The sequence below is a fragment of the Stenotrophomonas sp. GZD-301 genome, from assembly GCF_049310345.1.
In the GTDB taxonomy this organism is placed as follows: domain Bacteria; phylum Pseudomonadota; class Gammaproteobacteria; order Xanthomonadales; family Xanthomonadaceae; genus Stenotrophomonas.
The window spans coordinates 1-93,492 of record NZ_JBMOWY010000045.1 but is presented as its reverse complement, the minus strand read 5'-3'; the positions used below and the strand labels follow the sequence as shown (position 1 = coordinate 93,492).

At 67.2% G+C, this 93,492-nt stretch carries 90 protein-coding genes, 13 tRNA genes, 1 other RNA gene and 2 pseudogenes; 32 read left to right on the top strand and 74 right to left on the bottom strand.

Annotated features, from left to right (window positions below; all coding sequences use genetic code 11):
* Positions 1-115: 115 nt before the first annotated feature.
* From ACO6VK_RS12815 to ACO6VK_RS12800, 4 genes and pseudogenes are all read right to left on the bottom strand, one after another.
* Positions 116-547, bottom strand: a pseudogene (locus ACO6VK_RS12815) (nuclear transport factor 2 family protein); the annotation flags it as partial.
* A gap of 94 nt (positions 548-641) precedes the next feature.
* The gene (locus ACO6VK_RS12810; RefSeq protein ID WP_422507663.1) at positions 642-935 is read right to left on the bottom strand and encodes an excalibur calcium-binding domain-containing protein; all 294 of its coding nucleotides are present in this window, start codon (positions 933-935) and stop codon (positions 642-644) included.
* Positions 936-1,024: 89 nt separating this feature from the next.
* Positions 1,025-3,013 (bottom strand): PEP/pyruvate-binding domain-containing protein, encoded by a 1,989-nt coding sequence (locus ACO6VK_RS12805; RefSeq protein ID WP_422507661.1) that lies wholly within the window; start codon positions 3,011-3,013, stop codon positions 1,025-1,027.
* A gap of 98 nt (positions 3,014-3,111) precedes the next feature.
* Positions 3,112-4,197 carry a DUF5694 domain-containing protein gene (locus tag ACO6VK_RS12800; RefSeq protein ID WP_422507659.1) on the bottom strand — a complete coding sequence of 362 codons (1,086 nt, stop codon included), beginning with the start codon at positions 4,195-4,197 and terminating at the stop codon, positions 3,112-3,114.
* 134 nt (positions 4,198-4,331) lie between these two features.
* Between ACO6VK_RS12800 and ACO6VK_RS12795 the strand changes: the two genes are divergently transcribed.
* A complete protein-coding gene (locus tag ACO6VK_RS12795) occupies positions 4,332-5,498 on the top strand; it encodes a hypothetical protein (protein WP_422507657.1) in 1,167 nt (388 codons plus the stop codon).
* Positions 5,499-5,559: 61 nt separating this feature from the next.
* Here the strand turns inward: ACO6VK_RS12795 and ACO6VK_RS12790 are convergent, their stop codons facing one another.
* From ACO6VK_RS12790 to ACO6VK_RS12775, 4 genes are read right to left on the bottom strand one after another with little or no spacing between them, the layout of a single operon-like run.
* Positions 5,560-5,772, bottom strand: coding sequence for a hypothetical protein (locus ACO6VK_RS12790; protein WP_422507655.1), 213 nt, complete (start codon positions 5,770-5,772; stop codon positions 5,560-5,562).
* 23 nt (positions 5,773-5,795) lie between these two features.
* Positions 5,796-6,173, bottom strand: coding sequence for a hypothetical protein (locus tag ACO6VK_RS12785; protein ID WP_422507653.1), 378 nt, complete (start codon positions 6,171-6,173; stop codon positions 5,796-5,798).
* Positions 6,170-8,377 carry an RHS repeat-associated core domain-containing protein gene (locus ACO6VK_RS12780; RefSeq protein WP_422507651.1) on the bottom strand — a complete coding sequence of 736 codons (2,208 nt, stop codon included), beginning with the start codon at positions 8,375-8,377 and terminating at the stop codon, positions 6,170-6,172. The genes ACO6VK_RS12785 and ACO6VK_RS12780 overlap by 4 nt, the downstream gene beginning before the upstream one ends.
* Entirely contained in the window at positions 8,377-11,658 is a 3,282-nt protein-coding gene (locus tag ACO6VK_RS12775) for a DUF6531 domain-containing protein (RefSeq protein WP_422507649.1), read from the bottom strand. Before ACO6VK_RS12775 ends, ACO6VK_RS12780 begins: the two co-directional genes overlap by 1 nt.
* 212 nt (positions 11,659-11,870) lie before the next feature.
* On the opposite strand from ACO6VK_RS12775, the gene ACO6VK_RS12770 reads away from it, so the two are divergent.
* Positions 11,871-12,368 (top strand): GNAT family N-acetyltransferase, encoded by a 498-nt coding sequence (locus tag ACO6VK_RS12770; protein WP_422507647.1) that lies wholly within the window; start codon positions 11,871-11,873, stop codon positions 12,366-12,368.
* 304 nt (positions 12,369-12,672) lie between these two features.
* Here ACO6VK_RS12770 and ACO6VK_RS12765 read toward each other — a convergent pair whose 3' ends face one another.
* The 4 genes and pseudogenes from ACO6VK_RS12765 to ACO6VK_RS12750 all read right to left on the bottom strand — a co-directional run bounded on the left by ACO6VK_RS12765 (position 12,673) and on the right by ACO6VK_RS12750 (position 13,796).
* A complete protein-coding gene (locus tag ACO6VK_RS12765; protein WP_422507669.1) occupies positions 12,673-13,023 on the bottom strand; it encodes a hypothetical protein in 351 nt (116 codons plus the stop codon).
* A 45-nt stretch (positions 13,024-13,068) separates the two neighbouring features.
* Positions 13,069-13,137 (bottom strand): annotated as a pseudogene (locus ACO6VK_RS12760) (zinc ribbon domain-containing protein); the annotation flags it as partial.
* A gap of 87 nt (positions 13,138-13,224) precedes the next feature.
* Positions 13,225-13,491 (bottom strand): DUF6953 family protein, encoded by a 267-nt coding sequence (locus ACO6VK_RS12755; RefSeq protein ID WP_422507645.1) that lies wholly within the window; start codon positions 13,489-13,491, stop codon positions 13,225-13,227.
* Positions 13,488-13,796 (bottom strand): YodC family protein, encoded by a 309-nt coding sequence (locus ACO6VK_RS12750; RefSeq protein WP_422507643.1) that lies wholly within the window; start codon positions 13,794-13,796, stop codon positions 13,488-13,490. The genes ACO6VK_RS12755 and ACO6VK_RS12750 overlap by 4 nt, the downstream gene beginning before the upstream one ends.
* Before the next feature lie 334 nt (positions 13,797-14,130).
* On the opposite strand from ACO6VK_RS12750, the gene ACO6VK_RS12745 reads away from it, so the two are divergent.
* The 3 genes from ACO6VK_RS12745 to ACO6VK_RS12735 all read left to right on the top strand — a co-directional run bounded on the left by ACO6VK_RS12745 (position 14,131) and on the right by ACO6VK_RS12735 (position 15,907).
* Positions 14,131-14,703: a hypothetical protein gene (locus ACO6VK_RS12745; RefSeq protein WP_422507641.1), complete on the top strand. Its 573-nt coding sequence runs from the start codon at positions 14,131-14,133 to the stop codon at positions 14,701-14,703.
* 153 nt (positions 14,704-14,856) lie between these two features.
* Complete coding sequence (locus ACO6VK_RS12740; RefSeq protein WP_422507640.1) at positions 14,857-15,123, top strand: hypothetical protein; 267 nt, start codon at positions 14,857-14,859, stop codon at positions 15,121-15,123.
* A gap of 97 nt (positions 15,124-15,220) precedes the next feature.
* Entirely contained in the window at positions 15,221-15,907 is a 687-nt protein-coding gene (locus ACO6VK_RS12735) for a hypothetical protein (RefSeq protein ID WP_422507639.1), read from the top strand.
* A gap of 119 nt (positions 15,908-16,026) precedes the next feature.
* On the opposite strand, the gene ACO6VK_RS12730 is transcribed toward ACO6VK_RS12735, so the two are convergent.
* The 14 genes from ACO6VK_RS12730 to ACO6VK_RS12665 form a co-directional block, all read right to left on the bottom strand.
* Positions 16,027-16,101 (bottom strand) — tRNA-Val (locus ACO6VK_RS12730).
* A 65-nt stretch (positions 16,102-16,166) separates the two neighbouring features.
* Positions 16,167-16,520: a PilZ domain-containing protein gene (locus tag ACO6VK_RS12725; RefSeq protein ID WP_422507637.1), complete on the bottom strand. Its 354-nt coding sequence runs from the start codon at positions 16,518-16,520 to the stop codon at positions 16,167-16,169.
* Positions 16,517-17,476, bottom strand: a complete 960-nt coding sequence (locus ACO6VK_RS12720; RefSeq protein WP_422507635.1) for a DNA polymerase III subunit delta' — start codon at positions 17,474-17,476, stop codon at positions 16,517-16,519. The genes ACO6VK_RS12725 and ACO6VK_RS12720 overlap by 4 nt, the downstream gene beginning before the upstream one ends.
* Positions 17,469-18,137 carry a dTMP kinase gene (tmk, locus tag ACO6VK_RS12715; RefSeq protein ID WP_422507633.1) on the bottom strand — a complete coding sequence of 223 codons (669 nt, stop codon included), beginning with the start codon at positions 18,135-18,137 and terminating at the stop codon, positions 17,469-17,471. The genes ACO6VK_RS12720 and tmk overlap by 8 nt, the downstream gene beginning before the upstream one ends.
* The gene (mltG, locus tag ACO6VK_RS12710; RefSeq protein WP_422507631.1) at positions 18,134-19,192 is read right to left on the bottom strand and encodes an endolytic transglycosylase MltG; all 1,059 of its coding nucleotides are present in this window, start codon (positions 19,190-19,192) and stop codon (positions 18,134-18,136) included. Before mltG ends, tmk begins: the two co-directional genes overlap by 4 nt.
* Positions 19,193-19,265: 73 nt before the next feature.
* On the bottom strand, positions 19,266-20,621 hold the full coding sequence (locus tag ACO6VK_RS12705) for an aminodeoxychorismate synthase component I (RefSeq protein WP_422507629.1): 1,356 nt from the start codon (positions 20,619-20,621) through the stop codon (positions 19,266-19,268).
* An 87-nt stretch (positions 20,622-20,708) separates the two neighbouring features.
* Positions 20,709-21,971, bottom strand: coding sequence for a beta-ketoacyl-ACP synthase II (fabF, locus tag ACO6VK_RS12700; protein ID WP_422507627.1), 1,263 nt, complete (start codon positions 21,969-21,971; stop codon positions 20,709-20,711).
* 136 nt (positions 21,972-22,107) lie between these two features.
* Entirely contained in the window at positions 22,108-22,347 is a 240-nt protein-coding gene (gene acpP / locus ACO6VK_RS12695; RefSeq protein ID WP_017357544.1) for an acyl carrier protein, read from the bottom strand.
* A 153-nt stretch (positions 22,348-22,500) separates the two neighbouring features.
* Positions 22,501-23,244 (bottom strand): 3-oxoacyl-ACP reductase FabG, encoded by a 744-nt coding sequence (fabG, locus tag ACO6VK_RS12690; RefSeq protein ID WP_422507625.1) that lies wholly within the window; start codon positions 23,242-23,244, stop codon positions 22,501-22,503.
* A 72-nt stretch (positions 23,245-23,316) separates the two neighbouring features.
* Entirely contained in the window at positions 23,317-24,261 is a 945-nt protein-coding gene (fabD, locus tag ACO6VK_RS12685; RefSeq protein WP_422507623.1) for an ACP S-malonyltransferase, read from the bottom strand.
* 555 nt (positions 24,262-24,816) lie between these two features.
* Entirely contained in the window at positions 24,817-25,599 is a 783-nt protein-coding gene (locus tag ACO6VK_RS12680; protein WP_422507621.1) for a serine/threonine protein phosphatase, read from the bottom strand.
* Positions 25,600-25,673: 74 nt separating this feature from the next.
* Complete coding sequence (locus ACO6VK_RS12675; RefSeq protein WP_422507619.1) at positions 25,674-26,651, bottom strand: beta-ketoacyl-ACP synthase III; 978 nt, start codon at positions 26,649-26,651, stop codon at positions 25,674-25,676.
* Positions 26,652-26,739: 88 nt separating this feature from the next.
* Positions 26,740-26,937, bottom strand: coding sequence for a 50S ribosomal protein L32 (gene rpmF, locus ACO6VK_RS12670; RefSeq protein WP_017357626.1), 198 nt, complete (start codon positions 26,935-26,937; stop codon positions 26,740-26,742).
* A 107-nt stretch (positions 26,938-27,044) separates the two neighbouring features.
* Entirely contained in the window at positions 27,045-27,554 is a 510-nt protein-coding gene (locus ACO6VK_RS12665; RefSeq protein WP_422507617.1) for a YceD family protein, read from the bottom strand.
* A 114-nt stretch (positions 27,555-27,668) separates the two neighbouring features.
* Here ACO6VK_RS12665 and ACO6VK_RS12660 point away from each other — a divergent pair, with 114 nt between their 5' ends.
* Positions 27,669-28,241, top strand: a complete 573-nt coding sequence (locus ACO6VK_RS12660; RefSeq protein ID WP_422507615.1) for a Maf family protein — start codon at positions 27,669-27,671, stop codon at positions 28,239-28,241.
* Here the strand turns inward: ACO6VK_RS12660 and ACO6VK_RS12655 are convergent.
* Entirely contained in the window at positions 28,226-30,097 is a 1,872-nt protein-coding gene (locus tag ACO6VK_RS12655) for an ArnT family glycosyltransferase (protein ID WP_422507613.1), read from the bottom strand. The genes ACO6VK_RS12660 and ACO6VK_RS12655 overlap by 16 nt on opposite strands.
* A 40-nt stretch (positions 30,098-30,137) precedes the next feature.
* Between ACO6VK_RS12655 and ACO6VK_RS12650 the strand changes: the two genes are divergently transcribed.
* From ACO6VK_RS12650 to ACO6VK_RS12635, 4 genes are read left to right on the top strand one after another with little or no spacing between them, the layout of a single operon-like run.
* Positions 30,138-31,091, top strand: a complete 954-nt coding sequence (locus ACO6VK_RS12650; RefSeq protein WP_422507611.1) for an AAA family ATPase — start codon at positions 30,138-30,140, stop codon at positions 31,089-31,091.
* Positions 31,092-31,128: 37 nt separating this feature from the next.
* The gene (locus ACO6VK_RS12645) at positions 31,129-32,067 is read left to right on the top strand and encodes a DUF58 domain-containing protein (RefSeq protein ID WP_422507609.1); all 939 of its coding nucleotides are present in this window, start codon (positions 31,129-31,131) and stop codon (positions 32,065-32,067) included.
* Positions 32,060-34,012: a transglutaminase TgpA family protein gene (locus tag ACO6VK_RS12640; RefSeq protein ID WP_422507607.1), complete on the top strand. Its 1,953-nt coding sequence runs from the start codon at positions 32,060-32,062 to the stop codon at positions 34,010-34,012. The genes ACO6VK_RS12645 and ACO6VK_RS12640 overlap by 8 nt, the downstream gene beginning before the upstream one ends.
* Complete coding sequence (locus ACO6VK_RS12635; RefSeq protein WP_017355152.1) at positions 34,009-34,533, top strand: Slp family lipoprotein; 525 nt, start codon at positions 34,009-34,011, stop codon at positions 34,531-34,533. The genes ACO6VK_RS12640 and ACO6VK_RS12635 overlap by 4 nt, the downstream gene beginning before the upstream one ends.
* A 42-nt stretch (positions 34,534-34,575) precedes the next feature.
* Here ACO6VK_RS12635 and ACO6VK_RS12630 read toward each other — a convergent pair whose 3' ends face one another.
* The 4 genes from ACO6VK_RS12630 to dnaX all read right to left on the bottom strand — a co-directional run bounded on the left by ACO6VK_RS12630 (position 34,576) and on the right by dnaX (position 37,978).
* Complete coding sequence (locus ACO6VK_RS12630; RefSeq protein WP_422507605.1) at positions 34,576-34,926, bottom strand: histidine triad nucleotide-binding protein; 351 nt, start codon at positions 34,924-34,926, stop codon at positions 34,576-34,578.
* A 73-nt stretch (positions 34,927-34,999) separates the two neighbouring features.
* Positions 35,000-35,599: a recombination mediator RecR gene (gene recR, locus ACO6VK_RS12625; RefSeq protein ID WP_422507603.1), complete on the bottom strand. Its 600-nt coding sequence runs from the start codon at positions 35,597-35,599 to the stop codon at positions 35,000-35,002.
* A 93-nt stretch (positions 35,600-35,692) separates the two neighbouring features.
* The gene (locus ACO6VK_RS12620; protein ID WP_422507601.1) at positions 35,693-36,013 is read right to left on the bottom strand and encodes a YbaB/EbfC family nucleoid-associated protein; all 321 of its coding nucleotides are present in this window, start codon (positions 36,011-36,013) and stop codon (positions 35,693-35,695) included.
* A gap of 6 nt (positions 36,014-36,019) precedes the next feature.
* A complete protein-coding gene (gene dnaX, locus ACO6VK_RS12615) occupies positions 36,020-37,978 on the bottom strand; it encodes a DNA polymerase III subunit gamma/tau (protein ID WP_422507599.1) in 1,959 nt (652 codons plus the stop codon).
* 136 nt (positions 37,979-38,114) lie between these two features.
* Here dnaX and ACO6VK_RS12610 point away from each other — a divergent pair.
* From ACO6VK_RS12610 to ACO6VK_RS12590, 5 genes are all read left to right on the top strand, one after another.
* Positions 38,115-38,207, top strand: a tRNA-Ser gene (locus tag ACO6VK_RS12610).
* 146 nt (positions 38,208-38,353) lie between these two features.
* Positions 38,354-39,658 (top strand): DNA methyltransferase, encoded by a 1,305-nt coding sequence (locus tag ACO6VK_RS12605; RefSeq protein WP_422507597.1) that lies wholly within the window; start codon positions 38,354-38,356, stop codon positions 39,656-39,658.
* Between the two features lie 2 nt (positions 39,659-39,660).
* Entirely contained in the window at positions 39,661-40,536 is an 876-nt protein-coding gene (locus tag ACO6VK_RS12600) for a DNA methylase (protein WP_422507667.1), read from the top strand.
* A 97-nt stretch (positions 40,537-40,633) separates the two neighbouring features.
* Positions 40,634-41,149: a hypothetical protein gene (locus tag ACO6VK_RS12595; protein ID WP_422507595.1), complete on the top strand. Its 516-nt coding sequence runs from the start codon at positions 40,634-40,636 to the stop codon at positions 41,147-41,149.
* The gene (locus tag ACO6VK_RS12590; protein ID WP_422507593.1) at positions 41,146-41,607 is read left to right on the top strand and encodes a GNAT family N-acetyltransferase; all 462 of its coding nucleotides are present in this window, start codon (positions 41,146-41,148) and stop codon (positions 41,605-41,607) included. Before ACO6VK_RS12595 ends, ACO6VK_RS12590 begins: the two co-directional genes overlap by 4 nt.
* Positions 41,608-41,611: 4 nt before the next feature.
* Here ACO6VK_RS12590 and ACO6VK_RS12585 read toward each other — a convergent pair whose 3' ends face one another.
* Complete coding sequence (locus tag ACO6VK_RS12585) at positions 41,612-41,929, bottom strand: DMT family transporter (RefSeq protein ID WP_411850078.1); 318 nt, start codon at positions 41,927-41,929, stop codon at positions 41,612-41,614.
* A gap of 275 nt (positions 41,930-42,204) precedes the next feature.
* Here ACO6VK_RS12585 and ffs point away from each other — a divergent pair.
* Positions 42,205-42,301, top strand: an RNA gene (gene ffs / locus ACO6VK_RS12580) — signal recognition particle sRNA small type.
* A 10-nt stretch (positions 42,302-42,311) separates the two neighbouring features.
* Here ffs and ACO6VK_RS12575 read toward each other — a convergent pair.
* From ACO6VK_RS12575 to ACO6VK_RS12565, 3 genes are read right to left on the bottom strand one after another with little or no spacing between them, the layout of a single operon-like run.
* Complete coding sequence (locus ACO6VK_RS12575) at positions 42,312-42,704, bottom strand: DUF4440 domain-containing protein (RefSeq protein ID WP_422507665.1); 393 nt, start codon at positions 42,702-42,704, stop codon at positions 42,312-42,314.
* Positions 42,701-43,465 (bottom strand): MBL fold metallo-hydrolase, encoded by a 765-nt coding sequence (locus ACO6VK_RS12570; protein WP_422507590.1) that lies wholly within the window; start codon positions 43,463-43,465, stop codon positions 42,701-42,703. The genes ACO6VK_RS12575 and ACO6VK_RS12570 overlap by 4 nt, the downstream gene beginning before the upstream one ends.
* Complete coding sequence (locus ACO6VK_RS12565; protein ID WP_422507588.1) at positions 43,465-44,214, bottom strand: 3-deoxy-D-manno-octulosonic acid kinase; 750 nt, start codon at positions 44,212-44,214, stop codon at positions 43,465-43,467. Before ACO6VK_RS12565 ends, ACO6VK_RS12570 begins: the two co-directional genes overlap by 1 nt.
* A gap of 21 nt (positions 44,215-44,235) precedes the next feature.
* Between ACO6VK_RS12565 and ACO6VK_RS12560 the strand changes: the two genes are divergently transcribed.
* On the top strand, positions 44,236-45,276 hold the full coding sequence (locus tag ACO6VK_RS12560) for a glycosyltransferase family 9 protein (protein WP_422507586.1): 1,041 nt from the start codon (positions 44,236-44,238) through the stop codon (positions 45,274-45,276).
* Between the two features lie 29 nt (positions 45,277-45,305).
* Here the strand turns inward: ACO6VK_RS12560 and ACO6VK_RS12555 are convergent, their stop codons facing one another.
* Both ACO6VK_RS12555 and ACO6VK_RS12550 read right to left on the bottom strand, forming a co-directional pair.
* Complete coding sequence (locus ACO6VK_RS12555) at positions 45,306-45,710, bottom strand: DUF6165 family protein (protein ID WP_422507584.1); 405 nt, start codon at positions 45,708-45,710, stop codon at positions 45,306-45,308.
* A gap of 161 nt (positions 45,711-45,871) precedes the next feature.
* Positions 45,872-45,962: transfer RNA gene (locus tag ACO6VK_RS12550), tRNA-Ser, on the bottom strand.
* 168 nt (positions 45,963-46,130) lie between these two features.
* Here ACO6VK_RS12550 and ACO6VK_RS12545 point away from each other — a divergent pair.
* Complete coding sequence (locus ACO6VK_RS12545) at positions 46,131-46,835, top strand: PP2C family protein-serine/threonine phosphatase (RefSeq protein WP_026070711.1); 705 nt, start codon at positions 46,131-46,133, stop codon at positions 46,833-46,835.
* A gap of 48 nt (positions 46,836-46,883) precedes the next feature.
* Here ACO6VK_RS12545 and dnaQ read toward each other — a convergent pair whose 3' ends face one another.
* From dnaQ to ACO6VK_RS12530, 3 genes are read right to left on the bottom strand one after another with little or no spacing between them, the layout of a single operon-like run.
* Positions 46,884-47,615, bottom strand: a complete 732-nt coding sequence (dnaQ, locus tag ACO6VK_RS12540) for a DNA polymerase III subunit epsilon (protein WP_422507582.1) — start codon at positions 47,613-47,615, stop codon at positions 46,884-46,886.
* A 4-nt stretch (positions 47,616-47,619) separates the two neighbouring features.
* Positions 47,620-48,072: a ribonuclease HI gene (gene rnhA, locus ACO6VK_RS12535; RefSeq protein WP_411850071.1), complete on the bottom strand. Its 453-nt coding sequence runs from the start codon at positions 48,070-48,072 to the stop codon at positions 47,620-47,622.
* Positions 48,073-48,083: 11 nt separating this feature from the next.
* A complete protein-coding gene (locus tag ACO6VK_RS12530) occupies positions 48,084-48,728 on the bottom strand; it encodes a methyltransferase domain-containing protein (protein WP_422507580.1) in 645 nt (214 codons plus the stop codon).
* Positions 48,729-48,739: 11 nt separating this feature from the next.
* On the opposite strand from ACO6VK_RS12530, the gene gloB reads away from it, so the two are divergent.
* Together gloB and ACO6VK_RS12520 are read left to right on the top strand one after the other, a co-directional pair.
* Positions 48,740-49,507, top strand: coding sequence for a hydroxyacylglutathione hydrolase (gene gloB / locus ACO6VK_RS12525; RefSeq protein WP_422507578.1), 768 nt, complete (start codon positions 48,740-48,742; stop codon positions 49,505-49,507).
* On the top strand, positions 49,504-50,721 hold the full coding sequence (locus tag ACO6VK_RS12520) for a transglycosylase SLT domain-containing protein (RefSeq protein ID WP_422507576.1): 1,218 nt from the start codon (positions 49,504-49,506) through the stop codon (positions 50,719-50,721). Before gloB ends, ACO6VK_RS12520 begins: the two co-directional genes overlap by 4 nt.
* Before the next feature lie 513 nt (positions 50,722-51,234).
* On the opposite strand, the gene ACO6VK_RS12515 is transcribed toward ACO6VK_RS12520, so the two are convergent.
* The 17 genes from ACO6VK_RS12515 to ACO6VK_RS12435 form a co-directional block, all read right to left on the bottom strand.
* A complete protein-coding gene (locus ACO6VK_RS12515; RefSeq protein WP_422507574.1) occupies positions 51,235-53,208 on the bottom strand; it encodes a peptidyl-prolyl cis-trans isomerase in 1,974 nt (657 codons plus the stop codon).
* A 179-nt stretch (positions 53,209-53,387) separates the two neighbouring features.
* A tRNA-Asp gene (locus ACO6VK_RS12510) sits at positions 53,388-53,464 on the bottom strand.
* Positions 53,465-53,554: 90 nt separating this feature from the next.
* Positions 53,555-53,631: transfer RNA gene (locus ACO6VK_RS12505), tRNA-Asp, on the bottom strand.
* A gap of 82 nt (positions 53,632-53,713) precedes the next feature.
* Positions 53,714-53,790 (bottom strand) — tRNA-Asp (locus ACO6VK_RS12500).
* A 29-nt stretch (positions 53,791-53,819) separates the two neighbouring features.
* A tRNA-Val gene (locus ACO6VK_RS12495) sits at positions 53,820-53,894 on the bottom strand.
* Positions 53,895-53,905: 11 nt separating this feature from the next.
* Positions 53,906-54,178, bottom strand: a complete 273-nt coding sequence (locus ACO6VK_RS12490; RefSeq protein WP_017356992.1) for an HU family DNA-binding protein — start codon at positions 54,176-54,178, stop codon at positions 53,906-53,908.
* A gap of 205 nt (positions 54,179-54,383) precedes the next feature.
* Complete coding sequence (gene lon, locus ACO6VK_RS12485) at positions 54,384-56,849, bottom strand: endopeptidase La (protein WP_422507571.1); 2,466 nt, start codon at positions 56,847-56,849, stop codon at positions 54,384-54,386.
* A 143-nt stretch (positions 56,850-56,992) separates the two neighbouring features.
* On the bottom strand, positions 56,993-58,282 hold the full coding sequence (gene clpX, locus ACO6VK_RS12480; protein ID WP_411850065.1) for an ATP-dependent Clp protease ATP-binding subunit ClpX: 1,290 nt from the start codon (positions 58,280-58,282) through the stop codon (positions 56,993-56,995).
* A 126-nt stretch (positions 58,283-58,408) separates the two neighbouring features.
* On the bottom strand, positions 58,409-59,035 hold the full coding sequence (gene clpP, locus ACO6VK_RS12475) for an ATP-dependent Clp endopeptidase proteolytic subunit ClpP (protein ID WP_422507569.1): 627 nt from the start codon (positions 59,033-59,035) through the stop codon (positions 58,409-58,411).
* Between the two features lie 67 nt (positions 59,036-59,102).
* A complete protein-coding gene (tig, locus tag ACO6VK_RS12470) occupies positions 59,103-60,398 on the bottom strand; it encodes a trigger factor (RefSeq protein WP_411850064.1) in 1,296 nt (431 codons plus the stop codon).
* Between the two features lie 235 nt (positions 60,399-60,633).
* Positions 60,634-60,718 (bottom strand) — tRNA-Leu (locus ACO6VK_RS12465).
* A gap of 100 nt (positions 60,719-60,818) precedes the next feature.
* Positions 60,819-61,118 (bottom strand): hypothetical protein, encoded by a 300-nt coding sequence (locus ACO6VK_RS12460; protein ID WP_422507567.1) that lies wholly within the window; start codon positions 61,116-61,118, stop codon positions 60,819-60,821.
* Between the two features lie 360 nt (positions 61,119-61,478).
* A tRNA-Lys gene (locus ACO6VK_RS12455) sits at positions 61,479-61,554 on the bottom strand.
* A gap of 124 nt (positions 61,555-61,678) precedes the next feature.
* Positions 61,679-61,754, bottom strand: a tRNA-Lys gene (locus tag ACO6VK_RS12450).
* Positions 61,755-61,836: 82 nt separating this feature from the next.
* Positions 61,837-61,913, bottom strand: a tRNA-His gene (locus ACO6VK_RS12445).
* 35 nt (positions 61,914-61,948) lie between these two features.
* Positions 61,949-62,025: transfer RNA gene (locus ACO6VK_RS12440), tRNA-Arg, on the bottom strand.
* Positions 62,026-62,070: 45 nt separating this feature from the next.
* Positions 62,071-62,147, bottom strand: a tRNA-Pro gene (locus ACO6VK_RS12435).
* 179 nt (positions 62,148-62,326) lie between these two features.
* On the opposite strand from ACO6VK_RS12435, the gene ACO6VK_RS12430 reads away from it, so the two are divergent.
* Positions 62,327-63,085, top strand: a complete 759-nt coding sequence (locus tag ACO6VK_RS12430; protein ID WP_411850063.1) for a Bax inhibitor-1/YccA family protein — start codon at positions 62,327-62,329, stop codon at positions 63,083-63,085.
* Positions 63,086-63,141: 56 nt separating this feature from the next.
* Here ACO6VK_RS12430 and ACO6VK_RS12425 read toward each other — a convergent pair whose 3' ends face one another.
* The 4 genes from ACO6VK_RS12425 to grxC all read right to left on the bottom strand — a co-directional run bounded on the left by ACO6VK_RS12425 (position 63,142) and on the right by grxC (position 65,911).
* On the bottom strand, positions 63,142-63,897 hold the full coding sequence (locus tag ACO6VK_RS12425; protein WP_422507565.1) for a sulfite exporter TauE/SafE family protein: 756 nt from the start codon (positions 63,895-63,897) through the stop codon (positions 63,142-63,144).
* 98 nt (positions 63,898-63,995) lie between these two features.
* Positions 63,996-65,003, bottom strand: coding sequence for an isocitrate dehydrogenase (locus ACO6VK_RS12420; RefSeq protein ID WP_422507563.1), 1,008 nt, complete (start codon positions 65,001-65,003; stop codon positions 63,996-63,998).
* A gap of 219 nt (positions 65,004-65,222) precedes the next feature.
* Complete coding sequence (locus tag ACO6VK_RS12415; protein WP_038690172.1) at positions 65,223-65,615, bottom strand: carboxymuconolactone decarboxylase family protein; 393 nt, start codon at positions 65,613-65,615, stop codon at positions 65,223-65,225.
* Positions 65,612-65,911 carry a glutaredoxin 3 gene (gene grxC, locus ACO6VK_RS12410; protein ID WP_411850060.1) on the bottom strand — a complete coding sequence of 100 codons (300 nt, stop codon included), beginning with the start codon at positions 65,909-65,911 and terminating at the stop codon, positions 65,612-65,614. The genes ACO6VK_RS12415 and grxC overlap by 4 nt, the downstream gene beginning before the upstream one ends.
* A 153-nt stretch (positions 65,912-66,064) precedes the next feature.
* On the opposite strand from grxC, the gene ACO6VK_RS12405 reads away from it, so the two are divergent.
* The 8 genes from ACO6VK_RS12405 (at position 66,065) to lpxH (ending at position 76,208) form a co-directional block, all read left to right on the top strand.
* On the top strand, positions 66,065-67,705 hold the full coding sequence (locus ACO6VK_RS12405; protein ID WP_422507560.1) for a M48 family metalloprotease: 1,641 nt from the start codon (positions 66,065-66,067) through the stop codon (positions 67,703-67,705).
* 135 nt (positions 67,706-67,840) lie between these two features.
* Positions 67,841-68,530 (top strand): phosphate regulon transcriptional regulator PhoB, encoded by a 690-nt coding sequence (phoB, locus tag ACO6VK_RS12400; RefSeq protein ID WP_017357317.1) that lies wholly within the window; start codon positions 67,841-67,843, stop codon positions 68,528-68,530.
* A gap of 83 nt (positions 68,531-68,613) precedes the next feature.
* Complete coding sequence (gene phoR / locus ACO6VK_RS12395; protein WP_422507558.1) at positions 68,614-69,954, top strand: phosphate regulon sensor histidine kinase PhoR; 1,341 nt, start codon at positions 68,614-68,616, stop codon at positions 69,952-69,954.
* Positions 69,951-72,032, top strand: coding sequence for a polyphosphate kinase 1 (gene ppk1, locus ACO6VK_RS12390; protein ID WP_422507556.1), 2,082 nt, complete (start codon positions 69,951-69,953; stop codon positions 72,030-72,032). The genes phoR and ppk1 overlap by 4 nt, the downstream gene beginning before the upstream one ends.
* Positions 72,033-72,149: 117 nt before the next feature.
* Positions 72,150-73,676 carry an exopolyphosphatase gene (gene ppx, locus ACO6VK_RS12385; protein WP_422507554.1) on the top strand — a complete coding sequence of 509 codons (1,527 nt, stop codon included), beginning with the start codon at positions 72,150-72,152 and terminating at the stop codon, positions 73,674-73,676.
* 97 nt (positions 73,677-73,773) lie between these two features.
* Positions 73,774-74,910, top strand: coding sequence for a glycosyltransferase family 4 protein (locus tag ACO6VK_RS12380; RefSeq protein ID WP_422507552.1), 1,137 nt, complete (start codon positions 73,774-73,776; stop codon positions 74,908-74,910).
* Positions 74,891-75,430, top strand: coding sequence for a phosphatase PAP2 family protein (locus tag ACO6VK_RS12375; RefSeq protein WP_422507550.1), 540 nt, complete (start codon positions 74,891-74,893; stop codon positions 75,428-75,430). The genes ACO6VK_RS12380 and ACO6VK_RS12375 overlap by 20 nt, the downstream gene beginning before the upstream one ends.
* Before the next feature lie 37 nt (positions 75,431-75,467).
* Entirely contained in the window at positions 75,468-76,208 is a 741-nt protein-coding gene (lpxH, locus tag ACO6VK_RS12370) for a UDP-2,3-diacylglucosamine diphosphatase (protein WP_422507548.1), read from the top strand.
* Positions 76,209-76,296: 88 nt separating this feature from the next.
* On the opposite strand, the gene ACO6VK_RS12365 is transcribed toward lpxH, so the two are convergent.
* Positions 76,297-77,553: a zinc-dependent metalloprotease gene (locus tag ACO6VK_RS12365; protein ID WP_422507546.1), complete on the bottom strand. Its 1,257-nt coding sequence runs from the start codon at positions 77,551-77,553 to the stop codon at positions 76,297-76,299.
* A gap of 238 nt (positions 77,554-77,791) precedes the next feature.
* On the opposite strand from ACO6VK_RS12365, the gene ACO6VK_RS12360 reads away from it, so the two are divergent.
* Positions 77,792-79,282, top strand: a complete 1,491-nt coding sequence (locus ACO6VK_RS12360; protein WP_422507544.1) for a DUF2235 domain-containing protein — start codon at positions 77,792-77,794, stop codon at positions 79,280-79,282.
* Here ACO6VK_RS12360 and ACO6VK_RS12355 read toward each other — a convergent pair.
* From ACO6VK_RS12355 to ACO6VK_RS12325, 7 genes are all read right to left on the bottom strand, one after another.
* Entirely contained in the window at positions 79,255-80,115 is an 861-nt protein-coding gene (locus tag ACO6VK_RS12355) for a ferritin-like domain-containing protein (protein ID WP_422507540.1), read from the bottom strand. The genes ACO6VK_RS12360 and ACO6VK_RS12355 overlap by 28 nt on opposite strands.
* 10 nt (positions 80,116-80,125) lie before the next feature.
* Complete coding sequence (purF, locus tag ACO6VK_RS12350) at positions 80,126-81,592, bottom strand: amidophosphoribosyltransferase (protein ID WP_017357086.1); 1,467 nt, start codon at positions 81,590-81,592, stop codon at positions 80,126-80,128.
* 29 nt (positions 81,593-81,621) lie between these two features.
* Positions 81,622-82,353: a CvpA family protein gene (locus tag ACO6VK_RS12345; RefSeq protein WP_422507538.1), complete on the bottom strand. Its 732-nt coding sequence runs from the start codon at positions 82,351-82,353 to the stop codon at positions 81,622-81,624.
* Positions 82,354-82,405: 52 nt separating this feature from the next.
* Entirely contained in the window at positions 82,406-83,431 is a 1,026-nt protein-coding gene (locus ACO6VK_RS12340) for an SPOR domain-containing protein (protein WP_422507536.1), read from the bottom strand.
* A gap of 106 nt (positions 83,432-83,537) precedes the next feature.
* Positions 83,538-84,812 (bottom strand): bifunctional tetrahydrofolate synthase/dihydrofolate synthase, encoded by a 1,275-nt coding sequence (folC, locus tag ACO6VK_RS12335; protein ID WP_422507534.1) that lies wholly within the window; start codon positions 84,810-84,812, stop codon positions 83,538-83,540.
* 46 nt (positions 84,813-84,858) lie between these two features.
* Positions 84,859-85,503 (bottom strand): histidine phosphatase family protein, encoded by a 645-nt coding sequence (locus ACO6VK_RS12330; RefSeq protein ID WP_422507532.1) that lies wholly within the window; start codon positions 85,501-85,503, stop codon positions 84,859-84,861.
* 219 nt (positions 85,504-85,722) lie between these two features.
* Positions 85,723-87,888, bottom strand: a complete 2,166-nt coding sequence (locus ACO6VK_RS12325) for a S46 family peptidase (RefSeq protein WP_422507530.1) — start codon at positions 87,886-87,888, stop codon at positions 85,723-85,725.
* Positions 87,889-88,071: 183 nt separating this feature from the next.
* Between ACO6VK_RS12325 and tdh the strand changes: the two genes are divergently transcribed.
* Positions 88,072-89,094, top strand: coding sequence for an L-threonine 3-dehydrogenase (gene tdh / locus ACO6VK_RS12320; RefSeq protein WP_422507528.1), 1,023 nt, complete (start codon positions 88,072-88,074; stop codon positions 89,092-89,094).
* An 81-nt stretch (positions 89,095-89,175) separates the two neighbouring features.
* Here tdh and ACO6VK_RS12315 read toward each other — a convergent pair whose 3' ends face one another.
* Complete coding sequence (locus ACO6VK_RS12315) at positions 89,176-89,877, bottom strand: TorF family putative porin (protein ID WP_422507526.1); 702 nt, start codon at positions 89,875-89,877, stop codon at positions 89,176-89,178.
* Between the two features lie 197 nt (positions 89,878-90,074).
* Here ACO6VK_RS12315 and kbl point away from each other — a divergent pair, with 197 nt between their 5' ends.
* On the top strand, positions 90,075-91,286 hold the full coding sequence (gene kbl / locus ACO6VK_RS12310; protein ID WP_422507524.1) for a glycine C-acetyltransferase: 1,212 nt from the start codon (positions 90,075-90,077) through the stop codon (positions 91,284-91,286).
* 170 nt (positions 91,287-91,456) lie between these two features.
* Here kbl and ACO6VK_RS12305 read toward each other — a convergent pair whose 3' ends face one another.
* From ACO6VK_RS12305 to ACO6VK_RS12290, 4 genes are all read right to left on the bottom strand, one after another.
* Positions 91,457-91,795, bottom strand: a complete 339-nt coding sequence (locus ACO6VK_RS12305; protein WP_422507522.1) for a hypothetical protein — start codon at positions 91,793-91,795, stop codon at positions 91,457-91,459.
* A 91-nt stretch (positions 91,796-91,886) separates the two neighbouring features.
* Positions 91,887-92,726, bottom strand: a complete 840-nt coding sequence (locus ACO6VK_RS12300) for a pseudouridine synthase (protein WP_422507520.1) — start codon at positions 92,724-92,726, stop codon at positions 91,887-91,889.
* Between the two features lie 19 nt (positions 92,727-92,745).
* Positions 92,746-93,252, bottom strand: a complete 507-nt coding sequence (locus tag ACO6VK_RS12295; RefSeq protein ID WP_422507518.1) for a hypothetical protein — start codon at positions 93,250-93,252, stop codon at positions 92,746-92,748.
* A gap of 56 nt (positions 93,253-93,308) precedes the next feature.
* Positions 93,309-93,492: hypothetical protein (locus ACO6VK_RS12290; protein ID WP_422507516.1), on the bottom strand; the 184-nt coding region annotated here is incomplete at its 5' end.

Sequence of the window (93,492 nt, the reverse complement as noted above, 5' to 3'; positions counted from 1 at the left end):
GTAGGGGCTGTTTACGACTCCGACCAGCTCTCTCTCGGTTTGCCCTCCTCCTCCCCCCCCCCCCCCCCCCCCCCCCCCCCCCCACGGGGCGGGGCGGCGGCGTGCGCGTCGATGCCGGCTTGCTGTACCAGAGCGCGTTGACGATGATCCAGCGCTCGCCAAAACGCCCCATGTGGAAGTAGTCCACGAACCACGGCGTCTCCAGCCGCACCGAGGCCGCATCCGCGGTCACATCCAGCACGCGGCAGCTGCGGTTCCATTGTTCCCTGGGCGTTTTCAATGCGCCCTGGCGGGTGAGCCCCACCAGTTCCTCCCTGCTCATGCGGCGCAGGCCCAGCCGCTCGTCCGGGGTATCACCCAGCACCATGCGCTTGGCCAGGTCCGGGTGCAGCGACCGCGCCACCCTGTCCGGGTCCGCCTCCAGCTGGCCGTCCACATAGTCCAGGCAGGTGGCCTCGATGGCCGCCAGGGTGGCGGCATCCGGCGCGGATGGCGTGTTCGCGGCAGCGGCAGCGGCAGCGGCAATCAGCAGGGCAAACGCGGGCATCGTTGTTCCAGGCGGTGGACAGGGGTGAACGCATTGAACGCCATTGCCGGGCCGCTGTGCCACTGCCCCGGGCCGCTCGCCGTCACTCCATCCCTCACCCGCACCACTGCCGTTCGCACGGGATGCCGTCGTTGTCGCCGTCCATCTGCGTATTCGGGCAGTTCTGGATGAAGTACGTGGCCTCTTCGCACGAGCGCATGTGCGAGCAGTGCGTGCGGCCATCGCAGCTGTAGCGCGCAGGCGCTGCAGTGGCAGGTGCAGGTGCTGGTGAAGGTGCAGACCAGGAGCTGCGGGAGGTTCCAACATCGGCAAGGTCAACGTGCCTGAGCTTGCTGTAGCCGTATGCGGCAACCAGGCACAGCACCGCGCCGATCATGATCTTCTTCATCGTCCCTGGCTCCCCGATCCCCCTGATCTGGCTGGAGCATAGGCAAGCACTGGACGGCCGGCAAGCGGGCGTGGGCAGGCAGCCGCCCGTCAGCGCGCGCTTCCGTCCACATAGGGCCGCGACTGCAGAATCAGCACCTCGTCGCCCACCACGGCCCACTCGATGTCCTGGTCCACGCCGCCCAGCGCCTGCTTGGTGGTCGTTCCGATCCGGGCCAGCCGCGCGATCAGCGCATCGGTCAGCACCTGCCGCGAGCCGGTGATGGGCACCTCGCGGACGCCGCCCGCGGCGTTGGCCACCAGCTGGGTGTCTTCGGCCGAGCGGCTCAGCACCTGCACCGCCCTGGACCAGGTCGAGTACATCACCTGTTCGGCCTGGCGCTTGCCTTCCACCACACGGATACCCAGGCCGCGCTTGGCCGAAATGTAGGTGATGTGGCGGCGCGCGGCATCGAAGGGATCGCGGGTGATCATCACCCCGGAGCTGTCGGACGGCGCGGCGCGCTGGACCAGTACCGCCATCGCCACGGCATCCTGCTGGAGCCCGGCGGCTGTGCGCGCTTCGTACGCCTCGAAGTTGTAGACCGACGCCCACACCGTCTGCACGGCCTTGGCCAGGTCATCGGCACGCGTCACGTTGGGAACCGTGGTGTACAAGCCAGCACCACTGAAACCGGGCAGGTCCTCGGAGTTGGACGAGCTGCGCACGAACACGCCGGCGCCCTGCAGCTGATCGCGCCACCGGGCCTCCAACGTGCGCATGAAGGCCGGATCGGGCGCAGCATTGGCGATCTCGGCCCGCAGGGTGGCCAGCGCTTCACGGCGCACGTCCGGGTCGGTGCCGAAGCCGGGACGCCGCTGCAGCGCGCGCAGCCGCTCGGCGATCTGCAGTCGCTGCATCATCGCCTGGTAGTGCGAGAACGGGATGCAGAAGCCGTCAGGTACGCGCGCGGCGGGCGGCAGCGCAGTTTTCAGTGTGCCCAGGTTGGCGGCCTTCACCCCGCAGTGGGAACTGTCGCGCGCACGCAGCGCCGCCAGCGGCTTGAGCGCCACCACCGTCAGGTCCGGGCGTGGCAGGTTGCGCACCGCCGGGCGGGCCGGCGACGCAGTGGGCGTCCGCGCCGGGCGCGCCAGTGGCGTCACCCGGTAGTTGTTGCCGGTCACCTCCAGCGTCACCCAGCGCCCGTCGTACGGGCGCAGCGCATTCTGGGCATCGGCCACGTAGGCGTTGGGGATACCCCAGCCCTTGGCCAGCAGGTTCACGTGCGACAGCAGCGTGGACGGTCGCTGCGTCACCAGGCCGGCCACCGGCGCCAACGCGATGGGCACCTCATCCAGCACCGGGATGTCGCGCGGCGACAGCGTGCGCAGCTGCTGCTCGGAACGCACGATGCGCAGCCGGCCTTCCGCGCGGCCGGTGTTCAGCGGCAGGAAGCGCTGCTCACGCAGCAGGGCCTCCTGGCTGACGTAGGGCAGCTTCATGGTGCTGGCCAGCTGCTCGTGCCGGGTGGAGTTGGTCTTGAAGCGGATGGGGTCGCGGAACGAGGTGCGCACCACCTGATCGGTCTGCTGCAGCAGGGAAGCGGTGAGCTGGTCGCCCTCCCAGAACTCGTAGGTGTAGCCCGGCAGATCCTGCTGCCAGCTGATCGTGCCGAACAAGAAGCGCCGCTGGGGATCGCGGTACTGCGCATTGAGCGTGGCCTTGTCCATGCCCGGCAGCAGCCGCTGGCGGCGCACGAACTGCTCGTGCAGCGCAAAGCGCGGCGTGTTGATGTAGTAGATGCGCGCAGCGTTGCGCCGGTCGATCACGAAGATCAGGTGCGGCATTTCCAGCGCGGTACCGATGTTGTAGACCCGCGCCAGCTGCATGAACTGTTCGCGGCTGTCGATCCGCGACAGATGGTCCGGCCCCTCGGCTGCCGGCGCGGCAGCCGCATCACCGCCCTGCCGGTACTCGTAGGGCGACGGTTTGCGCGCGGTCTGCGCCAGCGCGGGTGCGATACACCCCAGCAGCAGCGTGAGCACGGCGGCACACGCCCACAGGCGGCGTCCAGCAAGGGTCGTACGGGCTCGTTCCATGATGCCGGTGCGGGAGTGAAGTGGGTGGATCATAAGGCAGTCCCGCCCGCGCTGCCGGCGCTGGGGTCCGGGCCCGGCATGCGCCGGGCCCGGGCACCTCATTTCAGCAGCGGCGTGACGTCGACGATGCGCACGTCGTGCATCTGCTCAAGGTAGGCATCCAGGTACGCCTTGTGCGAGGCGCCGACGATCACCAGCGCGCGCATCCCCGGGGTCGGCCCCAGCAGATCGCGGACGTTGGCGGCCATGCGCAGGTTGCGCGTTTCCCACGAGGTCACGTACATGCGCCCGTAGCCCGGTGCGGACGGCTCTTCCAGCGCGGCGCCGTAATCGCTCTCGAACGCGATGTCGGCCACATCGGGCTGGTTGTAGCGCCGATACATCGCCAGCGCCTTTTCCGGCGTATCGACCTGCGCTTCCACACCGTCGAACATCTTGGCCCGGCGCTTCACCGCCGGGTTGTCCCAGGCCTTCCTGATGGCGGCTGCATAGGCCCTGGGGTTGGGCCCGAACTGGTCGGAGCTGTGGTCGTCCATCGGCCACAACCGCTCATGGCCCAGCCGCGCCGCGAGCGGGGCCGCAATCAGCGTGGTTTCATTGCGGCTGACGCGCAGCGCTTCCAGCGCGTCCACCAGTGTCTGCTTCAGGTTCTCGTCGGCCGTCCGGTCTGCCTCGGGAAGTCGCAGCCATTGAACGAGTGCCGAGTCACCCTCGCCGGCGGCCAGGAACAGGGCGGCCAGGGTGCGGCGCTGCGCAGCCGTCGGTTGTGCAGGCCATGCGGCCAGCAGCTTCTCTGCCGCAGCCGTCGCCGCCGGCACATCCAGCCCCGTCGCCTCCTTCGCCGCCGACAGATCGGGGCAGTAATCCTTCACCGACAGTGCATAGCGCGAAGGGTAGCGGCGCAGCATGTCGCATTGCTGCCCGGAAACCGTCTCGATGGCAATCGCCTGCGGCTTCCACGCCGCCAGCCGGTCGATCAGCTCGCCAAGCGAGGCAGGATCGAAGGTGGCCGGCATATGCGACAGATGCGTGGTGCCAAGCACCGCCACCTCGTTCTGCACACCCTGCTTCGGCCCCTTGTGCGCGCCCGGTACGAAGGGCGCTGCCTGCACCGCTCCGGCCAGCATCCCGCCGGCCAGCAGCGTTCCGATCAATGCGCCGCGCCCCCACGAACCCCGCTTCATTCCCTGCTGCATGCCACTCCCCCAAAAAGCGCCGTACCGGCGCAGAGCGGCGCAGATTCCAACGCCGCCAGTGCCTTGTCAACATCACTTCAAGCACTCCCCAATCCGGAATTTCCTCTCGTCGAGGGTGACCAGTGAAGGCCCGCATCAATTGCTGCTGGCCGCATGCGGCTCTATCCTGCCTCCCCCCTTCCCCATCGATCGCACACCGGATGAATTCACGGATGAAGCACTTTCCCACCACCCTTGCGCTGGTGCTGTTCTGCGCAGGCGCCACGGTCTGCGCGGCGAGCGAAAGCACCGCACCCAGGATCAATGCGCATCGCAGCGGTGCGGGCGCGCTTGGCCCGGACGGCTGGACGGATGCAACCTCCGCCCAGGGCAACTTCTCGGTACGCCTGCCCTGCCTGTTCAACGATTTCACGTTCACGCCGGCAACCGGCGACGTGGTGAAGGGCGATGTAGTGGGCTGCGAGGCCGGCGGCACCCGGTTTGGCGCCACGCGGATCCACTATCGCGACGCAGCCCTCGCCGACACGTACTTCAACACGCTGGCCACCGCCGGTGCACTGCCTGGCGCGACGATCGAGCGCGCGCCCCATCGTGGTCTCACCGCGATCACGCGACGCCTCAACAACCGCACGCAATGCGCCCTGATGCGCATCGTGCGTGCGGAGCAGGACAACGTCATTCTGACCGTCGAAAGCACCCCGGCGCAGTGCGGGAGCGTGATGAAGATGGGCCCGCAGTTCCTGGACTCATTCACGCTCGACGCGCCCGGCGCACGCGAAGCGAAGATCGCCTCGACGCTCCCTGAGTGCCCGGTGGATGCCGAACTGGGCGGTGCGAAGGCCGTGGATGCATTCAAGGCATTGCCCAACGACGTGCAGGAACGCGTGGACGAAGACACCTGCCGCCCCGCGACCGTCTCCCTGATGATCCTGAAGCACGACGGCCTGTGCCGGATCGGCAACACGCCGATGTCCGTGGCGAGCCTGATGACATTGAAAGACACCGGCGAGCCCATCTCGATGATGTTCATGGCGCCCTACAGCGAGGACACGCATGCGGCGCTGCAGGTGTCGCTCGATGGCCGCTACGCGAAACAGCCGGCGTCCGCGTACACGCACGGCATGCCGGCGCGTCAGGAGCAGACCACCGTCGTCGCCCAGCCCGGCGGCACGCTGCTCATCCTGGGCAAGCCGTCACCCATTACTACGGGCACCCGGATGTCCAGCGTGCAGCAGCTGGCCGCGGGCAATGCGGCGCTGGTCAACCGCGATATCAACCGCTGCGAGTAAGCAGCGTCCTCTGGCGATCGGGTCTGCATGTGGCCATGCACCGGACCGCGTGGGAATCGATCTACGTGAAGCCCCGCTGATGCGCGGCATGCAGCCATGCCACATCCACCGGGCCCATGAAGCCGACCACCGCATCCGCCCCGCATGTCGGGCAGAGCGCGGTCTGATCCTGATCGTCGCCATCGCACCATTCGTTGATGGTGCTCGGCGGAAATGTGGCGAAGCAGTAAAAGCACGCGGCCACATCACTGGCCAGCAGCCGCGCGCGGTGCATCGATGACTCGCAGGTTCGTGCCACTACGCCGGCCTGATCATCATGAAGAGGGCTGCCAGTGAGATCACCGCCCCCCAGGCGAGTACCGCTACCGCCACCAGCAGCGCTTTCCGGTAGACCGGCTGCACCTCCTGACGGTCGTCGGCGTTGCGGCCATAGAACCGTATCAGTCCCAACAGCTCGCCGGTAACGGCCACTGCCCCGACAAAGAGCAGTGTGATCACGCAGAACCCGAACACCGTGCCGACCAAGGTGATCGGTCCGCTGCTGGACGACAGCGCCGGTTGGCCCGCGAGAGCCTTCACGAACGCCCCCACCATCGTGGCAGGCAACCAGGCGAGGATCGCAAAGATTCCCAGTTGGCTGCCCAGATGGATCCAGAAGCGAACCGGCGCCTTCATCGCGTGTTGTCCTTCAGCCACTGGACGGCATCGTTCAGCCGGGCCTCTGATCGCCGCGTGGCACTACCATCGGCCGCGAAAACACCCACTGCTGCACCCACGATCCAGCACGGGGGCAACCCCACTCCGCCCGATACCACTGACATGGCCATCGTTGCCTTGAACGACGCCCCCTGACTGGAGAACGCATTGGCGGCGTCGGCCACCACTCCCGCCGCCTTGTTGAGCGCCGGGTTGCTGTCGCCTGCACGGGCGGTGTCGTTCTTGGCATCCTCACAGGCCTGCTTGTCCGCAGCCTCCGCCCTCGCCTTCTGCAGCTTGTCGAAGTCCTGCTTGGCCGCCTTGAACCCGTCTACCGACATGTAGCCGCCGACTGCACCCACACCGCATCGGATGATGGTCGATGCCGCCAACGGTTCCAGGCCGAGTGGATCGGTGTGCCGGATGGGGTTCCCCGCCGCATAGGCATAGGTGTTCAAGCCGCCCGCCAGACCGATCGGGTCACTCTGGACGTAGCGTGCGATCGTTGCGTCATAGTCCCGAAAGCCGTTGTACCAGAGGCCGCTCTCGGCATCATGGTACTGCCCTGGGAAGCCGATATTGAGACCACCGATGGTGTCCTGCTGCACGCTGCGACCATACGCGTAGTTGTAGGCCTTCCACACCGTTGCCTGCTGGGCGTTGCTGACGAAATCGGGCCGGCCCAGGTGATCGGTATGCACGAAGTTGAGCTGGCCACTTCGCGCCAGGCCCACCAGTTCGCCATCGAACCAGAGGTAGTTGGTCCAGATGCTGTTGGTAAGCTCGGCCATCATCTGGTTCTGATTGGCATAGAAGTAGCGGCTCGTGGTGGCGGCGTTCACCTTGGCAACCCGCTGTCCCTGTGCATTGACCAGGTAGTCGGTAACCGCCCCACCGATGCTGCTCTGGCTCATGCGGTTGAATGCGCTGTACTCATAGGTGTTGACCTGGCTTCCAGCAGTTTCGCTGATGCGGTTGCCCAGTGCGTCGTATTGATACTGGCGGCTGCCGTCCTGGTTCGTATAGCCCAAGACGCGGTTGCTCTGGGGGTCGATGCTGTACTGCGTCAGCTGGGTGCCTGCCTGATACCGGTCGTGGTTGCCGCCGGCATCGTAGGAAAGCTGGTTGTTGATGCCAAAGCGGCTCAACTGCGTGAGTCGGCTGAGCGCGTCGTAACCGATCGTCTGGGTCAGGTTCGGTGCGGCGGTATCGACGATGCCGGTTATCTCGCCATCTGCACTGTACTGGTAGTCCCAGTAGCTCAGCCGTGCACTGTTCGGCCCCCATACCGACATCGCGGTCAGTCGTCCATCGGCATCATGGTTGTACCCGCGGACCAGACCGTTGCCATAGGCCAGCGACGCGGGTGCACCGGTGGCTTTCCAGCTGGCCTGTGCGATCACGGGGCGCACGGTTCCATTGATGGTTGCGTTCATCGCGCCCAGCCGCCCGCCCGCACTGTAGGCGTAGGTGACCTTGTCGGCGTTGGGATAGGTGATCTGGTTCAGGCGACCGATTCCGTCGTACAGATACTCGGTGCTGTGATCGGTCTGTTGCCCGGCCGCCGTGATGAAATCGCGACGGATCCACAACTGCCCACTGGGGACATACGCGAAGTGTGTTGCCGTACCCGGTCCGGAGAGGCCGCACAGCCTCCCTTTGCCCCAGGCGCACCAGTCGTAGGTGATGGCCTGCTGTTTCCCATCCGATTGCAGTGACGTCATGCGGCCCAGACCGTCGTAGCCGATGGCCATCGTGCTGCCATCGTTGCGTGTGGTTCCCACCCGCTGGCCAGCGGCATCATACTGATGCGAGGTCACGCCGGTGTCCGGACTGGTCTGCTTCCACAGACTGCCGAATCCATCGTATTCGTAGGTCGTTGCAAGGCCGCGCGGGTCAACAACCCGTATCGGGCGATCACCCAGGTCGTAGGAGAGCTGAGTGATACCGCCCGTCGCATTCACCACCTTGGTCATGCGACCGAGTGCGTCGTAACTCAGCCGCGTGACCCGATTCTGGGAATCGGTGATCTGGGTGGTCCGGCCCTCGGCGTCGTAGGCATACCGTATGTTCTGGCCGTTGTTGCCACGCTCGGCGATGACGCGGCCGAGCTCGTCGTAGTCGTAGTTGGCGCTGAAGGTCACAGCGTTCAACCCGATCATGGTCAAGGTAAGTACTGACATCAGCGGACTCCCTCCTTGGCATCCAACCACACTGGCGGCGTCACCCGCATCGGTTCCTGGCAGTTCGGCCCGTTCGGCCCATTCGGGCAATGCCAGTTCGGATTCTCGACCGCGATGCTGACGTAGGGACGCGGTCCCCACACAGCGCCGCCTGTTGCCATCTGCGCTACGTAGGAATATCCGCCGATCCCCACGCCATCGTGGTAAGGGGCAACATCAACGCTGAAGGTGGCTACGCCTCCGGGAGGAACCGGTGCCGACAGGCCCTGCGATTGAGTGGGGAAGTCCTGCCCCCATGCGAGATAGGTGTTTCCGTCCCACGTCACGTTGCCTGTGTTCCGGACCTGCGCCGTCAGCGTTACCCGGTCCCCGTTGTAGATGTGGTACGAGGTCGAGTTGAAGGTGACGAATTCCGCGCTGCGGACGATGGCCGGCACCGCGAATGCGCCCGACCGGTTGATGACCAGGTGCGCCTGGCCAGTGGGCGAGATGCCATGAATGTGGATGGACTTGCCACCGTGGTTCTGCCGAAGCGTCATATCCAGCGGCAACTTGAACCCATATGCGGTGCCCTTTGCCTGGCAGGCATTGGCGACGTTGCCATCGGTCGGCCGGTTGGCCGTACCGGAGACGGCGAACGTTCCGCCTCCCGCCGAACCGCCCACATAGGCGTGCACCGTGATGGGACTGTCGATGCCCACCGAACATGCCCAGCCTTCCACCGCGTAGTTCCCGTTGCCGTCATGAGTGACGCCGCCAATGTCGCCCACCACGGTCGCCGGGGGTACCGCGAAGGCCCCCGAATTGCCCAAGGGGCGATTGTGGGCACCTCCCTGCGGCGACAACCCGTAGATGGTGATTTTTCGTCCCCCAAGCTGTTGCCGCTGGGCGAGGGAAATCGGCAACTGGAACCGGTACGCGTTGCCGCCCGCCTGGCACGCCGCAGCGACGCCGGCTTCGCTGGCCAGGTTTGCCTGCGTACCCGCAAGGAAGGTGCCTTCGGCGTAGCCATGCACCTCGATGGAACCGTTTGAACCGGTACTGCAGGCCCAGCCGCGCGCGAACCAGTTCCAGTTTGCGTCATGCGTCACCACGTCGATGACACCCGCAACCGTACTGCCCAGAGGGTAGTCGGTGTGAGCCACTTCCTTGCGGGTGATGTTCGACGCCGCATCGTAGCTGTAGCGGGTCCACGTGTAGGTGCCATCGCCCAGAGGCGCGACATCTGCCAGGCGACGACGCGCTGCGTCGTACTCGTATCGCTCCGTCACCCCGTCAGGCCGGGTGACGCTGGCGAGGTTCCCCGCGCCGTCATAGCCGAAGGTCGTCGTACCCCAGGTATTGCCGAAGCTCTCGCGCTGGCTGGTCAGTCGGCCGCGTGCGTCGTAGGTGTACTCACGGATCTGCCCGTTGGCCTCGGTGACGCGCCCAGCCTGTCCCAGACCGTTGTAGCCGCTGAGGGTGATGACGTGCCCAAGCGCATTGGTCACGCTGACCAGATCGCCGTTGGCATCGTAGACCGAGGTGACCTCATCCTGTGCCAGCGGGCCGTCGACCTTCATCGAGGCCATCACTCCACTTGCATGGTAGGTGTAGGTCGTCGTGGTGGTTCTGCTCTGCCCTGCGACACCGCGGCTGCTGAGATTGCGCTCGGTCACCGTGGCTATGTTGCCGCGCGCATCGTATGTATAGAGGGTTTCCAGGTTGCCGGCGACCGACGCCTTGGTTTGACGGTTGCGAGCGGTATCCCATTCGTACGTCGTGGTGCGTTGGGCAGGTGTCCCAACGCCTTCCACCTGCTTGAGCAGATAGCCTTGGGCGCTGTAGTCGAAGTCGGTCAGATTGTCGGCAAAATCGTGCACCAGGTTGGGGTAGCCATTGGCGTCATAGCTGCTCTCCTTGTACTGCGCAGCGCAACGCGGAGACGCGGTGCCTGTCACCGACACCTGACGCCCGTCTTCGTAGGCGTAGGTCGTCTTGCGGCCCAGTGGATTGGTTTCGGTGGCCTTGATCTTGACCGGACGCGCCTTGCTGTCGGACGTCGCCAACAGCTGCGCACCGCCGGTCGAGGCCATGCCCACGGTGCCGCCTGGCAGCGAACGCGGCTGGTAGCACATCCGGCCGTTGCGCGTGTCCTCGCACCAGCCCCGCTCCTCGTCGACAAGGATGCCGCCGGGGCGCACCGGAGAGGGAGGCGGTAGGATCTGCTCGGTACTTTCAACGACGTAGCTGATGGTGTGGCGTTCAACACCTCCGGCATGCTCGGACAGCGTGGCGCGCTTGTTCTCATCGTAGGCGAAGGTGGAATACCGCACGCCGTTGAGCGATTTCCCGGTGAACCCTCCGGGATAGCGCGCGTCTTCGTAGTGATAGGAAATGGTGGTGGCAGGGGCACCCGGCAACGTCGTGGAGGCCAGGCGCCCTCGCCCCGTACCAAAGACATTGGGCGTGTACGAATACTGGTAGGCGTTGCCTGCCGGGTCGATGACCTGGGTGACCTGTCCACCGCTCCAGGTAAATTTCACCTGTCGCCCGGAGGAGTGCGTAACGGTCTGCAGGTACTTGCTGTTGTAGGCGAACGTCCATGCAACGCCCTGCTCGTTCCGCAGCCGGGTGACGTAGCCTTCGGGATTGTAGGTCTCTACGCCGTTTTCATCGTTGTAGAGCGTGAAACTGCCATCGCCATTCTTGACGATATAGGCGACAGGCTGTGCCTTGTTCTCGTTCCAGCGCCCACTTGCCGGATCCCGTTGGAACTTGATGCGGCGGCCATCGGGACGCTGGTTCCAGACCGTGTTCTGGCCATCGGAGAACGCCAGCGAATAGTCGAAGTTGCTCAGCCAGTGATTGCCGAACAAGCCGGTCGCACTCCAGTGGTGGTTGTAACTGCGTCGCAGGAACAGTCCCATCTCACTGGCGCTGGCAAAATCCAGCTCATGTTCGACCTTGTTGCCGGTGTAGAGGACGATGGGATTGCCCGTGGTTCCCCCGCAGTCCTTCTCGCGGTCGTCCGTCTCCTGTTCCTTGGCGGTCTTGGTGGGCGCCGAGCCACCACCGCCGCCCTGGAAGCCCCCCCAGCCCCCGCGTGAGCCGGAATCGAGCAGATGCCAACGAATCAGCTCGTTCTGCACGCGTTTGGCGCGTACCTGCACCGTTTCTAAATCTTTCGGCTTTTCCGCACCGATTGCCTCGACGGCTACCGTGGCGCCGCCCACGAGGGAAACAAGCGGTAGCAACAACAACACCCTGGAACGTGACTTGCCTGTCGCACCGAGCTTCATGCTCTCTCCAATTCCTGTTGGCGGGTTTTTCAGCGGATAGGTCGCAACCTGAACGAGACGTTCATTTTTCAGGATCCTAACAGCACATTCAGGAACATGGAAGTTTCGTGAAAAACACTGCGGACGGTCTGGGTCGGGCCCTCTGCGGCAGGCCGTGCGGGACGGGCAGGCAGATAAGGGATACTGCAGGCGTCAACATCCAGGAACCGTCCGTGACCACGCCGTTGAGAATGACCACCGCGACGGTGGCGGACACCGACACCCTGTTCCGGCTGATGCAGCTGTACTACTTCGAAGCGTCAGGCTGGAGCGGCGAAGAGATTCAACCCGATGGCTTGTACGACTGCGCACGAACCGATGTGGAGGCCAGCCTGCGCGAGCAGCCGACGTGGGCACGGTTGCTGTGGTGGGAGGACACGCTGTGCGGCTTTGTGCTGGTGGACGACGTCGCGTTCCAGGGCCAACCGATACGCGAACTGGCCGACCTGTTCGTCCTGCCCACACACCGCGGAAAAGGAATCGCCGCGGCGGTTGTTGCGGCGCTGGTCACCCCGCAGAGCGGGCCGTGGCTGCTGGCCACCTGGCGCAAGGATCTGCAGGCGAAGGCGTTCTGGCAGCGGAACCTGCCGAGGATGGGCGTGGATGTCGAGATTCCTTCAGATGACACGGAATCGCACTTCGACATGTGCCTGATCAGGCGCGGGAACTGACGCCAGGATGCTCGCGGACGTGCCTCGCGAAGGCGTTGTCTATCCGCTGCAGGCCCACGTCCGCCCAACAAAAAAGCCCCCGTTTCCGGAGGCTTTTTCGACTGAATCATGGTGGGCGGTGCAGGGTTCGAACCTGCGAGCCTTGCCGTGTGAAGGACGAGATACAGCTTGGTGGCACAAAGGGTCGACCCATAGCCCCTTGTTTTACGGTTTCATTGTGTCCCGCCGGATTTGGCAGTCGCCGCGCCGTTTCTCATGCCGGCGAGAGGTGACCGGTACCGCCCCTGTGCCAGGGGCGGCATCGTCAATCGACGTAGGTTGACCGAGGGTCCTTCCTGCGCCCCTGACCGGTGGCCGTGTTGACCTCGATCTGGTCTCCCACTTGGCGCCAGCACATCAGATCCAGCATTCCGGATGAGGGATCGCCAGGCTTCTGCACGGAGACGGTGTTCCAGCCCTCGCACTCGCCGCCGGCCGATGACGCTGCATAGCTCAGCTCGTACTCGATCCCTTCACCACGGATCCGACCGGTATAGGGCCGCTGTGGCTTCGCAGAAGAGCCTCCACCGCTGACGCTCTCCGCGATGCCAGCGATGACCGCTGAGCCAAAGAACAAAACGATCGGTAGGCCCACCACCGCGATGATGATCCACATCGCCTTCCTGGTGTTTCGCTCTTTGCGCCCCAGGGCCGGTGCCCCGCAGTGCGGACAGGCCGCTGCCTGATCGCTTATTGATTTTCCACATTCACTGCAGTTTATGAGAGCCATCTCATTCCCTCTCTTCCTGGATGGACCAGAGTTCTGCGTACCCGCATACCTCGCGCTGGTGACCGGGCAGCAATTGTCAAAAGATGATCACCCCCTAGCCTCTCGGCCCACCTCATCCTCTGGAACTCGCAAGCGCCAGTACCGGTCAGGCTTTACCCACACCACAAAATCCGCATTGCGCCTCCGGAAGCCAGTGAGCAACGAAGTGGATAGAACAACGTTGCCGTCGGCGTTTCCCCTAAGGAATTCTTCGCAATTTGCTTTGACCAAGTGATCGACTACGTCGTCCTGGTAGAGGCAGCCCTCTGCTTCGAGGGCGGATTGCATCCACTCTATGACCTCATCGATCCTCACTCCTCTTCCCCGGGGACTGCATCAAGCATCTCTTCGACAAAGGAGCCGACTTCAAGCTTCTTTCCGGCGAACCACTTACACCGGTAGCTTGTACCTGCCAGCCCGCTGTGCACTTCGTTCACAGCCATGTCGGGTCCGCCAACATTGAGCTTTACTTTGTCGCCCACTTTGTATTTTGCCTTAGCTTCCAAAGGATGCTCCTTTTCCAGAGTTGGATTTAGTCCGAGCGGCGAAGACGCCCACTTACGGTCATCGTCAGGTCCTGAAATAGTACTAAATCGGCCTATGTAGTACACATATGCCATAAACCGATCTGCTACCCCATTTGGAGCGCCACTGGTGACTTGGGCATCGGCACGGTGGTGGGTGGCGTGGACCAGATGCTGTCAGTACAGCCTAAAGAACTGGAGGCCAAAGGACAGCGCAGAGAACGCCCCGAGCTACAGCTTGAGCGGTACGGTCAGCTGCCAGGCCCAGGGCAACCCGATCCCATATGCATTCGGCGGCCATGACACAAAGGGCATGTTCGTCGGCTCTGCCGTGATCAGCGGCGGCATTCTCGCAGAGGACCAGCAATAAGGATGGGTTGCTGCAGGACCGCGGACCCCTCATTCTTGGCCATCACCAAGGAAGGCCCCCGTGGCAGACCCGATCTATTGCCTTTGGCTACTCGACGCTCCCTGCCTCAGGCCTGAGATCTGGGCTGCGTGGGCGCAGGCCCTCCTTTCTGCGATGGCAATTTACGCGGCGGCAAGACTTGCCTCCCGCCAGGAACGGCTTGCGTTTCGCCGAAGGGCCGATGCCTACCTGGCGGTGATGACTCATGTCGAGCAGTCCATTTTCATGGCTTCTGAAGCGCCTCATTCAGAAGAAAACACCGCGCTGGTCGGATCGGCGATCAATCAGCTCCGCTCCGTTCCGATGGATGCTGTGCCGGACCTGCGCTTGATGATGGCCCTAAATCGATGCCTGCTTACGCTCACCAGGCTACACGGCGAGTTGACTGCTGCACCGAGCTCGTCGCCGGTAATGAACGGCGCCCGGATCTTGGGGCGAAAGCGAATGATTGCCAGCGCTGCTGCTGAAATTTCAATGGAAACGCTTGAGGCGGCCAAGCTGCTTGATGAGCTTGCGGAAAGCGGACTATGGGACCGACTTTCCCGATGGTTGCGGTGCGCTCATCCTTTCCGAAGAAACAAGCCCGATCTGTAGCATCCGCTCGATGATCCGCAGCGGTAGCATCTCTCGCGGCCACCGCGACCTATGTTGCCGCCGTCGCGGCATCGCCCAGGCTGTCGGGCATGGCGCATGACGGTATCGACGCGGTGCCGGAGACGGGCCCTGGCTGCTGCAGAAGGCGAGCGCGTGACCACGGAAGCGACCAGTGCGAAGCTCGATGCGGCCCTGGTGCAAGTCAACCGCGAGTCCAATGCCGGCTCACCCGGCGGCATGGTCACCCTGGAGATCCACGTCCACGGCGACGTCGATAGCCGCGTCCGCGAGGCTATCAAGCAAGCGGCTCGCGATGGCGCCCAGATGGGCTATGAGAGGATGAAGAGCGATATGGCGCGCGGGACGGGCGTATCCAAGACCATGCGCGCGACGCACAACGTCGGCCGTAGGGTCCAGTGACTACACCGGTCCGGTGATACATTTCGTGCGCTTGCCAGCTTACGCTGAGCTCAACAACTTCGCCCAAATCAGGAAGCGCGAGAGAATAGAGGCCCGCATGGGAATCGTATTTGACCAGAAATCCGGCATCGTGCACCCAGCAGGTAACGTCCTCACTGTGGGTTTAATTGCAAAGCAAGACGCCTTGATCGAGTTGGCCAAGCAGGTACGCCAACGCGAACTTGATTTGATAAAGGAGGGGGATAGGTGGATGGGAACGCCATGCCCTTACCCATTCGTGTATGGAGCCTTCAGCTGGTTTGCCACCAGCTTGACCGCATACCTGCAGTTGGTTCCGGTTGCGGACAAGTTGAGACAAAATCCCGCTGGCCTTGCCACGATTGTCGCTGACAGGGATAGGATCAAGTCGGCAGGCACTGCCCTTCTGGATGATGTATGCCCGGCGGTGAAGTACTGGCGCGACAAGGCCGGCGCGCACGCCGCTATGGCAGATCCGCGAAAGGACAACAGCCTGGCCCTGCTGTTCTCATCGATTTCCTATTCGGTAAGCGCCCGAGAGGGACGCTTCTACGTGGGCATCGGAACCCATGCAGTGTTTCCCGCCGGAAGCAGCGAACCCGAATCAACGCACACGTGGGAGAAGTGGTCCATCACCGAGACCTTTGATCGCCTATCACCCAGATTCTGGCCTGACTACCGGCTTGATGATCTGGTGACCCCGAGCTGCAGCGGCTCGAACACCCGGAACGAAGGTCCAGATCGTGGTGAGTATCCGCCGTCCTAGAGGCTCACGGACGGCTCCTGCATCAGATCGGCAGTATTAGGCTGCAGTTACCCTGCAGTTACGAAAAAGCCGGCGCAAGGCCGGCTTTGACGTTAACCCTTAAAAATCTGGGTTCTATATGGTGGGCGGTGCAGGGTTCGAACCTGCGACCCTTGCCGTGTGAAGGCAATGCTCTACCGCTGAGCTAACCGCCCGATGCTGCTGAGCCGCTCATTATAGGGCGGCAAATTTTCGCGTCAACGGTTTTTCTGAAATTTCTTCACATCGTGTGCGTGGGCTTGTCCGAGGTCAGGAGGCCGGCCAGCAGCGTCTCGATCTTGTGCCGTACCGCCTCGCCTTCGGCGCCCTCGGCGAGCTGCACGCCGATGCCGGCCGCGCGGTTGCCCTGCGCGCCGGCCGGGGTCACCCAGATGACCTTGCCGGCTACCGGCAGGCGTTCGCTGGAGTCCGGCAGGGTCAGCAGCAGGAACACCTCGTCGCCGAGGAAATAGCGCTTGGGCGTGGGCACGAAGACGCCGCCGTTCTTCACGAACGGCATGTACGCGCTGTACAGCGCAGGCTTGTCCTTCACGGCCAGGGACAGGATGCCCTGGCGGGCATTGGTGGCGCTCATGCTCTAGTACCCCTTGGATGCCGCTCGTTGACCTTGTTCCAGGCCAACAACAATTCCACCACCGCCAGATCGGCGCGCACCGTAGTGCGCAGCAGGTCGCGGGTTCGGTTGGCGGCGTCGAACCACGACGCCAGCTTGTGCAATCGGTCCGGATCGGTCAAGCCGCCACCGGCGGCCTGGGCCAGCGCCAGGTCGGCGGCGTGGCGCAGGCGCAGGGCGCCGTGTTCGTCACCGGTCCAGCGCTGGGCCAGTTCCACCGCGCCGGCACGGCCGGCCACCAGCGATTCCAGGTCCGTGGCGACCTGGCGGCGCAGCGCCAGGCCGTCATCGCGCAGCCATGCGTCGGCCAGGCCGGGGTGGCCGCGCGCGGCATCCAGCGCTTCGCGCGCACTGGCGTCGCTGTGGCCCTGCATCTGCAGCCAGGCCAGCGCTTCCTCGCGCGGCGGCAGTTTGAACTCCAGCCGCTGGCAGCGGCTGCGCACGGTCGCCGGCAGGCGTGCCGGGTCACTGCTGATCAGCCAGAGGTAGCGGCCGGGCTGCGGCTCTTCGAGCGTTTTGAGCAGCGCGTTGCAGGCGGCACGGTTGATCGCGTCGGCCGGGTCGACGATCACCACCTGGGCGATGCCGTACTGCGGGGTCAGCGCCAGCTTCTGCGAGATCTCGCGCACCTGCTCGATCACGATCTCGGTGCGCAGCTTGTCGCCGGACTTGTTGGGAATGAACGAGATCAGCTGCAGGTCCGGGTGGGTACCGGCGGCAATCAGCTGCGCGCTGCGCTTGGCCGCGGCCGGTTCGCCACGCCCGAGCACGTGCTCGGCCAGGCGCAGGGCGACCGCGCGCTTGCCCAGTCCGGCCGGGCCGCAGATCAGCAGGCCGTGGCCAAGGCGGCCGGCATCCAGCGCAGCCACGGTCTGGTCGTAGGCGCGCTGCTGCCAGGGCGAGAAGGTGTCAGTCATGGGCAGGCTCCTGTGCCAGCCACGCGTCCACCGCGGCCACCACCGACCGCGCCACGCCGGTCTGGTCCTGGCCGGCGTCGATCAGGCGGAAACGCGTGGGGTCATCGCTGGCGCGCTGGCGGAATACCGCGCGCACCCGCTGGAAGAAATCGTCCTGCTCGCTCTCGATGCGGTCCGGCCAGAGGTCGCGGCCATTGGCGCGGGCACGGCCCACGGCCACGTCCACATCGAGCAGCAGGGTCAGGCCCGGCAACAGGCCGACGGCGCGGCGCTCGAGGTCTGCGATCCAGCCTGCATCCAGGCCGCGTCCGCCACCCTGGTAGGCGTAGCTGGAATCGGTGAAGCGGTCGCTGATGACGTAACCGCCGCGTTGCAGGGCTGGCTGGATCACCTCGCGCACGTGCTGGGCGCGCGCGGCGAACACCAGCAGCAGCTCGGCTTCGGCCGACAGCGGCTCGGCGGCGATCTCCGCGTCGGGGGTGAGCACCAGCGCGCGGATGCGCTCGGCCAGCGGCGTGCCACCGGGCTCGCGGGTGAGCAGCACCTCGTGGCCACGCGCGTGCAGGGCATCGCGGAGGGCGTTGATGGCGGTGGTCTTGCCCGCGCCCTCGCCGCCTTCCAGGCTGATCAGGCGCGGGTGGCGCAGCAGCGAAGCGGTCATTGCGGGGCCGCCTGGCTGCGCTGCTGGCGCAGCTGCTGCAGGTAGCGTGCGACCGCCGCGTTGTGGTCGGTGTAGTTGGCCGAGAACACATGCGCGCCGCTGCCGTCGCCAACTGCCACGAAGTACAGCGCGTCGCCGGCCGCCGGCTGCGCGGCCGCATGCAGGGCGTCGCGGCCGGGCATGGCGATCGGGGTCGGGGTGAGGCCGGCGCGGGTATAGGTGTTGTACGGGGTGTCGGTGGTGAGGTCGCGCTTGCGGATGTTGCCGTCGTAGCTGCTGCCGATGCCGTAGATCACGGTCGGATCGGTCTGCAGGCGCATGCCGATTTTCAGGCGGCGCATGAACACACCGGCAATCTGCGGGCGCTCGCTGGGCAGCGCGGTTTCCTTCTCGATGATCGAGGCCAGGATCAGCAGTTCATACGGCGAATTCAGCGGCAGGTCGTCGGCGCGGCTGTCCCACGCGGCGGTCAGTTCCTTCTCCATCGCGGCATGGGCGCGCTTGAGCACGTCCACATCGCTGTCGCCGCGCTGGTAGACATAGGTCTCCGGCAGGAAGCGGCCTTCGGGGTGTTCGCCAGGGAAGCCCAGCGCCTTCATCAGCGCGGCGTCGTCCATGTCGTCGGTGGTGTGGCGCAGCGGATCGGCGCGCTTGAGCGCGGCACGCACCTGGCGGATGTTCCAGCCTTCGACGATGGTCAGCCGATGCTGCAGCACGCGCCCCTGGCGCATGCGCGTCAGCAGCTCGCGCGGGGTCAGGCTGGCGTCCAGCGCGTACTCGCCCACCTTCAGCTTGCCGGCGGCATCGAGCTGGCGCGCCAGCAGCGTCCACTGGGTGTCGTTGCCTTCGTCCACGCCGGCGGCGCGCAGCTTGCCCAGCACCGTATTCAGGCCATCGCCGGAGGCGATCACCACGCTGGGCTGGTCCGGCGTGAGCGGCGCGTCGGCGAAGCGGCTCTGGTCGTGCCAGAACCAGGCACCCACCGCCACCAGCAGCAGGCCGCCCAGCAGCAGCACCGCCAGCACGGCCAGACATCCCCGTTTCGCACCCGCCATGTTCACCTCGTGTCGTTATTCAGTGCGCGGCACCGGCCAGCGGCCGGCACCCCGTCGGACAGCATACCGTGGGTCAGTCCTGGCGCCCCAGCGCACGCAGCAGCCCGCGCGCCTTGGCACGGGTTTCGTCCAGTTCCTTGACCGGGTCCGAATCGACCACGATGCCGGCGCCGGTGCGGAACACCGCTGTGTCGGCGGCCACTTCGGCGGTGCGGATCAGGATGTTCAGGTCCAGGTCGCCGTCGCGGTTGAGCCAGCCGAACGCGCCGGTATAGGCGCCGCGCGCGGTCTGCTCCAGTTCGGCGATGATCTGCATGCAGCGCACCTTGGGACAGCCGGTGATGGTGCCACCGGGGAAGGTGGCGGCGATCACCGCGCCGGGGCTGACACCCTCGCGCAGGCGGCCACGCACGTTGCTGACGATGTGATGCACGTGGGCGTAGCTCTCCACCGTCATCAGCTCGTCGACCTCGACGCTGCCGGGCGTGCAGATGCGCCCCAGGTCGTTGCGCTCCAGGTCGATCAGCATGACGTGCTCGGCACGCTCCTTGGGATGGCCCACCAGCTCCTGGATGCGCGCGGCATCGTCGTCGCCGGCGAAGCGCGGGCGGGTGCCGGCGATCGGCCGGGTCTGCACGTCATCGCCATGCACCGACACCAGGCGCTCGGGCGAGGAGCTGACCACCGCCCTGCCCTGCGCCATGAACAGGCCGGCGAACGGCGCCGGGTTGGCCACCCGCAGCTGGGCATACAGGGCCTGGGGCGACAGCGGCTGGGCGAACTGCGCTGCCCAGCGCCGCGACAGGTTGACCTGGAACACATCGCCGGCGCGCAGGTAGTCGATGACCTTGCCGACACCGTCGGTGAAGCGCTCTGGGGCGTCCTCCGCCACGTCGGCCGGCGGCTGCCAGGCCGGCAGCGGCGCCAGCGTGGTCGACGCCTGTACATCGGCCAGCAGGGTCGACAGCAGCGCGGCGTGGTCGGTTTCGCACACGGCGTGGTACTGCCCCAGCACGCGGTCGTGCAGCACGGCGGCCGGGCAGCGCAGGGCCAGTGCCGAAGGCAGGCCGTCGGCGCGCGCGGGCACCCGCAGCACGGTTTCGATCTGCCCGGCCAGTTCGTAGTCCAGCATCAGCGCCCAGCCGCCGCGGAACGGCAGCATGGTCTCCTCGCGGGGCAGGCGCAGGGCCGCCCAGTGCGCGTCCAGGACCTCGAGGAAGCTGCCGGTGTGGGCGGTGCCGTCAGCGTCGCGGACCACGCCGTCGGCGTGCAGCGCCAGCGCCTGTCCGTTGGCCATCAGCAGCAGGTCCCAGCGCCCCTGGGCGGTGCCCGAGGCGGTGGACTCCATCAGCAGCGGATAGCGCGAGGGATCCACGCGCTGCAGCGCGAGCAGATCGGTGGTGGCGGGCAACGGCTGGATCTGGAGCATGGCAGGGAACCGGAAAGGAGCGCGGGGGCCAGATACACCAAGGCCGCCATGATGGCGGCCCGGGTGCGGGGTACGACGGTGCGTGGATCAGACGCGCTTGAACACCAGCGTGCCGTTGGTGCCGCCGAAGCCGAAGCCGTTGGACATGACCACATCCACCTTCTGCTCGCGCGCCACGTTGGGCACGTAATCCAGGTCACAGCCTTCGCCCGGCTGCTGCAGGTTGATGGTCGGCGGGATGATGTTGTCGCGCAGCGCCAGCACCGAGAAGATCGCCTCGACGCCGCCGGCGGCACCGAGCAGGTGGCCGGTCATGGACTTGGTCGAGCTGACCATCATCTTGTAGGCGTGATCGCCGAACGCGGTCTTCATGGCCATCGTTTCGCCAAGGTCGCCCAGCGGGGTCGAGGTGCCGTGCGCGTTGAGGTAGCCGACCTGGTCCGGGGTCACACCGGCGTCCTTGAGGGCCATCGTCATGCAGCGCGCGGCGCCTTCACCGTTCTCGCTCGGCGCGGTCATGTGGTACGCATCGGAGCTCGCGCCGAAACCGGCCAGCTCGGCATAGATGCGCGCGCCACGCGCCTTGGCGTGTTCGTACTCTTCCAGGATCAGGATGCCGGCACCGTCGCCCAGCACGAAGCCGTCGCGGTCCTTGTCCCACGGACGCGAGGCTTCGCCCGGCGCGTCGTTGCGGGTACTCATGGCCTTCATCGCGCAGAAGCCGCCCAGGGCGGTCGGCGAGGAGCCGCGCTCGGCACCGCCGACCACCATCACGTCCGCATCGCCGTACTGGATCATGCGCATGGCGGTGCCGATGGAGTGGTTGGAGGTGGCGCAGGCCGACACCGCCGAGAACGACGGGCCCTTGAGGCCGGTGATGATGCTGAGCTGGCCCGGCAACATGTTGATGATGGTCTTGGGCACGTAGAAGGGCGAGATCTTCTTGCCCTCGTGGAACTCGATGGTCTGTTCCTCGATGCCCAGCAGACCGCCGATGCCGGCGCCGACGATGGCGCCGATGCGCTCGGCATTGGCGTCGGTGATGTCCAGGCCCGCATCGTGCAGGGCCATGAACGAGGCACCGAGGCCGTAATGGATGAACGGGTCCATCTTCTTGGCATCCTTGCCGCTGACCCGGAATTTGCCGAACTGTTCGTTGTCGGCGGTGATGTCGAAGTCCCTGACCTCACCTGCGATCTTGGTAGTGAAACGGTCCAGGTAGGACTGCGAAACGTTGGTCAGCGGACCGATGCCGGAACGGCCTTCGGTGATGCCCTTCCAACTGGTGGCCATATCATTGCCCAACGGCGAGACCATGCCCATGCCGGTAACGACGACGCGACGCTTCATTGCAGATTCTCCTGACCCGGGTGTTGCGGGTATCACGCGGTATAACGCTCAAATGCACAGGGCCGCATGTGCGGCCCCATGAGTTTGCCGCACGCGGTCGCGGCGATTGCCACGGCCGCGCGCAAGCCGCCTGACATCAAGCCTTGACGTGGGCGTTGATGTAGTCGATCGCAGCCTGGACGGTGCTGATCTTTTCGGCTTCTTCGTCCGGGATCTCGCACTCGAACTCTTCTTCCAGCGCCATCACCAGTTCAACGGTGTCCAGCGAGTCAGCGCCCAGGTCATCGACGAACGATGCGCTGTTGGTGACTTCTTCTTCCTTGACGCCAAGCTGTTCGACGACGATTTTCTTGACGCGTTCTTCGATGGTGCTCATTGGATATCGCTCCAGATGGAGTAGTGGTTCAAAAATGACGCCATCCGATGAAGGATGACCGTGGGATAGTGTAGTGGAAACCAGCGACGCCTTGCATCGCTGCAAAACATCTTTCAGATCAACCACTTGCGGCGCTATCCATGCGCCACATGCTTACGGCATGTACATGCCGCCGTTCACATGGAGGGTTTCGCCGGTGATGTAGCTGGCCGAGGGACCGGCCAGGAACGCCACCGCATTGGCGATGTCGGACGGTTCGCCGAGGCGTTCCAGGGCGATCGACTTGACCAGACCGGTGCGCTGCTCTTCCGGCAGGGCCTTGGTCATGTCGGTATCGATGAAGCCCGGTGCCACCACGTTGACGGTGATGCCGCGCGAACCGATTTCCTTGGCCAGCGACTTGGAGAAGGCAATGATGCCGGCCTTGGCCGCCGCGTAATTGGCCTGGCCGGCATTGCCGGTCACGCCGATCACCGAGGCGATGTTGATGATGCGGCCCTTGCGCGCCTTCATCATGCCGCGGATGACGGCCTTGGAGGTGCGGAACACGCTGGTGAGGTTGGTATCGAGAATGGCCTGCCAGTCCTCGTCCTTCATGCGCAGCAGCAGGTTGTCGCGGGTGATGCCGGCGTTGTTGACCAGGATGGTGATGGCACCGAATTCCTTGGCGATGCCGTCCAGCACGGCATCCAGCGCGGCCGCGTCGGTGACGTTCAGCGCGCGGCCGTGGCCACCCACGGTGGCCAGGCGTTCGCCGATGGCGGCAGCGCCGGCGTCGGTGGTGGCGGTGCCGATCACGGTCGCGCCCTGCGCGGCCAGTGCGTCGGCGATCGCCGCGCCGATGCCACGGCTGGCGCCGGTCACCAGTGCGATTTCACCCTGAAGGGGCTTGCTCATCTGTGTTTCCTCGGACGGGACCGGTCCGCAGCGCAGGCACAGGGCCATGCCGTTGCGGAGGCGGTCGAAAGATCAGGCGGCCCAGGTCTCGCGGGCGGCTTCAAAATCAGCGGGCGTGGACAGTGTGCGCGCGTCCAGCGATTTGTCGATGCGCTTGATCAATCCGGTCAGGACCTTGCCCGGGCCGCACTCGGCCACGCGGGTAACGCCACGGGCGGCAAGCGCCTGCACGCAACCGGTCCACTGCACCGGCAGGTACAGCTGCTGGACCAGGGCCTGGCGGATCGCATCGATGCCGTCGTGGATGCGGGCATCCACGTTCTGCACCACCGGCAGCGCCGGGGCGTGCCAGTCCAGGCCGGCCATCGTTTCGGCCAGGCGGTTGGCGGCTTCGCGCATCAGCGGGGTGTGCGAGGGGACACTGACGGCCAGTTTGACCGCCTTGCGCACGCCCTTCTCGGCCAGCAGCGCCAGCGCGCGGTCAACCGCGGCGGCGTCGCCACCGATCACGATCTGGCCGGGCGAGTTGTAGTTGGCCGGGACGACGACCTGGCTGCCGGCGGCCTGCTCGCAGACCTCCAGCACCAGCGCATCCTCGGCGCCGAGCACGGCGGCCATCGCGCCGACGCCGGTGGGCGCGGCATCCTGCATCAGCTGACCGCGCAGGCGCACCAGGTGGGCGCCATCACGCAGCGACAGCGCGCCTGCGGCGACAAGGGCGGTGTACTCGCCCAGGCTGTGGCCGGCCAGGACCGCCGGCTGGGCACCGCCCACGGCATTCCAGACGCGCCACACGCCAATGCTTGCGGCCAGCAGCGCCGGCTGGGTGTATTCGGTGCGGTTGAGCATTTCTTCGGGACCGCCCTGCGACAGCGCCCACAGGTCCACGCCGGCACCGTCGGACGCTTCGCTGAACGCCTCACGCACCTGGGGGTGCATTTCGGCCAGTTCGGCGAGCATGCCCACGGACTGCGAGCCCTGGCCTGGGAACACGAAAGCGAGATTGGAATCGGTCACGCGGTCATCCGCCTGCAAAAATCGAACGGCAAATGATAAGGGGGAACACCGCCCTCCGTCTGTACTGCCGCGTATTGAGGGGTATGGGGGGCGGCGCGTGCAGCCCCTTCAAGCGAACGGCAACAGCACCTGCGCTGCACTGCCCCAGGTAGGGACCGGGGCGAGTGAGGGTATGGGACACGCCGTGAATACGTCCCTGTAGGCTCGTAGAAAACATCCATGTTTTCTACGGTCCCACACCCCCACTCGCCCCGATCCTTCCAGACAAGTCGGGTGCGCAGGGGAGATCAAGTGCGGCGCAGCGGCCTGCGCTGAGGAGAGGAGATGTCGGGCTTTGCTCGACACAGCTGGGACGAAGTGCCGTTGATTACCCATGACGGCCCGGCAACTGTCGGGGGTCGGCGTGGGTGGGTTGGCGGGACCGTTGGGCGCCAAGGATGGCGCCCACGAGCCCCCAGGGATGGGTTTACGGCGTGTCCCGTCAACCCACCCGCGCCGACCCGGCACGGACCAGGCGAGCCACAACGCGCTGGCTTCAGAAAGCGCCCCGCCCGATCACACCAGCAGCTGCAGAATGTCCAGGTCGCCGTCGGAGAAGAAGTCGAAGCAGATCACCGCCAGCATCAGCACGCCCAGCGTTGTAGCGCCATGCACGATCAGGATCGCGTGGGCCAATGCACGGGCCGAGCGACCCATTTTCAGGCTCGCACGGGCCAGCCCGCGCAGGCGGCCGGAGACCTCATGCGCGTGCGCCAGCACCGGTGCCTCGGCACCGTCCATCGCAGCGGCCATCAGCTGCTGCAGCCGCTGCGGACGGTCCTCGTAGTACTTGGCCACGCCATAGCCGAACATCAGCCAGTCGCGCGCCTGGGCCTGTGCCAGGTCCATCACTTCCAGCGGGTCTTCCTCGAAATCGATGAAGCCCACCTGCTGTCCGTCCCACGTCAGGTTGCGCGGCAACGGCTGGCCGAAATAGGCGCCGTTGCGGTGCGCAGACGCGATCGCCTGCATCGCCACCGAGACCAGCCGATCGCGGCCGGCGTCGTCGGCCTGGCGCAGGCAGGTATTGAACGAGCTGCCGTTGTCGCCCAGCACCAGCGCGGCGTGGCCGCTGCCGATCACCGGCGGCACATTCACCCCCTGATCTTTCAGCTCGGCCAGACGGCGGGCTTCGGTTTCGCGGGCGGCATCGCCTCCCCGGTGCGGCGGCGGACGCAGCGCGTCCAGCTGGAACCGCCGCGCGATGAAATTGAGCAGGCCCAAGGCCACCACCCGACTTCCTTCGCCGTACTGCTTCAGCCAGGCGCGTTGCCCTTCAATGACGATGGGCTCAACCATGACGGATCTCCTGAAATGCTTACGGCCCCGAATGGGGCCGTAACGACTGCATCACGTTGTCGTAACGTGCGCTATCAATAACGCAGCAGTGCCGAACCCCAGGTGAAGCCGCCACCGAAGGCCTCCAGCAGCAGCAGCTGACCGCGCTCGACGCGACCCGAGCGGATCGCCACATCCAGCGCCATCGGCACCGAGGCCGACGAGGTGTTGCCGTGCTTGTCCACGGTCACCACCACCTGCTCCATCGGCATTTCCAGCCGCTTGGCGGTGGCTTCGATGATGCGCAGGTTGGCCTGGTGCGGGATCAGCCAGTCCAGGTCGGCCTTGGTCAGGCCATTGGCATCCAGGGTTTCGTCGACGACCGAGTCCAGCGCCTTGACGGCGTACTTGAACACGTCGTTGCCCTTCATCAGGATCGCGCCGCGGGCGTTCTCGCCCTCGCCGAAACCGGCCGACACGCCGACCGGATTCCACAGCAGCTCTTTCTTGCTGCCATCCGAATGCAGATGGGTGCTGAGGATGCCGGTGTCTTCGTCGGCCTTGAGCACGACCGCGCCGGCGCCATCGCCGAACAGCACGCAGGTGGTGCGCTCGGTCCAGTCGACGATCCGGGTCAGGGTTTCCGCACCGATGACCAGCACATGGCGTGCATCACCGGAACGGATGAATTTGTCGGCCACGCTCAACGCGAACACGAAGCCCGAACAGGCGGCGTTGACGTCGAAGGCGGGGCAACCGGTCGCACCGAGCTTGGCCTGGATCAGGCACGCGGTGGACGGGAAGATCAGATCCGGGGTGGTCGTACCCACCACGATCATGTCCAGCTGTGAAGCGTCGATACCGGCCGCTTCCAGCGCACGCACCGCGGCGTGGTAGCCGAGGTCGCTGGTGGTTTCCGTTTCTGCGGCGATGTGCCGCTCACGGATACCGGTGCGCGATTGGATCCACTCATCGCTGGTGTCGACCATTTTCTCCAGATCCTGGTTGGTCAACACTTTTTCGGGCAAATAGCTACCAGTGCCCGCGATCCTCGAGTAGATCCGCTTGCTCATTGCATATCCTGTAGCACGATCGTCAACAGCGACGATCGGGAAGAATGGGGCAAAGGCCGCTGCCCGACCGGGCAGCGGCCTTCACGAATCAATCTTCTTCGACGGCCGAGTTCGACTTGGTCGTGATCACCTTCTTGCCACGGTAGAAACCGTCAGCGGTGATGTGGTGACGCAGATGCACTTCGCCCGTGGTCGGGTCGGTCGACAGCTGCTTGGCGCTCAGGGCGTCATGCGCACGGCGCATACCGCGGCGGGACGGGGTAACACGGGATTTCTGCACAGCCATGGGATTGCTCCAAACTCGGTTCGTTTTGCTTCGTCGTTTCGTCGCACAGGACGCCAGCGCCCAGCACAGTCTTCGCTTTCGCCGCAGCCGCCGACGACAACCGGCTGCTATTGTTTTTTCAACGCTGCCAATGCCGCGAACGGATTGGCCTTGCTGACTTCTTCTTCGGTCGGTGCCCAGTCGCGATCCACCGCCTCACCATCGGGAGACAGCGGTACCACCGGGACAGCCAGGACGAGTTCGTCCTCGACCAGTTCCAGCGGACGCAGTTGGCCGTCCTCGGGGACCAGCCACGGCTCGTACCCCTCCGGCAACGAGGATTCATCCTCTTCGCTGCGGATCAGACCGAGCCGCTGCACCATCGAGACCGGCAGCAAAAAGCGCTGCAGGCTGCGCTGACAGATCAGCGGCAACTCGGTGTCGATGGTCAGTTCAACATAGGATACCCGCAGGATGTCGTCGTGCGCGAATTCCAGTGCATAGGTGCACCGGCCTTCGGTATCGGCAACAAGGCCTTGCAGGCGGGTCAATTCAGCCAGATCGACCTGGCCGTCGAAGCGCCTTCGCGCTGCGACCATCCGCCAAGCATCCAGCAATTCGGGCACGTTCGCGGACATAAGCCGCTGAATGTTAAGGATCGCCCGGCCTGCTGTCAAATCCGGTTTCAGTCAGGTTGCAGCCACCGCCCCGGAACGGCCAGACTGCCGGCCTTCCGCGCCCGGTATTGTCGCATGACCCCGCTGCTGCTTGCCTCCACCTCCCGCTACCGCCGCGACCTGCTGGAGCGCCTCGGCCTGCCCCTGGACACCGCCCGGCCGGCGGTGGACGAGACCCCCGCCCCCGGCGAAGCGCCGCGCGCACTGGCGATACGGCTGGCGCAGGCCAAGGCGGCCGAGGTCGCCGCGCGGCATCCGGGCCGCTGGACGCTGGGCTCGGACCAGGTCGCCGAGCTGAACGGCGCCCCGCTGGGCAAACCCGGCAGCGTGGCCGCCGCGCAGGCCCAGCTGGCGGCGATGTCCGGCCAGTCGGTGGCCTTCCACACGGCCATCTGCCTGATCCGCGATGGCGAGATCCACCAGGCGTGCGACCTGACCGAGGTCCGTTTCCGCACGCTGGACGCTGATGAGATCGCCCGCTACATCGCCACCGAGCAGCCGCTGGACTGCGCCGGCAGCTTCAAGTGCGAAGGCCTGGGGATCACCCTGTTCGAGGCGATCGACAACCGCGACCCGACCGCGTTGATCGGGCTGCCGCTGATCGCCGTGACGCAGCTGCTGCGCCTGGCCGGTTACCGCTTGCCCTGAGCGTCGCCGGCGGCGGCGCGCGCGGGGACCACGAACACCTGGTCCTGCCAGCGCTCGACGCTGCCATCGTGCCCGTACAGGTTCATGCCCAGCCAATGCCGGCCGGGCGCCAGCGCGCGGGTATCGATACGGGCATCGAAACCGACGTTGGGGTGCTGCGGGTCGTTGGAGATCTTCCAGAAGGTGGTCACGTCGTAGGCCCGCCCGTACTGCGCCTCGGCCACCGGGCGGTCATCGACCAGCAGCTCCACCCGGGCCAGGCCGACGCCATCCTTGAACGCCCAGCCGCGCACATCGAGCATGCCGTCCACCGTGGCATCGGCCACCGGCGTATCGATCCAGGCCATCGCCGGCGTCACGCAGGGCCCGGCGGCGCGTTCGGCCGGCAGCTTGAACAGCAGGAAGCGCTGGAAACCATGATCGTTGCTCACCACCCGCGGCGGCGGCAACGGGCCCACCTGGCGGCAGACATCGTGGTAGCGCTCCAGCAGATCGCGATAGCGCTGGTCGCTGGGCGACAGCACCAGCAGCATCGGCGCGCTCCGCTGCCCCTCGTGCAGCAGCCCCCACAGGCCGAGCTGCGCACTGCGTCCGTGTTTGTCGTTCAACGGGTGCTGCAGCACCTCGATCGACGGGTCGCGCAGCTGGAAGCCGAGCTCCGCACCGACCTTGAAGTTGCCGGCCAGCACCCGCGTGCCGGGCGGCATCGTCGCCAGCTCCTCGCGCACGGCACTGGCCAACGGCTGCCAACCGGCGAAATTGCGCGGGTAGTACTTGTAGCCGGCCAACTGCTCGCGCAGCGCCGGCGTGGACGCCATCAGGTAATAGGAGAAGGCCAGCGCCAGGCCGGCACCGGCCATCCACCAGCCGGTTCGGCGCAGCCAGCGCGGCCAGCCGTTGAACACTACCGGCACCGCGATCAGCAGCGCCAGGTAGCCCGGCAGCGGCCAGTGGAAACTGATGCGCTCCACATCGGTGAAGAAGCCGAGCACGAAGATCGCCACCGTCGACACCGCGCCGATCAGGCCGAAGTAGCGCCATTGCGCGCGTGCACCCCCGCCGGCGCGGGTGCCGGCCAGGGCCACCTTCCACATCGCCACGCACAGGATCGGCGTGACCAGCATCGGCTGGATCACCAGGAACCACAGGCCGCTCCACTGGAACGCCCACGGATGGCGTTCGACCACCTGGAATTTCAGCCCGGCCTCGTGGTTGTCGGCATTCCACGCCAGCAGCGGCAGCCAGGCCAGCACGCCAACGGCCAGCGCCACCCACACGCGCGGATCGCGCAGCATGCGGCGGCCCTGCGGCAGCAGCAGCAGCGCGATGAACCCGACCACGATCACACCGATGAAACGGTAGTGGCTGAGCGCACCGATCATCAGACCCAGCGCCAGCTTCACCGCCGCCGCCGCATCCACCTGCCGCAGCAGGCGTGCGCCGGCGTCCAGGCACAGCACCGCCGCCAACGCCATCGGCACATCCGGCACCGCCAGCATGCCCAGCGTGGCCGACAGCGGCATCAACAGCGTGAGGCTGCCGGCCTGCCACCCTGCCACCGCACCGAACCAGCGCGTGGCAATGCGCGATACCGCCCAGGGCAACCACGCACCGATCGCCAGGAACGGCAGGCGCTGTGCCAGCACATGCGGCCCGCCGATCTCCACGCCCAGCCGCGACAGCCACGCCGTCAGCCCGGGCAGGTCCGAATAGGCCGCCGCCAGGTGTTGCCCTTCCTGCCAGTAGAACGCTTCGTCCACGAACAGGGGAAGGCGCGCGGCCACCACCAGTTTGACGGCGGTGACCAGCGTCCATAGCAACAGGAAAATTGTGCGTGCGCGTTGTTCGCCTTGCATTGCTCTATAGAATCAGTGGAATCATCGACACGAGACGGACATGGACAACTCGCCCCACGTGCCAGCCATGCTAACCGATGTGCTGCGGCAGTCCCTGCGCAGCGCCCAGGACCAGGTCAACGCCCTGCTGCTGGGCAAGCAGCACGAGGTACGGCTGGCATTCGTGGCACTGCTGTCCGGTGGCCACCTGTTGATCGAAGACCTGCCCGGCCTGGGCAAGACCACCCTCGCCCACGCACTGGCATCCAGCCTGGGGCTGGGCTTCCAGCGGGTGCAGTTCACCTCGGACCTCCTGCCCGCAGATGTGCTCGGCGTCTCGGTTTACGACGCAGCCAGCCGTCAATTCCAGTTCCATCCGGGCCCGGTCTTCACGCATGTGCTGCTGGCCGACGAGATCAACCGCGCGCCGCCCCGCACCCAGAGCGCGCTGCTCGAAGCGATGGCCGAGCAGCAGGTCACACTCGATGGCACCACCCATCCGTTGCCCGATCCGTTCTTCGTCATCGCCACCCAGAATCCGGTGGACCTGTCGGGCACGTTCCCGCTGCCGGACTCGCAGCTGGACCGCTTCCTGCTGCGCCTGGCGCTGGGCTATCCCAATCCCGAATCGGAGCGCGAACTGCTGCGCGGCACCGACCGCCGCCACCTGATCACCCAGGCGACCGCCCAGCTGAGCGAAGCCGACGTGCGCACGCTGCGCGAGGCGGTGGGCCAGGTGCACGCCAGTGACGCACTGATCGGCTATGTGCAGGCGCTGCTGACCCGCAGCCGGCAGCATGCCGGCGTGCGCGTGGGCCTGTCGCCGCGCGCCGGGCTGGCGCTGCTGCGCGCGGCCAAGGCGCATGCGCTGCTGCTGGGGCGCGCGCATGTGGTGCCCGAAGACGTGCAGACCTTGTTCATCGCTGTGGCAGGCCACCGGCTGGTCCCCGAGGCCGAGGCCTCCACCGGACCGGCGCTGGCGCGCGCGATCCTGCAGACCGTCCAGGTCGACTGAGATGCACCGCGGCTGGGGAGACCGCTTGAAGACGAGGATGTTGCCGGCCAGCGGCCGGCGCTACACGCGCCCGCGACAGCCCGAATCCCTGCCGCGACGCATCGACCGTCGCCGCATCTATGTGCTGCCGACCCGCTTCGGCCTGTTCGTGGCCGTGCTGCTGGGCGCGATGCTGCTGGGTGCGCTGAACTACAACAACAACCCCGCACTGCTGCTGGCCCTGCTGCTGAGCGCCACCGGCATCGCCAGCGCGATCAGCGCGCACCTGCAGCTGTCGGGCGTGCAGGTGGATGCGGTGTCGGCCGAACCGGTCACCGCCGGCCATCCGCTGCGCCTGCGCATCAGCCTGTCGCGTCGCGACGCCCGCGCCCGGCGTGGACTGCGGATCGAACACCAGAATGCCCTCGCCTTCGCGCACCTGACGCACGACGACCAGATCGAAGTCGATCTGGAGGTGCCCACCACGCAGCGCGGCTGGCTGGATCTGGACCGCATCCGGCTCTCTACCACGCAGCCGCTGGGCCTGGTGCGCGCATGGACCTGGGTGTGGCCGGACATGCCGCTGCTGGTCTACGCGGCGCCCGACACCCAGGCGCCGGCACTGCCCGACGGCGACGGTGACCCACTCCACACGCGCGTGCATGCCAGTGGCGAGGAGCTGCATCAACTGCGCCCCTATCGCGCCGGCGACCCACCGCGCAGCATTGCCTGGAAGCACTCCGCGCGCCGCGACACGCTGCTCGTGCGCGAGTACGAACGCCCGGTGGGACTGGACGTCCAGCTGGACTGGCGGCAACTCGCGCCGCTGCCGACCGAAGCACGGATCGCGCGGCTGGCGCGCTGGGTGGACCTGGCCGAACGCGAGGGACGCCGCTATACGCTGACCCTGCCCGGCCAACCGGTGCTGGGCCCAGGCAGCGGCAACGCCCACCATCACCTGTGCCAGCGCGCGCTGGCGGTACTGCCGCATGGCTGAGCCGCTGGTGTCCCCCGACCTGCCGCGCAGCGCGCGCGACTGGAGCCTGGTCAGCGCCGCACTGGGCCTGCTGCCGCTGCTGCTGCAACTCCCCGATGCGCTGGCGGCGGTGATCGCGGCGGTCGCGATCGGCACGGCGCTGGCCTCGCGCGGACGGGTGCTGCCCGCGCCGCTGCGCGTACTGCTGGTGCTGGCCATGCTCGGCGCAATCTATTGGCAGATGGGCGCCCGGCCCGGCCGCGACACCGGCTGCGCGCTGCTGGCGGCGATGCTGGCGATCAAACCCAGCGAGCTGCGCTCCCTGCGCGACGCCCGCAGCCTGCTCGGCTTTGCCTTGTTCGCCCCGTTCGCCGCGTTCCTGCTCGACCAGGGGCCGCTGACGCTTGCGCTGGCGGTGCTGGCCGCGTTGACCGCCCTGCTCGCGCTGCAGCGGCTGGCGCATGTGGAAGGCCAGGCCACGCCGCCCGCCGCGCGCGGGCAGGCACGCGGCATCGCCCGGCTGGTGGCGCTGGGGCTGCCGCTGGCGCTGGCCGCGTTCTGGCTGTTCCCACGCCTGAGCGAGCCGCTGTGGGGCATCCCCGAGCGTGCTGTGGCCAAGCCGGGGCTGTCCGACAGCATGGAACCGGGCACCTGGCTGGACCTGATGGCCGATGACACCCCGGCCCTGCGCGTGCAGTTCTTCGGGGACGTGCCGGCGCCGGCGCAACGCTACTGGCGCGGCCCGGTGATGACCCGGTTCGATGGCCGGCGCTGGGAACAGGATCGCAGCATCGACCGGCGACCGCCGCCGCCGGTGGTGCACGGGGCGACGCGCTGGGACTACCAGATCGACTACGAACCCACCGACCGCCGCCAACTGGTGGCCCTGGACCTGCCGTTGGCGGCGCCGCCCGGCAGCGAGCTCAGCGCCGACCACAGCCTGCGCAGCCGCGCGCCCCTCGCATCCCTGACCCGCTGGCGGCTGCAGTCCTCCCCGGCCACCGCCTATACCCAGCCGCTGACGCCCTACCAGCGTCAGCTCGCGCTGGCCCTGCCGGCCGGTTTCAATCCGCGCACGGCGGCGCTGGCCCGGGAGTGGCGCCGCGATGCGGGCCAGAACGATGCGGCGATCGTGCAGCGCGCCCTGGACTGGATCGGCCAGCGCTTCGCCTACACCCTGGACACGCCGCTGCCCGGGCGCGACGGCGTGGATGAGTTCCTGTTCGACCACCAGGCCGGCTTCTGTGAACACTTCAGCGGGTCGTTCGTGGTGCTGATGCGCAACGCCGGGATTCCCGCACGGGTGGTCACCGGTTTCGCCGGTGGTGTGCGCAATCGCTACGGCGACTACTGGGTGGTGCGGCGCATGGATGCCCATGCCTGGACCGAAGTCTGGCTGGACGGCCGCGGCTGGGTCCGGGTGGACCCGACAGCCGCTGTGGCGCCAGAGCGCGTCTACGACACGCTGGACGACCGCCTGGGCGCCAGCGCGGGCAGCGGCCTGCAATCGCGCTGGCTGCAGGCCGGCCAGCTCAGCGATTGGCTGCGCCGCGGCTGGAACGACATGGTGCTGTCCTTCGATGCCAACCGCCAACAGCAGCTGCTGCGTCCGCTGGGCATCGAGCGGCTGGAACCGTCACAGCTGATCGCTGTTTTCATGGTCTTCGCACTGGCCGCGATAGGCTGGATGGCGTGGCTGTTGGCACGCGGGGAGCGCGAACGCGATCCGCTGCTGCGCGCCTGGCACCGCGTGAACCGGCGCTATGCGCGGTACGGTCTGGCCCGTGCCCCCGCCGAAACCGCCGGCGACTGGGCACGGCGTGTCCACGCGCAACGGCCCGACCCCGCCCTTCTGGCACTCAGCGTCCGTTTCGTTCATGCGCGGTACGCTGGCGCAGACGTCGACCTCGCTTCATTATTGCGCGACCTGCGCAGGCATCGCCCGAACCCCGGAGCATCCTCATGAAGATCCAACTGCTGCTTCCCCTGGCCGCCTCCCTGGCACTGGCCGCCTGTGCAACCGCACCCAAACCGCTGCAGGGACAGTTCAGCGTCGTCACCCCGCGCGATTCGGTGGCCACCCAGCAGGTCGGCACGCCCGTCCGCTGGGGCGGGCGCATCATCGAAACCACGCCGGGCCAGGGCGAGACCTGCTTCCAGCTGATCTCGCGCCCGCTCAACGGCAGTGGCCGCCCGAGCACCACCTCCTCCGATGCCAGCGACGGCCGCTTCATCGCCTGCCGTGCCGGCTTCTACGATCCGGCCGTGTTCGAGCCGGGCCGCGACGTGACCTTCATCGGCAAGATCGACGGCTACCAGAACACCCGCATCGGCGAGTACGACTACCGCCTGCCCAAGATCAACGCGGACGTGATCTACCTGTGGCCGGAACAGCGCCAGGTCGACGTCGTGCCGGCCTACCCCTACGGCCCGTGGGGCCCGGCATGGGGCCCGGGCTGGGGCTACCGCGGCTGGGGCTGGTGGTAAAAACAAGCAATAAAAAAAACGCCACCCCAGGGTGGCGTTTTTTCATGCCCCGAAATGCCCCAACGGCGCGCCGGCGAGCAGATGCAGGTGGATGTGGTACACGGTCTGCCCGGCATCGCCCCGGCAGTTCATGACGATGCGGTAGCCGTTCTCGGCGAAGCCTTCGCGGCGCGCGTATTCGGCTGCGGCCAGCGCCAGCTTGCCGATCAGGTGCGCCTGCGACGGCTGCACGTCATCCAGGGTCGGAATCGCCTCGTTCTTCGGAATGAACAACACATGCACCGGCGCCTGCGGTGCGATGTCCTTGAAGGCCAGCACCTCGTCGTCTTCATAGACGATGGTGGCGGGAATCTCGCGGCGGATGATCTTGCCGAACAGGGTGTCGTGGCTCATGGCGCACCGTAACGAACAGGGCCTTGGAGAGTAGCGCGGATGCGCTGCCGGATTCGACCCATCCCGCGCGCGGTCATTCCTGGATGTCGGTGCGCGTGCCGAAGGCATGCGACAGCGTGCCGCGGTCCACGTACTCCAGTTCACCGCCCAGCGGCAGGCCCTGGGCCAGGCGGCTGGGCCGCACCTTGTGCGCGCGTGCCAGCTGCGCCAGGTAATGGGCGGTTGCTTCGCCCTCGACGGTGGCGCTGGTGGCGATGATCAGCTCCTGCACCTCGCCCTGTTTCAGGCGGGCGTCCAGCTGGTCCAGCCCGAGCTCGCGCGGGCCAATGCCGTCCAGCGGCGACAGGCGCCCCTGCAGCACGAAGTACACGCCCCGGAAGCCGGTCGCGTGCTCAATGGCCAGGCGGTCGGCCGGCGACTCCACCGCGCACAGCTGCTGGCGCTCGCGGCTGCCATTGGCGCAGACCGTGCAGAGCTCGCTTTCGCTGAAATCGCGGCATTGCACGCAATGCCCGATCCGCTCGATCGCCTGCGCCAGCACCTCCGACAGGCGCTGCCCGCCGTCGCGTTCGCGCTCCAGCACGTGGTAGGCCATGCGCTGTGCGGTCTTCTGACCCACGCCGGGCAGCACCCGGAAGGCCTCGATCAGTTGTTCGAGCAGGGGCAGGCTCATGGCGGCGCACTCACTTCAGAAACGAACGCGCGAAGCCCGGGGGCTTCGCGGCGCAGGCAACGCGGGGCGCCAGGCAGGGCCCGCGCAGGGGGATCAGAACGGCAGCTTCATGCCCGGCGGCAGCTGCATGCCGGCGGTGGCCGAGCCCATGCGGTTCTTGGATTCGGCGTCGATCTTGTTGGAGGCATCGTTGAACGCGGCCGCGATCAGGTCTTCGGCCATTTCCGGGTCAGCCAGCACGGACGGGTCGATGCGCACCTTGCGGCACTCCTTGGCGCCGGTCAGGGTCACGCTGACCATGCCGCCGCCGGCACTGCCGGTCACTTCCAGCTTGGCGAGTTCTTCCTGGGCCTTCTGCAGGTTCTCCTGCATCTTCTGGGCCTGCTGCATCAGTTGGGCGATATTGCCACGCATGGGTCGTTACTCATCAAAGGGACGGATGGAATCGGTCACGACCCGGGCGTTGTGGTGCTGGATCAGCAGCTGCACGTCCGGATCGGCCATGAAAACGGCTTCGGCCGCCTGTTGTCGTTCGCCACGCTGGCGGTCCGAACGCTGGTGCAGCGTTTCGGCCTCCGCGCCACCGGCTTCGATGACGATCTTCGGCGCCTGACCCAGCGGACCGGTCAGGGCGTCGGTCAGCGCCGCCAGCGAGCGGTCCGAACACAGATACTCAAATCCGGGCGATACCGCCAATTTCAAGACACCGCGCTGATAGCCGATGAACGCCGCGTGCGCTGCGAGCTGTCGCGACGGCCCGTTGAGCTGGCTCTGGGCAACCAGTTCCAGCCAGGCTTCGGCGCTGGCCAGTCCGATCGGCGCGTCCGGGGCGACAACGACGGCCGCCGGGGCATCGGCCACCGGCGACGGGGCAATGGCGATCCCCTGCGGGCGCGGCGGGACGACGGCCGGCGCTGCCGGTCGTTCGGGCGGCGCTTCCCACGGCGCCACCATTGCCGCATCGGGCGTGGCCATCTCGGCGGCCAGGGCTTCGTCGCGGTCGTCGGCGGCGCCGTCCTGGTGCCACGGTGGCAGGTCGTCCGGATCGGCGACCACGGCCGGCGCAGCGGGTTTGGGGGCAGCGGGCCTGGATGGCGCGGGGCCGGGGGCCGGGGCGGGGGCCGGCGGCTCCACGACCGGCGCGGCCTTCGGGGCGACCGGCGCGACAGCGACCGGCGGGGCGGCCGCAGCCACGGCGGGCGCTGCGGCGACGGAACCCACGCCGTGGCTGCCGCCGGTGCCACCACTGCTGCCCACCTCGGTGCCGGTTCCCGGATCACGCGGTACCGGCGGCACGGCCGCCGCCGGGCGGAAGGCCAGCATGCGCAGCACGGCCATTTCGAAGCCGGCCCGCGGACTCGGGGCCAGATACAGGTCGCGGCGCCCGTTCAGCGCCATCTGGTACCAGAGCTGCACCACTTCCGGACGCAGGCGCTCGGCGAAGGCCACCGCATCGATGCCCTCGCCCGCCGCCGGTGCACCCGGGACCAGCTGCTGCACCTGGATGCGGTGCAGGCCTTCGGCCAGTGCTTCCAGCACGCCACCCCAGTCCGGCGAGAACTCCGCCAGCAGGGCGACGACCTGCAACAGCCGGGGGCCGTCGCCGTCGGCCAGCGCATCGAGCATGGCGGCCACCTGGGTGCGGTCGACCGTGCCCAGCATCGTGCGCACCACGTCCTCGCGCAGCGCACCGCCGGCGTAGGCGATGGCCTGGTCCAGCAGCGACAGGCCATCGCGCAGGCTGCCGTCGGCGGCCTTGGCCAGCTGGACGATCGCGCTCGGGTCCGACTCGATGGCTTCGGCGGCCAGGATCCGGGTCATCTGCCCCTGGATCTGATCCTCATCGAGCCGCTTGAGATTGAACTGCAGGCAGCGCGACAGCACCGTGACCGGCAGCTTCTGCGGATCGGTGGTGGCCAGCAGGAACTTCACGTGCTCCGGCGGCTCTTCCAGCGTCTTCAGCAGCGCGTTGAACGCGGCCTTGGACAGCATGTGCACTTCGTCGATCAGGTAGACCTTGTACTTGCCGCGCGAGGGCATGTACTGGGCGTTCTCGATCACCTCGCGGACGTCATCGACACCGGTATTGGACGCGGCATCGATCTCCAGCAGGTCGATGTAGCGACCCGAATCGATGTCCAGGCAGGCCGGGCACTGGCCGCACGGGTCGGCGCTGGTGCCCTGCTCGCAGTTCAGCGACTTGGCGAAAATACGCGCGATGGTGGTCTTGCCCACCCCGCGGGTGCCGGTAAACAGAAACGCATGGTGCACACGGCCGCTGTCCAGCGCATTGCTGAGCGCGCGGACCACGTGTTCCTGGCCCACCAGCTCGGCAAAACGCTTCGGACGCCACTTGCGGGCAAGGACGAGATAGGACATCAGGCCACCGTCTTCATCGGGACGTCCATTGTGCCACGCCTGTCCAGCCCCCCTGCCCCCTGCGTCGTGCCGCTTGTGCGATCGGGATTCCCCCGCTAGAATTTGCGCCCCTGCAGCGGGTTGTTGCCGCAGGTCCGGAGAGGTGTCCGAGTGGTTGAAGGAGCACGCCTGGAAAGTGTGTAAGCGTCTAAACCGCGCTTCGGGGGTTCGAATCCCCCTCTCTCCGCCAGACAAACGTAAAAAGGCCGCCTTCGGGCGGCCTTTTTGCTTTTCGACCGTTCGATCTCAGCCGCCGCGACGCCGTCGCGCGATTCTTTGGCGGCGTCAGTCGTCTCGACGTTACCATCCCCCCATCGCATACACGTGAGGCCTCACTTGCTGTTCGCCCCCCCCCCTACCGCCAGGCCGAAGGCGAAGCCGCTGCAGACCGCCCGGTCAGGAACGTTCACCGACAACATGCGGCTGCCGGTCCACCGCTGGTTCCGTTATTCGGCGGGCTTCTCGGCTGAATGGGCGGAGAGCGTCATCGATGCCCACGGCGGCAGGCAGTGCACGGTGCTTGACCCCTTCGCAGGATCAGGCACCACGCTTGTCGCTGCCGAGCACTGCGGCGCGGCCGCGTTCGGGTTCGAGAGCCATCCGTTCGTGAATCGCATTGCCGAGGCCAAGCTGTCCTGGCCCAGCGACAGCGATGCGTTCCTGGACGCCGCCGAGACGGTAAAGAAGCATCTCGACACCTGGGAAACGCTGATCGCCGAAGCGCAGAGTGCGCCCGATCTGCTGCAGAAGTGCTACGCCGTTGACGTGCTGGCCCAGCTCTATGCCCTGCGCAACGGGTACACCACGGCGTCGGCCACGCTCGATCCTGCGGCGGCACGTCTGGTATGGCTGGCCATCACGGGCATCCTTCGCGCCTGCAGCGGCGTGGGTACGGCGCAATGGCAGTACATCCTGCCCAACAAGTCCAAGGCCAAGGTGCTGGAGCCACGGATCGCATTCGACGCCAAGGTGCAGCAGATGGCCGCGGACATGCGCGCGGCCCAGGAACAGGGATGGAGCGGCTCTGCCCGTGTGTTCGCCCACGATTCGCGCAACGGGCAGATCCCGATCGAGCCCGGCTCCGTCGACCTCGTTCTGACCTCCCCGCCCTATGCAAACAACTACGACTATGCGGACGCTACCCGCCTGGAAATGATGTTCTGGGGGGAGATCAAGGGCTGGGGCGACCTGCAGGGTGCCGTTCGTCAGCACATCGTCCGTTCGTGCTCCCAGCATGCGGCGGCTGACCGCGTCGATCTGGCCAGCGTGCTTGCACATCCCAGCCTGTCAGCCATTCACAGCGAGATAAGCGAGGTCTGCAACGAGCTCGCCACGGTACGCCTCGGCAAGGGCGGCAAGAAGGCATACCACATCATGGTGGCGGCCTACTTCTATGACATGGCCGCCACCTTCAGCATGCTCCGCAGCGCCTGCCGCGACGGCGCCCGGATGTGCTTCGTGGTCGGCGACTCCGCGCCGTACGGTGTCTATGTCCCGGTTGACGACTGGCTGGGACGACTCGCAGTAGCGGCCGGCTTCACCTCGTACTCCTTCGAGAAACTGCGCGACCGCAACACGAAGTGGAAAAACCGGAAACACACCGTGCCTTTGCACGAAGGCCATCTATGGATTGAGGGTTGACTGTGGCGAAATCTCCATCACACCGCTTTGGACAGATCATCGGCGACCTCCTGGAGGAGATCGTCCTGCCGCAGCTTCAGGCGTACTGCGATGCGCGCGGGCTCTATCTGGACAAGAAGGGAAAGCGCACGGCGCGCTCGGGCTCGAAAGTCAGCTGGCAGGACCGCTACCAGAACGTCCACGACCTTGATTTCGTCATCGAGTCGGGCGGAAGCGACAGCGTGCGTGGGCGCCCGGTTGCCTTCATTGAAGCTGCCTGGCGCCGCTACACGAAGCACTCCCGCGCAAAAGCCCAGGAGATCCAGGGCGCGGTCATGCCGATCGCCGAACAGCACCACTGGGACAAGCCCTTCCTTGGCGCCATCCTCGCGGGCGTGTTTACCAAAGACTCGCTGGCGCAGATGCGCAGCTGTGGCTTCGAGACCATTCTGATGCCCTATGACTCGATTGTTGAGGCATTCGCGTCCGTGGGCATTGACGCACGATTCGATGAGGCGACGCCGGATCAGGAGTTCGCACATGCCGTCGCGCAGATCGAATCGCTCACTCCCGAGCAGAGAGCCGTGCTCAAAGCGCAGCTGACCAACAACAATGCAGCGCAGCTGGCGGGATTCTTCGACAGCCTGAAGAAGGCCATCGACAGAGGCGTATCCAAGGTCATGGTCATGCCGCTGCACGGCGCGGAAAGGGAGTTCGCTGGCGTGGATGCGGCAACGCAGTTCCTGACGGAGCACGACCAGACCAAGGTCGACGACGGCGCGTTCCGCAAGTACGAAATCATCGTGCGTTACTCCAACGGTGACCGCGTTGAAGCCTCTTTTGAAGACAGGGCATCGGCCCTCGCCTTCCTGGGCTACATCGGGGCCACGGCCCACTAGCCCAGCGGTGGGGATGCCCCTCCCCCAGGCGGGGCAATGGTGCATCCCCCTCCCCTGTGGCAGGATCAGCCGCTCAGTCAACTGCAAGGAATGCGCGATGACACGGATGATTCCCCGGTATGCCCTGGTACTGGCCTGCGCGGTCGGCATGGCCGCCTGCACGCAACCGGCAGCACCCGATGCGCCGGCACCCTCGGGAGCGCCAGCGCCCGCGGCCAGCGCTCCGCAGGCCGATGCCACGCCGGCGCCCAACACAGCGGTGGCCCACGCGGCACCAGACCAGGCACAGCAGGCCCGGGCCTGCATGATTGCCGGTGAGTTCACGCTGTTCGGCAAGACCATCCGCTCCCGCGACTGCGTGCAGTCCAGCGGTGCCTCGAGCGAGGCAGAGCTGAAGAAGATCTGCGAAGGGTTGGCGTCCACCTCCGCGCAGATGGGCGGCAAGGCAGGCCAGGTCACTTACATGGATGCCTGCCCGTCGCCATCGCAGGGCAGCTGCAAGGGGCTGTTCGGCCTCGCCTTCGACGGCCACTACTACGAGCGTTCCGCTGAGGACCTCGCCGGACTGCCGGAGAGCTGCACCCAGGGTGGCGGCAGCTGGACCGCCGGGTGAACCCTCCACAGGGGCCGGCACGCCCCTACTCCGCCGCCGACGCGGACGCCTGCCTGCGCATCTTCGACAGCAACGTGCCCGGCTATTTCGGCACGCATGAGCGCGCCGGCTTCGCCGCGTACCTGCAGCATCCCGACCGCGCGGGCGACTACCACGTGATCGAGCGTCACGGGCGTATCGTCGCCTGCGCCGGACTGGCCATCGACGCCTCGGACGCGACGTTCTGCTGGGGCATGGTCGAACACGGCCTGCACCGCCAGGGGCTGGGCAGCGCGCTCGCGCAGGCCCGGCTGCGCCAGGCCCGTGCGCTGGGGGCGCAGCGCGTGATCCTCAGCACCAGCCAGCACACCCGCGACTTCTACGCGGCGCTGGGCTTCACCGTGACCCGGGTCGTGACCGACGGCCACGGCCCGGGCCTGGATGCGGTGGAGATGGAACAGGTCCTTGCGGGCGCCTGACGGCTCAGCCGCTCGAGACCTTCATCAGCACCAGCCCGCTGACGATCAGCACCGCCGCGCCGATCCGCATCGCGCTGACCTGCTCGCCCAGGAAGACGATGCCGACCACGAACGCGCCGACCGCGCCGATGCCGGTCCAGATCGTATAGGCGGTTCCCAGCGGCAGAGTGCGCATGGCCAGCGACAACAGCCAGAAACTGGCGGTCATGGTAACCAGGGTGATGATCGAGGGAGTGAGCTTGCTGAAACCGTCGGACTGCTTCATCGCGAACGCCCAGACAATTTCCAGTACACCGGCTGCCAACAGATAGATCCAGGCCATGCGGCCCTCCTTGATGGGGCCAGGCCGTCCTGGTCAGTAATGCCCGATGCGGGGGAGGTCGTTCCTCCTGTGCGGCGTATTTTACCCACCTGCCCGCCCGATGGGCGGTCTGCCGGGCAGCGGGCTACACGGGATTCAGACTCGGCAGTCTGGCACTGCGTGCCGCGCATGCGCTAGAATGCGCGACTGCACTGTCGGACCTGTTCCGTCGCGCAGCTCCAGCAACCAGCGGCCGATCCTGATCGCCCTGTCTGCGGAACGTCTCTATGGTGGCCCCGTCGGCCCCTCGCGACGCTAGGTCGAAAATCCCGCCAGGGCCGGAAGGCAGCAACGGTATCGATCGACGCGGGCGCCGAGGTCAGCCGGCGGGGCCGCCACCTTTTCAGGGGTCCGGCACTGGCGTGCCCTGGTGGAACACCATCCGCCACGCCTCCCCGCACTGCCGCCACAGCGAACTGCGCAGCACCGTGCGCTGGCGCGCCCCGTCGATCACATAGGCACTGCGATAACGCACCTGCGCCAGTGACGGCGCCAGCAACACCACCGCGTAATCCTCGGACACGATGCACACCTGCGCGCGATCGCACGGGATCTCGGCCAGCGCCGCGTCGCGACCGAAGACCGCGCCGGAACTGCCGATCTCGCTGAAGTCGTCATCCAGCAACGCCGACAGGCGTGCAACGTCGCCACGCACGACCGGGTCGTGCAGCGCGCGCTCCAGCGCCTCCAGATGATCGGCCAGCGCGCCATGCACCTGGCTGCCCGCCATGCTCAGGGGTCCTGCGCGACCACGTTCGCGGCGGTCGGCGCGGCCAGCACCACGCATTCGCCGGGCAGCGCCACGCGATGGCCACGCTGGCGCAGGGCCTCGCCATCGGCGTGGCTGGCGTAGTGGTACAGCATCATCCGCGCCTGCAGCGCGCGGCTGTACTCGCGCTCCAGGTCATCCACCCCGGTGTGCGACGGATTGCCGTGCAGGCCACAGTCGTGGGCGATCAGTTCGTTGTCGTCGGCATAACGCGCCAGCATTTCCGGGATCGGCCGGGTATCGCCGCTCCAGGTCAGCGCGCCCTTCAGGCGCAGGCCGTAGGCCGTTTCGGGCCAGTGGTGGCGCACCGGGAACACTTCCATGCGCACGCCGTCGTGCCAGAACGCGTCGCCGACCACGATCAGCTGGAACGCATCCCAGAAGTTGGCGCCGCCTTCGGCCAGCACGTTGGGGTAGTCGGCCACGCGGCGGTGCAGCAGCGGCACCACGGTAGCCGGCACGTACAGACGGATGCGCCCACGACGCTGCGGCGAGAAGAACGCATCCACGAACAGGCGCTCGAACCCGGCCACGTGGTCCAGGTGCACATGGGTCACGAACAACGCCTGCGGCATGTGCCCGTAGTGGGCCTGGAAGGCGGTGAGCCCTTCGCCGCCGCAGTCGATGGTCAGCCACGGCCGTCCGGCGCGCTCGATCACCGCCATCGGCGACCCCAGTTCGACGGCCGACGCATTGCCGACCCCCATGAAACGCAGCGCCCAGTCCATCAGTAACCCCGGTTCCAGGCCAGGTCGTAGGCACGGCGCAGCCGTGCATAGTCCTTTTCCACATCGTCGTGACTGCGCTCGCCGCGCAGCTTGATCAGCGAACGCAGCAGACGCTTGAGGTTGCGCTCGCGCCAGCGTGTGGCGGGGATACGCTGCACGCCGCGGTCGAAATCGATCAGCCAGCCGTGTCCGTTGGCGTCGAACAGGATGTTGTGTGCGTTGAGGTCGGCATGGTCCAGGCCGGCGCGGTGGAACCGCGCGATCAGGCGGCCGGTCTCCTCCCAGGGCGCGCCGCGGCCTGCCACCAGGGCACGGTCGGCCAGCGAGCGCACGCCTTCCAGGCGTTCCATCAGGATGGCGGCGCGGTACCGGAGGCCCTCGCGCATGTAGAACGCGGCGATCGGGCGCGGCACCGGCAGCTTCTGCGCGCGCAGCGCGCGCATCAGGCGGAACTCGGCAAAACTGCGGGTGTGGTTGGCACCGCGCCAGAAGTACTGGTCGCGGCTGAACTTGGCCGCCACGCCGCCGCGCAGGTACTGGCGCAGCACGCTGTGGCCGAACGGCGCATCGACGAACCAGGCGCCTCCGCGCCCCCCGTCGCCGACCGGGCGCGCACGGTCGCCCCAGTGCGCCGGCGAGAACAGGCTCATCTCGGCTTGCCGCAGCCGCTCGCGGTCGAACAGAATGGCACCCATCCCGCGTCCATCGCGGCAGGGCGTCAGCGCTTCAGTGGCGTCGAATGCGACCATTCCTTCGAGTCTAACAACACCATGCCATCAGCGTCCTCTTCCTTGTGCCTTTTGCGTTTGTCCGCACTCGGGGACGTGACCCATGTGGTCCCCCTCGTGCGCACCCTGCAGCGCGCCCGACCGGGCCAGACCCTGCACTGGATCATCGACAAGGCCGGCCACAAGCTGCTGGACGGATTGCCCGGCGTGGTGTTCCACCCCTACGACAAGAAGACCGGGCTGGCCGGCATGCGCGCGCTGCGCGCCAGCCTGCCGCCGGGCCGGTTCGAGGCGCTGCTGCAGATGCAGGTGGCGTTCCGCGCCAACGTGCTGTCGGCGTTCGTGCCGGCGCAGCGCCGGATCGGCTACGACCGCGCGCGCTCCAAGGATCTTCACGGGCTTTTCATCAACGAGCGCATCCCCGACCGCCCCGGCATCCATGTGCTGGACGCGATCGGCAGCTTCTGCGAGCCGCTGGGCCTGGTGCAGGACTCGGTGAGCTGGGACCTGGCCGTGCCGCCTGCGGCGTTCGAGTGGGCGCAGGCGCAGTGGGAGGACGACGGCCGGCCGGTGCTGATCATCTCGCCCTGCTCCAGCCATGTGCGCCGCAACTGGTACGCCGATCGCTACGCCGCCGTGGCCAACCACGCCACCGCACGCGGCTGGCGGGTGGTGCTGTGCGGCGGGCGCAGCACGCTGGAGCGGGACATGACCGATGCCATCCAGGCCCAGCTGCAGACCCCCGCCCTGGACCTGGTCGGCAAGGACACGCTCAAGCAGCTGCCGGCGCTGCTGGCCCGCGCCAACCTGGTGATGACCCCCGATTCGGGGCCGATGCACATCGCCAACGCGATGGGCGCCAAGGTGCTGGGGCTGCATGCGGCCAGCAATCCGCATCGCAGCGGCCCGTACTCGGACCGCCGCTACTGCGTGGACCGCTACGACGATGCCGCGCGCAAGTTTCTGGGCAAGCCGGCCAGTGAACTGAAGTGGGGCGCCAAGGTGGAGTTCGACGATGTGATGCAGCTGATTACCGTCGAGGACGGCATTGCGGCCTTCGAACGGTACGTTGCCGACCGGTAGGGCCGGGCGCTGCCCGGCTCCGTCGCCGCTCAGAGGCCCGCGGCGTAGTCCTTGTACGACTTCTCTTCGACGTAGGCCGAGCCCAGCGCGAGATTGATGTCCTTCTTGATACGGGCGCGCGCGTCGTTCTGCAGGTAGACCGTGCGGGCCAGTTCGATGAAGCGCTCGTCGAAGGCCTGGGCCTTGTCCTGCAGGCGGATGTCGTCTTCGGTATCCCACAGGCGCTCGTTGACGGCCTTGAGCTCGGCGCGCAGGCGCGCGACATCCTTGACCGCGGCCGGATGCGCCATCCAGGTCTGTTCCAGCGCGCTCAACTCGGCGTGGATATTGGCCAGCTTGGCCGGATCGCTGATGCGCTCGGACTTGATCTGCAGGATCGAGATCTTGTCGAGCAGCTCGCCGAAGGACACGGGAACGAGGATTTCTGCGGTCATGGGGGGCATTCCGTGTTGAATGCGGCCAGTTTAGCGAATAGGCACCCAAGACGTATCCGGTATGGATTCCGCGGCGACCGCGTAACGCGCCGTTGCAATCCCCCCCTCTCCGCCAGACACGCAAAAAAGGCCACCCGTGAGGGCAGCCTTTTTTGCGTGTCTGGCGGAGAGGGGGGGATTCGAACCCCCGAGGCGCTATAAACGCCTGCCTGATTTCGAGTCAGGTACATTCAACCGCTCTGCCACCTCTCCAGATGGTCCCGGCGAACCGGGGAGCGAATGATACGGGCAGGACGCGCCGACGACAAGTCATTGCGTGCAATGAAGTGAATTTCTTCTGTATGGATGCCTTGCCGGATGTCCGGCGGGCCGCGATCATGCCGTTCATCCTCAGCAACAATCCCCGGCCATCGCCCCGCCATGATCGAATTCGGACACCTGACCCACCCCGGCCTGCGCCGTGACCTCAACGAGGACACCTACTACGGCGACGGGGAGCTGTCCCTGTGGCTGGTGGCCGACGGCATGGGCGGCCATGCCTGCGGCGAAGTCGCCAGCGCCCTGGCCCGCGAGACCATCGTGCGCGAGATCCGCCGCGGTGCCACCCTGGCCCAGGCCATCCGCGTGGCCGACGAGGAGATCATCCGTACCTCGCGCCGCCGCAACGACAGCCTGCCGATGGGCACCACCGTGGTCGCCGCGCGCGTGCAGGGCAACCGGTATGAAGTGGCGTGGGTCGGCGACAGCCGCGCCTACCTGTGGCGCGATGGCACGCTGGCGCAGTTGAGCCAGGATCACAGCGTGGTCCAGGAAATGGTCAGCCAGGGCAACCTGACCGCCGAGCAGGCGCGCGCGCACCCGCACCGCAACGTGGTGACCCAGGCGCTCGGCGTAACCGACCCGGCACACCTGAACGTGGCCACCACCACCGGTGAGCTGCGCCCGGGCATGCAGCTGCTGCTGTGCAGTGACGGCCTCACCGAGGAGGTCGAGGACCAGGGCATCGCCCGCACCCTCGCCTTCGACGACGCCAGCGCGCAGGAATGCGTGGATACCCTGGTGGCCGCCGCGCTGGATGGCGGCGGCTCGGACAACATCACCGTGATCCTGGTGCGCTGCCACTGATGTAACCGTCCCGACCAACGGTCGGGACCTGCCGCCGGGGGGGCGCTGTCAGGCGCTGACTGCTTCCACTGCGTCAGGCTCGCCGTCCCAGATGGCACGGCCGGCCTTCTTGCGCAGCTTGGCCAGACGCGCCTCGTGGGCCTCCAGCTCCGAGGCGGTGGCAACCACGCGCGGGCGCGGCAGCAGGCGCGAGGTGTCAAAGGCCTGGGCGTGGGCCGTGCCCGGCCGGCCATCGTCGGCCGAGCCGAAGCCGATTTCCTCCTGGCCCGAGGTCAGCGCGATGTACACATCGCCCAGGATCTGGGCATCGAGCAGGCCGCCGTGCAGCTGGCGGTGCGCGTTGTCCACGCCCAGGCGCTTGCACAGCGCATCCAGCGAGTTGCGCTGGCCCGGGAACCGCTCGCGGGCCATTTTCAGCGTATCGATGACCGGGCAACGGTCGATGATCCGGCCGTACTGGTCGCCCAGCAGCGACAGCTCGTTGTCCAGGAAGCCCAGATCGAACGCCGCGTTGTGGATGATCAGCTCGGCGCCGTCGATGAAGGCCAGGAATTCCTCGGCCACCTCGGCAAACGTGGGCTTGTCGGCGAGGAACTCCAGGGTCAGGCCGGTGACTTCCTGCGCGCCGGGTTCGAACTCGCAGTCGGGCTTGAGGTAACGGTGGAAGTGGTTGCCGCTGGGCCGGCGTTCGAGGTACTCCACGCAGCCGATTTCGACGACGCGGTTGCCCTTCTTCCACTCCAGGCCGGTGGTTTCGGTATCTAGGATGATCTGACGCATGGGCTCAGTGTACCGGTCCAGCCGCGCGGATCCGGATGGCCGCGTCGCGGGCGAGCTGGTCCACGCGCTCGTTGTCCGGGTCACCGGAATGCCCCTTCACCCAGCGCCAGTCGATGGTATGGCGCAGGGTCGCCGCATGCAGGCGCTCCCACAGCTCGCGGTTCTTGACCGGGTCGCCGCCGGCGGTCTTCCAGTTCTTGCGGATCCAGCCCGGCATCCACTGGGTCAGCCCCTGGCGCACGTACTGGGAATCGGTGAACAGCACGATGTTGCACGGTTCGGTCAGCGCTTCCAGCCCGGAAATGGCCGCCATCAGCTCCATCCGGTTGTTGGTGGTATGCGCCTCACCGCCGCTCAGCTCGCGCTCGTGCGCGTTGTAGCGCAGCAGCGCCGCCCAGCCACCGGGGCCGGGATTGCCAAGGCAGGAACCGTCGGTGTGTATTTCAATTGTTTTCATTGCAGTCCAGATCAGGTCGCCACGGTGCCGTGCCAACGGCGTACCGGCAGTGGCGTCGGCCCCGGCAGGGCCAGGGTGCGTTTTTCAGCGGTGAACAGGCAGGCCGCGCGCAGCGGCGCCAGGCTGCCACGGTCGGGCGAGCGGTCGCGCCACATCGGGCCGAGGTAATGCAGTTCCTCGCAGGTGAGCCCTGCCTGGCCCAGGGTATGGCGCAGGCGCTGCGGCGAGCGCACCACCAGCCCGTGCCGGCGCCATTGGCTGCGCCAGGGGCTGAACGGGTTGAGGGTGGACAGCCACAGGCGGCCGCCGGGCATCAGCACGCGCGCGCACTCGTCGATCAGGCGCTCGGCGTCGCGTGCGGTCACGTGCTGCAGCACGATGGCGTTGACGCTCTCGTCGGGCAGCGGCAGCGGCAGGCCGCAGCGGGCGTCGCCGGCGTACTCCCCGGCGTCCCGGTACAGGCGCAGGCCGCGCCCGGGCAGTGTGGCCTGCTCCAGCCATGCGGGCGTCGGGGCGATCCACAGCCACGGGGTCACCGGGTGCACGGAGAGCAGCGGATGCAGGCGCTCGAACTCCAGGCGGCGCAACGCCTGCGCCGGTTCAGTATCAAACCAGGATGCGACTGTCGCTTGACGGGGGCGCGGCGCGGCGGGCATGGTCCAATTCTATGCGACTGACCGCCCTGCCCGCCTTCGCGGACAATTACATCTGGACGCTGGTCGCCGACGACGGCCGTGCGTTGATCATCGATCCCGGCCAGGCGGCGCCCGTGCTGGCCGCCGCAGCGCAGCAGAACTGGCGTCCGGAGGCCATTCTGCTCACCCATCACCACGACGACCACATCGGCGGCGTGGCCGAGTTGCAGGCCCGTTTTCCGGAGGTGGAGGTGTATGCACCGGTCGAACCGCGCATCGACCTGCCTGCCCATCGGGTGGCCGAAGGTGAATGCATTCAGGCATTGGGGCTGGGCTTGCACGTAGTATCCGTGCCCGGGCACACCCGGAGCCACATCGCGTTTCACACCGCTGAACACCTTTTCAGTGGCGATGCGCTGTTCAGCCTGGGCTGTGGGCGCATGTTCGAAGGTACGCCGTCCCAGCTTCTGGCATCCCTGCACAAGCTGGCGTCCCTGCCGTCGCAACTGCTGGTCTGTTGCGCCCACGAGTACACCGTGTCAAATGCCGTCTTCGCGCGGCATGTCGACCCCACCAACGCTGCGTTGTCGCAGCGCCATGAGGAGGCTTTGGCCATGCGCCGCGATGACCGTCCCACGCTGCCGGTAACCCTGGCAGGCGAGCTGCAGTGCAACCCGTTCCTGCGTACCCACACCGCCGTGATCCAGCAGGCCGTCAGCGCCTACCTGGGTCGTCCCGTCACCGATGAAGTCGACGTGGTCGCCGGTCTGCGGCGCTGGAAAGACGGATTCAGTACGTGAGTCGGCGATTGTTGCCGCTCGCGCTTGGCCTGGCGATCGCCGTGGCCGGCAGCGCGGGCGCCCAGTCGTTGACCGCCGGCATGTCGCAGAACGTCGCGGGCCTGTCCTCGCTGCCGTTGGACCCGTCCGCCCTGCCGCCGCCGTCGGTACGCAATGGTCAGGAGATCTTCGCCAGCTTCCGTGAGGGCCTGGCCGAGCCGACCTGCAATACCGAGGCGACCAGCCCGCGCTGGCAGAAGCAGTTCGCCCACGCCCCATCCCGCCTGGCCAACCAGGACGATGACGCCCTTGTGCTGTTCGGCTATGTGGTCGAAGAGCTGCGCAAGGCCGACCTGCCGACCGAATTCGCGCTGATCCCGTTCGTGGAGAGCGGCTACCGCCCCAACGCCCGCAACGGCAGTGGGCCGACCGGCCTGTGGCAGTTCATCGCCACCACTGCCAAGAACCATCGCGTGCAGATGACGCCCGGGTACGACGGCCGCCTGTCGGCGGTGGATTCGACCCAGGCTGCGGTGCGTTACCTCAAGACCCTGCACGGCATGTTCGGCGGCGACTGGCGCCTGGCCACGATGGCCTACAACGCCGGCGAGTACCGGGTGCTGCAGTCGCTGCGCAAGGCCGGCATGAACGCGCAGAACGCGCGGCCGGCCGAACTGCCGGGCCTATCGCCGATCACCTATGCCTACGTCGAGAAGCTGCATGCCCTGGCCTGCGTGCTCGAAGACGCCGAGACCGAGCCGGCCGTGATGGCCTCGCTGGACCGCACCGTGCCGGTGCTCAAGGGCCACACCCTGCCAGCCGGCACCAGCGTGCAGCAGTGGGCCGCCCAGCGCTCGCTGGACCCGGCGCGCATCGCACGCCTCAACCCGGCCCTGGCCAGCGGCAAGGGCCGCCCGTCCGGTCAGGTGACCGTGCTGGCCCCGTCGGCACACGCTCCCGCCGATGCCAGCGTCAGTGTGGCCAGCATTGCCAGCGCTGCGCCCGCCGCGCCTGCGGCAGCCGCCCCCGCGCGCAACGCCCCGGCCCCGGCCGCCAGCCGCACCGTGGCCAGCGCCGATCGCCCGCGCAGCCGCCGCCACACCGTGCGCGACGGCGAGTCGGCCTGGACCATCGCGCGCCGCTACGGCATGCCGCTCAAGGCACTGCTGTCGCTCAACGGGTTGTCGGGCAGCAGCGTGCTCAAGCCCGGCGCGGTGCTGCGGGTCGAAGACTGAGCCCCGCGCCCGATCGACACGCTTCAGAAGCCCGGCCATGCCGGGCTTTTTTTGGACGCGGCGGCCGGTGGGCCGGGCGCTGGGCCACGATGCCCTTGCCGGCGAATGTCCCCCGGCGTCGGCCTGCGGCCGCCACCTCCTCCTTTAGTTCGCCCACAAGGGCATCGCGGCCCACGTGTCGAGAACGCTGGCGCCTCGCAGGAGCGCTTGGCTTTCAACGCCCACCGCGAGCCGAGCCCCGTCGCGGCCGGCAGGCTCCAGGGCAAAATAAAGGAGGAGGCCGTCGCCGTCCGGCGGCGGCCGGGGGACATTTGCCCAGGGGCCTGCCGGTTGCGACGGGGCCCTCACGCTCGCCGTAGACCCGGACGGAGAAAGCAGCGTGCTTCTCCTGCTGCGACCGTTGAAATGAGACACCCAATCCAGCTTTTCCTGGACAGGCCACCCCTCACCCGCCACAAAACGCAGAAAGCCCGGCAATGCCGGGCTTTCTGCTGTCCCTGCAACCGGGGTCGGTTACAGGTTCGCTTCTTCGGTCTGCACCTTGTAGTGCTTGCGCATGGCCTGGATGTAGGCCTTGGCCGCCGCCATGCCGTCGATCTGGCTCAGCTGCTCCTTGAGCTGCTGCTGCTGCTCCGGAGTCACCTCGGCCACGTTGCCCGGGGCGACCTTGGTCACCGCGAACACCAGGTAACGGCCCTGCACCTCCACCTTGCCGTAGGTCGGCTTGCCTTCCGCCGGCGGCGCCGCGGAGAACACGGCGCGGTTGATTTCCGGGGTCGGCACCGGCTGCGTGCGCGGCAGGCCCGGCAGCGGGCTGATCTGCAGCTTTTCGCTGGCCTGCAGTGCCTGCAGCGTCTGGCCGGCCTTGAGCTTGGCCAGCAGCGCTTCCACGGCCTTCTCCGATGCCTGGCGGGTGCGGTCGGCATGGATCGCCGCGATCACCTGCTCACGCGCCTTGTCCAGCGGCAACGCCTGTTCGGCAGTGTGCTCGGTGACGCGGATCATGACGCTGTGGTTCGGTTCCAGCTCGATCGGGTCGCTGACCGTGCCGTCCTGGGTCAGCACATCGGAGAACGCGGCGCGCAGCACGGCCGGGTTGGTGGCGATGCCGCTGGCGGTGGCGCGGTTGAACGGGCCCAGGGTCTGCACCGGCAGGCCGATGTCCTTGGCCGCGCCTTCCAGCGAGGTCGGGTTCTTGTACACCAGGTCGACCAGGCGGCCGCTCAGTTCGGTGAACGCACGGTCGTTGTCGGCCTTGAGCTGTTCGGCGGCCAGCTGGTCGCGCACTTCCTCGAATGCACGGCCCTCGCCGCCCTTGAGTTCGCGCAGCTTCAGCACGTGATAACCGAAGTCGGTCTTGACCGGCCCGGTCACGTCACCGACCTTCATCGCGAACAGCGCGTCTTCGAACGGCTTGACCATCGCGCCACGCTCGACCCAGCCCAGATCACCGCCGGTGCCCTTGGAGCCCGGATCTTCGGAGTTGGCATTGGCCAGCGCAGCGAAATCGGCGCCCGGCGCCTTGGCGTCGGCGGCAAGGCGCGTCGCCTTCTCTTCGGCAGCCTTGAGCTTGGCCGGGTCGCTGCCGTCGGCGGCGATCAGGATGTGCGAGGCCAGACGCTGTTCGGGCGTGGCGAAACGCGCCTTCTCGTCTTCGTAGCGCTTGCGCAGCGTGGCCTCATCGGCCGGCGCGGCGGCCGGCAGGGTCGCGCCGTTGATCTCGACGTACTCCAGCTTCACCGTCTCCGGCTGGCGGAAGTCCTTCAGATGCGCGTCGTACCACTGCTTGATCTGCGCGTCGGTAACCTCGGCGGTATCGGCCGGCGTTTCCGGCAGCGCGGCGATCTCCACGTCACGGGTTTCGCCCAGCAGCTTCATCAGACGCTCGGCTTCGGCCTGGGTGGTGAAGCCGGACAGCTGCAATGCCGAGGGCACCACCGACTGCTGGATGCTCTCGCGCACCAGCGCTTCGAACTGCGTCGGGGTACGCGGCGGGTTGCTGCTGGCCAGCGCGATGCGGTACTGGTCGTTGTTGAACTTGCCGTCCGGCCCCAGGAACCCCGGGATCGAAACAATGTAGTCACGCACGGCCTTGTCGCCGATCACGATGCCGGACTGTTCGCCGGCCAGGCGCACGACCTGTTCGTCGATCATCTGGTCGAGCACGGCCAGCTTGCTTTCGGTGCTTTCGAACTGACGCGGGTCGAAATTCTCGCCCTGTTCCTGGCGCGCCTGCTGGCGGGCCTGTTCGAAACGCACGCGGAAGTCCTGCGAGCTGATCTCGTGGTGCTGCCACAGGAACGACACCGGCCACCATGACGGGGCCGACTTCCACCAGGTCGGCGGCGCGGCCACCTTGGCCACGTTCTGCGCGCCGACGCCACCGAGGTAGCTGTTGTCGATCACGAACAGGAACGGAATCATCAGCAGCCCCAGGATCACGGTGACGATCCAGCCTGAGGTCTTGTCGCGAAGTTTCTGCAGCATGGGAAGAATCAAGGCCTGATTGGCGAGCCCGGCAGTGTAACCCGCTTCGGGCGCGGCTCCAAAAGCGGCGCGGCGGCAGGCGGTCACCTGCTTTCCATGCGCTGGCCGGATCGACCCGTGCGGGGCCGGCGAACGCGCAAAAGAAAAGCCCCTGGTTTGCACCAGGGGCCTTCAAGAATTGGCGGAGCGGACGGGACTCGAACCCGCGACCTCCGGCGTGACAGGCCAGCATTCTAACCAGCTGAACTACCGCTCCGCGCTTGAAACTTTGCAGGCGCTCATTATATCCGAAGATACTCCGAAAAACCTACCCCGATTTACTTCTTTTCGAGGATTTATTTAAAACTGGCGGAGCGGACGGGACTCGAACCCGCGACCTCCGGCGTGACAGGCCAGCATTCTAACCAGCTGAACTACCGCTCCGCGCTTTGACTCTTCTGTTTTCTGCAGCAACTCGCATCGTTGCAGAAAACAAGGCCCCCGATTGCTCAGGGGCCCGGTGTAGTGGCGGAGCGGACGGGACTCGAACCCGCGACCTCCGGCGTGACAGGCCAGCATTCTAACCAGCTGAACTACCGCTCCACTTTCAAACCTGTGTTACTGGCAGTGCTTGGTGGGTGCTGAGGGTTTCGAACCCCCGACCCTCTCCGTGTAAAGGAGACGCTCTACCGCTGAGCTAAGCACCCCAGCAAGCCGCTTAGTTTACGGCATCCTTCAGGGCTTTGCCAGCCTTGAACGACGGATTCTTCGAAGCAGCGATCTTGATGGTGTCGCCGGTCTTCGGGTTGCGGCCGGTACGGGCAGCGCGCGCACGGACCTGGAACGTGCCGAAGCCAACCAGCGTCACCGCTTCACCGCCCTTCAGGGCCTTGGTGACGGAAGCGATGACGGCATCGACGGCGCGGCTGGACTCGGCCTTGGTCAGGTCGGCGGCTTCAGCAACGGCGTCGATCAATTCGGTCTTGTTCATTCTCTACAGCTCCTTTGGCGGGGATTCCGCGTATTCGACAGTAAAGCATCCGACCGACAGTGCAGCCGGATACCGTGAAGTTCTCAGTTCGCCGAATTCAGTTTTTTGCTGACTCGCGAGTGGTGCTTTTATACCAGTCGCCCCCTACCCACGCAAGCTGAAAAGCCAATAACGACGCGGGTTTCGGCGATTTCCAGATGGCGCGTCAGTGCTTGACGCGCGTCGTGGAAGATGTCTTGCTCTTGCCACGCACTGTGACGCGCTGCCCATCTTTACCGGGCTTCTTCGGCGTCAGCGGTGTCTCCAGCGCCAGGTCGAGCACCTCTTCGATCCACTTCACCGGCACGATCTTCAGATCGCGGGTGACGTTGGCCGGGATGTCGGCCAGATCCTTGCGGTTCTCCTCGGGGATGATCACCGTGGTGATGCCGCCGCGCAGCGCCGCCAGCAGCTTCTCCTTGAGGCCACCGATGGCGGTCACACGGCCGCGCAGGGTGATCTCACCGGTCATGGCGACTTCGGCGCGGATCGGCACCTTGGTCAGCATCGACACCAGCGAGGTCACCATCGCGATGCCGGCGCTGGGGCCGTCCTTGGGCGTGGCACCGTCCGGCACGTGGACGTGCACGTCGTGCTTCTGCAGGAACTCGGCGTCGATGCCCAGGCGTTCGGCGCGCGAGCGCACCACCGACAGGGCGGCCGACGCCGACTCCTTCATCACGTTGCCGAGCTGGCCGGTCAGGATCAGCGCGCCCTTGCCCGGGACCAGGGTGGATTCGATCTGCAGCAGGTCGCCGCCCACCTCGGTCCAGGCCAGGCCGGTGACCAGGCCGATTTCGTTCTGTTCCTCGGCACGGCCGAAGTCGAAGCGACGCACGCCCAGGTACTTGTCCAGGTTCTTGCCGCTGACCGACACCAGCGCTTTCTTCTTCGCGCCGGTCTTCTTGCCGGCCTTGGCCGGCTTGGCCGCCGCGACCGGGCCCGCCAGCGCGATCTCCTTGACCACCTTGCGGCAGATCTTGGCGACTTCGCGCTCCAGGTTGCGCACGCCCGATTCGCGGGTGTAGTAGCGCACCACGTCCTGGATCGCGTCGGCACCGATTTCCAGTTCCTCCGGCTTCAGGCCGTTGGCCTTGAGCTGCTTGGGCACCAGGTAGCGCATGGCGATGTTGAGCTTCTCATCCTCGGTGTAGCCGGGGATGCGGATGACTTCCATGCGGTCCAGCAGCGGGCCGGGGATGTTGAGCGAGTTGGAGGTCGCCACGAACATCACTTCGGACAGGTCCAGGTCCACTTCCAGGTAGTGGTCGTTGAACGCGTTGTTCTGCTCGGGATCGAGCACTTCCAGCAGCGCCGACGACGGATCGCCACGGAAGTCCATCGACATCTTGTCGATTTCGTCGAGCACGAACAGCGCGTTCTTGCTGCCCACCTTGTTGAGGTTCTGCACGATGCGGCCGGGCATCGAACCGACGTAGGTACGGCGATGCCCGCGGATCTCGGCCTCGTCGCGCACGCCACCCAGGCTCATGCGCACGAACTTGCGGTTGGTCGCCTTGGCGATCGACTGCCCCAGCGAGGTCTTGCCCACGCCCGGCGGCCCGACCAGGCACAGGATCGGCCCCTTCATCTGCTTCACCCGCGACTGCACTGCGAGGTACTCCAGGATGCGGTCCTTGACCTTGTCCAGGCCGAAGTGATCGGCATCCAGGGTGTCCTGCGCGGCCTTGAGGTCCTTGCGCACCTTGGTGCGCTTCTTCCACGGCACGCCCAGCAGCCAGTCCAGGTAGTTGCGCACGACCGCCGCTTCGGCCGACATCGGCGACATCTGCTTGAGCTTGTTGAGCTCGGCCTTGGCCTTGGTTTCCACCGGCTTGGGCATGCCCGCCTCGGCGATCTTGCGGGCCAGCTCTTCCAGCTCGCCCGGTGCGTCGTCCAGGTCGCCCAGTTCCTTCTGGATGGCCTTCATCTGTTCGTTGAGGTAGTACTCGCGCTGGCTCTTTTCCATCTGCGACTTCACGCGGCCGCGGATGCGCTTTTCCATCTGCTGCACGTCGATTTCGCCGTCGACCAGGCCGACCAGCATTTCCAGCCGGTCGCCGATCTGCAGGGTTTCCAGCAGGCGCTGCTTGTCGGCCAGGCGCACGCTGATGTGCGCGGCGATGGTATCGGCCAGACGCGCCGGCTCGTCGATACCGGCCAGGGTCTGCAGCAGTTCCGGCGGCAGCTTGCGGTTGGTCTTGACGTACTGCTCGAACAGCGACATCAGCGAACGGGCGATCGCCTCGATCTCACGCGGCTCGCGCGATTCGTCCGATTCGATTTCCACGCCCACGCCATGCAGCGAGCCGTCGCGCTCGGTGACCTGGGTGACGTTGACGCGCGACAGGCCTTCGACCAGCACCTTGATGGTGCCGTCGGGCAGCTTCAGCAGCTGCAGCACCTGGGCCAGCGTACCGACCTGGTATAGGTCGGCCGCGGTCGGGTCGTCGGTCTCGGCCGACTTCTGCGCCAGCAGCAGGATGCGCTTGTCCGCCTCCATCGCCTGCTCCAGCGCATGCATGGACTTGTCGCGGCCGACGAACAGCGGAATGACCATGTGCGGGAACACCACCACGTCACGCAGCGGCAGTACCGGCAGGTCGAGAGTCTCAGTAGGGGAACGGGCCATGTGGGCTCCAGTGGAACAGTGGGGATGGCCTCCGGGCGGCCTCGCCCGGATACAAAAAAAGCCGATGGCCTCGTTATGGGGCCATCGGCTTCTAGATGCAAGCTGTTCTGAAAAATTTCTTTCAATTCAATTACTTGAACTGATTATTCAGCACCAGCCGCCTTCTGTTCAGGCGCCGGCGGCGTCTGGTAGATCAGGTACGGCTCGGACTTGTGTTCGATCACCGATTCGTCCACCACCACCTTGCTGACGTTCTCTGCCGACGGCAGGTCATACATGGTGTCCAGCAGGACCGATTCGACGATCGTACGCAGGCCGCGGGCACCGGTCTTGCGCTTGAGCGCCTTGCGGGCAATGGCAGCCAGCGCGTCCGGGCGGAACTCGAGCTCGACGTGCTCCATCTCGAACAGCTTCTTGAACTGCTTGGTGATGGCGTTCTTCGGCTCGGTCAGGATCCGCACCAGGGCCGCTTCGTCCAGCTCTTCCAGGGTGGCCACGACCGGCAGACGACCGACGAACTCGGGAATCAGGCCGAACTTGATCAGGTCTTCCGGCTCGACTTCGGCCAGCACCTTGCCCACTTCCTGCTTGCGCTCGGCGCTCTTGACCTTGGCCCCGAAGCCGATGCCGCCCGAATCGTTGGACCGCTGCTGGATCACCTTGTCCAGGCCGGCAAACGCGCCGCCGCAGATGAACAGGATGTTCTTGGTGTCCACCTGCAGGAATTCCTGCTGCGGGTGCTTGCGGCCGCCCTGCGGCGGAACGCTGGCCACGGTGCCTTCGATCAGCTTCAGCAGGGCCTGCTGGACGCCTTCGCCGGACACATCGCGGGTAATCGACGGGTTCTCGCTCTTGCGCGAGATCTTGTCGATTTCATCGATGTAGACGATGCCCTGCTGTGCCTTCTCGACGTCGTAGTCGCACTTCTGCAGCAGCTTCTGGATGATGTTCTCCACGTCCTCGCCCACGTAACCGGCTTCGGTCAGCGTGGTGGCGTCGGCCATGGTGAACGGCACGTTGAGCAGGCGGGCCAGGGTTTCGGCCAGCAGCGTCTTGCCCGAACCGGTCGGACCGACCAGCAGGATGTTCGACTTCGCCAGCTCGACTTCGTCGTTCTTCTGGCGGCTCTCGATGCGCTTGTAGTGGTTGTACACGGCCACGGCCAGCGTGCGCTTGGCGCGGTTCTGGCCGATCACGTACTGGTCCAGGACCTCGAGGATCTCGCGCGGCTTGGGCAGCGAACTGCGTGCCGACTGCGCCTTCTCCTCCAGCTCCTCACGGATGATGTCGTTGCACAGCTCCACGCATTCATCACAGATGAATACGCTCGGACCCGCAATCAGCTTGCGCACCTCATGCTGGCTCTTACCGCAGAAGGAGCAGTAGAGGATCTTGCCGCTGTCCGTGGAACGACCTTGGCGGTCTTCGCTCATGCTTCGCTTACCCAGTTACCCCACCCGCTGAACGGGGGTTCGATTCGAGAATAACACAGGGCCCGGAGGACGCCAGTCCTGCCCGACCCTGCGGAAACAAGCCGGAATGCCGGCCTGGTGGCGTCATCACGCCGGCTGGATCGACTCTTCCGGACGACGTTCCAGCACCTGGTCGACCAGCCCGTAGGCCATCGCCTCGGACGCGCTCTTGAAGTTGTCGCGCTCGGTATCACGCGCGATGGTCTCCATCGACTGGCCGGTGTGCCGTGCCAGGATTTCATTCAGGCGCGAACGCAGCGTCAGGATCTCGCGCGCATGGATGTCGATATCCGTGGCCTGGCCCTGGTAGCCGCCCAGCGGCTGGTGGATCATCACGCGCGAATTGGGCAGCGCATAGCGCTTGCCGGCTTCACCCGCGGCCAGCAGCAGGGCGCCCATCGAGGCCGCCTGGCCGATGCAGGTGGTGCTCACATTCGGCTTGATGTACTGCATGGTGTCGTAGATCGCCATGCCGGCGGTGACCACGCCACCGGGCGAGTTGATGTAGATGTTGATGTCCTTTTCCGGGTTTTCCGATTCCAGGAACAGCAACTGCGCCACCACCACGTTGGCCATGTGATCGTCGATCGGGCCCACGAGGAAGATCAGGCGCTCCTTCAACAGGCGCGAATAGATGTCATAGGCGCGCTCGCCGCGGCTGGTCTGCTCGACCACCATCGGAACCAGGTTCAGGGCTTTGGTTCGGTTGTCCATTACGTGAGGCACCTATCTTGGGGGGGACAACCCCGCGCCGGAGCGCGGGGCGTGAAACGCCGTCCGCTTACTGACGGATGGCGTCCTGGAACGACATCGGCTGCTCGGTGTGCTGGGCGCGCTCGGCGATCCAGTCGATCACCTGCTCTTCCATCACGCGGTTCTGCAGCCCACTCATCAGCTGGGGGTCGTTGCGGTACATCTCAATGACCTGCTCCGGCTCTTCATAGGTCGAGGCGATCAGGCGCATGGTTTCATTCAGGCGCTTGGGGTCCAGGCGCAGGTCGTTCTTGCGGGCCACTTCACCGACCAGCAGGCCGACCAGCACGCGCTTGGCGGCGGCGTCCTTGAAGCCTTCATGGGCGTCGGCCGGGACGTCGCCCGGGTTGCGGCCGCTGCGGCGGATCTGCTCGATCTGCTGGGCCAGCATGGCGCGGGCTTCGTTCTCGACCAGGCGCGGCGGCATTTCCACCGACGCATAGGCGGCGATCAGCTGCTCGCCCACTTCACGGCGCAGGCGGTTCATCAGCGCGCCCTTCAGCTCGCGCTCCAGGTTGGCGCGGATGTCCTTGCGGAACTGCTCCACGTCGCCACCCTTCACACCGAAGCTCTTGATGAAGTCGGCGTCGACTTCCGGCAGCACCGGCTCGGACACGTCCACCGCCTTGACGGTGACCTTGACCTGCTTGCCCGCCAGTGCCGGCACGCGCCAGTCAGCCGGGAACTCGACGTCGAGGGTCTTTTCCTCACCCTTGGCCAGACCGACCAGGCCCTGTTCGATCTGCTCGAACATCATGCCCTGGCCCACGATCACGCTGCCCTTTTCGCTGCCTTCGGCCGGCAGGCGCTCGTCGCCGGCCTGCGACCAGGTTTCCAGCGCAACCAGATCGCCGTCCTGGGCACCACGGGTGACCGGGCTCCAGCTGCGGCGCTGCTCGCGCAGGTTCTGGATCATCTGGTCGATGTCGGCATCGTTGATCTCGGCGGTGTGGCGCACCACGGTCAGCTTGCTGACGTCCACGTCGCCGAAGTCCGGCACCAGCTCGACGGTGGCCACGAAGGAGAACTCGCCTTCGTCGCCCTTGTCGATGCGCGGGGTGCCGGCGATGCGCAGCTCATGCTCGCGCAGTGCGGCATCGAAGGTTTCGCGCAGGAGGCCGTCAACGGCCTCGCTGCGGACCTGCTGGCCGAAACGCTGCTCGATCACCTTGGCCGGGATCTTGCCCGGACGGAAGCCCTTGATCCGCGCGGTACGGGCGATTTCGCCCAGACGGCCGCTGATGTGGGTCTGCAGGCGGTCTTCCGGCAGCGAGAAGGTCAGGCGGCGTTCCAGGTTGCCGGTGGATTCGATCGAAGCTTGCATGTTGACTCCTGCCACCGGAGGCATGGGCCCCGGCACGATGTGATGGATGAAACGGGTTTTGGACGCGGGGTCGTGAACGCGCTTGCCCGCCGCAGCCCTGTAGTTTCGCCGATTCCGGCCAGCGCCGCCAGCACAGGGCCGGGAACGTCACAGGGCGTATCACGGCCAGCATGTGGCCGTCTCCCGGATCCGGGACGTGCCCTTGGTCATGGGTGCGGGCCAAACCGGCCCGCACTGGTGCGAAAGGGGGGACTCGAACCCCCACGCCTTGCGGCACTGGAACCTAAATCCAGGGCGTCTACCAATTCCGCCACTTTCGCGAGCGTGCGCTCAGCGGCACATTGTTGCAGGCGGGAGCGCAAACAGGAAGGTCATCACATTGCTTAACCCGTTGGCTTTCCTGCCGCGCTCGTGGCCGAATCAGTCCTCGACGGCGGGCACGGCGGGGGCACCTGCGTTGGCCGTCGGCCCGGACAGCGCCGCCGATTCGACGCAGGGCCCGGTCAGAACGGCGGTCACCAGGGCCACGGCCTGCGGATCGGCCGGATCGCGCCGCACGCGTTGCGCGGGCTGGGGATGGCGCTCCACCGCCCCGTGAGGGACGGCGGTGCCGGCGACGTTGGAGGTGGCAGGCGCGGCAGGCGGTGTCTGCGCCTGGGCGGACAACACGACAACCGTGCCCACGGCAAGCGCAGCGGCGGCGGATATCAGGCGATTCATGCTTTTTTCCCTGAACGTGCGCCGAGGCGCGGAAGCTCAAGTGAAGCGCGTTGAACCGCCGTGATGCGTGCGCCGGTCTACAGATTGCCGGGTTCGACTGACGCATGCACCGCGTTCGCGAGGCGTTTCCCCTCTCCGCGCGGCCGGCATGCGTGCAGCTGGCGGGAAGCTGCCGCGCATTCGCGCCGCAGCCCCACGCAGTGCTGCGCACTCCGTGGGCCCCATCTCATCAGCACCCAGATCCCCGCGGCGTTGCCGCGCCCCCTTGACTCAAGGGGGCTTCGCTCCAGACGGTGCGCGAGCTACTGCCGGGGTCCGGGAAAGAAAAAAGCCGCCTGGCGGACCAGGCGGCTTCTGTCTTGGTGGGCTGTCAAGGATTCGAACCTTGGACCTATTGATTAAGAGTCAACTGCTCTACCAACTGAGCTAACAGCCCGAAAATCGGGAGGCGAATTATGCAGGAATTCCTTCCACCGATGCAAGCGCTTTATTTGAACGGCGGAGAAACCACTTTACCGGCAAAGAAAAAAGCCACCCGGCGGACCGGATGGCTTCTGTCTTGGTGGGCTGTCAAGGATTCGAACCTTGGACCTATTGATTAAGAGTCAACTGCTCTACCAACTGAGCTAACAGCCCTGAAAAACTCAGGCGCACATTGTAACGTGACTGCCTTTTTTTGCAACCCTGATTCACTTTTGGTGAACCAGGTTTTGATCAGTGGGGTGGCTGAGGGGATTCGAACCCCCGACCACCGGAATCACAATCCGGTACTCTAACCAACTGAGCTACAGCCACCACTGAAACCTTTGCTTCCTACCGCTTGCACCGAATGGCGCGCCCGACAGGAATCGAACCTGTAACCGCCGGCTTAGAAGGCCGGTGCTCTATCCAGTTGAGCTACGGGCGCTCGATCCGGATTGTCGCATTTCCAATCCCGTTCTGAGCAGCGGATTGGTCGGGGTAGAGGGATTCGAACCCCCGACATCCTGCTCCCAAAGCAGGCGCGCTACCAGACTGCGCTATACCCCGGCGGTTTTGTTTCCCTCCGAGGTTCCCCCCGAAAGAGTCGGCTATTGTGGGAATCGGCGAGGCATCTGTCAACGGTTTTCACACATCAATTCACCTGTCGCCATCGCACCCCCCTGCTTCGGCTATCCTCGATGCAGCGGCCGGACGGCCGAACCCTACCCCTTTCAAGGAGATTGGCAATGCGCAGCGGTAATCCCGCCCTTTCCGAGTCGACCTTCCTCGACCTGGCCAGCGGCTCGGTCGTGAGCTCGCCCGACCAGGCGATGACCATCAATGGCACGGTCAACAAGACCGGCATCCTGCTGTTGCTGACCGTGCTCACCGCTGCATTCGCCTGGAGCCAGACCGTCGGCGCCGATGGGCAGATCGCCCCGGGCGCGATGATCTATGCCGTCGGCGGCGCCATTGGCGGGCTGGTGCTGGCACTGGTCACGGTGTTCAAGAAGGCCTGGTCGCCGGTGACCGCCCCGCTGTACGCACTGGTGGAAGGCTTCTTCCTGGGCGCGATCTCGGCCGTGTTCGAAATGAAGTTCCCGGGCATCGTGTTCCAGGCCGTGCTGCTCACCTTCGGCACCCTGTTCGCCCTGCTGGTGGCCTACCGCAGCGGCCTGATCAAGGTCACCGAGAACTTCAAGCTCGGCGTCGTGGCTGCCACCGGCGGCATCGCGCTGCTGTACCTGGCCTCGTTCGTGCTGAGCTTCTTCAACATCAACGTTCCCGTCATCCACGAAGCCAGCGGCTGGGGCATCGCCTTCAGCCTGTTCGTGGTGGTGGTGGCGGCGCTGAACCTGGTGCTGGATTTCGACTTCATCGAAACCGGCGCCGCCGCGCGTGCACCCAAGTACATGGAGTGGTACGGCGCGTTCGGCCTGATGGTCACGCTGGTGTGGCTGTACGTGGAGTTCCTGCGCCTGCTGTCCAAGCTGCAGAGTCGCTGAGCCACGCCCCCGTGGCGGCACGGAAAAGGGCGCCGGATGGCGCCCTTTTTCGTTGGTCAGCCCGCGCGTGCCAGCAGCGCCGGCACCGACGAGGCCAGCAGCGCCACCCCCGAAGCGGTGAGCAGGCCCAGCACGATCTGGCGGAAGCGTGCCTCGCTGATCCCGATGTACAGCTTGGCGCCGAACAGGGTGGGCAGCAGCATCGCCGGCGCGACGATGGCAAACAGCGGCAGCACCTGCGCGGTGACCACGCCGGTGGCGAGGTAGATGCCCATCGTCACCAGCAGCATGGACAGGTTGAAGTTCTGGATGATGGCGCGCTGGGCATCCTTGTCCATGCCGCGCAGCGTGCACCACAGCGTTGGCAGGGTGCCGGTGAACCCGCCGATGCCACCGAGCACACCGCCGGCCATGCCGACTGCCGCATCCGCGATCCGGCCGCCGGCGGTGATCCGCGGCAGCGACCGCGCCATCAGCATGGCCGGGCACCAGATCACCAGCAGCCCGCCCAGCAGCGCCTTGAACCAGTCCATGTCCAGGTGCGGCAGCACGGCCACACCGAGCGGAATGCCGGCCAGGCCCCCCAGCACGAACGGCAGCAGCCGCTGCAGATCGAAGCCGCGGCGCACGGTGAAGGCCGCCAGCAACTGCCCCACCAGGGCGCCGAACACCGACAGGGTCGCGGCCAGCCGCGGGTCCAGCGTCCACGCCCAGAAGGACATGGCGACCAGGCCGAAGGCGAACCCCGACAGCCCCTGCACGAATCCCGCCACGATCGCGCCGAGCGCCACGATCACATACACCGACTCCATTGCCTTGCTCCTGCCGCACTGCGCGCCGCGTGCGACGCAAACGCAACGGGGCGCCCGTAGGCGCCCCGCTGGAGGTTACCGGGCGACGCCTGGACCGCTTACAGACGGCTGGCGATGGCCTGGGCGAAGCCCATCGTGTTGCCGGTGCCACCGAGGTCGCCGGTCAGCGAATCCTTGGCTTCCAGCGTCGCCACGATGGCCTTGCGCAGGCGCTCGGCGTTGTCGGTCTGGCCGACGTGGTCCAGCATCTGTGCGGCGGCGAGCAGCAGCGCGCACGGATTGGCCTTGCCCTGGCCCGCGATGTCCGGCGCGGTGCCGTGCACGGCTTCGAAGATCGCCGCGTCCACACCGATGTTGGCGCCCGGGGCCAGGCCCAGGCCGCCGACGAGGCCGGCGCACAGGTCGGAGATGATGTCGCCGAACAGGTTGGTGGTGACGATGATGTCGAACTGCTCCGGACGCATCACCAGCTGCATGCAGGCGTTGTCGACGATCATTTCCTGGAACTCGATGTCCGGGTACTTGGCCGCCACTTCGCGCGCCACGGCCAGGAACAGGCCCGAGGTCGACTTGATGATGTTGGCCTTGTGCACGGCAGTGACCTTCTTGCGGCCGGTGCTGCGGGCCAGCTCGAAGGCGTAGCGCACGATGCGCTCGGAGCCCTTGCGGGTGATGCGGGTGCCGGAGAAGGCGGTTTCGCCGTCGGCCGAGACTTCCTGGCCTTCGGCCAGGTACGCGCCTTCGGTGTTCTCACGCACGGTGATCAGGTTCACGCCGTCGCCGAAGCGCGACTTGGTGTTCGGGAACGAGGTCGCCGGACGCACGTTGGCGTACAGGTCGAAGTGGCGACGCAGGCTGACGTTGATCGAGGTGAAGCCACCACCGACCGGGGTGGTCAGCGGGCTCTTCAGGGCGATCTTGTTGCGTGCGATCGATTCCAGCGTGGAGGCCGGCATCAGGTCGCCGTGCTTCTCCAGCGCGACCAGGCCCGCATCGGCGTCTTCGTATTCAAAGCCGGTGTCGAGCTTGCCGAGCACGAACAGGGTAGCGTCCATGATCTCCGGGCCGATGCCGTCGCCGCGGATGACCGTGATTTTCTGCGTCATTGATATGTATTCCGAACCGAGGGGGAAGCGCCATCCGTCAGGTGCGCGAAGCACCGGCGCAAGGGAAGTTTCACCCGCAATTATGCCTGAGCCGGCCCGGGGACCCCAAATCAGCCTTTAGTCCCAGACCGCGGGCGGTACCGACCTGCGGTCGGCACCTGCCGGTACGTTCGCGGGGAAACCACCGGTGGCGCCCGACCGTCGGCCGGACAGTTCCCATCAATGTTCGTGAACGGCCGGCGCGGCGGCGCCCCCTTCGAGCTGGTCCAGGAAGTCGACCGCGCGGCGCAGGTGCGGGATCACGATGGAGCCCCCGACCACCAGGCCGACCGAGAAGGTCTCGAAGAACTCCTCGCGGGTGACGCCGGCGTCCTTGCACTGGGCCACGTGGTAGCTGATGCAGTCGTCGCAGCGCAGCACCATCGAGGCAACCAGACCGAGCAGCTCCTTGGTCTTCACATCCAGCGCGCCGGCCTGGTAGGTCTGGGTGTCCAGCGCGAAGAAGCGCCGCACGACCTGGTTGGGCTCGCCGAGGATGCGCTGGTTCATGCGCTGGCGGAATTCGGTGAATTCGGCGATGCGGTCCTTGCTGCCGTCGTCGGCCGCGCTCATGCCTGGCCCTCGCCGGCCAGCAGGGGTTCCAGCTTGCCGGCGCGGTGCAGCGCCATCATGTCGTCGTAGCCGCCCACGTGGACGTCGCCGACGAAGATCTGCGGCACGCTGGTGCGACGGGTCTTGGCCATCATTTTCTCGCGCTCGACCGGGTCCAGGTCGATCCGGACTTCGGTCCAGTCGCGCCCTTTGCTCTTGAGGAAGTTCTTGGCCGCCACGCAGTAGGGGCAGACCGCGGTCGAATAGATGGTGATGGCGGGCGCGCCACCCGGGGTGGAAGCGACATCTTGGCTCACGGGAAACTCCACAGCGGAACGAGTGTCTGTATATGGTAGCGGCCCGCTGGAATTTCCACGTCACCGCCGCAACACTGTGGATTAACCATAGATTTGCAGGGCCCCTGCCACCCTGTACCGGCTGTACCCGCCCTACCCTTCCAGGAGCTTCGTTTGCGCCCTCTGCTGCTTTCCGCTGCGTTGACCCTGGCCCTGGCCGTGCCGCTGGCCTCGGCCCAGGACAGCAAGCTGCCGGACATCGGCTCCTCGGCCGGCGAACTGCTGACTCCGGCGCGCCAGGCCGAATACGGCGGGATGATGCTGCGCGAACTGCGCAACTACGGCTATCTCCTCGACGACCCGCTGGTGGACGACTGGCTGCAGACGATGGGCGCACGGCTGGGTTCCAACAGCGCCCAGCCACGGCAGCCCTACACCTTCTTCATGCTCAAGGACCGCCAGATCAATGCGTTCGCCACGCTGGGCGGCTACATCGGGGTCAACGCCGGGCTGGTGCTGACGGCCGAACGCGAGGACGAGGTGGCGGCGGTGCTGTCCCACGAAATCGCCCACGTCACCCAGCAGCATGTGCTGCGCGGGGTCGAACGCGCCCAGCGTGACCAGATTCCGATCCTGCTGGGCATGCTGGCGGCGGTGGTTGCCGCGCAGCAGGCCGGAGGCAATTCCTCCGGCGATGCGACGATGGCGGCGATCACCTCCGGCATGGGCCTGATGCAGCAGCGTCAGATCAACTACACCCGCTCCAATGAATCCGAAGCCGACCGGCTCGGCATCCGCACCCTGGCCCGCAGCGGCTACGACGTGGATGCGATGGCCGGCTTCTTCGAACGCATGTCCGCCTCGATGCGGGGCAACGCCGGCGGCTATTCGGTGCCGGACTTCCTGCAGACCCACCCGGTCACCACCACCCGCATCAGCGAGGCCAAATCGCGCGCCGAGCAGATGAAGAAGGACACCGTGCTGCTGACCACCGCCGTCCCCGGCGGCGTGCGCCAGGAACGCGTGGACCCGGCCGACCCGGCGCTGTCCGACCCGCTGGTCCGGCGCAACAACCCGCTGCTGCCAGCCTCCATGCAGGTCTCGGTGAACGCGCTGAGCCGCGGCGCCACCGGGCAGTTCGAGTGGGCCCGCGAGCGGCTGCGGGTGCTGAGCGCCGACACGCCCGGCGATGTGCTGAAGGAATATGAAAACCTGCAGCGCGCGCAGAAGGGCGGTCTGACCGAGCCGCAGCGCTACGGGCTGGCCCTGGCACGGCTGCGCAGCAGTGCCGCCGGCCAGGCCCGCGACGACCTGCAGGCCCTGCTGCGCGACCACCCCGACAACCTGTGGGTGGCACTGGCACTGGGCGAGGCCGAATCCCGCGCCGGCCAGCCGGCCCAGGCCAATGCCCGCTTCGAGGCCCTGCTGCGCCAGCATCCGGGCAGCCGGCCGGTGGCGCTGACCTTCGCGGCCATCCTGAACGAGCAGGGCGGGCGCGAGGCCGGCCAGCGCGCGCAGGCCATGCTGCGCCCGCTGCTGTCGCAAAGTGGCAATGATCCGGTGTTCCAGACCCGTTTCGCCCGGGCCAGCGAACTGGCCGGGGACACCACCCGCGCCAGCGAGGCCTACGCCGAAGCCGCCTTCCTGAGCGGCCGGCCGGAGCAGGCGCTGATCCAGCTGCAGGCACTCAAGCGCCAGCCGGCGCTGGACTATGTCGGCCGCGCACGGGTGGACGCGCGGATCGAGGCGATCACCCCGACCGTGCTGGAAATGCGCCGGCAGGGCATCCAGGACCCCGACCTGGACCGGCGCTGAGCCAGCTCACCGGCCCGGTCTACATGACCGGCCGATGGCACAACGCACCGATACCCGGCCAGGTCGTCACAAACATGTCATGAAACCGTAGTCTACTGGGCTCAATCCCGGTCTGATAAGCATTACGGTGGGCACGTGCAGAAACGCATCCTGATCGTCGACGACGAACCCGCGATCCGCGAAATGGTCGCTTTTGCCCTGCGCAAGGGCGACTACGATCCGATCCACGCCGGCGATGCCCGCGAGGCGCAGACCGCCATCGCCGACCGCGTCCCGGACCTGATCCTGCTGGACTGGATGCTCCCGGGCACCAGCGGCCTGGACCTGGCCCGGCGCTGGCGCAAAGAGGCCCTCACCCGTGAGGTGCCGATCATCATGCTCACCGCCCGTGGTGAGGAGAACGACCGTGTCGGCGGGCTGGAAGCCGGCGTGGATGACTACGTGGTCAAGCCGTTCTCGGCGCGCGAACTGCTGGCCCGCATCCGTGCGGTGATGCGCCGTGCCCGCGACGACGACGAGGACGGCAGCGTGGCGGTCGGCACGATCCGTATCGACGGCGCGGCGCACCGGGTGTTCGCCGGTGACCAGCCGGTGCCGATCGGCCCCACCGAGTACCGCCTGCTGCACTTCTTCATGACCCATCCCGAGCGCGTCTATACCCGCGCGCAGCTGCTCGACCACGTGTGGGGCGGCAGCGTGTATGTTGAAGAACGTACCATCGACGTGCACATCCGCCGCCTGCGCAAGACGCTGGAACCGTTCGGTGCGGAGAACATGGTGCAGACCGTGCGCGGCGCCGGCTACCGCTTCTCCACCGCCACCTGATTCCAGCCCGTTCAGCGCGGGGCGGCGCCGCCTTACCCAGCGGGGCAGAGCCCCGCTCTACGGACTTTTTTTACGAGACTGCAATGCCGCGCCACATCCGTTCTGCCTGGTTGAAAACGCTGGCTACCCTGGCCACCCTGCTGCTGGCGGCCGCCGTGCTGGGCCTGCTGCTGGGACAGGTATGGATGTGCATCGCGCTGGCGGCCATCGGTGCGCTGGCCTGGCACTACTGGCGGCTGCGCCGGGTGCTGCGCCGGCTGACCGCGCGTCATCGCTGGGACGTCGGCGACGGCACCGGCGTGTGGAATGAACTGGACCGCCTGCTGTACCGCAACCAGCTGGAAATGCGCACGCGCAAGCGGCGCCTGCTGGACATGCTGCGCAGCTACCGCGCCGCTGCGGCGGCCCTGCCCGATGCGGTGGTGGTGGTGGATCGCAACAGCCAGCGCGTGCAGTGGTTCAACGAAGCGGCGACCTCGCTGCTGGGCCTGCACCATCCCGGCGACCTCGGCGAAGCCCTGGTCGAACGCCTGCAGCCGATGCCGCTGGCACACTGGCTGGCGGGCGGCCGCAATGCCGAGCCGATTCTGGACGTGCCGTCGCCGGTGGATCCGGCGATCCGCCTGAACCTGCGCCTGATCCCCTACTCGCCCGACTACTGGCTGCTGATCGCGCGCGATGTGAGCAAGCTGCTGCGCCTGGAACAGGTACGCCGCGACTTCGTGGCCAACGTCTCGCACGAACTGCGCACGCCCCTGACGGTGGTGCACGGCTACCTGGACATGATGGACCCGGAGGACTTCCCCGGCACCGGCCCGATGCTGGAGGAGATGCGCAAGCAGTCCCAGCGCATGGCCCAGCTGGTGGAAGACCTGCTGACCCTGTCGCGGCTGGAATCGCAGGAACACACCGAAGAAGAAACCGTGGCGATGACGCCGATGCTGGCCACCCTGCGCCGCGAGGCCGAGGCGCACAGCCAGGGCCGCCACCAGATCAGCATCGTGGACAGCGCCGGGGTGGACCTGCAGGGCTCCAACAAGGAACTGCACAGCGCCTTCTCCAATCTGGTCACCAACGCGGTGCGCTATACGCCCGCCGGTGGCCGGGTCGAGGTGGTGCTGGCGCGCGAAGGCGATGGCGCGGTGCTGTCGGTACGCGACAGCGGCTACGGCATTCCGGCCACCCACCTGCCGCGCCTGACCGAGCGCTTCTACCGGGTCTCCAGCAGCCGTTCGCGCGAAAGCGGCGGCACCGGGCTGGGCCTGTCGATCGTCAAACACATTCTTGGCCTGCACCACGCCCGCCTGGAGATCCAGAGCGAGGTCGGCAAGGGCAGCGTGTTCTCCTGCCACTTCGATGCCGATCACGTGCGCACGCGCAACGACCTGGCCTCCCTTTCCGCTTCCGAGGATTTCTCCGCATGAGCAATCTCGTTCCAGCCGTTGTGCATGTGGACAGCGATCCGTTGCGCGACCCCGCGCTGTACATCAACCGCGAGCTGTCCCAGCTCGACTTCAACTTCCGCGTGCTGGCCCAGGCGCTCGATACCCAGGTGCCGCTGCTGGAGCGCCTGCGCTTCCTGTGCATCTCGTGCACCAACCTGGACGAGTTCTTCGAGATCCGCGCCGCCGCCGTGCGCCACGCGCAGGAGTTCGGCCTGCCACCGGCACCGGACGGCATGAGCCCGCAGGCCATCCTCAACGCCATCCATGACCGCGCCGCGCAGCTGGTCGACCAGCAGTACCGCTGCTGGAACGACACCCTGCGCCCGGCCCTCCACGAGGCCGGCATCGACGTGCTCGGCCGCAATGCGTGGACCCACCGCCAGAAGCGCTGGCTGCGCGCCTATTTCCGCAACGAGATCATGCCGGTGCTGTCGCCGCTGGGCCTGGACCCGTCGCACCCGTTCCCGAAGATCCTCAACAAGTCGCTGAACATCGTGGTGGTGCTCAAGGGTACCGATGCGTTCGGCCGCGCCGGCCACCTGGCCATCGTGCGTGCGCCGCGTTCGCTGCCGCGCATCATCCAGCTGCCCGAGAAGCTGGGCGGCGGGCAGACCTACGTCTTCCTGTCCTCGGTGCTGTCCACCTTCGTGGATGAGCTGTTCCCGGGCATGGAAGTCCAGGGCGCCTACCAGTTCCGCGTCACCCGCAATTCCGAGCTGGTGGTGGACGAGGAAGAGGTGGAGAACCTGGCGCTGGCGCTGCGCGACGAGCTGGTCGACCGCGGCTACCGCCCTGCGGTGCGGCTGGAGATCGCGCAGGATTGCCCGCGCGACATCGTGCGCACCCTGCTGCAGAACTTCGGGCTGACCGAAAACGCGGTCTACCGCATCGACGGGCCGGTCAATCTCAACCGCGTGGTGCAGCTGTACGACCTGCTGGCCCGCCCGGACCTGAAGTACCCGCCGATGAGTCCGCGCACGCTGCGCGACAGCGACGGCATCTTCGAGGTGGTGGCCCGCCAGGACGTGCTGCTGCACCACCCGTTCGACGCGTTCACCGCCGTGCTCGACCTGATCAAGCAGGCCGCGATCGACCCCAACGTGCTGGCGATCAAACAGACGCTGTATCGCACCGGCAAGGACTCGCTGATCGTCGATGCGCTGATCCAGGCCGCGCGCAACGGCAAGGACGTGACGGTGGTGGTCGAACTGCGCGCGCGCTTTGACGAGGAAGCCAACCTCGGCCTGGCCGATCGCCTGCAGGAGGCCGGCGTGCAGGTGGTGTACGGCGTGGTGGGCTACAAGACCCACGCCAAGATGCTGCTGATCGTGCGCCGCGAAGGCCGCAAGCTGCGGCGCTACGTGCACCTGGGCACCGGCAATTATCACAGCGGCACCGCGCGCGCCTACACCGACCTCAGCCTGATCACCGCCGATGCGGATATCGGCAACGATGTGCACCTGCTGTTCCAGCAGCTGTCCGGTCTGGCCCCGCGGATGAAGCTCAAGCGCCTGCTGCAGTCGCCCTTCACCCTGCACACCGGCGTGCTGCAGCGGATCGAACGCGAAACCCGGCTGGCGGCCAGCGGACGTCCCGGCCGGATCATCGCCAAGATGAACGCCCTGAACGAACCGCAGGTGGTGCGGGCGCTGTATGCCGCCTCGCAGGCCGGCGTGCAGATCGACCTGATCGTGCGCGGCGCGTGCACGCTGCGCCCCGGCGTACCGGGGGTGTCGGACAACATCCGGGTGCGCTCGATCGTCGGCCGCTTCCTGGAACACAGCCGGGTGTACTGGTTCGGCAACGATGGCGCGGCCGAGCTGTACTGCGCCAGCGCCGACTGGCTGGAGCGCAACCTGCTGCGCCGGGTGGAGACCTGTTTCCCGATCCTGGACCCGGAGCTGGCACGCAAGGTGTACCGCGATGTCCTGCAGAACTACCTGGACGACAACCTCAACGCCTGGGAACTGCGCGCGGACGGCAACTACCACAAGTGCGCCCCGGCCCATGACGAGCCGCCCCACTCGGCGCAGATGGCGTTGATGCAGGGTCTGTAGGAGCCCGCACCTGCCCGGTGTGGACGCGCCGACCGGAAAAGGCGCGACCACCGGACGCACCCTGATGTGAAGGCGGCGCGGTGACGCGGCGCCCCACCCTTCGGCTAACATTCGCCCATGCCGCATACCACCACGACTCCGCCCGCCCTGCAGGATGGCGACCTGCTCGCCGCCATCGATCTTGGATCGAACAGTTTCCACATGGTCATCGCGCGCTACACGCTCGGGCAGCTGCGGGTGGTTGACCGCCTGCGCGAGACGGTGCGCATGGCCGATGGGCTGGATGGCAAGGGCGGCCTGTCCGCCGATGCGCGGCAGCGCGCGCTGGAATGTCTGGCCCGGTTTGGCCAGCGCATCCGCGCCATCCCGCCGGTGCGCGTGCGCGCGCTGGCCACCAATACCGTGCGCCAGCTGCGCTCGCCGCAGGCCTTCCTGATGCCGGCCGAAACCGCGCTGGGGCATGCCATCGAAGTGGTCAGCGGCCGCGAGGAGGCGCGCCTGATCTACCTCGGCGTGGCCCACGCGCAGCCGCCCAAGGCGGACCAGCGCCGCCTGGTGATCGACATCGGCGGCGGCTCCACCGAATTCATCATCGGCCAGGGCATGCAGACCCTGGAGCGCGAAAGCCTGCAGGCCGGCTGCATTGCCAGCACGCGGCGCTTCTTCCCCGGCGGCAAGCTCAGCCGCAAGCGCTGGAAGGACGCGCTGACCGAGATCGGCGCCGAGTTCCAGCAGTTCGCCACCAAGTACCGCGCGCTGGGCTGGCACGAAGCGCTGGGCTCGTCGGGCACGCACAAGGCCATCAGCGAAATCTGCGCGACGATGAAGCTGAGCAAGGGCGCGATCACCGCCGAGGCCCTGCCGCAGCTGCGCGACGAGCTGCTCAAGGCCAAGCGGATTGAAGACATCGACCTGCCCGGTCTGTCGGCCGACCGCCGCCCGATCATCGCCGGCGGCATCCTGGTGCTGGAGGCCGCCTTCCAGGCGTTGGGCCTGCAGAAGCTGCTGGTCAGCAAGGCCGCCATGCGCGAAGGCATCCTGTACGACATCCTGGGCCGCGCCAGCGAGAACGACCTGCGCGACGAGTCGGTGGCCGCGCTGAGCCTGCGCTACGGGATCGATACCGTGCAGGCCGAGCGCGTCGAACGCACCGCAATGAACCTGCTTGGCCAGGTGGAGGCCGCCTGGGGGCTGGACCCCGACGATGCACGCATGCTCGGCTGGGCCGCGCGCCTGCACGAGCTGGGCCTGATGATCGCGCACAGCGGTTACCATGTGCACGGCAGCTATGTGCTGGAGAACTCCGACATCGCCGGCTTCTCCCGCCAGGAACAGCAGCTGCTGGCCGCGCTGGTGCGCACCCATCGCCGCAATGTGCCCAAGGCCGCCTTCGATGCCCTGCCCGAGCGCCTGCTGCAGCCGGCACGGCGCATGGCCGCCCTGCTGCGGTTGGCGGTACTGCTCAACCGCGCCCATGAAGACACGCCCATGCCGGCGCTGGAACTGACCGCCGACGACACCCGGCTGTCGCTGATCCTGCCGCAGGCGTTCATCGACGCACGACCGCTGCTGCGCGCCGACCTGATCGGCGAGACCGAGGGCCTGGCGGGGCTGGGGATGCAGTTCCGGCCGTTCGTGGCCTGAACCGGGCGGCCCGGCCGGGCCGTCATCCGATGGTCATGCCAGGGTCATGTCGGCTACATCGCCGGCGCCCAGCATGCGCGCATACGGGAGGTCCGCCATGCGCTATGCCATCGTCACCGAGACATATCCACCCGAGGTCAACGGCGTTGCATTGACCGTCCAGGGGCTCGAACAGGGGCTGCGTGCGGCCGGTCACCAGGTCGACCTGGTACGCCCCCGCCAGGCCGGCGACATCGACGGGGACAGCACCCTGCTGGTGTCCGGTGCGGCCCTGCCACGCTATCCCGGGCTGCGCTTCGGCCTGCCGGCCCCCAAGCGCCTGGCGCGCCAGTGGCAGCAGCAGCGTCCGGATGCGATCTACATCGCCACCGAAGGCCCGCTGGGCTGGTCGGCCCTGCGCACCGCGCGACGGATGGGCATCCCGGTCGCCACCGGCTTCCATACGCGCTTTGACGAGTACCTGCCCGACTACGGCGTTGCCTGGCTGCAGGCCGCGGCGCTGCGCTGGATGCGGCGCTTCCACAACCAGTCCGACGCCACCCTGGTGCCTACCCAGGAACTGCAGCAGTTCCTGCAGGAACAGGGGTTCGAACGGGTGCGCCTGCTGGCACGCGCAGTGGACAGCCGCCAGTTCGAGCCGACCCGGCGCGATCCGGCGCTGCGTGAGGAATGGGGGATCGACGGCAACGGCTTCGCGGCGATCTACGTCGGCCGCATCGCGCCCGAAAAGAATCTCGCGCTGGCGGTGAAGGCCTTCCGGCGGCTGCAGCAGGTGCGGCCCAAAGCCCGCTTCGTGTTCGTCGGCGACGGCCCGTCGCGTGCCGCGCTGGCGCACGACAACCCGGACTTCATCTTCTGCGGTGTGCAGCGCGGCGATGCGCTGGCCCGCCATTTCGCCAGTGGCGATCTGTTCCTGTTCCCCAGTCGCAGCGAGACGTTCGGCAACGTGACCCTGGAAGCGATGGCCAGCGGCCTGGCCACAGTGGCCTTCGACTACGGCGCGGCGCGTGAGCACCTGCGCACCGATGAGAGCGGCATTGCGGTCGGCGACGACGCCGCCTTCGTGACCGCCGCCGTGCAGTTGGCCGGCGACGATGTGCTGCGGGCGCGGCTCGGGCGCAACGCGGCCGTCGCCATGAAGCGGCTGCATCCGCAGCAGGTGGTGGCCGAGTTCGATGCCCTGCTTGCCGAACTGGCCCGGGCCCGGAGGCCGCATGCCGACCACGCCGCTTGACGCCCTGCGCGGCCGTGAAGCGCGCTGGTGCCGCCGCGCCAACCACTACTGCCGGCGCCGCCGGGTACGCCAGGGGTTCGCCGCGGTCAGCCGGCTCGGCGACGGGGTGTTCTGGTACGCCCTGATGGGCGCACTGGTGCTGGTGGATGGCGTCGACGGGCTGCGCGCGTCGCTGCACATGGCTGCCACCGGGCTGATGGCGCTGCTGCTCTACAAGGGCCTCAAACGCTGGACGCGACGCCCGCGGCCCTATGCCGCCGATCTGCGCATCCGCGCCTGGGTGGCACCGCTGGACGAATTCAGCTTCCCGTCCGGCCATACCCTGCACGCGGTGTCCTTCACCATCGTGGCGCTGGCCTACTACCCGTGGCTGGCACCGCTGCTGGTGCCGTTCACCGCGGCGGTCGGGGTGTCGCGGGTGGTACTGGGCCTGCACTATCCCAGCGATGTCCTGGCCGCCACCGCGATCGCCACCGGCCTGGCCGGTGCCAGCCTCCAGTGGTTGCCGCTGCCGGTGTGAGGCGGTGCGGCGACGCCCGACGTTTTACAATGCGCGCATGACCACGCTGTTCATTTCCGATCTGCATCTGGACCCCAGCCGTCCAGCCATCACCGACCTGTTCCTGGCCTTCCTGCAGCGCGACGCCATGCAGGCCGATGCGCTGTACATCCTGGGCGACCTGTTCGAAGCCTGGATCGGCGACGACACGCCGTCCGCCGCCGCCGACGCGGTGGCCGATGCGCTGCACGCCGTGTCCGATGCCGGGGTGCCGGTGTACTTCATCCGCGGCAACCGCGACTTCCTGGTCGGGAACGACTACGCCCGCCGCGCGGGGTTCCGCATCCTGCCCGACCCGAGCGTGATCGACCTGTACGGCCGACCGGTGCTGCTGCAGCACGGCGACCTGCTGTGCACCGATGACGTGGCCTACCAGCAGTTCCGCACGCAGACCCGCGACCCGGCCTTCCAGGCCCAGTTCCTGGCGCAGCCGCTGGCCGCGCGCATCGCGTTCGCGCAGAAGGCACGCGATGCCAGCCAGGCGCGCCAGTCGGAAATGAAGCAGGGCGACAAGGCCCAGTTCGAGACCGTCACCGACGTGGCGCCGGCGGAAGTGGATGCCACGTTCCTGCGTTATGGCGTGGACACGATGATCCACGGGCATACCCATCGCCCGGCCATCCATACGCTGCGCCCGGGCGGGCGCGAGTGCACCCGCATCGTGCTCGGTGACTGGTACGAACAGGGGTCGGTGCTGCGCGTGACCCCGCAGGGGTGGACGCTGGAGTCGCTGGTTTAGAAGTGTACCGACCAACGGTCGGTACCCACATCCCTCGCCGAGTGGATACCCGCCCTAGCCGGGTGGGTACCCACCGTCTCCGGCGACGTCAGCGGAACGCAGCGACGGCTGCCTTGGTGTTGACCAGCACGCGCTGGTTGTCCGCACTGGCGGCAATGCCCATCGGAATCCCGTTGTAGTTGATGTTCGGGTTGGACCAGAAGTTCAACCGCGGGCAGCTGCGCGTGCAGTTGTAGGCCATGATCGTGCGCCAGCCGGTGCCCGTAGCGGGTTCGTAGCGGTAGCCGTGGCCATAGGCGTACGGCGAGGTGCTCGAATCGGTGGCGATATCGTGGCGCGCGCTCTGCAGATGGCCGATCTCATGGGCGAAGGAGTAATACCCGGTCGCGCAGTCCCAGTGCACGGCGGCGAAGGCCGTGCTGGCGGTGGAGCCGATGCCCGAGGCCAGGCCACAGGAACTGGCGTTGTTGATCACCAGGACCGCCACGTCGGCACGGGTGTTGTTGCGGCTGGTGTGGATGCTGTCCATGTAGCCGTCACTGGTCTGGCGGAAGCGCGCCAGATCGGTGGAGAAGCTGCTGGACTCGGTGTACGTGGTGGTCTCGTAGCCGGCCAGCTGCAGGGTGATGCCGACGTTGCTGTTGACGTAGCCCTGGTTGGATTCGGCCACCGCCAGCTGCACCAGCGACTGCATGTTGCCGCCGTACGCGGCGACCGCGCCGTTGGTGGCCACGACCAGTACGCGGATGGTGGCCGGCGTACCCGAGGAGGCGGCCGCGATGCCGATCTGCTCGTTGACCGGCATCGCCACCGTGGGCAGCCGGTTGTAGTCGGCCGGATGGTCGGCCGGCATGCGCGACTCATCCACTTCCACCAGCACATGGCGCCCATCGCTGATCGGGCGCAGCCGGTACAGCTGGCCGTCGCGACGGATGGTGCCGGTGACCGTGTCGCCGGCACGCACCAGGATGATCTGGTTGAGCGGGTCCGGCGCGCCGGCCTTGGCCAGCCGCGCACCGGCACGGGTGCCGAGCTGGCCGTACCAGACGCTGCCCCCGTCTGCGAGGGTCTCCACCCGGCTCTGCAGCGCCTGCACCGGCTGGCCGAGCAGCTCGAACTCCAGCTGCTTCTGGGTGGCACTCACCGCGGCGGCATCCACCTGCACTTCCTGCACGGTGGCCGTGGACGGGGAGTTCATCAGCGCGCTCAGCGCCGGCTGGCTGCTGGCCGACGCACGGCTCACCACCGTGACCGGGGCAAACAGCGACGCGGCCGAGGCACTGCCGGCGGTCAACAGGCACAACGTGATCACACCTGCGGTCTTGCTCATCGATCTGGACATCATGTCGGCTCTCTTTGAGTGGGAACACTGCGGGGAAGTCGTTGCTGCACGTGGCCGATAGCGACAGGCCGACGCCATATGGCTCCTGTTGATCGCGTGAATTCAATAGATGCGACTGATTGCTTTTCAAATCTGTGATCCGCATCCGTGCGGTTCAGCAACATCACGTTCCGCCCGCCCGTCGCGCCTGTAGCGGTTTCGCGTTACCGTGAGCGGGCATCGACCGGGGGGCAGGAGCGACATGGTGGGGGGACATGGCAACGAGGGCACGACAGCGGCGGTGCCGCTGCAGATCGGCCTGTTCTTCGACGGCACCCGCAACAATGCCGACAACCTGCGACATGCCTCGCGTCCGCCCGGCAGCACCACCCCGGCACCGCGTCCGCCGGCGATCCGCGCCGACGATGCCTCGCCCTACCAGAGCCGGCTGACCAGCAGCTACAGCAATGGCCTGACCAACATCGCGCGTCTCCACACGCTGTACCCGGACCATCGCGGCACCGGCCAAGCGGCCGCCGGCCCGCTGTCGCTGGCGATCTACATCGAGGGCGTGGGCACGCGCACGGGCAAGGACGACGACCTGATGGGCCTGGCCTTCGGCGTGGGCCGGACCGGCGTGCGCGCCAAGGTCCATCGCGCCCTCGACATTCTGCTGCCCGACGCACTGCGCACGCTGGCCCGGCAGCCCCGGCTGCCGGCGATCGCCGCGGTGCGGGTGGACCTGTTCGGCTATTCGCGCGGTGCCGCCGCCGCGCGCGATGCCGTCAATCGCCTCGCGCGGCCCGAGGGCGAGGCTTGGCTGCGCGAACAGCTGGTGCGCGCCGGGCTGGCACTGGCGCCCGCCTTCCCCGGGCGGGCACGCCGGGTCCGTTTCGTCGGCCTGCTCGACACCGTGGTGGCGGTCGATCGTCGCCAGCGCGACGAGCTGCCCGAGGTCGCGCTCGCCGCCGGCTGCGCGGACACGGTGCTGCAGCTGACCGCCCGCGACGAACACCGCGAGCACTTCGCACTGACCAGCGTGGCCCCGCTGCACGAGGAAATCGCCCTGCCCGGGGTGCACGCCAACATCGGCGGCGGCTACGACCAGACCGTGGAAGGACCGAAACTGCTGACCCGCCCGCTGGGCCAGATCATCGATGACCACGGCCTGGCCGACGGCGCCACGCCGCCGCTGTCACTGCTGCGCGCCAGCGACGTCCATCGGCGCGCGCAGGAACAGTGCCGCCACTGGCAGGCCATGCTGGGCCTGGGCGAGGACGCGGTGTGGGTGGACGTATGGCACCAGTGGCAGCAGCAGCGCCGGGCCGGCAGCCGCAGCGTGCGCCTGCTGCCCACCCTGCACGTCTACGCGGCGGTGGTCCTGCGACGGGCCATCGACCCGCGCTACCAGTGGATCGCGCTGCGGCTGCTGCATCAGCGTGCAGCGGCGGCCGGCGTGCCCTGGCGCGCCACACCCGACCAGGACCCGGCGCTGGCCCTGCCGGCGCCGCTGCTGCCCATCGCCGCAAGGCTGCTGGCCGGCCAGCCGCTGGATGCCGCACAGGAACGCCTGTTGCGGCAGCACTACCTGATGCAGTCCGCGCACTGGAATTTCGATGCGCTCGGCGACACGGCGCTGCTGTACGCCGCCGACGATGCCGCCCGCGAGCTGCCCTACCGGCCCGGACCGGGGCTGTTCTACGTGAACCGGCCGACCGAAGACGGTCAGCGCGTGGTGCTGGCCAACGCCTGACCGCGCATCTCGGTCTGCTCGATCAGCTCGGCCAGTTCGTCCTCGTCGAAACCGGCCAGCAGCCGCGCTTCGAGATTGAACGGGCCATAGAGGAAACCGCCGGCGTACTCCTTCAGCAGCGCCATGAAGCGCGGCCGCGGTTCGACGCCTGCACGGGTGCAGTACCAGCGGTACCAGCGCGAGCCGGCCGCCACGTGCGCCACTTCCTCGCGCAGGATGATCTCCAGCACGTCGGCGGTGTCGGCATCGCCGCTGGAACGCAGTTTGACGATCATGCCCGGGGTCACATCCAGCCCGCGCGCTTCGAGCACGCGCGGCACCAGCGCCATCCGTGCCAGGCCGTCATGCGCGGTCTTCTCGCACATCTCCCACAGGCCGTTGTGCGCGTCGAAGTCGCCGTAGGCATGGCCCAATGCCTGCAGGCGGTCATGCAGCAGCATGAAATGACGCGACTCGTCGTCGGCCACGCCCACCCAGTCGGCGTGGAACGAGCCGGGCAGGCCGCGGAAGCGGTACACCGCATCCCAGGCCAGGTCGATGGCATTGAGTTCGATGTGGGCGATGGCGTGGATGAACGCGGCACGCCCCTCCGCACTGCCCAGGCCGCGTCGCGGCAGGTTGCGCGGGTGGACCAGAGTCGGCCGTGCCGGGCGGCCCGGCATGCGGATCGGCTCGGGCGGCGGCGCCTCGGCCGGTGCCTTCAGGCGCCCGGCGCGGAACTGCGCCGCATAGTGCTGGGTCAACGCGACCTTGCGCAGCGGATCGGGTTCGGCCAGGCACTGCTGCGCGGCGCGCAGCAGGTTGCCGGCGGCAGTGTCCAGCCCCTCGCTCATGCCAACGGCCTCAGGCGCGCCGCTTGTGCTTGGCATCATCCGAACGCAGCTGCTGGATGCGTTCAAAGTAGCCCGGTTCGATCCCGGTCGGGTAGATGCCGTTGAAGCACGAGGAATCGAACGTCTTCAGCTCCGGATTGCCTTCGCGCACCGCCGCTTCCATGTCCTCGATGTCCTGGTAGATCAACCAGTCACAGCCCAGGTGCGCCTCGATTTCCTCGACGCTGCGGTTGTGCGCGACCAGTTCCTCGGCCGCCGGCATGTCGATGCCGTAGATGTTGGGGTAGCGCACCGGCGGCGCGGCGCTGGCCAGGTAGACCTTGCGCGCACCGGCGTCGCGCGCCATCTGCACGATCTGCTGGCTGGTGGTGCCGCGCACGATCGAATCGTCGACCAGCAGCACCACGCGGTTGCGGAACTCCAGGTGGATCGGGTTGAGCTTGCGACGCACCGACTTCACCCGCTCACCCTGCCCCGGCATGATGAAGGTGCGGCCGATGTAGCGGTTCTTGATGAAGCCTTCGCGGTACTTCACCCCGAGCGTGTTGGAGATCTCCAGCGCGGCATCGCGCGAGGTGTCCGGGATCGGGATGATGGTGTCGATGTCGTGGTCCGGGCGCAGGCGCAGGATCTTCTCGCCCAGCTTGATGCCCATGCGCATGCGCGCCTTGTGCACCGAGACGTTGTCGATCATCGAGTCCGGGCGCGCGAAGTACACGTACTCGAAGATGCAGGGGCTGTGCTCGGCCGGCTCGGCGCACACTTCGGAGAACAGCTCGCCGCGCGCGGTGATCACCAGTGCCTCGCCCGGGCGCACGTCGCGCACGCGCTGGAAGCCCAGCACGTCCAGCGCGGACGACTCGGAGGCCACGATGTACTCATCGCCTTCGGCATGGGCGCGCTTGCCCAGCACCAGCGGGCGGATGCCGTGCGGATCGCGGAAGGCGACCAGGCCCAGGCCCAGCACCACGCTGATCACCGCATAGCCGCCCTTGCAACGGCGGTGCACGCCGGCCACGGCACGGATCGCCGCTTCCGGGGTGAGCTGGCGCTGCGCGTCCAGCTCGTAGGCGAACACGTTCAGCAGCACTTCGCTGTCCGAATCGGTGTTGACGTTGCGGCGGTCCTGCTCGAACACCTGCTGGCGCAGGGCTTCGGTGTTGATCAGGTTGCCGTTGTGGGCCAGCGCGATGCCGTACGGCGAATTGACGTAGAACGGCTGCGCTTCATCCATGCCTTCCGAACCGGCGGTGGGGTAACGCACATGCGCGATGCCGACGCGGCCCTCCAGGGTCGACATCCGCTTGGCGTCGAACACATCGCGGACCAGGCCGTTGGCCTTCTGCACGCGCAGACGGGTGCCGTCGGCGGTGGCGATGCCAGCCGCATCCTGGCCGCGATGCTGGAGGACGGTCAGGCCGTCATACAACTGCCCGGCGACGTTCTGGTTGCCGACGATTCCGACGATGCCACACATGGTGCGAATCTCCGCTGGGCTGTGCCCATCTACAGTGAAGGTGGCCGTGCCTGGCCGGGGGAACCGTTCCGCGACGGAGCGGTGTCGTCCGGACGCGCGCGCGCCGGCTCGATGTTGGTGGGCAGTGTGGAAGCCGGTCCGCGCGCCGCAGCGTCGGCAGGTACCGGGTCCCTCGCCTCGTCAACCGGACGCGGCCATCCGCGCCCTGCCACTACCTCGCCAAGCACACCATTATCGCCTGTCGCGAGCGGCTTGCCCAATTCCAGCGGCGGCAGTTGCGGCAGATTCACCTCCGGCAGCGCCACCTCGGGCAGCTGCGCCTGCATCCAGCGCACGCCGGGCTGGAGCAGCGGGCGGACCTGGGAGTCGCGCCAGGCGGCCTCGTCGGGCAGCGGCGTGAAGGCGGCGAGCATCAACAGAACGCAGCCCAGGAACGCCCCGCGGACCAGACCCAGCGCCCCGCCCAGCAGGCGGTCGGCGCCGGTCAGGCAGGTGACCTTCACGGCGGCCTTGATCAGCATCCCGATGCCGCCGACGGCAATCATCACGGCCAGGAACACGCCCAGGTAGCCGCCCACGTAGTGGCCGGTGCCGGGCGCGACCGGTGCGGCCCACCAGTGCGCGGCGTCGTTGCCGAACAGGAACGCCGCCCAGCCGGCCAGCAGCCAGGACAGCGTGGCGACCACGATGCCGACGAAGCCGCGCATCAGCCCGAGCAGCACCGAAGTGCCGATCAGCGCCAGCAGCACGATGTCGATCACGCCCGCGCGCCGCAGTGGGGCCGTGGGGCCGGCAGGCGGTGCATGCCGGGGCTCAAGGGTGCGGGCGGACCATGCCGGCCACGCCGACCTTGGCCGCGACCTGGGCCTTGAGGTTTTCGGCGTCGGCGCGGTTGGCCACCGGCCCGACGCGGACGCGGTTCAACGTGCCCTTGTCGGTGCGCACCTGCTCGACGAAGGCGCTGAAGCCGGCCGCACGCACCTTGTCGCGCAGCGCGTTGGCTTCGGTGGCCTGCCCGAAGGCGCCCAGCTGCACGGCGAAACCGACGCTGCTGGCGGCCGGGGCGGCCGGCGCGGCCACGGTGGCCGCAGGTTCCGGCTTGGCCGGGGTCGGCTTGGGTTCGGGCTTGGGCGCGGCCGGTTTCGGCTCGGGCTTGGCGGCGGCCACCGGTTCGGGCGGCAGCGCTTCGGTCTTCACGGTGGTGGCCGCGACCGGGCTGGCGGTGGAAGCGCTGGGCGGCGTGGCAGCGGGCGTCGCCGCCGGCGTCGGTGCCGGCGTGGCGGCCACGGCACTGCCGGCGCCGGCATCCAGTGTCACCACTTCGGCCTTCACGTCGCTGCGCACCTTCACCGCCTGCAGGCGGGCCGACTCGGCCTGGGCACGATCGGCATAGGGACCCACACGCACGCGCCAGGCCTGGCGGCCGTTGATCGTGGCCGGCTCGCGGAAGCCGGGCAGCTGCGATTTCTTCAGGTAGGCGATCACCGCATCGGCGTCGGCTTCGCTGCCATAGGCTCCGAAGCTGACCGCGTAATTGCCCGCGGCCACCGCCGGCGAGGTGTCAGCCGGCGCCGCATCGGCAGCCACGGCACCGCTGTCGGCCAGCGGCTGGGTGGTGGACACCCCGCTCTGCAGGCCGGTGGCGGCACCGGTCGGCGCCACCAGGGGCAGCTCGCGCGTTTCGAACTGACCGTCCGCCGGTGCAGCCGGTGCGGAGATCGGCACATTGGCCACGCCACTGTCCGGCGCAGGGCCCTTGACCAGCATGGGCAGGAAGATCACGGCCAAAGCCACCAGAACGATGGCACCAATCAGTCGCTGTTTCAGAGGAGTATCCACGGAAGGCAGGCAGGGCGGCGCGGCGGAATGCCACGGCGATTATACGGTCGCGCGCACGCGCGGCGTCGAATGCGGCTGAACGGCGGCACAGGACCGCCGTGCGGACTCAGGGGGTCGTTTCCAGCCACTGCAGCGCCTGCGCGGCCGTGTGGAAGGAACCGAACACCAGCACGCGATCACCGGGCTGTGCATCGCGCAGGGCCTGGTGCAGCGCATCGGTCACACCGGCATGGCGGCGGCCCTCGGCGGCGGCCGTGCCGGCCAGGCGCGCCTGCAGGGCGTCGGCGCTCTGCGCGCGTGCACCATCCAGGCCGGCCAGATGCCACGCCTGGACCTCCCCGGCCAACGCCTCGACCACGCCGGCCGCGTCCTTGTCCTGCAATGCCGCGAAGACGGCCACGGTACGCCCGGCGACCGGTGCGGCCTTGAGCGCGGCGGCCAGCTCCCGCGCGGCCTGCGGGTTGTGGCCTACATCGACCAGGACCTCCACACCGGCACGGTCGAAGGACTGCAGGCGGCCGCGGATGCGCGCATTGGCCACGCCCTCCACGAACGCCGCGCGCGGCAGCGGCTTGTCCAGCGCGCGCAGCGCGGCAATCGCCGACGCGGCATTGCGCCGCTGGATCGGGCCACGCAGCGCCGGCGTCGGCAGGTCGATGCGGAAACCGACATCGCGCCAGCGCCATTGCCCGGCATCGATGACGTCGTCGAAGAAGTCACTGCCGCCACGGATCGCGTTGGCGCCCACCAGGTAGGCGCGGGCCAGCACGCTGGACGGCGGATCGGTCTCGCCGAGGATGACCGGCTTCCAGCCGCGGATGATGCCGGCCTTCTCGGTGCCGATTGCCTCGCGGTCTTCGCCGAGCCAGTCGCTGTGGTCGATGTCCACGGTGGTGATCACGGCCACGTCGGCGTCGACGATGTTGACCGCATCCAGGCGCCCGCCCAGCCCGACTTCCAGCACGGCCAGGTCCAGCCCGGCAGCGGCAAACAGGTGCAGCGCGGCGAGGGTTCCGTACTCGAAATAGGTCAGCGTGGTCTGGCCACGCGCCTGTTCAACCGCAGCGAACGCGGCGACGAGCGCCTCGTCGGCAACGTCCTGGCCGTCGATGCGCACGCGCTCGTTGTAGCGCAGCAGGTGCGGGGAGGTGTACGCGCCGACCTTCCAGCCGGCGGCGCGTGCGATGGCCTCGATGAAGGCCACGGTGGAGCCTTTGCCGTTGGTGCCACCGACCACGATGGTCCGGGCGGCCGGCGCGCCCAGGCCCATCGCCTGCGCCACGGTGCGCACCCGATCCAGCCCCATGTCGATGGTGGCCGGGTGCTGCTGCTCGATGTAGGTGAGCCAGTCGGTGAGGGTGTGCGGGCGGGCGATGGTCATGGGCGTTGGATCAATGTGGCGGACGACGGGGCGGGACGGGACGGCGTTACAGCGCGCGGTGCTTGGCTTCGCCGAAGAACGGCGTGTGATGGGCGCAGTCGTTCAGGCGGACCACTTCCAGGCTGTCCAGGTCGGGACCTTCGAGCAGGTTGAGGGTGGTCGGCGCCTGGCGGAAGGTCCACAGGCGGGAGAGCGGCAAGCCGAGGATGCGGCACAGGATCACGCGGTTGACGGCATCGTGGGCGACGACCAGCAGGGTGTCGTGCTCGCCGAGGCCGTCGGCGGCGCGGGCCAGGCCACGCCAGCTGCGCTCCAGGACCAGGCGCAGCGATTCGCCACCGGGCATGAGCACGGTGTCCGGCTCTTCGCGCCAGGCCTTGAGCCGCGAGGGATCCTTCTCATTGATTTCGCTGGCCAGCAGACCTTCCCACTCACCGTGGGCGATTTCCTGCAGGTCCGGCTCGGTGAGCAGCATGTCGGCACGCGCGCTGCCCAGCGCAAGCTGGGCGGTGCGCTGGGCACGCGACAGCGGCGAGGCGACGGCGCGGGTGATGTCGACCGAGACCAGGCGTTCGCCCAGCGCCTGGGCCTGGGCTTCGCCGATCGGCGACAACGGGATATCGATCTGGCCCTGGTAGCGGCCTTCGGCGTTCCACGGGGTTTCGCCGTGACGGGCAAGCAGAATGCGCATGCGAGCAAGGGGTCCTTGGGGGGAGGAGTTCCGGCGTTTCGTTCACATCCTGTGAAAGCGCGCGGAACAGGGATGATACCCGGTTGACGCACCGAACCCGTGCCGGGTGGCGGCGCCGTTCATTGCCGCGCCGTTCGTGGCCGCCCCGCGCCCGACCCGCGCCACAAAAAAGGCCCCGCTGCTTTCGCAGCGGGGCCCCTTGGATCTACCCTGCCCGGCTTACTTGGCCAGGTTCAGTTCCTTCAGCAGCTGCGGCGCCGGCGCCACTTCCTGCATGATCCACTGCATGTAACGGCTGTCCACCGAGATCATGCGGGTCATCACCGGGTCGAACACCCAGTTGGAGCTGACCGATTCCCAGTTGCCGTCGAACGCCAGACCGACCAGCTTGCCGTTGGCATCCAGCACCGGCGAACCCGAATTGCCGCCGGTGATGTCCAGGTTGGACAGGAAGTTCACCGGCACCGAGCCGATGCGCTTGTCTTCCAGGCCGCCGTAACGCTTGGCCTTGACCGCATCCAGCAGCGCCTCGGGCGAATCGAACGGATCGGCGCCGGTTTCCTTGGCGACGATGCCTTCCAGCGTGGTGAACGGGGTGTAGGCCACGCCGTCCTTCGGCGCATAGCCCATGACGTTGCCGAAGGTGATGCGCAGCGACAGGTTGGCATCCGGGTACACGAACTCGCCCTGGCTCTTCTTGTAGTCCGCCAGCGCCTGCAGGTACAGCGGACGCGCGACCAGCGACTCGCCTTCGCGGGTCTTCTTCTGCTCTTCCTGCTTCAGCAGCGCCGGCATGACGGCCACCGCGTACTGGATCGCCGGATCGGTGCTGGCTTCGAACGCCGCGCGGTCGGCCTTGAACCACTTCAGGCGTTCATCCAGGCTGCCCAGCCTGGTACCCGACAGCTTGCCGACCAGACCGTCGATGGCGGCCTTGTCGCTGCCCGCCAGCCACTGGTTCAGCACCTCGTTGTTGCGCTGCGCGGCCGGCAGTGCGGCGTACTGGCTCAGCCAGTAAGCCTGCAGCTGCTGGTCCATGCGCGCCACGTAGCGGCGGTCCATCTGCTTGAGCGACCCCTCGATCGACGGCAGGTCGCGTTCCTGGAAACCGGCTTCACGCTCGGCGTCGGCCTTGCTGCGCTCGATCGACAGGCGGTACAGCGTGATCGCCGAGCCCAGCGCCGAGGTGTTGTTGAACTGGCCCACGATCAGGTCGCGGTCACGGGTGGCGCGGCCTTCTTCCAGGTGCTTGATCAGCTGCGCGTGCGCGGCCAGTGCCGGCTTGCCGGCGGCGCCCTGCTTCTTCAGCCATGCCAGCACGGCTGCTTCCTCGGCCTGCTTCTGGCCGGCGGCGTCGATGCGCTTGAAGCCGTCCAGCTGGCCCTGGTAGTTCTTGGCGGTGTTGTTGAGGCCGGCCATCGTGGCGGCGTACTTCACCTTGATGTCGGCGTCCTGCTGGCCGGCCTTGCCGATCAGGTCGATCACCGCGTTGTAGTGGCGCGCGATGGTCGGGTAGGTCCAGCTGGCGGTTTCGTTGAACTCACCGGCCAGCGCGTAACGGTTGGTACGGCCCGGGTAGCCGGCCACCATCACGAAGTCGTCGGCGCCCAGCGGCTGGTCGGCGAACTTCAGGAAGTGCTTGGGCTGGTAGGGCACGTTGTCGGCCGAGAACGCGGCCGGCTTGCCGTCCTTGCCCACATAGGCACGGTAGAACGAGAAGTCGCCGGTGTGGCGCGGCCACATCCAGTTGTCGATGTCGCCACCGAACTTGCCCACGCTGCCCGGGGGCGCGTAGACCAGGCGGACGTCCTTGATTTCCATGTTGCGGAACAGACGGTAGGTATTGCCGCCGGAGAAGCTGTACAGGCGGCAGCGGAAGCCGGCATCGGCTTCGCAGGCGGCGGTCTGGGCCTTGTCGAAGGCATCCAGCGCGCGGGTGCGGGCCAGCGGGTTCTTGCCGGCGGCGGCGATGGCGGCCTTGGCCTGGTCGGTCACGTCGGTGATCTGGTCGAGCACGAACACGCGGGCATTGGGGCCGGCGCTCAGTTCATCGCCCAGGGTCGGTGCGTTGAAGCCGTCCTTGATCAGGTTCTTCTCGGCGGTGGAGTTCAGCTGGATCGCGCCATAGGCGCAGTGGTGGTTGGTGACCACCAGGCCCTGCGGCGACACGAAGCTGGCGGTGCAGCCGCCCAGCGCGACCACCGCGCCCATCGGGTCGCCGGTCAGGTTGGAGATCTGCTCCGGGGACAGCTTCAGGCCGGCCTGCTTGAGGGGGCCGGCGATCTCCGGCAGCTGTTGCGGCACCCACATGCCTTCGGCGGCATGGGCGACCTGGACCAGCCCAAGGCTGGCGACGACGGAGAAAGCGAGCAGGTTCGAGCGCATTGAGCAGCCCCTGGTGAAAGAACCGCCGAGTGTAGCCCAGCGCCCGCCCCGGCCCGATGCCCGGAAGTCATGGCCCCCCGGGGGGACCCCGGACCACCCGCAACGCAGCATGGGAAAACCGCCGGCGGCTCTATAATCCGCGTTTTCCCCCAGACGAGTTCCACCCCGATGGCGCAGCAAACAATGAAGGCCCTGGTCAAGCGTGAAGCCGCCAAGGGCATCTGGCTGGAAGAGGTTCCGGTCCCCACCCCGGGCCCGAACGAAGTCCTGATCAAGCTGGAAAAGACCGCCATCTGCGGTACCGACCTGCACATCTACCTGTGGGACGAATGGAGCCAGCGCACCATCAAGCCGGGCCTGACCATCGGCCACGAGTTCGTCGGCCGCATCGCAGAGATCGGCCCGGGTGTGACCGGCTATGAGATCGGCCAGCGCGTCTCGGCCGAAGGTCACATCGTGTGCGGCCACTGCCGCAACTGCCGTGGCGGCCGCCCGCACCTGTGCCCGAACACCGTGGGCATCGGCGTCAACGTCAACGGCGCCTTCGCCGAATACATGGTGATGCCGGCCAGCAACCTGTGGCCCATCCCCGACCAGATCCCGTCCGAGCTGGCCGCCTTCTTCGACCCGTATGGCAACGCCGCGCACTGCGCGCTGGAGTTCAACGTGATCGGCGAAGACGTGCTGATCACCGGTGCCGGCCCGATCGGCATCATTGCCGCCGGCATCTGCAAGCACATCGGTGCGCGCAACGTGGTGGTCACCGACGTCAACGATTTCCGCCTGAAGCTGGCTGCCGACATGGGCGCCACCCGCGTGGTCAACGTGTCCAACACCTCGCTCAAGGACGTGATGAAGGACCTGCACATGGAGGGCTTCGACGTCGGCCTGGAAATGAGCGGCAACCCGCGCGCGTTCAACGACATGCTCGACTGCATGTACCACGGCGGCAAGATCGCCATGCTCGGCATCATGCCCAAGGGCGCCGGCTGCGACTGGGACAAGATCATCTTCAAGGGCCTGACCGTGCAGGGCATCTACGGCCGCAAGATGTACGAGACCTGGTACAAGATGACCCAGCTGGTGCTGTCCGGCTTCCCGCTCGGCAAGGTGCTCACCCACCAGCTGCCGATCGACGACTTCCAGAAGGGCTTCGACCTGATGGAACAGGGCAAGGCCGGCAAGGTGGTACTGAGCTGGAATTGAGGCAGCACGCCGGTCGGTATGCACCCGGCAAACGAAAAAGGCGCCTTTCGGCGCCTTTTTCATGCGTATCGCCGTGTCAGGTCATTTGCCCACGGCCACGGTGAACACCACGCGGTTGTCGGCCAGCCTGCCATTGTTGTCGCGACCGGCACCGTCGGTACCGTGGTACCCCAGGCCCAGGTTGAACAGGCCGAACTGGCGGCTCACGCCAACGTTGAAGTCGGTGTAGTCCTTGCCGAAATCGGTCTCGAGCGAGGTGCGGCCCACGTTCGCGCTCAGGGTGAAGTCATTGGGCAGGCCCCACTCGCCGCCCACCGCGTAATACCAGCTCTTGGTATCGGACCCGGACAGGTCGTTGGTGTAGGCCACCGTGAGCTTGTACTGCTCGGCAAACGTGGTGGTGGTGATCAGCTCGTTGTAGTTCAGCTCGCTGGCACCCGGGTAGGTGTAGCGGTTGAGCAGCACGTCGAAATTGACGCCGTCGGTGACATCCACCCCGTAGCCGATCAGGTAGTCGATCTCCATGTTCGGGTCGCCCGGCCCGAAGTCCACGCCCGAGCCCCACACGCCTGTGTACAGGCCCACCGGCGAGGTGTAGGTGAAACCGGCCTGCAGGGTCGGGTCCTCGTCGGTCTGCGACACGCCACGGAACACGTAGTCCGATACCGCGGTGACGTTCCAGCTGAAGGGAGACTCGGCCTCGTCCTGGGCACTGGCGGCAAACGGGGCAAGCAGGGCGGCGCAGAGCACAACGGCGGCGGTACAGCGCGTGGCGTGGTTCATGCGGGGTCTCTCCGGGGCGTGGGGGTGGGCGGGTGCGGCGGGGTTTACGGTTTTTTAACCTGATTGATATTGCGATGCAACAATCACGTGCGCAACCGTTCCCCGTCACCCCCGCGCCCGGCGGCCACCACCCCGCGGCCCCGGCACCGGCGGCGACAGGTAAAATCCCGGTTTTCCCGTGCCGAAGACTGCCTGCCATGAGCGATGCCACCTCCGCCCCGCTGACCCAGCACTACGTTGAAGAACTGGAGGCGATCCGCGCCCAGGGCCTGTTCAAGTCCGAACGGATCATCACCAGCCCGCAGTCGGCCGAGATCACCCTGGACGACGGCCGCACGGTGCTGAACTTCTGCGCCAACAACTACCTCGGCCTGGCCGACCACCCGGACCTGATCCAGGCGGCCAAGGATGCGCTGGACAGCCACGGCTTCGGCATGGCGTCGGTGCGCTTCATCTGCGGCACCCAGGACCTGCACAAGCAGCTGGAGAAGCAGATCGCCGACTTCTTCGGCAAGCAGGACACCATCCTGTACGCGGCCTGCTTCGATGCCAACGGTGGCCTGTTCGAACCGCTGCTGGGCGAAAACGACGCGATCATCTCCGACGCACTCAATCATGCGTCGATCATCGACGGCGTGCGCCTGTGCAAGGCCAAGCGCTTCCGCTACGCCAACTGCGACATGGCCGACCTGGAAGCGCAGCTGCAGGCCGCCGATGCCGCCGGCTGCAAAACCAAACTGATCACCACCGACGGCGTGTTCTCGATGGACGGCTTCATCGCGCCGCTGGACGAGATCACCGCGCTGGCCAAGAAGTACAACGCACTGGTGCACATCGACGAATGCCACGCCACCGGCTTCCTCGGCGCCACCGGCCGCGGCTCGGCCGAGGTCAAGGGCGTGCTGGAGAAGATCGACATCATCACCGGCACCCTGGGCAAGGCGATGGGCGGCGCGCTGGGCGGCTTCACCACCGCCAGCGCAGAGGTGATCGAGCTGCTGCGCCAGCGCTCGCGCCCCTACCTGTTCTCCAACTCCCTGCCGCCGCACGTGGTGGCTGCCGGCATCAAGGCGTTCGAGATGCTGGCCGCCGCCGGCGACCTGCGCAGCACGCTGGCCGACAACACCGCCTACTTCCGCGAGAAGATGACCGCGGCCGGTTTCGACGTGAAGCCGGGCGTGCATCCGATCAGCCCGGTGATGCTCTACGACGCCCCGCTCGCGCAGAAATTCGCCGAGCGCCTGCTCGAGGAAGGCATCTACGCAATCGGGTTCTTCTTCCCGGTGGTGCCCAAGGGCCAGGCGCGCATCCGCACCCAGATCAGCGCCGCGCATACCCGCGAGCATCTGGACCGCGCGATCGGCGCGTTCACCCGCATCGGCGTCGAGCTGGGCGTCATCAAGGGGTGATCCGCGCCAGGGTGTAGGGGGGGGGGGTATCCCCCCCCCCCCCCCCCCACCCCCCCCCCCCCCCCCACACACTATGGTCGTCGTGATGGGGTCCTCCTGGTGGGGGTGGGGGGATGTTTCCCCCCCCCCCCCCCCCCTGTCCCCACCCTTGCCCGGACGCGCGCTGCGCGTCACTTCTTTTTCTTTTTGTCCTTCGCCGTTTCCTTGCTGGCCACCACCACCGGCGCGGCGGCGCGATCCTGTGCGTTGCCCTTGGCCACGCGGATGCCGTTGGCCTTCATCCACGCATCGAATTCGTCGGCGCTCATGCGTTTGTCGCCATCGCTCATCAGGAAGCGGTAGCTGCCCCGGCCGTCCAGCTCCGGCGTGCGGATCTCCACGATCTGCTCGGTTGCCGGTGGCGGCGCCTTGGCCACCTGTTTATGGCCGCCGCAGGCACTCAGCAGCGCGACGGGCACCAGCAGGCAGGCGCTGCGCAGCAGGGAACGGCGGAAAGAATTGACGTGCATGGTCTTGCTCCCGGTGATGAACGGAATGTCCCTTCGAAGGCCATCCATTGCCCGGGTCGACTGGCCTGCCACATGCCGGCAGGCCGCGAGGTCACGGTGAGGCCGCAGCGCCCTTGGCCGCGGCGTACAGCAGGTCCAGATCGTGTTGGCTGAGTTCGCGCCAGGCGCCCTTGCCCAGCTCGCCCATCGGCAGCTGTCCGATGGCCACGCGCACCAGGCGCAGCACATTGATGTCGAAGGCGGCCAGCAGGCGGCGGATGTGGCGGTTGCGCCCCTCCTCCAGCACCACTTCCAGCCAGGCGGTTTTCTCGCCGCTGCGCAGCAGGTCGACGCGACGCGCGCACAGGCGTTCGCCGTCATCCTCGATGCCGGCGCACAGCGCCTGCAGCTGCGCGGCATCGGGAATCGTGTCGATCTGCACGTGATAGGTCTTGTCCGGCCCGGTCGCCGGGTCGGTGAGCCGCGCGGCCCACTGCGGGTCGTTGCTGAACAGCAGCAGCCCTTCGCTGGCCTTGTCCAGGCGCCCCACCGGCGCGAGCCACGGCAGGCCGGCACCGTCCAGGCACCGGTAGACCGTGTCGCGGCCCTGCTCATCCTGTGCGGTCGTGACCAGCCCGCGCGGCTTGTTGAGCATCAGGTGGATGCGCCGCGGCGCATCCAGCGCGCGTCCATCCACGCGCACCTGGTGGCGCCCGTCGATGATCGGGTACTCGGGGTTGTTGATGACCCGCCCATCCACCGTGACCCGTCCGTCGGCAATCCAGCGCGCCGCTTCGGTGCGCGAACACAGGCCCGCCTTGGACAGCACCCGGGCCAGACCGTGCCGCACGGCACCTGCACTGCCCGCGGAGGGGGACTTCTGCGGGGACGCACGCCGCTCGGGGCGACGTGGTCGGGGCGCGGACGCGGCGGGGGGCCGGCGTGTGGTCATGAGCTCCGCGCGAGGCGGCTTACTTCTTCTCGCCCGGCTTGGTGTCAGCCGGTGCTTCGGCGGCAGCCGGCACGGCAGCCGGTGCCGGGCGCGCCTTGACCACGCGCACACCGCGCGCCTTCATCCAGGCGTCGAATTCCTCGGCGGTCATGCGCTTGCCGTTCTGGCTCATGTCAAAGCGCCACGGCGTGTTGTCGAACTCGGTCTGCGGCTTGTAGGCCGCCGGGTCGTTCGGCTTGATCGCCGGTGCACCCGGCATCGCCTTGGCGATGTTCTGGCAGCCGTCGATGCGCAGGCGCTGCAGCACGCGGTCCAGCGACTGGTGCTGATCGAAATTGGAGGTCAGCACGCCAGCCGGCATGCCCAGCTGCACGTTGCGGATGTACAGCTCATCGGCCACGGGCGCGATCGCGGTGGCCGGCAGCGGCAGCGGCGAAGCGCTGGTGTTCACCGAACAATCCACGGCTGCGTGGGCGGCGGGAACCAGGGCCAGGCCAAGCACGGTGGCCAGTGCGATACGCAGCATGGGATGCATCCAGGAAAGGGGTCGACGCGCCGAGTTTAACAGCGCCACAACGGCTTTCAAGATCCCACATTCAATGAATACGGCAACTTGTTGGATTTAAAGCAAAGATCAAGCTCGCCCCACACCGGCATTGTCTCCCTGCCCGCTTTCACCCATTGCTCTTCATTGGCCACCGCCCCCCATCGAGGGTGGGGGTGTGTGGGTTCGCGGGGCCGTGGCGCCGCATGGATGCGGCGCACG

Excerpts from the sequence above, each read along its gene's own strand:
- ACO6VK_RS12810 (WP_422507663.1), bottom strand. The coding sequence starts at position 935 with ATGAAGAAGATCATGATCGGCGCGGTGCTGTGCCTGGTTGCCGCATAC.
- ACO6VK_RS12805 (WP_422507661.1), bottom strand. The coding sequence starts at position 3,013 with ATGGAACGAGCCCGTACGACCCTTGCTGGACGCCGCCTGTGGGCGTGT.
- ACO6VK_RS12800 (WP_422507659.1), bottom strand. The coding sequence starts at position 4,197 with ATGAAGCGGGGTTCGTGGGGGCGCGGCGCATTGATCGGAACGCTGCTG.
- ACO6VK_RS12790 (WP_422507655.1), bottom strand. The coding sequence starts at position 5,772 with ATGCACCGCGCGCGGCTGCTGGCCAGTGATGTGGCCGCGTGCTTTTAC.
- ACO6VK_RS12785 (WP_422507653.1), bottom strand. The coding sequence starts at position 6,173 with ATGAAGGCGCCGGTTCGCTTCTGGATCCATCTGGGCAGCCAACTGGGA.
- ACO6VK_RS12780 (WP_422507651.1), bottom strand. The coding sequence starts at position 8,377 with ATGTCAGTACTTACCTTGACCATGATCGGGTTGAACGCTGTGACCTTC.
- ACO6VK_RS12775 (WP_422507649.1), bottom strand. The coding sequence starts at position 11,658 with ATGAAGCTCGGTGCGACAGGCAAGTCACGTTCCAGGGTGTTGTTGTTG.
- ACO6VK_RS12765 (WP_422507669.1), bottom strand. The coding sequence starts at position 13,023 with ATGTGGATCATCATCGCGGTGGTGGGCCTACCGATCGTTTTGTTCTTT.
- ACO6VK_RS12750 (WP_422507643.1), bottom strand. The coding sequence starts at position 13,796 with ATGGCATATGTGTACTACATAGGCCGATTTAGTACTATTTCAGGACCT.
- ACO6VK_RS12735 (WP_422507639.1), top strand. The coding sequence starts at position 15,221 with ATGGGAATCGTATTTGACCAGAAATCCGGCATCGTGCACCCAGCAGGT.
- ACO6VK_RS12725 (WP_422507637.1), bottom strand. The coding sequence starts at position 16,520 with ATGAGCGCCACCAATGCCCGCCAGGGCATCCTGTCCCTGGCCGTGAAG.
- ACO6VK_RS12720 (WP_422507635.1), bottom strand. The coding sequence starts at position 17,476 with ATGACTGACACCTTCTCGCCCTGGCAGCAGCGCGCCTACGACCAGACC.
- tmk (WP_422507633.1), bottom strand. The coding sequence starts at position 18,137 with ATGACCGCTTCGCTGCTGCGCCACCCGCGCCTGATCAGCCTGGAAGGC.
- mltG (WP_422507631.1), bottom strand. The coding sequence starts at position 19,192 with ATGGCGGGTGCGAAACGGGGATGTCTGGCCGTGCTGGCGGTGCTGCTG.
- ACO6VK_RS12705 (WP_422507629.1), bottom strand. The coding sequence starts at position 20,621 with ATGCTCCAGATCCAGCCGTTGCCCGCCACCACCGATCTGCTCGCGCTG.
- fabF (WP_422507627.1), bottom strand. The coding sequence starts at position 21,971 with ATGAAGCGTCGCGTCGTCGTTACCGGCATGGGCATGGTCTCGCCGTTG.
- acpP (WP_017357544.1), bottom strand. The coding sequence starts at position 22,347 with ATGAGCACCATCGAAGAACGCGTCAAGAAAATCGTCGTCGAACAGCTT.
- fabG (WP_422507625.1), bottom strand. The coding sequence starts at position 23,244 with ATGAGCAAGCCCCTTCAGGGTGAAATCGCACTGGTGACCGGCGCCAGC.
- ACO6VK_RS12680 (WP_422507621.1), bottom strand. The coding sequence starts at position 25,599 with ATGGTTGAGCCCATCGTCATTGAAGGGCAACGCGCCTGGCTGAAGCAG.
- ACO6VK_RS12675 (WP_422507619.1), bottom strand. The coding sequence starts at position 26,651 with ATGAGCAAGCGGATCTACTCGAGGATCGCGGGCACTGGTAGCTATTTG.
- rpmF (WP_017357626.1), bottom strand. The coding sequence starts at position 26,937 with ATGGCTGTGCAGAAATCCCGTGTTACCCCGTCCCGCCGCGGTATGCGC.
- ACO6VK_RS12665 (WP_422507617.1), bottom strand. The coding sequence starts at position 27,554 with ATGTCCGCGAACGTGCCCGAATTGCTGGATGCTTGGCGGATGGTCGCA.
- ACO6VK_RS12660 (WP_422507615.1), top strand. The coding sequence starts at position 27,669 with ATGACCCCGCTGCTGCTTGCCTCCACCTCCCGCTACCGCCGCGACCTG.
- ACO6VK_RS12655 (WP_422507613.1), bottom strand. The coding sequence starts at position 30,097 with ATGCAAGGCGAACAACGCGCACGCACAATTTTCCTGTTGCTATGGACG.
- ACO6VK_RS12650 (WP_422507611.1), top strand. The coding sequence starts at position 30,138 with ATGGACAACTCGCCCCACGTGCCAGCCATGCTAACCGATGTGCTGCGG.
- ACO6VK_RS12645 (WP_422507609.1), top strand. The coding sequence starts at position 31,129 with ATGTTGCCGGCCAGCGGCCGGCGCTACACGCGCCCGCGACAGCCCGAA.
- ACO6VK_RS12640 (WP_422507607.1), top strand. The coding sequence starts at position 32,060 with ATGGCTGAGCCGCTGGTGTCCCCCGACCTGCCGCGCAGCGCGCGCGAC.
- ACO6VK_RS12635 (WP_017355152.1), top strand. The coding sequence starts at position 34,009 with ATGAAGATCCAACTGCTGCTTCCCCTGGCCGCCTCCCTGGCACTGGCC.
- ACO6VK_RS12630 (WP_422507605.1), bottom strand. The coding sequence starts at position 34,926 with ATGAGCCACGACACCCTGTTCGGCAAGATCATCCGCCGCGAGATTCCC.
- recR (WP_422507603.1), bottom strand. The coding sequence starts at position 35,599 with ATGAGCCTGCCCCTGCTCGAACAACTGATCGAGGCCTTCCGGGTGCTG.
- ACO6VK_RS12620 (WP_422507601.1), bottom strand. The coding sequence starts at position 36,013 with ATGCGTGGCAATATCGCCCAACTGATGCAGCAGGCCCAGAAGATGCAG.
- dnaX (WP_422507599.1), bottom strand. The coding sequence starts at position 37,978 with ATGTCCTATCTCGTCCTTGCCCGCAAGTGGCGTCCGAAGCGTTTTGCC.
- ACO6VK_RS12595 (WP_422507595.1), top strand. The coding sequence starts at position 40,634 with ATGACACGGATGATTCCCCGGTATGCCCTGGTACTGGCCTGCGCGGTC.
- ACO6VK_RS12585 (WP_411850078.1), bottom strand. The coding sequence starts at position 41,929 with ATGGCCTGGATCTATCTGTTGGCAGCCGGTGTACTGGAAATTGTCTGG.
- ACO6VK_RS12570 (WP_422507590.1), bottom strand. The coding sequence starts at position 43,465 with ATGGACTGGGCGCTGCGTTTCATGGGGGTCGGCAATGCGTCGGCCGTC.
- ACO6VK_RS12565 (WP_422507588.1), bottom strand. The coding sequence starts at position 44,214 with ATGGTCGCATTCGACGCCACTGAAGCGCTGACGCCCTGCCGCGATGGA.
- ACO6VK_RS12560 (WP_422507586.1), top strand. The coding sequence starts at position 44,236 with ATGCCATCAGCGTCCTCTTCCTTGTGCCTTTTGCGTTTGTCCGCACTC.
- ACO6VK_RS12555 (WP_422507584.1), bottom strand. The coding sequence starts at position 45,710 with ATGACCGCAGAAATCCTCGTTCCCGTGTCCTTCGGCGAGCTGCTCGAC.
- ACO6VK_RS12545 (WP_026070711.1), top strand. The coding sequence starts at position 46,131 with ATGATCGAATTCGGACACCTGACCCACCCCGGCCTGCGCCGTGACCTC.
- dnaQ (WP_422507582.1), bottom strand. The coding sequence starts at position 47,615 with ATGCGTCAGATCATCCTAGATACCGAAACCACCGGCCTGGAGTGGAAG.
- rnhA (WP_411850071.1), bottom strand. The coding sequence starts at position 48,072 with ATGAAAACAATTGAAATACACACCGACGGTTCCTGCCTTGGCAATCCC.
- ACO6VK_RS12530 (WP_422507580.1), bottom strand. The coding sequence starts at position 48,728 with ATGCCCGCCGCGCCGCGCCCCCGTCAAGCGACAGTCGCATCCTGGTTT.
- gloB (WP_422507578.1), top strand. The coding sequence starts at position 48,740 with ATGCGACTGACCGCCCTGCCCGCCTTCGCGGACAATTACATCTGGACG.
- ACO6VK_RS12515 (WP_422507574.1), bottom strand. The coding sequence starts at position 53,208 with ATGCTGCAGAAACTTCGCGACAAGACCTCAGGCTGGATCGTCACCGTG.
- ACO6VK_RS12490 (WP_017356992.1), bottom strand. The coding sequence starts at position 54,178 with ATGAACAAGACCGAATTGATCGACGCCGTTGCTGAAGCCGCCGACCTG.
- lon (WP_422507571.1), bottom strand. The coding sequence starts at position 56,849 with ATGGCCCGTTCCCCTACTGAGACTCTCGACCTGCCGGTACTGCCGCTG.
- clpX (WP_411850065.1), bottom strand. The coding sequence starts at position 58,282 with ATGAGCGAAGACCGCCAAGGTCGTTCCACGGACAGCGGCAAGATCCTC.
- clpP (WP_422507569.1), bottom strand. The coding sequence starts at position 59,035 with ATGGACAACCGAACCAAAGCCCTGAACCTGGTTCCGATGGTGGTCGAG.
- tig (WP_411850064.1), bottom strand. The coding sequence starts at position 60,398 with ATGCAAGCTTCGATCGAATCCACCGGCAACCTGGAACGCCGCCTGACC.
- ACO6VK_RS12460 (WP_422507567.1), bottom strand. The coding sequence starts at position 61,118 with ATGAATCGCCTGATATCCGCCGCCGCTGCGCTTGCCGTGGGCACGGTT.
- ACO6VK_RS12430 (WP_411850063.1), top strand. The coding sequence starts at position 62,327 with ATGCGCAGCGGTAATCCCGCCCTTTCCGAGTCGACCTTCCTCGACCTG.
- ACO6VK_RS12425 (WP_422507565.1), bottom strand. The coding sequence starts at position 63,897 with ATGGAGTCGGTGTATGTGATCGTGGCGCTCGGCGCGATCGTGGCGGGA.
- ACO6VK_RS12420 (WP_422507563.1), bottom strand. The coding sequence starts at position 65,003 with ATGACGCAGAAAATCACGGTCATCCGCGGCGACGGCATCGGCCCGGAG.
- ACO6VK_RS12415 (WP_038690172.1), bottom strand. The coding sequence starts at position 65,615 with ATGAGCGCGGCCGACGACGGCAGCAAGGACCGCATCGCCGAATTCACC.
- phoR (WP_422507558.1), top strand. The coding sequence starts at position 68,614 with ATGCCGCGCCACATCCGTTCTGCCTGGTTGAAAACGCTGGCTACCCTG.
- ppk1 (WP_422507556.1), top strand. The coding sequence starts at position 69,951 with ATGAGCAATCTCGTTCCAGCCGTTGTGCATGTGGACAGCGATCCGTTG.
- ppx (WP_422507554.1), top strand. The coding sequence starts at position 72,150 with ATGCCGCATACCACCACGACTCCGCCCGCCCTGCAGGATGGCGACCTG.
- ACO6VK_RS12380 (WP_422507552.1), top strand. The coding sequence starts at position 73,774 with ATGCGCTATGCCATCGTCACCGAGACATATCCACCCGAGGTCAACGGC.
- ACO6VK_RS12375 (WP_422507550.1), top strand. The coding sequence starts at position 74,891 with ATGCCGACCACGCCGCTTGACGCCCTGCGCGGCCGTGAAGCGCGCTGG.
- lpxH (WP_422507548.1), top strand. The coding sequence starts at position 75,468 with ATGACCACGCTGTTCATTTCCGATCTGCATCTGGACCCCAGCCGTCCA.
- ACO6VK_RS12365 (WP_422507546.1), bottom strand. The coding sequence starts at position 77,553 with ATGATGTCCAGATCGATGAGCAAGACCGCAGGTGTGATCACGTTGTGC.
- ACO6VK_RS12360 (WP_422507544.1), top strand. The coding sequence starts at position 77,792 with ATGGTGGGGGGACATGGCAACGAGGGCACGACAGCGGCGGTGCCGCTG.
- ACO6VK_RS12355 (WP_422507540.1), bottom strand. The coding sequence starts at position 80,115 with ATGAGCGAGGGGCTGGACACTGCCGCCGGCAACCTGCTGCGCGCCGCG.
- purF (WP_017357086.1), bottom strand. The coding sequence starts at position 81,592 with ATGTGTGGCATCGTCGGAATCGTCGGCAACCAGAACGTCGCCGGGCAG.
- folC (WP_422507534.1), bottom strand. The coding sequence starts at position 84,812 with ATGACCATCGCCCGCCCGCACACCCTCACCGACTGGCTCACCTACATC.
- ACO6VK_RS12330 (WP_422507532.1), bottom strand. The coding sequence starts at position 85,503 with ATGCGCATTCTGCTTGCCCGTCACGGCGAAACCCCGTGGAACGCCGAA.
- ACO6VK_RS12325 (WP_422507530.1), bottom strand. The coding sequence starts at position 87,888 with ATGCGCTCGAACCTGCTCGCTTTCTCCGTCGTCGCCAGCCTTGGGCTG.
- tdh (WP_422507528.1), top strand. The coding sequence starts at position 88,072 with ATGAAGGCCCTGGTCAAGCGTGAAGCCGCCAAGGGCATCTGGCTGGAA.
- ACO6VK_RS12315 (WP_422507526.1), bottom strand. The coding sequence starts at position 89,877 with ATGAACCACGCCACGCGCTGTACCGCCGCCGTTGTGCTCTGCGCCGCC.
- kbl (WP_422507524.1), top strand. The coding sequence starts at position 90,075 with ATGAGCGATGCCACCTCCGCCCCGCTGACCCAGCACTACGTTGAAGAA.
- ACO6VK_RS12305 (WP_422507522.1), bottom strand. The coding sequence starts at position 91,795 with ATGCACGTCAATTCTTTCCGCCGTTCCCTGCTGCGCAGCGCCTGCCTG.
- ACO6VK_RS12300 (WP_422507520.1), bottom strand. The coding sequence starts at position 92,726 with ATGACCACACGCCGGCCCCCCGCCGCGTCCGCGCCCCGACCACGTCGC.
- ACO6VK_RS12295 (WP_422507518.1), bottom strand. The coding sequence starts at position 93,252 with ATGCTGCGTATCGCACTGGCCACCGTGCTTGGCCTGGCCCTGGTTCCC.